Here is a 109782-nt window from a genome sequence, read left to right on the forward strand (position 1 = left end):
AACCGCAAGCTGCTGGATGCTCTGGTGCCGGACAAGGTGCCGATGGATACGCTGCATGCGGTTCTGCGGCTGCTGCTGGAGGAGAGAGTGTCGATCCGGAACATGCCTTTGATTCTGGAATCGATTGCAGAGGCGCGCTTGCATACCACGCAGCCTGAGCTGATCTGCGAGCACGTGCGCCAGCGCCTCGGCTTCCAGCTGGTGGCCGAGATGAAACGCGAGGACGGCACCATTCCTCTGATCCAGCTTGCGCCGGAGTGGGAGGACAAGTTTTCGACCTACCAAGTCGACGCGCAAGGCGCCGGGCTCGACATCGCGCTGCCGCCGGATCTGTTCAACCGCCTGGCTGACGGGCTGAGCGATAAGCTCTCGACTATTACCGATCAGGGCGTGTTCGCCGCAGTGGTGACGTCGACCCGCCGCCGCCGCTATCTGAGGACGATTCTGAAGTCCCGCGGGATCACCAATCCGGTCCTGTCGTTCGAGGAAATCGGCCTGGAGGCGCGGCCTGCCCTCGTTGGCATGGTGCAGGCATGAACCTGAACTTTCTGCCGCCAGAGCTTGTTCTGATGCTGGGGGCAGGATTCTGGCACGCTGCCATCGTTTTCCTGCGAGTTGCTGCGATGGTGTCAGTATTGCCCGCGATGGGGGAACTCTACGTCCCAACGCGGGTCAAGCTGGCGGTCGCTGCGGCCTTTACCTTCGTAGTGGCACCGGCGCTGCCTGCATTACCAGAACCGGACAACGTGCTGGCCTATGGCCGCTTTGCTGTGACTGAAGCCATCATTGGCCTGGCAATGGGCATTGGTGTCCGGATCTTTGTGCTGGCATTGCAGACGGCAGGAACGATGGCGGCGCAAGCCACTTCGCTGTCGCAGGTGCTGGGCGGCATCGGTGCAGAGCCGATGCCGGCGCTTGGCGCCGTGCTGATGATCTCCGGCGTAACCCTTGCCACCATGATGGGTCTGCATGTGCGGGTGGCGGAATTGCTGATCGGCTCTTACCAGATGTTCCCCGCGGGCCAGTTTCCGGTTGCGGCCGGGCTGACAGAATGGGGTGTTTTCCGTGTCTCGCAAAGCTTTTCGCTGGCGTTTACGCTGGCAGCGCCCTTTGTGATCACCGCAGTGATCTATAACCTCGCGCTCGGTGTGATAAACCGTGCGATGCCGCAGTTGATGGTGGCCATGGTTGGCGCACCGGTGATCACTCTCATGGGGCTGTTCATCCTTATGGTCGGGAGCCCGGTAATCCTGGATGTCTGGTCCCGGGCCTTGATGACCTTCTTTGCCGATCCAGGGGGCGGAATGCCATGAGCGGCCAGGACGACGACTCAGACAAGTCATTCGAGCCAACGGAGCAGAAGCTCCGCAAGGCCCGGGAGAAAGGTGAAGTTGCCAAGTCCACAGACTTGTCGGTGGCAGCCGCCTATCTAGGGCTGATCATCGCCTTTTACGCGGCCGGCAGCAGCAGCGTCGAAGGGATCGGCACCGCGCTGATGGCCTACCTGGACCAGCCGGACCGGCTGGCGCCGCTGTTCTTCGAGGGCTCCGCCGCTGCGCCGGTGGGAGGGTTCATTGGCAGTGCTTTCCGCCCGGTGCTGCCATGGTTTCTTGTGCCTTTTGCGATTGTGCTGCTGTCGATTGTCGGACAGCGGGCGCTGGTGTTTGCGCCGAGCAAGCTGGAGCCGAAATTATCGCGGATCTCGATCGTCTCAAACGCTAAAAACAAATTCGGCCGCTCCGGATTGTTCGAGTTTTTCAAAAGCTTTGTAAAGCTGACACTCTATTCGGTGTGCCTAGGCATCTACCTCTCCCATCGGCTGCCAGAGATGATTGCGTCTTCCGGAACTGGACCCCAATCGGTGGTTATGATGCTCGCGCAGCTGTCGATGGAGTTTCTGTTCCTGGCACTTATCATCGCGCTGGCAATCGGGATCGTCGACGCGGCATTCCAGCATGCCGAGCACCGCCGCAAGAACATGATGTCGCGCAAGGAAATCCAGGATGAGATGAAGGACGCAGAAGGTGACCCGCACATGAAGAGCCAGCGGCGCCAGCGCGGCCAGCAGATTGCGATGGGGCAGATGCTGGCCGATGTGCCAAAGGCCGATGTGGTGATCGTCAACCCGACGCACTATGCGGTTGCTCTGCAATGGAGCCGGGAGCCCGGTGCCGCACCGGTCTGTGTTGCGAAGGGTGTCGACGAAATTGCCGCGGCGATCCGGCGTGTTGCCAATGAAAACGCGATCCCGATCCACAGCGACCCGCCGACCGCGCGGGCACTGCACGCGGCAATCGAGATCGGGGATGAGATTCTGGAAGAACACTATGCGCCTGTCGCTGCGGCGATCCGCTTTGCCGAAGAGATGCGCCAGCGTGCCAAAGGACAGGTTACATGAAGCAGAAGATGCTGGATCAGATGGCAGCGGTGACCGCTGCGCAATACATGCAGGAACACGCCAGAATTCAGCCTGTCCTGGCCCGGGAGGCTCAGCTGCGCGGCCAACTGGCCAAGCTGAATGATCAGGTTCAGGCCGCGCGCGAGCACGCCGATGGCGATCAAGCGATGAAGGCGTTGGGTGCGGACCTTCTTTGGCAGGGCTGGCATACACGCGCCCGGCGGGAGCTGAACCAGGAACTGGCCAAAGCCACTGCGCAAAAACTGCGGAGCATGGATCAGCTGCGCAAGGCTTTTGGGCGCAAGCATGCGGTTGAGACCATGGCCGCCGACGAACACAAGAGGCACAAGGCGGAAAAGGCCAAGGCGCTGATGGCGCGGCTGCTCGAGAACTGAGACCTCCGGTTTTCCGTTTGCAAACAAAAAATGGCCGGCCCAAAAAGGCCGGCCATTTCGTTTTTTTTGCTACAGAGCCGGGGTCAGACGTCCTGCCGGGATATCTCCATAATCAGAACATCATAGACGTTTTTACCGAGATGCTTTTGTGCGGCTTCCCGCAGTGCGGTGCGTAGAGGCTCCAGCACATCTGACCGGGTGAACGCTCCACGGAAGCCGCCCATGTTGGCGTGGTCGAAGAGGACTTGCAGGAACACATCGCGCAGTTTCGGCTCCAAGGCGCGAACTTTCTCGTCAGTGCCTTGTTTGGCCTCCAGGCTCAACGACAGCACCACCAGCGAGGTCAGTTGGTCGCGCTCCACAACTGGCACGACGAACTGATTGGTAATCTTAATGTATTCGCGCTGGGTTTCTTCGCTTTCTTCGGCGGCGTGGTCTTCGGCTTCTTCAGCGGGCTTTTCGGTGGCGCCAGCCTCGGCAGCATGCTCTTCTTCTGGCGCGGGCATCAGCAGGATGCCGGCACCGATGCCTCCTCCGGTTCCGAGGATCAGCAGGATGACTGGCAGGAGTTTTGACAGCATAGCAACCCTCAGAATGGCAGGACAGCGTCAAGCAGCTGCTGGCCGTAGCGTGGCTGCTGAACATCGGTGATCTGGCCGCGGCCGCCATAAGAGACTCGTGCCGAAGCGATCTTGTCATAAGTGATTTCATTCTGACGGCTGATGTCCTGGGGCCGGACATAACCGGTCACCAGCAGTTCGCGCAGTTCGAAGTTCACCCGCAGCTCCTGGGTGCCGCTGATCGCCAGAACCCCGTTGGGCAGAACATCGACGACGGTTGCCGCCACCCGCAGCTCCAGTTTTTCGCTGCGTTTCACGGAACCCTTGCCTCCGGCCGCACTTGAGCTGCCCAGCTCCACCGCGTCTGCCGAGGTTGCGCCTTCCGGGAGTTTCCGGTCCAGCCGCTGCGGCAGGCCCAGCAATTGCGGCATATTCAGGCTTTCGGACCCCGACCGCGACCGCTGGGTGTCGTTGGAGATCTCCGCTTCTTCGTCGATTTCGATCACAACCGTCAGGATGTCGCCCCGCTTGATGGCGCGGCGGTCGCCCAGCAGCGATTGCTGCGAACCGCTCCACAGGGATGACCCGTCGACGGTGCGCCGGTTCTGGGTCTGTGCGGGCAATCCTTGGTAGAGCATCGCCACATGTTCCGGCGTTTCATTGGCGGGAGTGAAGCTGGGCGGCTTGCCCAAGTGGTCCATCCGGCCGCAGGCGCCCAAGAGAGCCAGCCCGAAGAGCAGTGGTTTGACGGGGGAAAGTTTCATAGTCATCAGTTTACCTCGACGGAGCCGTCTTGCTTGATCCGGCCGGTGACGGTGGTGCGGGAAGAGAAATTCATGACCCGGACGGCTTCGCCAGCGGCGCCGCGCCCCAAGGCACGCCCCTCCGCGGCAATAGTCAGCACGCCCTGACGGAAAATCAGGGTGACCAGGTCGTTACGTTCAATGATGGCCGGCGGGCCGATATCGCCGGGCCGCAAGGGCCGTCCGGCATAAAGCGCGACGCGTGCTTCCATGCCTGCGACCTCTGCGGGGTCCGACAGTGCGCCCAGGATCTCGCCCTTCTTGAGTGCCAGATCTTCGGTGTTCACGATCTCCTTGGCGCGGATTGTGCGCAGGGGGATCAGGTAGTCCGCCCATGCGGGCGGCGCGCACAGCGCGGCAGCAGTGAGGCAGGCAAGAGCGAGTTTCATCAGCGCACCTGTGTGGTTGCACCCATCATCTGGTCGACAGCCGAGATGACCTTGGCGTTCATTTCATAACCGCGCTGGGCTTCGATAAGCTCCGTCACCTCGCGCACTGCATCCACCGAGCTGCCCTCAAGGTACCCTTGGCGCAGGGTGCCAAGCCCGTCTTCACCAGCGGTGGAGACAGTGGCGGCGCCTGAGGCTTCGGTTTCGGTGAACAGGTTGCCGCCGATCGCCTCGAGCCCTTTGGGGTTGGTGAACCCGGCCAGCGTGAACTGACCCAGAAGCTGGCCTTCGGGAGAATCCGAGAAGTACCCGTAGACTTCGCCCTCGGCGTTAATCGAAATGCTGGTGGCGTCGTCCGGAATCGTGACTTCCGGCGACACGGCGAAACCGTCGGAGGTTACGATCAGCCCCTCGGCCGAGCGTTTCAGCGCGCCGTCGCGGGTATAGGCGGATTGACCGGAGGGCAGGGTCACCTCCAGGTAGCCTTTGCCATCGATGGCAATATCCAGGTCGTTGTTGGTCTGCTGCAGCGCGCCCTGCGCCAGGTGCACCGAAACAGCTGCGGGGCGTACACCGAGGCCAACCTGCACGCCGGTTGGCAGCACGGTTCCGTCCGACGCGTTCACGGTTCCGGCGCGGGAGATCTGCTGGTAGTGCAGATCGGCGAACTCGGCGCGGCGGGCGTTGTAGGCAGTGGTGTTCATGTTTGCGAGGTTGTTGGAGATGGTCTCCACCCGCAGTTGCTGGGCGCTCATGCCGGTCGCGGCGATCTTCAAGGCACGCATCTGGATTCTCCTAGGACTTGATCAGGTTTTTGATGGCGTTGCGGATGCGTTCGTCCTCCGCTTGCAGAAAGCTCTGGCCCATCTCATAGGCGCGCTGCACTTCGATCATCCGGCTGACTTCGGAAATCGCGTTGACGTTGGATCCTTCCAGAAAGCCCTGCAGAACTTTCGAGTCGAAGTTCTCTTCAATGTCGCCCTCAACACGGAACATCACGCCGTCCTCGCGCACCAGCGTGTGCTTCTCAACCGGTTGGAACAATCCTAACTGTCCCAGCAGGCGTCCGTTTGCGCTCAGCGATCCATCTGCACCCACTTCGATCTTGCCGGCATCCGGCGGCACGAAGACCGGCGCACGGCCAGCATCCAGAACCCGGTAGCCATCCATTGTCACCAGATCGCCGGCGGCGTTGGAGGAAAAGGCGCCGGAGCGGGTCAGCCGTTCCCCTTGCGGGGTCTCGACCATGAAAAAGCCGTCCCCTTCGATGGCAAAATCGAAGGTCCCGCCCGTCTGGGTCAGCTGGCCCTGCTGCATCGAGGTGTTGAAGATGTTGGCGCGCGACATCGACAACGATGGTTCGCCGGGTGAGGTCTGCACGAATTCCGAAAAGATCAGCCCTTCCTGGCGGTAGCCGGTCGTGGCGGAGTTGGCGATGTTGTTGGCAATGACGCGCATTTCCCGCATCAGGCCCGACTGGCGTGAAATGGTGGTGTAGCCTGTGGTTCCCATTACGAGCCTCCGGCAATCATCGGAACAACGTGGCCGTCGAAGAAGGCCACCAGTGTTTGGGTCATGAAGCCCATAGTCATCCAAAACACGACCAGGATCGCTGTCAGCTTAGGCACAAAGGTCAGCGTCATTTCCTGCACTGATGTAAGGGCCTGGAACAGACCGATGGCCAGACCGACCACCAGCGCGACGACCAGGATTGGCGTCGACATGGTGACAGCGGCCCACAGCGCTTGGCGCAGCGTGTCATAGAAGAGGCTTTCGCTCATCATGGCTTAGACCGGCATCCTCAGGATTTCCTGATAGGCCTCAACGACCTTGTTGCGCACGGTGACCGCGGTTTCGACTGCCAGTTCAGTCTGTGCCAGTGCCTGCACCAATGCATGCGGGTCTGCCTGCGAGGTCATTGCCTGCACCGAGACCTGCTCACTGTTCTGCAAGGTTGCTGCGAAGTTCTCGAAACTCTGCTTCAAATGGGCGCCGGCACCACTGCCTTCGTGCGTGGGATCGGCTTTGGTGGCCGGGCGGGCGGCGGCATAGCCGCTAGCGGCGGAAAGGCTGCGAATATCCATTCTGGATCTCCAAAAATTTCAGTTAACGTCTCAAAAGTTCCATGAGCGAGGCCGACATCGAGCGGGTCTGCTCGAACATCTTGAGGTTTGCCTCATAGCTGCGCTGGGCTTCGCGGGCGTCTGCAACTTCGATCATCAGATCGACGTTTGAGCCTTCGAAATGCCCGCTCTCGTCGGCCAGCGGATGCGAAGGATCGTAGACCTTCTCCAACTCGCTGCGGTCCAGGGTGACCCGGCCGGTGCGTACATGTTCCACCTCCGTCTGCAGCTCGCGCACCGATTCGAACGGCACTGCCTTGCGGCGGTACCCCGGCGTGTCGGCATTAGAGATGTTTTCCGACACATGGCGCAGGCGTGCGGCTTGCGCCTTGAGACCGCTGGCAGTGACGGAAAGGGCTTTGGAAAATTCACTCATCTGTCATGCCTCCTCAGGTTTTGCCCAGGCTGGCGCGCAGGATATTCATGGAGGACTTGTAGATGGCCATGGCACGCTTGTGCTGGCGTTCCGTATCAACACCCTTCAGCAGCTCGGTCTCCACGGACACCGAATTGCCGTTGGGGTCGCTGCCGGTTTCGTCGGCAATAACAGCCCAATCCATCCCGCTGCTGGCGGTGCCGTGCAAATGGCTGCCGCGGGACGCGATCATGCTGTTCGGGCGGGCACCGGCTGCGAATACTTCTTTGAAGGGCTTGATGTCCTTGGCTTGGTAACCGGGCGTATCGGCGTTGGCGATATTCTGGGATACCAATGCCTGGCGCTTGCCGGCATGGGTTGCCATGGAATAGGCAATTTTGAATACGTTCAGTTCTGTGAACACCAGGGCTTCTCCCTTGATCGATTTCAATCAAGGCTTAACCCCGATTCCTTTAGAAATTGTTTTCAGGACACCAATGGAGAGCGCCGCAATGAAAGCAGAGCTGCAAGCACTGACCCGCCAAATCGCCAGTAAGCACCTGGCGACGCAGATGGGCAGGGTGACGGGAATCTCGGGCGGGGAGATCGAAGTCAGCGGGCTGGCGTCTGCTGCCAGGATCGGTGACCGGCTGGTGCTGCGCCGTGGCCCAAATGATGAGCTGCACGGCGAAGTTCTCAAGATTAGCGGTAATAATATCAGTATGTTGCCTGACCGGGCTCCCGACGGCGCAGCAATCGGCGATGCGGTTCTGCTGCATCCGTCGCCGGAGTTCGCGCCCAGCGATCACTGGATTGGCCGGGTGATTGATCCCTTTGGTGAGCCATTGGACGGCCGCCCGATGCTGCCGGGCTCGGCTCCGAGGAATCTGATGGCGCCGCCCCCCAAGGCCGCCGGACGGCGGGCCATGGGAGAGCGGCTGGCCACTGGCCATGCACTGCTGAACACGATTCTTCCGGTTGTGCGCGGCCAGCGTGTTGGCTTGTTTGCAGGTTCCGGGGTTGGGAAATCCTCTCTCCTGGCCAAGTTGGCGCGGTACATGGAAGCCGATGTTGTGGTGATGGCTCTGATCGGTGAGCGCGGCCGCGAAGTGAATCACTTTGTCGAGGATGTCCTGGGTCCCGAAGGCATGCGCCGGGCTGTGGTGGTGGCCGCAACCTCCGATCAGTCGGCACTGGTCCGGCGCCGCTGTGCCTGGGCTGCCATGACGGTGGCGGAGCACTTCCGCGACCAGGGCAAGAATGTGTTGTTCCTGGCCGACTTTGTGACCCGCTTTGCCGAGGCGCACCGGGAAATCTCCGCCGCTTCGGGAGAGGCGCCTGCATTGCGCGGCTACCCGCCCTCGGTGACTCCGCTGATCACCGGATTGTGCGAACGCGCTGGCCCTGGCGGCGAGGGTCAGGGCGATATCACCGCCGTTTTCAGCGTTCTGGTGGCGGGCTCCGACATGGACGAGCCGATCGCCGATATCCTGCGCGGGGTGCTGGACGGGCATATCGTCCTGAGCCGGGAAATCGCCGAGCGCGGCCGCTTCCCGGCGATCGACGTCTCTCGCTCGGTCTCCCGCAGCCTGCCAGCCGCGGCCACGCCCGATGAAAACGAGGCAATCCAGCAGGTGCGCAAATTCCTGGGCGCCTATGAGCAATCCGAGGTGATGATCCGGGCCGGGCTTTACGCAGAAGGCAACGACGCTGTGCTGGATCAGGCGGTCAAGCTTTGGCCCGAACTGGATGCCTTCTTTGGCCGCGAGGACCCGGAGGGGATCACCAGCAGTTTCAATCGCCTGCTTCTGCTGCTGCGGCGCGCAAAGGCTGGGCGCTGACGGCCAATTCTTGTTTCAAGGAACCTGATGAAAGCGGCGTCTGGCGCCATTGCCGTGGCGTCGCTTTCAGACGGCGGGGCTGCGGGACAGGCTGACCAGCATGTCAGTAGCGGAGAAGCTGTTTAAGCTGAGGAATTGCTTTCCTCGAAGCCGACGGCTTTTCCCGGATCTAAATGGTTTTGACTAGCTCTTCATACTCTCCAGGATACAATCTTAGGTAGTGTCATCGGTCTCGAGTAGCGCTAGGGGCGTTTCACTAAAGATGCCCAACCGCCGGCAGGAGCCGGTTTAGCCCGGTCTCGGCGGCGGCTCCGGCACAGTTTCCCAATGTCCACGCAAGGCGGGCTGACAGATTAAGTTTCATCTTTTTGCGATTTCTTTGCGTACTGACTTCCCCTAGGCTGGATAATTCTCGTCTGGCGCACATCGCAACCTGCTACGGATGATCCAGTTCCTGGCCGCTTGGCAGTGTTGCACCTGGCTAGTGACGACCGGATTGAGCACTGGCTTGGCTTCGTCAGTTCTTATCTACGGTATCGAGCCAATTCGAACACCGTTGCGGGATGTCCGGAACGGGCACAGATTGTGCACTTTGCCATTGGCTTATAGGCAGCGTCACTCTCCGGAGAGATTTGATCCTTAAAGCTGCTTAGGAGTTTTCACCTTTCAGGCCAAACCTGCCTTGCACGCAGCAAAAACGCCGGGGACCGCTGATCTGGTCCCCGGCGCTTTGGACATGGCCGATGTTATTCAGAACGCGATCGGACACGCGCGGCAGGATTGCATCCTGCTTGAACATTGAGAACTGTTTGCCGTACGTGGCCTGGGGTAAGCTTCAGCCCGCATTACCTGTGTCTGGCAGGACGGGCTGCAAGGATCAGGACGGGCGAACCGCGAACAGCCGGTCTTCACGTGCCAGCAACGTGCGCAGCGCCTTCAGGCACCGGTAGTGGTTGTTACCGATCAGGGCGTCAGTTGCCTCTGCCAGAGAGGCGCGGCTGTCGGGGTCAGTGAAGACCTGGCTCAGCTCTTCGATCCGGCGCAGCATTGGCAGACGCTCTTCCTCCGGGTCGGCATCGCCGGACAGGATAAGCTGCGCGGCATAACATACACGGCGCACCGGCGTATTGGCCTCTTCGGGGTGGATGGCATCGCGCAGGCGCAAGATGTTGGCATCCGGGGTTACAATGGACAGGCGGCTGCGGCGGTCGCCGTTCTCAATCACCGCGCCATTTACAAGGACACGCTCCTTGGGGGCGAGTTTCAGGACAAGTCCGCTCATATTCAGGAAGCTCCGCTGCGGAGGCCACGCAGGATGGCCGTATTGATTTCCACCAGGGGCCGCACATTGGCCTTGCGCTGAAGCACTTTGCTGGTGTGTTGTCTCGTGAATTCCGCCAATTCGAAGAGATTCCGCTTGAGATCATCCGGCAAGGGGTTGCTTTTCATTGCGAGATCCGCCGTGAAAATCGACCAAAGCTTGCGGTTGTCGTTCAATGCCTGAGCAAGTTCATTAAACTCATCGCCGCCTTTCTGCGCAGCCGTGATCAACCGGCGGGTAACGCGGGTAACCACTTCGTATTCAAAGTTTTTTGCTGTCCGGGTCGGGGCATTTGCCGCCGAATAGGCACTCTTCGCCTTCAGAAGGGCATTCACGTGTTTTCCTAACGTATTATTCTTCAGATTCTCTGAGAGGGGAAGACCGGGGCGCTATGCGCGCCCCGGTAGGGATTGTTAACGGAACAGCTGCTGCAAGGTGGACGGCGCCTGGTTCGCAATGGTCAGCGACTGCACCGCCAGCTGCTGCTGGGTCTGCAGGGCCTTCAACCGGGCGGACGCCTCTTCCATGTTGGTGTCGCTCATTGTGCTGACGCCGGATTTCAGCGAGTCGTTCAGCTTGGACACAAACGAGCTCTGGTCGGACAGACGGTTGCTATCCGCACCCAGCTGAGCGGCGCTGTCGATCGCAAAGGTCAGCGCAGTCTCGATCTCACCCAGAATGGTAGTGGCGTTGGTCGAGTTGAGGGTGTTACCCATAGCGCCGGAGATGCTGGTGGCAGCGTCAATGTGATTGACCTGAATGATGTCAGTGGTCGTGTCCAGGCCACCCAGAACATTCAGCTGCGTTGCACCGGAAGTGTCCAGCAGGTTGGCGCCGTTGAAGGACGCGGACGAGATGATGGAGTCGATCTGTTCACGCTTCTTCGCCAGGTCGCCTTCGATCTTACCATGGTCCACGTTCTCGGAAACGCCGGACACCACCAGCTCACGCATTTCCTTCAGGGTTTCGACGATCTGCTCCATGCCGGAGGAGGCAACAGCCACAGTGGCTTCACCAAAGTCGAGCGCATCACCCACGGCTTCATACGCCTGGATGTCCGATTCCATCGACTTGGAGATCGCCCAAACAGCCGAATTGTCCTTAGCGCTGCCGACTTCTTTACCGGTCGAGATCTGGTTTTGGGTTTCTTCCAGATCGTTGTTCACAGTCTTCAGAGTCTGCAAAGCAACCATTGCGCCGTTGTTGGTCAGAATGCTGGTCATAGCTTTTTCCTTTAGCTGTGGGGCGCTTTAGCCCCGGTATTCTGTGCCCCGGCGGGGCGTTGATTGACGTCTTTCTGACTGTGCGTTCCGCCGTCCGGCTTCCGCGCCACCCCTCATGAGGTGCAAAGCGACTTTGGCGCAGGAGTTGCTAAGGGAGTGCTAATACCGGCATTTGGTTTTTTAGAATTTTCCCAAAATTGCATCAGGCACGTTTTTCCAGCTTTGCTCCGCCGCGCGTGCCATAGCGGTTCCTGCGTCCGGCCTGGTCATAAACGTCCAGACCTTTCCGGATTCGGCGCAGTTCGGCCATGCGGGCGGCAACCGACCGGATACCGTCCATCGCGCTGTCCAAGAGCTGCTGATTGCGGGTTACCTTGGTTTGAACCTGCGCCAGAGACTCGCGTTCCAGTTCTGAAACGGAATTCAGCTTGCCGATCACCTTTTCCTTCTTGGCGAGGAGCTCTTCCAGTTTGGGCAGCTCTCCTGCCATCAATGCGGCGCGTTCTCGGTCGAGGATTTGATCCAGCTCATCAATGAGCTTTTGCGGTTTCGAGTCACTCACCTTGGGTCTCCTTCAATGCGTGATAAAGCGATTCGGCCAGACCGATGCCGCCGGAGCGGGCGATCTGATTGGCTTGTTCGCGGATGAGAAAGCTGGAAAACTGGTCTTCGCCTGCGCCGCCGCCAAACCCTTCGCGGGATTCGCCAAGGCCTGCGGATTTCAGCATTTGCGCAAGAAAGGAGGCTTCCAGCTCGATAGCAGCCTCTCGCAGCGGATCGCTGGCTGCAGGCCGTGCTTTGGAAGCTGCAGATGCAGTCTGCAGCGGGGTGGGCAATAGATCTGGCATGTCCGGTTCTCCGGTTTAACGTCGAATTTCATCGATTTTCTAAAACTGCGCCGGAACCGGTTAAAATTGCCGTAACCGCTTTGGGATAAGTCTGTCCGGGTCGAGATAGAATGTCCGGAAGACAATCATGATGATGAATTCAATCCTTGGCTTTGAAGCCGGTTCTGTTGGCAAGACGCCGGCCGCGACCGGGGAGTCATCCAGAAAATCTACCAATTCCAATAGCTTTGCCGATCATGTTGCGTCCCAGCCAGGGCGTGAAAGCGAGGCTGGTGAAACCGTTTCAGGCAAGGGCGAGCCGGCTGAGACGAGCGCCAAAGCCGAATCAGACACCGCCCGCTCAAAAGGGTCTGAAGCCGAATTGGATGAGGCGGCGGCGGAACTTACAAAGACCGAAGCCGGGCATTCCGAGACCGAAGCGGAGGTAGATCCGGCGGTTGATACTGCGAACTTTGATGCTTCAGAAGCCCCGGTTGCAAATGTCGTGGAGCGGCCTGCCATCGGTCCTGATGAGGATGGGCAAGCTCGCACTGCCTCCGCAGCTGAAGCAGAAGGCGGTGAACACCCAGGCAGGGTTGATCTTCCCTCTGGCGCCGGGCGTTTGTCTGGCGGACACAGTGATGAGGCACAGCTTTCCGCATCCGCATCTGCCGGGGCAAAATCGGCAGGCAGTTCCGCACTGGGAGAAAACCAGGCGGCTGAAAACGGTGGCCGGATCGTGACAAACGAAGGATCCGCTCAAGCCCAGGCTTCTGGATCATTTCAGGCGGAAGCTGTCCTTGGCAGCAATGCAGCTGAGCGCAGTATCACCTCTGCGAATCCGCGGGTCGAAGGAGCAACAGAGGCTGCTGGTACCGCCCGCGTTCCCCTGGAAGCGCCGGTCAAAGCAGTTGGTATTGCTCACGCTCAACCCCAAGCTGGGGGGCAGCAATCCAGCGTAGCCCCCGCACAGGGAGGAACAGCCGGAGCGGCGGCTCAGGCACATCCTGTCTTCGCAACTGCGGATATCAAATCTCAAGTCCTGCAGGCAGACGGCCAGCAAACGTCCGCACGGCCTGACGGATCGGTAAATTCGGGCATGCCAGTTGCGCCAGGTATCATGCAGGCAGCTGCAGCTGGTCAAACTGCGCCAAAGGGGACCGGGCTGAAAGCTGAAACAGAATCAGCGGTGATTACCAGCGAAGCCCCTTCGGATGCTGAGGCGGCTGAGAGTGGCAGGTTGACTTCCGGCGCGTTCAAGGGCGGAGAAATCCGCTCAGCCCCGGCTATGACAGCGCCGCAGCCGCTCCAGCCGGCCACTGCCATTCTTCAACCGCTGATGGCCGGCGGGCTCGGCACCGCTTCGCTTGGTACGGAACTGCTGTCCGGGTCCGAGGACCTGGCGCCAGGCGCGTTTGGGCTGTCCGGTGAGGTTCCGGGGCTGACGCAATTGCTCACGGAGGCCTCCATCGGCACAGGCACGGTTCACCGGCCGGAGACGCCGCGCATGGTAGCGGCGCAGCTGGCTGAGGCTTTTGCGGCCAAAGGCGAGCAGAAAGTTGAAGTTTCGCTGAACCCGCAGGAACTGGGCCACGTGAAAATGCGCGTGGTGGCTAGCGAGACGGGCATCACGATGATCATTCAAACCGAGCGTCCGGAGACCGGCGACCTGATGCGCCGGCATATCCATGAACTGGCGGAGGAATTCCGCCGCATGGGCTATGACGACATTTCCTTTGAATTCAGCGGCGGCCAAACAGGCGGCCAGTCCGCGGATGACGCCGATGGCGGCACCGGTTCAGCTGCTGGTGGCGCAGGAACGAACAGCGCCGACGCGTCGGATGGCGCCGCCACAATTACGCAAAACCTCCGGCTGGGTGAAACCGGCGTGGATATGAGGGTCTGATCACATGACAACAGCAGTCACTTCCGCGGGCAGCACCGCAGCACAATCCACCCTTCAGCCGGCGGCTTCCCAGCAGACCTCCGGGCTGACGTCCGATTTTGAAACCTTCGTGAAAATGCTGACGGCACAGGCGACAAATCAGGATCCGCTGGAGCCGCTCGATTCGACCGAATATGCCGCCCAGCTGGCGCAGTTCTCGATGGTAGAGCAGCAGACCAAGAGCAACACCTTGCTGGAAGGGCTCCAATCCCAGCTTGGTCTGGCCAACATGGCGGCGCTGTCCGGCTGGGTCGGGATGGAGGCGCGGGGCGTGGCACCGGGCTATTTCGACGGCAGCAATGAGATCACCATTGCGCCCAATCCGGCTGCTGCCGCTGATTCGGTGACTTTGGTCGTAGAGGACGCCAACGGCACCGAGGTGCAGCGTGTCACTCTGCCGGTTTCGGCCGAGCCGTACCAGTGGAATGGGCTGGATGACGACGGCAACCCGCTGGAGACAGGGGAATACAAGTTCGTTATCGAAAGCAGGAAGGACGACGAACTCATTCTGCAGGAATATGCCGAGATCTATTTCAAGGTGAACGAAACCCGGATGCAGGGCGGCGATGTGGGCCTGATTACCGAAGGCGGTTCTGTGGTCCTGGCGTCTTCGGTCAGCGCTCTTCGCGATCCGCAAGGGTGATCCGGCGGTATCCGCAGGCAATAAAACTGGCTAAGAACAGGGCGGCATAACACCGGAGACCGCCCTGCAACCGCTGCCTGACACGTTCGAAGCCCGCCTCTTTGCGCATTTGTCCGCAACGGGCCTGCATGTTCCCGCGCCCCGGCGGCTGGCCGGGGGGCGTTCGAACCATGTCTGGCGGGCCGGCGGGCTGGTGATCAAGCTGTTCGCGGCGGATGGCAGCAACCCGCTGTTTGCCAACGACCCGGCGCGGGAGATTGCGGTGCTGACGGCGCTCTCCGGCACAGGAATGGTGCCGCCGCTGGTGCAGTCTGGTGTTTTCGAAGGACGCAGGTGGCTGGGCTATGCCCATGTCAACGGCAGCCCCTGGCAGCAGGATACAGGCCATGTTGCGCAACTGCTGGGGCGCCTGCACGATGTGGCGCCGCCGCCAGGAATGCCGCAGGGCGTGAACGGCAGCGAGGCGCTTGAGATCCAGACCTTTGAGATTCTGAAAAACTGCCGGGACAGGGATCAGCTCGCGGAATTGCGACCTCTGGGGCAGGTTCCGCCGCTGCCGCAGCCGGTGCTGATCCACGGCGACCCGGTGCCCGGCAACCTGCTGGCGCATGACGGCACGCTAACGCTGATCGACTGGCAATGCCCGCAGATCGGTGACCCGGCGGAGGATCTTGCACTGTTCCTTTCGCCCGCCATGCAGCTGATGTATCGTGGAGCGCCCTTGTCGAAGGCGGAGGAGGACAGCTTTCTTGAGGCCTACCCGGATCCGCGGATTGCCGGCCGGGTTCTGGCGCTGAAACCGTGGTTCCATTGGCGTATGGCGGCCTACTGCCTGTGGCGGGCCGAACGCGGCGGCGGAAAGGACCGGCAGGCGTATGAGCTGGAGACCGCGGCGCTTCAGTCCATCAGGCCAAGCAGCGCATAGGCAGGTGGCATCAGGACCCGGCGGGCACGGCCCAAGGGGAAGCGGGCCATTTTCTGCATCACGGGAGAATAGGGCAGGTCAGGCGTCCGTCCTTGCACCAGATCGCTCAGCAGCCGCCCGGCATAGCTGCCCATGGCAACACCGTTGCCGTGATAGCAAAGGCCCGCATACATGCCCGGCATTTCTGGAACCGGCCCGACGTAGGGAACCAGATTTCGGGACAGGCAGACCATGCCGGACCAGCAGTGGGTGGTTTCCACAGCATGCCACGCCGGGAACATAGCCTCGAAATCCCGCCGCAGATTGCGCCGGATCGCGGCCTCGGCCCGGGGCGATGCCAACAGTCCGCCGCGCATTCCGAACAGGAAACGCCGGTCCGGCATCAGCCGGAAATAGTGCAGCAGGTTACGGGTGTCATAGGCCATCTGATGCGAGAACCAGCCCTGCGCCTGCAGCTCCGCGTCTTTCAGCGGGCGGGTCACCATGACGGTGGACTGTGCAGGCATATACCGTCCGGCCAGCCAGCCGGGAAGATCCTCGGAGGAGTAGCCATTGGTGGCGATGATGACCTTGGCTGCCCGCAAACAACCCTGCTTAGTATCTATTCTATATCTACCGCGGTCCTGCTGCACCGACTGGGCAGCACTGTGCTGATACAGATTGGCACCGGCGCTTTGGGCAGCCTTGGCCAGGCCGAACAGGTATTTCCGCGGGTTCAGGGCAAAGCCCGCCGGCGTTGTCAGCGCTGCATAGAAATTGCCGTTCAGCCCTCTGTTCGCCAGTTGCTCCCGGGTCAGGAAATCCGGCTCCTCTCCTGCCGCGCGCATGGTTTCGGCCTGTGCCCACAGGCCGCGTGCGGCCTTTTCGCTGTGCGCCAGCTGGGTTTCCCCGTTCGAATGCGTGTCGGCATGTATGCCATGGGTCTTCAACAGCTCCCGCACCAGATGCACGGCAGCTTCTTCCCCGGCGTCATAGGTATCTGCAGCCGGTTTTCCAAACAGGCGGCGCATAGCAGAGCCGGAGAGTTTGGACCCGCCAAGACAGCAGAACCCGCCGTTGCGGCCAGAGGCGCCCCAGCCGGGAGTTTCAGCCTCCAGCACCGCGACGGACAAGCCGCTTTCCGCCAGATGCAGGGCCGCTGACACACCGGTAAAGCCGCCGCCGATGATCGCCACGTCGGCGGACCCCTCCCCCTGCAGCACCGGCCAGTCTGGTGCTGCGATGGTCTCGTCCCACCAGCAGTTGCTGCGCGGGCCGGGACCATAGGTGTAATCCGAGAAGATCCTGCGCATCAGGCGCGCACCGCGGCCTGTTCCTCCCGTTTCTGACGCGCCACCTGGTGCTTGGTTACCAGCGAGGCAGTGATGACGCCGATAGTGACGATGCTGATCATGATCGTCGACAGCGCGTTGATCTCAGGGCTGACGCCCAGACGCACGGCAGAGAAGATCTTGATCGGCAGGGTGGTCGCCGAGGGGCCGGAGGTGAAGGAGGCAATCACCAGATCATCAAGCGACAGGGTGAAGGCCAAGAGCCAGCCGGAAATCACTGCAGGGGCAATGATCGGCAGGGTCACCAGGCGGAAGGCCTCTGCCGGAGAGCAGCCGAGATCCAGCGCAGCTTCCTCCAGCGAGCGGTCAAAGCTCACCAGGCGGGAGGACACCACCACCGAGACATAGCACATTGAGAATGTGGTATGGGCCAGGACGATGGTGAACACGCCGCGGTCGAGGCCGATGCCGATGAACAAAAGGAGCAGCGACAGGCCGGTGATCACTTCGGGCATCACCAGCGGCGCATAGATCATGCCGGAAAACAGCGTCCGACCCATGAACCGCCCGCCGCGCACCAGGACGTAGGCTGCAATGGTGCCCAGCACGGTTGCCATGGTGGAGGAGAACACGGCCACCTTGATGGTCACCCAAGCCGCATTCAGGAACGCCTCGTTCTGCAGCAGCTCGCCGTACCACTTGGTTGAGAATCCGGCCCAGACGGTAACCAGCTTGCTTTCGTTGAAGCTGAAGATGACCAGAATCACCATCGGGATGTAGAGGAAGGCAAACCCTAAAGTCAGCGATACGGCGTTAAACCAGCTCATACGGTTCATTGCTCTGCCTCCTGCTGTTTCTGCTGATTGCGCTGGAACAGCACGATCGGAATGATGAGCAGCAGCAGCAGAACCACTGCCACGGCGGACGCCACCGGCCAGTCTCGGTTGGAGAAGAACTCTTCCCACAGCACTTTGCCGATCATCAGCGTGTCCGAACCGCCCAGAAGCGACGGGATCACGAACTCACCCAGAACCGGGATGAACACCAGGAAACTGCCGGCGATGATGCCGTTTTTCGACAACGGCACCGTCACCAGCCAAAAGGCGGTGAAGCGCGAGCAGCCGAGGTCCTCGGCGGCTTCGATCAGCGAACCGTCCAGCCGTTCCAGCGCCGAATAGACCGGCAGGATCATGAACGGCAGGTAGGTGTAGACGATACCGATATAAACCGCGGAGTTGGTGTTGAGGATCGTCAGCGGCTCAGAAATCACCCCGGTCCACATCAGGAATTGGTTGAGGAAGCCTTCGTTGGACAGAATACCCATCCATGCGTAGACGCGGATCAGGAAGGACGTCCAGAACGGCAGGATCACCAGCATCATCAGCGTTGGCCGCCATTCCTCTGGCGCCCGCGCCATGCCGTACGCAATCGGATACCCCGCCAGCAAGGTGAAGAAGGTAGAAACCGCCGCGATCTTCAGGGAGCTGAGGTACGCCTTCCAGTAGAGGTCATCCTCGGTCAGCCAGACGAAATTCTCGAAATCGAGTTCTGCGAGGAAGGCGGCAATCCCTTCGGCCCAATCGAACTGAGGGAAATAAGGCGGACGGGCAACCGCCGCGTCCGACAGTGAGATTTTCAGGACGATGGCAAACGGCACCAGGAACAGCGCCAGAAGCCAGACATAGGGGATGGCGATCAGAACAAAACGGCGCATCATTCTGCCAGCAGAACGCCTGCCGTGGCGGTCCAGGACAGCCAGACAGTGTCTTCCCAGGTGAAATCGCGGCGGGCGATGCGGCGGGTGTTGGCGGTCTGCGCCTTGATCACCGCGCCGGTCGGGAGCTCAACGTGATAAGTGGAGATATTGCCAAGATAAGCGATGTCGAGGATGCGGCCCTGCACAGAATTGTCCGCCGCGGCCGGCTTCTCAGAGCTGATCGAGACCTTCTCCGGCCGGATCGCCAGATGGCATTTCTGGCCGTCGGAAAACCCATTGGCTGACTGCACGTTCAGCGGCGGCTGGCCTTCGTGCCAGGACATTGCATAGGTGCCGCCGCCATTGGGCTTGGCGGTGCCTTCGATCAGGTTCACATCGCCAATGAAGTCAGCGACATAGACCGAGTTCGGCGTTTCATAGATCCGGTCCGGCGTGGCCACCTGAACAATCTTGCCGTGATCCATAACCGCCACGCGGGAAGCAACCGTCATCGCCTCTTCCTGGTCGTGGGTCACGATCACAAAGGTGGTGCCGGTCTTTTCCTGAATGTCCATCAGTTCAAACTGAGTGTCCTGGCGCAGCTTCTTGTCGAGCGCGCCCAGCGGCTCGTCCAGCAGCAGCAGCTTCGGCGCCTTCGCCAGCGACCGCGCCAGCGCCACCCGCTGCCGCTGGCCGCCGGAGATCTGATGCGGTTTGCGGCGGGCGAATTTTTCCAGCCGTGTCAGCCGCAGCATCTCCTCGACCCGGTCGTTGATATCGTGCTTGGGCATCCCCTCGCGCTTCAGACCAAAGGCGATGTTTTCCCAGATCGACAGATGGGGAAACAGCGCATAGGACTGAAACATCATGTTCACGGCGCGCTTGTTGGGGGGCACCGGGGCGATATCCTGCCCGGCCAGGAAGATCTTGCCCTCGGTCGGGGTTTCAAACCCGGCGAGCATCCGCATCAGCGTGGTCTTGCCGCAGCCTGACGGTCCCAGCAGCGCGTAGAACTCCCGCTCGTAGATGTCGATGGTCAGGTTGTCGATGGCAGTGAACTCACCAAATCGTTTGGTGACGTTCTGGAAGTGGATCAGGGGCTTAGCCTCAGGATCGTTCCAGGGTTCGAATACGGAAGCAGTCAAGCCGGGCCTCTTCTGCGAAGTGTCGCGCGGATGTATTGGTTGGCCGCGCGAGGGAAACCAGGCGCGTCAGGGTTTGCGGGGCGGCATATGCGCGCCCCGCGGGTCATGTGCGGCAGATCAGGTGCCGGATTTGACCTTGGTCCACATGCGGGTGGCCTTGCGCTGAACCTTCGGCGGGTAGCCTTCCTTGATGTACAGGTTCTTGACGGTTTCTTCGTTGGGGTAGATCGCCGGATCGCCGATCACATCCTCTTCCAACAACTCCTGGGACGCCTTGTTGCCGTTGGCGTAATAGACATAGTTGGACGCCGTCGCCATGTTCTGTGCGTCCATGATGAAGTTCAGGAACTTGTGCGCGCCCTCGGGGTTCGGGGCATCGACCGGGATCGCCATTTGGTCGAACCACATCAGCGCGCCTTCTTTGGGAGCGTTGAATTCGATCTCTACACCGTTATCCGCTTCGTCCGCGCGGTCGCGCGCCTGCAGGATGTCTCCGGACCAGCCGAAGGCCACGCAGATGTCGCCATTGGCCAAGGCGTTGATGTATTCGGAGCTGTGGAACTTGGTGACATAGGGGCGCACGGCCATCAGCACAGGCTCGGCTTTTGCCACAACGTCAGCATCCATGCTGTTGGGGTCTTCGCCGATATACTTCAGGGCTGCCGGGATCATCTCGTCAGGGGCATCCAGGAAATGCACGCCGCAGCTTGCCAGCTTTTCCATGTTCTCCGGGTTGAACACCAGCTCCAGCGAGTCGATGGGGGCGTCCTCTCCCAGCACTTCCTTGACCTTGGCGGTATTCACGCCGATGCCAGTCGTGCCCCACATGTAGTTGATTGAAAACTCGTTGCCGGGATCATAGCGCGCGGTGCGCTCCTCGATCGCGTCCCACATGTTGCCCTTGTTGGTCAGCTTGGACATGTCCAGCTTCTGGAACGCGCCGGCCTGGATCTGGCGGGCGAGGAAAGAGCCTGTCGGCACCACCACATCATAGCCTGAGCCGCCCGCCAGCATTTTGGTCTCCAGAACCTCGTTGCTGTCAAAGACGTCATAGATCAGGTCGATGCCGGTTTCGGCTTCGAACTTTTCCAGCAGGCTTTCATCAATGTAATCGGACCAATTGTAGACGCGAACCTCTTCCGCCGCGGCTGCGGCAGCCGAGCCGAGGGCAATGACGGCGGTCATGGTCATCGTTTTCAGTGTCATGAATTTCTCCCTGTGGTGCCGGCTTCAGGGTCCGGCTGTAAATGGATTTGATCAAGTTTTGCCGCGTTCGGCAATACTCTTTATGTTTTCACTTGGCTCAGGATGGTGCAAGCTGGCCAAAATCGAGGAGGAAACCCCCAGGTGACAGAGACGACTTCGCCACCCGCAACGGCGCAGGAAAACCCGGCGAAACTGCCCGCGCATGAGATCGTTTATCAAAAGCTCAGGGCGCAAATTCTGTTCGGCGAACTGGTGCCCGGCCAGGCGGTGACGATCCAAGGCCTGGTGGAGACGCTGGAGGCGGGTATGACCCCAGTGCGCGAGGCGATCCGGCGGCTGATCTCGGACGGGGCGCTGATGTTCCAGGGCAACCGCCGCGTGTCAGTGCCTCTGCTGGGGCCCGAAGATCTGGAAGAGCTTATTTTTGCCAGAAAAACAATAGAATGCGAACTCGCACGCCGTGCCACACAGCAAGTCTGCCCGGCGGATATCGAGGAGTTGGCGGCAATCGACAATGCGCTCGACAAGGCCATCGCAACTGGTGATGTCGCGGGCTATCTTGTGCAAAACTACAGCTTTCACACAGCGCTCTACGCGCATGCCAATGCGCCAATTCTCAGCGACATCGCCGACCGCCTGTGGCTGCGCTTCGGCCCCTCTCTGCGGGTTGTCAGCGGGCGGCTTGGAACTCAGAGCTTTCCGGACCGGCACAAGGACATTCTCGACGCGCTGCGGCGGAAGGACCCGGAAATGGCTGCTCTGGCGATGGAGCGGGATGTCTATGAAGGAATGGAGCATGTGGTTCAGGGGCTGCAGGGCGCTAACTGATTCGATTGACACTTGAGAATTTGATCATATTCTGGGGCCAATCAGTTATTCTCAGGAGCGAGTCTCATGACCGTGATCACCAACCACATGCCGACGGCCGAGCTGCAGGCGCTGGACGCGGCCCATCACATGCACCCGTTCACCGCCAACGGCGAACTGTCGCAGAAGGGCGCACGCATCATTACCCGTGCAGACGGCGTGCATTTGACCGACAGCGAAGGCCATCAGATCCTCGATGCGATGGCTGGCCTGTGGTGCGTCAACATCGGCTATGGCCGTGAGGAGCTGGCCGAGGTCGCAGCCCGCCAGATGCGCGAGCTGCCCTATTACAACACTTTCTTCCAGACCACACACGTGCCGGCGATTGCCCTGGCGGCGAAAATCGCCGAGCTGGCACCGGGTGATTTGAACAATGTGTTCTTTGCAGGGTCCGGCTCCGAGGCCAACGACACCAACATCCGCATGGTGCGCCATTACTGGGCGCTGAAGGGCAAGCCGTCTAAGTCCGTGATCATCAGCCGCAAGAATGCATACCACGGCTCCTCGGTCGGCAGCGGCTCCCTGGGCGGGATGAGCGGCATGCACGCCCAGGGCGGCATGCCGATTCCGGATATCCACCACATCAACCAGCCGAATTGGTGGGCCGAAGGCGGCGACATGCCGCCGGAGGAGTTCGGCCTGCAGCGCGCCCGTGAACTGGAAGAGGCGATTCTGGAGCTGGGTGAAGACCGCGTCGCCGCCTTCATCGCCGAGCCGGTGCAGGGCGCTGGCGGCGTTATCGTACCGCCGGACAGCTACTGGCCGGAAATTCAGCGCATCTGTGACAAGTACGAGATCTTGCTTATCGCGGATGAGGTGATCTGCGGCTTCGGGCGCACCGGCAACTGGTTCGGCAGCGAAACCCTAAACATCCGCCCCGACATCATGACCATCGCCAAGGGCCTCAGCTCCGGCTATGCGCCGATCGGCGGCTCCATCGTCAGCGACGAGATTGCCTCCGTGATCGCGGGTGATGAATTCAATCACGGCTACACCTATTCCGGCCACCCGGTGGCTGCAGCAGTGGCACTGGAAAACCTGCGCATCCTGGAAGAGGAGAACATCCTCGGCCACGTGCGCGATGTGGCGGCACCGTATCTCAAGCAGAAATGGGAAGCACTGACCGATCACCCGCTGGTCGGTGAAGCCAAGATCGTCGGCATGATGGGCTCCATAGCCCTGACGCCGAACAAGGAAGCCCGCGCCGCGTTTGCATCAGAGGCGGGCACTGTCGGCTACATCTGCCGCGAGCGCTGTTTTGCCAACAATCTGGTGATGCGCCACGTGGGCGACCGGATGATCATCTCGCCGCCGCTGGTTATCACGCCGGAGCAGATCGACGTGCTGATCGAGCGTGCCACCAAATCGCTGGATGAATGCTATGCCGAACTGAAGGCCCAGGACCTGCTGCATAGCGCCTGATTCTCTCCCCTGGCGCCTTGGCCGCGCCGGTTCAGTCAGCGACTCATCACGGCCCGGCAGCTTGTCTGCCGGGCCGTTTCCTTCGGTGTGGGTCTGGAAAGCGTCGTTTTCGGACCGGTGAATTGCAGGGCGCGGCGCAAAATATCCGAAGGGTGTCGCAAAAAGTCCGATCCTGTCTTGCGGAACGGGACTAGGGTTCCGTAAGGATATTCTTACCTGCAGCGGGAGGGTGCCGAAGTATGAATTTCGTACCTCCGCCATAGAAAGAATATTTTTTTCATACCTAGCGCTTGATAGCTTTGGTGTGATTAACTTCGAACAAGCGCAGAGAAAATCTGCCGGATGACAAAACTACGGGGAGCCTGCTTTGGCTGATGCGTCAAACGTTGATGCGTTCGTTGAATTCGAACGCGTCCAAAAGAGCTACGATGGCGAAAATCTCGTTGTCAAAGATCTCAACCTCACCATGCCCAAGGGCGAATTTCTGACAATGCTTGGCCCGTCGGGGTCCGGGAAAACCACCTGCCTGATGATGCTGGCCGGGTTTGAGACCGCGACTCATGGCGACATCCGTCTGGACGGGACCTCGATCAACAACATCCCGCCGCACAAACGCGGCATCGGCATGGTGTTCCAGAACTACGCCCTGTTTCCGCATATGACGATTGCGGAAAACCTCTCCTTCCCGCTGGAAGTCCGCAACATGGGCAAGTCCGAGCGCGAGGAGAAGGTGAAGCGGGCACTGGACATGGTGGAGATGGGCGCATTCGGCGGCCGCCGCCCGGCCCAGCTGTCCGGCGGCCAGCAGCAGCGGATTGCCCTGGCCCGCGCACTGGTGTTTGAGCCCGAGCTGGTGCTGATGGACGAACCGCTTGGCGCGCTCGACAAGCAGCTGCGCGAGAAGATGCAGTTTGAAATCACCCACCTGGCGCACCGCCTCGGCATCACCGTGGTTTATGTGACCCACGATCAGACCGAGGCGCTGACGATGTCGGACCGGGTTGCCGTGTTCGATGACGGCCGCATCCAGCAGATCGCGCCGCCGGACCAGCTGTACGAAAGCCCGGAAAACAGCTTCGTTGCCCAGTTCATCGGCGAAAACAACACGCTCGAGGGCACCGTCAAGGAAATCAAAAACGGTATTGCGCTGGTCCAGCTGGACGATGGCGAGCTGATCGACTGCAAGCCGGTCAACGTGTCCCAGCCGGGTGAGCGCACCCGCGTCTCGATCCGCCCGGAACGGGTGGAATACAACAAGGACCGCCTGCAGGCAGGCGTCCACACACTGAAGGCGGAAGTGCTGGAGTTCATTTATATGGGCGACATCTTCCGCACCCGTCTGCGGGTGGCCGGCAATGATGAATTCATCATCAAGACCCGGAACGCCCCGGACCAAATCCGGCTGCAGCCCGGTCAGCAGATCGAAATCGGCTGGCTGCCGGAAGACTGCCGCGCGCTGGACGCCTGATCCGCGCGCGCCGAACCCCCGGCAGAATAACGATCGGGGGCTTCACATCTGTGAATTTCAACAAGGAGAGACTCTCTATGAAACTCAGCAAAATGTCTGCACTGGCGGTGACCACTGCCCTTTGCGCCCCTTCGGCCTTTGCCGAGGAAATGGCCAATGAGCTGACTTTGGTGTCCTGGGGCGGTGCCTACCAGGCCAGCCAGCACAAGGCTTACGTCGAGCCCTACCTGGCACAGAACCCCGACGTCAAAATCATCTGGGACGAAAGCTCGGCCGAGGCCGTGGCCAAAATCCGCGCGATGAACGAAGCCGGCAATGTGACCTGGGATCTGGTGGATGCCGTGGCCTCCGACTCCATGCGCCTGTGCGACGAAGGCCTGGCGGAAGAAATCGACCATGACGAAGTTCTGGCTGCTGCACCCGACGGCACCCCGGCATCCGAAGATTTCGGCGACCTGATCGTCAGCGATTGCTTCGTGCCGCAGATCGTCTATTCGACCACCTTCGGCTACCGCACCGACCTGATCGACCAGCCGGACTCGGTCTGCGCGATTTTCGACACCGAAAAGTACCCGGGCAAGCGCTCGCTGCAGAAACGTCCGATCGACAACATGGAATGGGCGCTGTACTGCGACGGCGTGGCCAAGGACGAGATCTATGACGTGCTGGGCACCGACGAAGGTGTTGATCAGGCGCTGGCCAAACTCGACACCATCAAGGACCAGGTGGTCTGGTGGACCGCGGGCGCCGAAACCCCGCAGCTGCTGGCCGATGGCGAAGTGGTGATGGGCTCGACCTTCAACGGCCGCCTGTTCTCGGCAATCGCCGAGCAGAACCAGCCGATCGGCATGCTCTGGGACATGCAGTCCTTTGACCTCGACGGCTGGGTGATCCCGGCAGGCCTGCCCGCAGACCGCAAGGCGCGCGTGATGGACTTCCTGAAGTTCGCCACCGACACCCAGCGTCTGGCTGACCAGGCCGCTTACATCTCCTACGGCCCGGCCCGTGCCTCCTCGGCACCGCTGGTCGGCAAGCACGCCGAACTGGGCATCGACATGGCGCCGCACATGCCGACCGATCCGGCAAACGCGGGCAACGTCCACACCTATGACTACGAATGGTGGGCCGACAACCGCGATGATCTGGACGCCAAGTTCCAGGCTTGGCTGGCCAAGTAATCTGACCTCCTGATGAGAGGCCCGGCGGGGGCCGCCATGCGCTGGCCCCCGCCCCACAAAATAAAAGACCCGACGGGGAACCCCATGAGTGACATCACCCAATCCGGTCCGGTATTGGCCGCCGACGGCACGCCGCTAAAGCGCAGCCTCGCCCGGGCCCTCCGGATGCAGAAGATCCGCGCGCTGCTGCTGATTGCGCCGCTTCTGCTCTTTGTCCTGCTGACCTTCATTCTCCCGATTGCGGACATGCTGTTCCGCTCGGTCGAGAACCGCATCGTGCAGGACACCCTTCCGCAGACCGTGGTGGCGGTGCAGGACTGGGACGCCGACAGCGGCGAAACGCCCCCTGACGCGGTTTATGAGGCACTTGCTTACGACCTCGTCGTGGCCGCCGAGCGCAAACAGCACACCCGCGTCGGCACCCGCCTGAACTATGAAACACCGGGCATCTCCTCGCTGTTCCGCAAGGCGGGCCGCCGCGTCGATGACGTGGGCGAGGGTTACCTGAAGCAATTTGAAACCCTCGATCCCGCCTGGGAAGAGCCGCAGACCTTCGTATCGGTGTTTGCCGACCCGGACTGGCTGGCCAGCCGCGCGGACGGCGAGGCTGAACCGCCCTTCCAGCTGTCGGAAACCGCCCGCGAGGCGCTGCCCAAGGCCAGCGACGCTTATCTGAAGTTTGCGCGCACCATCCAGGAAGAGGATAACGACAGCCCGACCGAGGAAGAGCCCTGGGCACCGGTCTACATGGCCCTGCATTCCGACCTGGCTGCCAACCCGCAGGCCGCGCAGGCTTTCAGCGGCGACGCGCAGCGCCTGCTGCAAGACGCCGCGGCACTGATCGAATCCGGCCAGATGGAAACCGAATCCGCCCGCGACGCCTTTGTCAAAATGGACAAGGACTGGGCCGATCCGGAGGTCTGGCGCACGCTCAAGACTTATGCGGGCAAATACACCAATGGCTACTTCCTGAACGCCGCCGACCTGCAGAAAAGCCCGGACGGCCCGGAATTGCGCCCCGAGGACGAGCGCATCTACGGCACCCTGTTCATGCGCACGCTGATCATGTCGCTGGCAATCACCTGCAGCTGCATCGTGCTTGGCTATCCGGTGGCCTGGATCCTCGCCAACCTGCCGTCGCGTACTGCGAACCTGCTGATGATCCTGGTGCTGCTGCCGTTCTGGACTTCGCTTCTGGTGCGGACCTCTGCCTGGAAGGTGATGCTGCAGCAGCAAGGCGTGATCAACGACACGCTGGTCTGGCTGGGTCTGGTCAGTGACAGCGACCGTCTGGTGATGATTAACAACCAGTTCGGCACCATCGTGGCAATGACCCACATCCTGCTGCCGTTCATGATCCTGCCGATGTATTCGGTGATGCAGACCATCAACCCTTCCTACCTGCGGGCGGCGAAATCGCTGGGCGCCACCAACTGGACGGCCTTCTGGCGGGTCTATTTCCCGCAGTCGGTTCCGGGCATTGGCGCGGGCTCGATCCTCGTCTTCATCCTGGCCATCGGCTACTACATCACGCCGGAACTGGTCGGCGGCACCAAGGGTGTCTTCATCTCCAACCGGATCGCCTTCCACATCTCGCAGTCGCTGAACTGGGGTCTCGCGGCCGCGCTTGGCACCATTCTGCTGGTGATCGTCCTGGGGCTCTACTGGGCCTATGATAAGATCGTCGGCATCGACAACGTGAAACTGGGATAATTGAAATGGCTTTGACACCTGTTGAAAACCAAACCCCCGGCTTCACTGCAGCCACGGCCGCCGCCGCGGGGGCCTTCTTCGGCCTCTTCGTCGGCACCGCCCAGGGCTCCGGCCTGCTGGGGGTGCTGATCGGCGCGGCACTGCTGGGCGTGATCGGCTTTGTCTTTGCCGGCATGACGGACAAGGAAACCCCGCTGCGCTGGCTGCTCATTGCGGTCTTCGCAGCGGCAGGCTTCGTGCTTGGCGGCCTCGTCGCCGCGGTGATCGGCGCGCTGTTCGGCTGGTTCGCCGGCTGGTTCGTGTTCTGGATCACCACCTCGCGCTACCGCGCCCACCTGGCGCCGTACCTCACTCCGGGCCAGGTGCTGTGGCACTATACCTTCCGGGTGATCTGCGGGGTGATCTTCGTCTTCCTGATCACGCCGATCCTGGTGGTGATGCCGCTCAGCTTCAACGCTCAGGACTTCTTCACCTTCACCCCGGAAATGCTGCGCTTCGACCCTGAAGGCTATTCGCTCAAGCACTACCGCGACTTCTTCACCAATGACGACTGGCAACAGGCGCTGTGGAACTCGGTGAAGATCGCGCCGATGGCGACGCTCCTTTCGGTGGGTTTCGGCACCCTGGCGGCAATTGGCCTCAGCCAGCCGCATGTGCCGTTCCGCCGCGCAATCATGGCGATCCTGATCTCGCCGATGATCGTTCCGCTGATCATCTCGGCCGCGGGCATGTACTTCTTCTACAGCCGGATCGGCCTGCAGGGCACCTACTTCGGCGTGGTGCTGGCGCATGCGGCACTGGGCATCCCCTTCGTGATCATCACCGTGACCGCGACCCTGGTGGGCTTCGACCGCTCGCTCACCCGCGCGGCCGCCAACATGGGTGCCGGGCCTGTCACCACCTTCTTCCGGGTGCAGATGCCGCTGATCCTGCCGGGCGTGATCTCCGGCGGCTTGTTTGCCTTCATCACCTCCTTCGACGAGGTGGTGGTGGTGCTCTTCGTCGGCTCCGCCGGCCAAAAGACACTGCCGTGGCAGATGTTCATCGGCCTGCGTGAGCAGATCTCGCCCACCATCCTGGCGGTGGCGACGATCCTGGTGGTGATCTCTATCGCGCTTCTGACCACGGTCGAGATGCTGCGCCGCCGCTCCGAGCGCCTGCGCGGAATGTCCCCAACCTGATTGTCAGTCACTGGCGGCTGAACATAGAAGGCCCCGCCAAGCGGGGCCTTTCCCTTGTTCATCTGGCTGAAAATATCCCGGGGGTGAATTGGCCGTCAGGCCAAGAGGGGGCTGGCCCCCTCCGCGTCTTCTTTACCGCAGCCGCCGCAACAGCCGGGGCGAGGCATACCCATCCGGTGTCAGCCCGCTGGCCACCTGATAAGCGCGCACCGCGCCAATCGTCTTGGGCCCGATCCGGCCGTCGACCCCCTCGGTATCGAACCCGGCTGCGGTCAGCCGCTGCTGCAGTTCCTCCCGCTCCGCCCGGGTCAGCGCCCGGTCGCTGCGCGGCCAGCTGCTCTGGATCGGCGCGCCGCCTTTGATCCGGTCGGCCAGATGCCCGACCCCGATCACATAGGCGTCCGCGGTGTTGTAGCGCTCCAGCACGGCAAAGTTCCGGAAGATCATGAAGGCCGCCCCCGCGCTGCCCGCCGGCAGCAGGATCGAGGCCTTACCGTGATCGCGCACCGCGCGCCCGTTCAGCCCCTTGATGCCAAGGGCCGCCCATTCCGAAGGCAGCCTTTCGATGTCCCGGTCGGCCAGCGTGTAGTCAAACCCCTTGGGCAGGGTCACTTCCACCCCCCAGGGCTGGCCTTTCACCCAGCCAAACTGCTTGAGGTATGCCGCGGTCGAGGCCAGAGCGTCGGCCGGGTTGTCCGACCAGATGTCGCGCTTGCCATCACCAGTGAAGTCCACAGCGTAGTCCAGATAGGAGGTCGGGATGAACTGGGTGTGCCCCATGGCCCCGGCCCAGCTGCCGGTCATCTTGCGCGCGGCAACATCGCCCGCCTGCAGGATCTTCAGCGCTGCAACCAGCTGACCTTCAAAGAACGCCCCGCGCCGCCCGTCAAATGCCAGGGTTGCCAGCGAGCGGATCACGTCCATCTTGCCGCGGAAGGTGCCATAGCTGCTCTCCAGCCCCCAGACCGCCACCACGATCTCTTTCTCGACGCCGTATTTGGCTTCGATCTGCTCAAGCCGCGCCTGATGCTCCCGCACCGCCGCCTTGCCGTTCTTCACCCGCAGCTCCGAGGCCGCACTGTCCAGGTACTCCCAGATCGTCTTGGTGAACTCCGATTGGTTACGGTCTCGCCGGATCACCTCCGGGTCATAGCTGACCCCGGCAAAGGCGCTGTCCAGCACCGGCGCGGTGATGCCTTGGGCCAGGGCGCGGTCCCGAAACCCCTGGATCCAGCCCTGGAAATTCAGCTCTGCCGCAGCCGGTTCCAGCTCCACTTGCTTCAGGGCAGCTGGACGCGCTGCGGGTCTCATGGCCGTGGCCGCCGACGCCAGCTGAAAACTTCCATCCTGTCCCTCCAGCTTGACCGCTTCCGGCCGCTGGTTGGGCCTCAGTGAATTGTCCGGTGCGGCCTCTGCCGCCATGGCCCCGCCTGCCACCAGGGACGCTGCAACCCATCTGCGCATGATGCACCTCATTATATACTGCTCTCTGCCAGTCTAGCGGCGGCGGAGCCCGGGTAAAGAGGTCACTCCTTGCATGTGCGGGCCGCCGCTTGCCGGTGCGCCTGGCGGAATTGTTCCAGCGCGTCCCGAAGCATTGGCACCCGGTGCGGGCGGAAGCTTTGACCGGTGAGCTCAAGTTCCCGCATCCGGTCCAGCCGGAACACCCGCACCGCGTCGCGCAGTCCGCACCAGGCAATCAGCACGGTGGAGCGGTCGAAATAGACCACGCTCAGCGGTTTCACCTGCCGCTCTGTCACCGCGCCGTAGCCGTCGGTATAGCCAAAGCGCACTTCCACCTCGTCCCAGGCTGCCTGCCGCAGGTCCTGCGCCGAAATCGCGGGCGGCACGGGGCGCTCGAACCGGTAGGGCGCCAGCACCGCGTGGCGCAGCCGGTGCGCCTGCCGCGGCGGCAGCCGCGCCTGCAGCTTGCGCAAGGCTTCCGAGGCCGCGGTGGCCAGCTCCGGATCGCCGATCAGTTCCACCTCGCGCAGGCCCAGCACCAGCGCTTCCAGCTCGGTATCTCGAAAGCCCATCGGCGGCAGCGCATTGTCCTCGATCAGGGTAAAGCCATAGCCCGCCTCGCCATCAATCACCGCTCCCATCTCGCGCAGGGTGGCAATGTCGCGGTGGATGCTGCGGGCGGAGACGCCAAGGTCGCGGCCCAGTTCCGCTGCGGTGTGCGGGCCGGGCCCCAGGCGCAGGGCCTGCATCAGCTGGAAGAGGCGGTGGGTGCGGGACATAGCCTATTCTGTCTACGCCTGATGACAGTTTTTGTCACCATGCGGATCTAGGCTGCCTGCAACCCGAAACGACAGGAGGCTCCCATGCTGACCCTACTGACCTACCCCCGCAACGGCGCCGTCTTCAGCCTCAGCCCGTTTTGCGTCAAAGCGGCTCTATTACTAGCCTTTTCCGGCCAAACCTGGACCCGCGAAGACCTGAACGACCCCCGCAAGATGCCGCACCGCAAGCTGCCGGTGCTGCGCACCCCCGGCGGGCTGGTGCCGGACAGCAGCGCCATCCGCGTTTGGCTGGAGCAGCAGGGCACCGACTTCGACTCTGCCCTCGGCGCGCGCGACCGGGCACAGGCGCAGATGCTGATCCGGATGGCGGAGGACACGCTCTATTTCCACGTGGTGCGCGACCGCTGGGACAATGACGCGGTCTGGCCCACGATCCGCGACAAGTACTTCCATGAAATCCCCGCCCTGATCCGCCGCCCGGTTACCGGCGCCATCCGCCGCTCGGTGCACAAAGGGCTGGTGTTCCAGGGTACCGCGCGGTTCAGCGAGGAGGAACGGAACCAGCGTGTGGATCAAGACCTGCAGGCCATCGCCGCATTGCTGAAGGGGCAGGATTTCCTGTTCGGACCGCAGATCTCCAGCGCCGATTTCAGCGTCGCCTCCATGCTGCAGGCGATGGGGACAACCCCGGTCCGCACGGCGCTGGTCTCCCGCATTCTCGACGACGCGGTGCTCAAGCCTTATGTTAACCGGGTGTTTGAAACGGTGCCGCTGCCATGATCCCGCCCTTTGCCAGCCCGGACATCGAGGCCGCATTTGATGTGCAGGACCGGCAGGCCCGCGCAGGCCTGCTGGCGCTGCGGCGGTTGATCTTTGACACTGCCGCGCAAACGCCGGAGGCCGGACGGATCAAGGAGGCGTTGCGCTGGGGCCAGCCTTCCTACCTCACACCCGACAGCAAAACCGGATCCACAATCCGGCTGGGCGTACACAAAGGCGCGCGTTTTGCCCTGTTTGTGCATTGCCAAAGCCGGCTGATCCCGGAATTCGCTGCCGCCTTCCCGGCCTGGGACCGGTTCGAGGGCACCCGCGCGGTGCTGTTCAATGTTCCGCAGGAGGTGGAGCCGATCCGCCACGGCTGGCTGATCAAGCGGGCGCTGACCTACCGCATCCGCCCGCCGCTACAGGTGCCGGCCTGACAAAGTGGAAAGCTGTACCCGCGGGGACAGCCGCTTATTTCCGCCGCTTGCGTTCGACCTTGCGCTTGACCTTGGTGGCCTTGAGTTTGGACTTTGCCGCCTTGCGTTTCACGGTCCGGCCTGCCGGGCTGCGGCGGCCGCGCTGTCCGCCTCCGGATGGCATCGGCGCATCCTCCAGCGCCAGCAGTTCCAGCTCCAGCCCGCCGGTCACCGGCGCGGCCTGGGTCAGCCGTACTGTCACCCGCTGGCCGATCGCAATGGTCAAACCGGTGTCAGACCCGGTCAGCGTGCCGGCCTGCGGGTCGAAATGAAAGAACTCCCGCCCGATTGAGCGCACCGGAACCAGCCCGTCGGCGCCGGTCTCATCCAGCTTCACAAAGGCACCAAAGCGGGCGATGCCGCTGATCCGGCCCTCGAACTCATTGCCGACCCGCTCACTGAGGTAGGAGGCCAGGTAGCGGTCGGTGGTGTCCCGCTCCGCAATCATCGAGCGCCGCTCAGTGTCGGAGATATGATTGGCGGTCTCTTCCAGCCGCTCGATCTCCTCCTCTGTCAGGCCGTCTTTGCCCCAGCCATGCGCCGAGACCAGCGAGCGGTGCACGATCAGGTCGGCATAGCGGCGGATCGGCGAGGTGAAATGCGCGTAGTTGCGCAGCGCCAGGCCGAAGTGGCCGAAATTCTCCGGGTTGTAGTAGGCCTGCTGCATCGACCGCAGGGTGGAGATGTTGATCAGCTCCGCATCATCCGTGCCCGCCGCGTGATTGAGCAGCGCATTCAGATGCCGGGTCTGCAGCACCTGCCCCTTGGCCAGGTTGAGGCCCGCCGCGCGCGCGGTTTCCCGCAGCGCTTCCAGCTTCTCGGGCGCCGGTTCCTCATGTACCCGGAACAACAGCGGCGAGCGTTTCTGGATCAGTGTCTCGGCAGCGGCGACATTGGCGAGGATCATGAACTCCTCAATCAGCTTGTGCGCATCCAGCCTGTCACGGAAGGCGACCGAGGTGACGTGGCCGTCGTCATCCAGCACGATCTTGCGTTCCGGCAGGTCCAGATCCAGCGGTTCGCGCGCGGCCCTTGCCCTTGTTAGAGCCTTATATGCGGCAAACAGCGGCTTGATCACATCGTCCAGCAGTGGTGCGGTCTTGTCGTTCGGGCTGCCGTCTTGCGCCTCCTGCACCTCGGCGTAATTCAGCGAGGCGACGGAGCGCATCAGCCCGCGCACGAACTTGTGCGACAGCTTGTTGCCCTCGGCATCCACCTGCATCCGCACGGCAATACAGGCGCGCGGCACCCCTTCGTGCAAGGAGCACAGATCGCCCGACAGCCGGTCCGGCAGCATCGGCACCACCCGGTCGGGGAAATAGCTGGAGTTGCCGCGCTTGCGCGCCTCGCGGTCGAGCGCCGAGCCCGGGCGCACATAGGCCGCCACATCGGCGATCGCCACCCAGATCACATGGCCGCCGGGGTTCTTGGGATCGTCATCGGCATGGGCATAGCAGGCGTCGTCATGGTCGCGCGCGTCCGCCGGGTCGATGGTGACCAGCGGCAGATCGCGCAGATCCTCGCGGCCTTTCAGGCCCATCGGCTTGGCCGCGTCGGCCTCTGCCATCACCTTGTCGGGGAAGTGGTCGGGAATGCCGTGCTGATGAATGGCGATCAGCGACACCGCTTTGGGTGCGGCTGGGTCGCCCAGCCGTTCCACGATGCGGGCGCGCGGCAGGCCCATACGGCCCTTGGGGCCGGCCTGTTCCGCCTCGACCAGTTCACCGTCCTTGGCCCCGTTGATGGCATCCGGGGCCACCATCCATTCGGATGATGCGGCCTTGTCGATCGGCACGATCCGCCCGCCCTCGGACCCTGCGCGGAAGATTCCCAGCACCCGTTTTGCGTTGGTTCCAATCCGGCGGATCAGTCGGGCCTCGAAGTTGTGGTCCTGATCCGGCACCGCTTGCAGCTTCACCAGGATCTTGTCGCCTTCGCCCAGGGCCGGGTCGGAGGCCTTGGGCAGGATCAGAATGATCGGCTCCACGCCCTCGCCATGCCATTCCAGCGGACGCCCGTACAGGTCGCCATCCTCGTTCGGCGCCTTCACCTGCAGCACCGTCACCGGCGGCAGCTGGTCCGGGTCGCGGTAGGTTTTCTTGCGCTTCTGCAAATGCCCTTCCGCCTCCAGCTCCTTGAGGATGCGCTTGAGGTCGATGCGGTCCGCGCCCTTGATGCCAAAGGCCTTGGCGATGTCGCGCTTGGAGGTATGGGTCGGGTTGGCGGAGATCCAGTCGAGGATTTCGGCCTTGGAGGGAATACGGCTCATACCTTCGCGTAGCACGGCGGCGGGGCGGCGTCATGATGAAAAGCGTGCAGAGCAGTCAGCGCGGCGGCAGATCGGCGCCGGTGTCAACGTCGCGCAGGGTATCGGTCAGGGCGATGCGCCAGCCGGGCAGGGTCCGCAGCGTGTCGGCCAGCGCGTGTTCAGTGGACCAGCGGACATTGCCGAACAGGCCATGGGGCAGACGAGCGGGATGTTTGGCACCTACCAGCCAGTAGCCGCCGTCATCTGCGGGGCCAAAGACCGCGTCATGATCGCCAAGCGCGGCAAAGGCGCGGGCGATATGGGCGCGGGTGATGCCGGGGATATCGGCACCGATCAGGCAGACGGGGGAGCTGACATGCGTAGGGGCGCGCCTGACCTTGGGCGGGTGCGTAAGCGCTCTCCCAGGGGGAGGGTCGGGCGCGGCCCGGCCTGCGGCCGAGCCAGACGGTTGAATACCTGAAGCTGTTATGAGCATCCGCTTCATCCGCTGCCCAAGGTCGCCGCTGCCTTGCGGCAAGCGTGGCATGTCAGCGGGCCAGACCTTTGAGCTCACTGCCCGGTCCGGGGCCACCGCCAGCACGATCTGCCAGCGTGGGTCGTGCAGACGCCGGATCAGCCGGGCGGATTGATGCCGGAACCACCAGGTGGCCGGGATCACGCCGATATCCCGGCCCAAGCGGGTTTTCACCCGTCCCGGCCGCGGCTCCTTGACCATGATCACCAGGGTGCGTTTCACGTGAAGTCGCGCACCATGTCCCGGTGATCAATACCGGCATCGTCATAGACCGGGCCAAAGGCGGTGAAGCCGAGCTTCTCGTAAAACCCGATGGCATGCAGCTGTGCGCCCAGCTTGGCCCTGGTAATGCCGGGGCGGGCCTGCGCCGTTTCCACGGCCGCCTCTATCAGCTTGGCCCCCAGTCCGGTGCCGCGGGTGGAGGGCAGCACACAGACCCGGCCAATCTTGGCGGTGTCATCCTTGAACACAATCCGCGCCGTGCCCACCGGGATACCGTCCTGCACCGCGAGCAGATGGGTGGCAGTGGCGTCCAGCGCGTCCTGTTCCTCTTCCACCGGAACGCCCTGTTCCTTGACAAACACCTGGTGGCGCAGCGCGAAACAGGTCTCCTGATCCTCGGTGACGGCGATGCTCAGGCTCACGCGAAATAGTCCTGCAGGATGCGGGTATAGATGGCTTTCAGCTTGTGAATCTGCGTGACCTCGACCCGCTCGTCCACCTGGTGCATCGTCTTGCCGACCAGTCCGAACTCCACCACCGGGCAGTGGTTTTTCACGAACCGCGCATCCGAGGTGCCGCCGGTGGTGGACAGTTCCGGCTTGCGGCCCGTCTCCGCCTCCACCGCTTGTGCGACCAGATCCGACAGCGCGCCGGGCGGTGTGATGAAGCTCTCGCCGGAGATCTTCACGTTCATACCTATCTCCACACCAAACTCCGCAGCGACCTTGTCCGCCTCACCCTGCAGCCAATCCGTCAGACTGGCGCCGGAATGAGCGTCATTGAACCGGATGTTCACGGTGGCGCGGCTTTGTGCCGGGATCACGTTGGTGGCGGTATTGCCGGTGTCGATGGTGACAACGGCCAGGGTGGAGGCGTCAAAATGCTCGGTGCCCTGGTCCAGCTCATGGCTGGCCAGCCGGTCCATCAGGCGCGCCATTGCGTTCAGCGGGTTGTTGGCGCGGTGCGGATAGGCGGAGTGGCCCTGCACACCGGTCACCGTGAACCAGGCGGTGAGCGAGCCGCGGCGGCCGATCTTGATCATCTCGCCCATCTCGTTGGGGCAGGTGGGTTCGCCCACCAGGCAAACCGACATCTGCTCGCCTTCGCGCTCCATGTAGTCCAGCAGCGCGGTGGTGCCGTCCACCGCATCGCCTTCCTCGTCGCCGGTGATGGTCAGGATGATGGACCCGTCCGGCGGCGTTTCCTTGACGAAATCAATGGCGGCAGCGGCAAAGGCGGCTACCCCCGATTTCATGTCGGTGGCACCGCGGCCGTACATAAAGCCGTCCTTCTCCTCCGCGCCAAAGGGCGGCATGGTCCAGGCGGCCTCATCGCCCAAGGGCACCACATCGGTATGGCCATTGAAGCCGAAGGTCTTGGCGTGCCCCTTGGCGCCCCAGCGGGCGAACAGGTTGGAGACGTCTCCGCGGTCGGTACGGGTGCACTCAAATCCGGCGCTGCTCAGCAGGTTTTCCAGCAGCACCAGCGCGCCGCCTTCTGCCGGCGTGACCGAAGGGCAGCGGATCAGATCGGCGGTCAGGCGGGCGGGATCGGTCTGCGGCATCGTATGGCTCCTGAAGGTCGGTTGGCCACACGCCTAGCGCGGATCGGCAGGCGGTGCAATTCACGCCAGCGCCAACGGGCACGGCGCTTAAGCTGCTGTCGTGCAGGGGTTTAACTAACCGGCGCGTCCGCTAGGTCCCGGCGCAAGCAGGCCGCACTGCTGTGCCTGTACGCCCGTGCAACACCCTTTAGACCGTTCGCGCCAAGGCGCTTGCGTGAAAAAGGCGAAGCGCCTAAGGACGTTAAAACCTTCAAAGAGGCCCATCCGAGCGTTCCCGTGCTGTACCTCCGCCTGATCACCGCTGCCATTTTCCTGCTGTGGGGGCAACTGCTGTCTGCGCAGGTCCTTACGGTGAATACCGTCACCCGGCCGCCGTTTTCGATGGTGGAGGAGGGGCGCGACACCGGTTTTTCGCTGGAGCTTCTCAAGGTCCTGGCCGAACGGCTGGATTGGGAGTACCGCATCAGCCGCACCGGCAGTTTCTCGGACATGCTGGACGGGGTGCGCAGCGGCGAGGCCGACCTGGCCGCCGCCAATATCTCGATCACCGCCTCGCGCGAAGTTGTGATGGACTTCAGCCATCCGATCTTTGAAAGCGGCCTCCAGATCATGGTGCAGGCCGATGAAATCCGCCAGCCGTCTCTGCTGCGGGCGCTGCTGTCGTGGGACCTGGCTGCGGCGATCGGCATCGCCTTCCTGCTGCTGTTCGGCGGCGGCATGGTGATGTGGGCCTTCGAGCGTCGCGCCCAGCCCTATTTCGACCGCCCCTTGAAAGAGGCGTGGTTTCCTTCCTTCTGGTGGGCGCTGAACCTGGTGGTGAACGGCGGCTTCGAGGAACGGGTGCCGCGCACGCCCGTGGGCCGCATGTTCGGCGTGGTGCTGGTGGTGTCTTCGCTGTTCATCGTCTCGGTCTTTGTCGCCAAGATCACCGCGGTGATGACGGTGGAGGCGATCAGCGGCTCGGTCAATTCGGTGAACGATCTATACGGTAAGTCCGTGGGCACCATCGAAGGCTCCACCGCCGCCGGGTTCCTGAACCGGCGTGAGATAGACTACTCCGCCTATGCCGGGCTGGAGGATATGCTGGCAGGGTTCGAGCGCGGCGATGTAACGGCGGTGGTCTTCGATGCGCCGGTGCTGAATTACTACGTCCAGCAGGGCGGCCACCGTTTTGGCGAGACCATCGGCCAGCCCTTCCTGCGCGAAAACTACGGCCTTGTTTTCCCGGCCGGCTCGCCGCTGGTGGAGGAGGTCAACCAGGCACTGCTGGCGATGCAGGAGGACGGCAGCTACGACGCCCTTTACCGCAAATGGTTCGGCAGCCAGAACTGAGGCCTGCCGTTAGTGAAATACCGGCTCCTCGCCGTCAAAGAACGGGGTCATCTGCGCAACGATCACCGCGTTTTCCTCCAGCGCCCGCTGCATAAGATCACGTTCCTCATCGCCGATCTCGTGGCCTTCGGCCTCGCGCTCTTCCAGCGTGCCGTATCCAGTGACATCCAGGGGCGCGGTATCGGCCTGTTTCAGGATCGCCACGGTTTCCCGCACCGCCTCGGCCTCGTCCACGCCGGAGGCATAGATCATCAGCGCCGCACCGGTGGCACCGTCGGGCAGGCCGTCCCCGTCCTTGCGGCCGATCTGGACAAGCAGGGTATAGACTTGCTGGCGGGAGGGTTTCTTCTTTTCCATGCCGCCGCCATAGCGCCGGGGCAGGGGGATGGTCAATCAAATAGCGCGGGTGGGATGATCGGGAAACGGAAGGCTTGCGGTATTTCACCTCTCCGCTTTATGGCTGGGCTTATCCGAATGGCAGAAGGACAGCCCGATGCGCATCTCCGCTCTTACCGCCCAGGCCGTGCCCTGGAAGAACGGCGGCGGCGTGACCCGCGAACTGGCCGTGCACAACGAAGATGACCGGATGGTCTGGCGCCTGAGCCTCGCGGATATCGCCCAAAGCGGCCCGTTTTCCGCCTTTCCGGGCCTCGCTCGCATCCATTGCATTGTCGAAGGCGCCGGCCACACCCTGTCGGACGGCCGCACTCGGCTGGAGGCCCGGCCGCTGCAGCCCCTGTGCTTCGATGGCGGAGCGGATTTGGACTGCCGCTTGCGCGACGGGCCCTGCAGGGCGTTCAACGTGATCTACGACCCGGCACAAGTGACGGCAGAGCCCAGAGTTCTGGCGGAGGGCCCGGTTCCGGATGCGGAGAGCCTGGCAAGTGCTGTTCGTCGTCTCCGGCAGCCTGGACATTGCGGGGCCAGACCGTCTTGGCCCCGGAGAGGGTATCGTGACTGAGGGCGCCGCCGACGCGCTGATCACCGGCGGCGGCGCTGTTATCCAAGTGCGGTTTTTGCCTGTTTAGAGACTGTTCAGCAGCTCTTTGACCGCGGTCTTGTAGCCTGCAACGACACCGTCCCGTGCGATGTGCCGGCCCTGCTGCACGACATGACGGCCGGCACTCCAGACATCGGTCACAGTGTCATCGCCTGCTGCAAAGCAGAGGCCGTCCAGCAGCTGCTCCGGCTTCAGCGCGCAAAGAGCGGGCATACCGCTGTCAATCGCCACCAGGTCCGCCAGCGCGCCTTCCTCGATCCGCCCGGCATCGCGCCCCAGGGCCTGCGCCCCGCCTTTGGCCGCGCCCAGGTACAGCGTCTCGCCCACCGAGCCCTCGCCCGGCACCAGCACATTGCGCGCCAGGTCGCGCAGACGCTGGGAATATTCCAAGGTGCGCAGCTCCTCCGGCAGCGAGATCCGCACGTTAGAGTCTGATCCGACGCCAAAGACCCCGTCATGCGCCAAGTATTCCACCCCGTTGAACGGCCCGTCGCCCAGGTTGGCCTCGGTGATCGGGCAGAGACCCGCAACGGCGCCGGAGCGGGCCATGCCGATGGTCTCGGCACTGGTCATATGGGTGGCGTGGATCAGGCACCATTTGCCATCCACGGCGGCGTTCTCCAGCAGCCATTCGACCGGCCGCGCCCCCAGCCAATCGCTGATATCCGCAACTTCCTTGGGCTGTTCGGCGATGTGGATATGCACCGGCAGCCCGTTCTGGATCCGCAGCACTTCCGCCAGATCCTCGGGACAGGTGGCGCGCAGCGAATGCGGCGCGATGCCAACGCTGGCATCCTCGGGCAAGTCCCGTGCGGCAATGTCCCGGGCGCGGGTGACGAGCTCGGAAAATTCCGCAACCGAATTGCCAAACCGCTGCTGCCCCCCATTCAGAGCCTGTTTCCTAGCCCCGCCATAGGTGTACAGCACCGGCAGATGGGTGAGGCCGATGCCGGTCTGCCTGGCAGCGGCAAACACCCGTTCGCTGAGCTCAGTCAGCGACGCGAAATGCCCGCCGCCCGGCTGGTGGTGGACATAGTGAAACTCCCCGACTGAAGCATAACCGGCTTCCAGCATTTCCATGAACACCAGCGCCGCGATGGCCTCGTACTGTTCCGGAGTGATGCGGTCCATGAATTGGTACATCAGCTCGCGCCAGGTCCAGAAGCTGTCCTTCCCGGCGGCGCGGTATTCCGTCATGCCAGCCATCGCGCGCTGGAAGCTGTGGGAATGAAGATTGCCCAGCGATGGCAGCAGCACGTCCGCCCGCCTATCGCCTGCCTGCGGCGTGGCACCGGTTTCCAGGGAGGAGATCCGTCCGGCCTCAACCGTCAGCCGGATGTTTTCTGCCCACCTCTCGGGCAAGCGGGCGCGCTGGGCAAATATGGTCTGCATATGACCCTCTTATGTGTAGATGTAATACTATTAGCGGCAGGCTTATTGCGCGGCAAGGGTTTTGCACAGGAGGGGCGCTGCCCCTCGGCCTGGCGGCCTCACCCCGGAATATTTCCAGGCCAGATGAATAGAGGATCCAGTCTTCATCTGGCTAAAAATATCCTGGGGTTTGGGGCAAAGCCCCAATAAAAAAACGCGCCCCGGATAGGGCGCGTTCCTGTCGTTCGGAAGTGCGGCACAGATCAGTCGCGCAGCAGCTCGTTGATGCCGGTCTTGGAGCGTGTCTTCTCATCAACGCGCTTCACGATCACCGCGCAGTAGAGGCTGATGTTGTTCTTCGACGGCATCGAACCGGCCACCACAACCGAGTAGGGCGGCACTTCGCCGTACATCACTTCGCCGGTCTCGCGGTCGACGATCTTGGTCGACTTGCCGATGAAGACGCCCATGCCGAGCACCGAGCCTTCGCGCACGATGCAGCCTTCGACCACCTCGGACCGGGCGCCGATGAAGCAGTTGTCCTCGATGATGGTGGGGCCTGCCTGCATCGGTTCCAGCACGCCGCCGATGCCGACACCGCCGGACAGGTGCACGTTTTTGCCGATCTGGGCGCAGGAGCCGACGGTGGCCCAGGTGTCGACCATGGTGCCCTCATCGACGTAGGCGCCGAGGTTCACGAAGGAGGGCATCAGCACCGCGCCGGGCGCGATGTAGGCGGATTTGCGGACGACGCAGTTGGGCACCGCGCGGAAGCCTGCGGATTTCCAGTCAGCTTCGCCCCAGCCGGCAAATTTGCTGTCGACCTTGTCCCACCAGCCGCCGGCCTGCGGGCCGCCTTCTTGGATTTCCATGTCCTTGATGCGGAAGCCCAGCAGAACTGCCTTCTTGGCCCACTGGTTCACGTGCCAGTCGCCGCTCTCCAGCTTCTCGGCCACCCGCAACTTGCCCGAGTCGAGCGCGTTCAGGGTGTCTTCGATGGCTTCACGCTGTTCGCCGGTGGTGGCGGGGGTGATGGTGTCGCGCGCCTCCCAGGCGGCTTCGATCGCTGCTTCCAGCTGGGCGTTGGACATGGGGGTTCCTCCGGCATCGGTTTGAGTCGCAGCTTCATAGCGGCAATCTGCCTGCAGGTCATGTCCGGATTGCGTCCAAATTGCCGCCCCTGACGGCGTTTTGCCGGGTTCCAGCCGGTCAGCGCACCCGGCGCAGGTGGCGGCGCAGGATTTCGCAGGCGGCGGCGGGATCGCGGCGGGTCATCGCGCTGACGATAGCAGCGTGGTCGGTGTCCACCCGGCGGGTCCACTGGTGCTGCCAGTTGGCGAACAGATGCCGGGCGGCGGCGATGTGCAGATCGTCGATCGAGGCCAGCAGCCGCGGCATCGCGCAGGGTGCCAGGATCACCCGGTGAAAGGCGCGGTTCAGACGTTCCCAGCCGGCCATGTCCTCTGCCGCGTCGCAGGCCAGCCGGGCGGCCTCGGCCGCGTCGATGTCCTCAGGTGTCAGGCGGGCAAAGGCGTGGGTGAGGGCCAGCACCTCCAGCGCCACCCGCATTTCGATTACCTCGCGAATCTCGGACGGGTCCAGCGCGCTGACCCTTGTGCCGCGGCGGGGTTCGGATTTGGCCAGCCCATGCGCCTCCAGCCGCAAGAGCGCCTCGCGCACCGGCACGTGGCTGGCCTCGAACTCGCGGGCGATATGGTCCTGGCGCAGTTTTTCCCCGGCAGGCAGGCTTCCGGTGATGATGCGCTCGCTCAGCGCCTGGTAGATCGTATCGGCAATGGTTGCAGACATATACTGGCGATACCGGGGCGGCTTGCAGCCCGCAAGGATTATCCCAGCGGATCCGGGGCGATGTTGCCGCCGCAGATCAGCACCGCCAGCCGCTCGCCCGGTGCCGGCCGGTAGGCGCCGCACATCAGCGCCGCCAGCGCCGTTGCGCCGGCAGGTTCGACCAGGATCCGCCTCTCGCGCCAGAGCGCCGTCTGGGCTTCGGTAATGGTGCTGTCCGGCACAGTCAGAGAGGTGATGCCCTGCGTTGCCGCCAGCTCAAAACAGATGCTGCCGATGCGTTTGGCGCCCAACGCGTTGGCGGCCACACCGGAGACCTCCACGTCGACCGGCTGCCCGGCCGCCAGCGCCGCGTTCAGCGCGCAGGAGGTTTCCGGCTCCACCGCGACAATCTTCCGGGCGCCTTGGAACCAGGCCAGTGCGCCGCCGATCAGGCCGCCGCCGCCGACGGCAATCAGCAGGGTATCGGCCTCTAGCCCCTGGGCCTGCCATTCCGCAAAACAGGTGCCCTGGCCCGCAACGGTGGCAGGCGCGTCATAGGCGTGCACCTGCATGGCGCCGGTTTCCTGTTCGTAAGCCTGCGCCTGTTCCAGCGCATTTGCATAGGCGCCGGGCACCACCTGCAGATCGGCGCCGGTGCGCTCGATCAGGGAAATCTTGGCGGGTCCTGCCATCTCCGGCACGTAGATCCGCGCCTTATGGCCCAGCTGGTGCGCGGCATGGGCGGCTGCGGCACCGTGATTGCCGCCCGAGGCCGCGACCAGCCCCGCGGCGGGCACTTCCTGGCTCAGCAGAGTGTTGAAGGCACCGCGGGCCTTGAAGCTGCCGGTGTGCTGCATGTGCTCCAGCTTCAGCTCCACCGGAAACGGCAGCCCGAAGCCCTGCGTCTGCATCACCGGGGTGCGCTGCACATGGGGGCGGATGCGCTCTGCCGCTGCGGTGATTTCCCTCTGCCAGTCCATGTGCTGCCCTCCTGCCTGCTGCGCCGGAACCTTAGCCGCGCCGGACCCGGACGCAAGCGGAATGGCACGTTCTGATGCATTCTTGATTGGCGCTAACGGCCAAGGAGAGCTACAAAGGAGGTCCTGTTATTTTTTGCCTGGATTGCCCATGACCGAAGACCGCCACAGCCGTTTCAGCGATGCCCATACCGACCGGAACAGGGCTGAGCATGTGCCCGCCACGCCGCAGACACGGTCGCCAGCCTACCGTTTGGCTTTCGCCGACCAGGATTTCATGTACCGCGAGGAACTGCGCCCGGTGCGTCTGCAGCTGGAACTGCTGAAACCGGAGCTGATGCTGAACGAGCGCGGCATCGAAAGCACCATCGTGATGTTCGGCGGCGCCCGCATTCCGGATCCGGAACACAAGGATCAGGCGCGCACCCAGACGCTGGCCGATCTGTCGCATTTTTATGATGAGGCACGTGAATTCGCGCGGCTGATGACGGAAAAGTCAAAGCAGAGCGGCGGACGGCAGAATGTTGTGGTGACTGGCGGCGGCCCCGGTGTGATGGAAGCCGGAAACCGCGGCGCCCAGGATGCGGGCGGCCAGTCCATCGGTCTGTCGATCGTGCTGCCGCATGAGCAGGCGCCCAACGGCTATGTGACGCCGGACCTCAGCTTCAACTTCCACTATTTCGCGATCCGCAAGATGCACTTCCTGATGCGGGCGCGGGCGATCAGCGTGTTCCCGGGCGGCTTTGGCACCCTGGATGAACTGTTCGAGAGCCTGACCCTGATCCAGACCGGGCGGATGGAGCGGGTGCCCTTCCTGCTGTTCGGCAAAGAATTCTGGGACAAGATCATCAACTGGGAGGCGCTGGCCGATGCCGGCACCATTTCGGATCAGGATCTGGACCTGTTCCGTGTTGTCGACACCGCGCAGGAAGCGGTGCAGATCATCGACAATTGGGAGCCCGCGCCGCCGCGCGATTCCCTTCCCGGGCGCGAGCGCTGAGCGCGCTTGCTGACCTTCGCTGCTGCCGGGCTCAGGCCAGTTCCGGCGGCAGCGTGCCAATTTCGTCGCCGGTGGTCAGCCGGGTGAGAACCGGGGTCCCTTCCACGGTTTTCACCGCATATCCATAGCCGCGCAGGCGGAATTTCCACTCCCGCGGGCTGAGCGCCTTTTGCCGCTCGCTGCGGATCAGTTCCAGAACGCTGGGGTCAACGGGCGGGGCCTGTTTGTCCGACGGTGTCATAAGAAGATTACCTTTCAAAACATTTGTCCATGATTTGGAGACTGTCCCCGGCAAATGGCGGCATTCGAGCCGGTCTGGGGAAAAAATTGGGCGGCAGCTGACTGGTGCTTTCCGGCAACAGAGAGCTTGCGGCAGCATCTCGCCAGAGGGTGGCCGCCCTTGTTCCGCAGGTCCGGGTGGCAGCACAGCGTGTGATTTTCACTGAAATGCAGCCGCGGTTGTGCAAACTAAAGTAAACACTGCCGGAAGGAACGGATTTCGCCCGGAAGCGGGCCAATCCTGGCCACAATTCCAAACAAAAAGTTGCCGGCGGTGGAACAGTGGAGAGGCTTGATGACCGAAGTTACAGACTACACGGCGCTACTGGCGTACACGTCCAACAGCAATTTCCGCTGGAACAGCGTGACAGGCCTGGGAACCAATACTGTTGTAACCTACAGCTTCACCAGCAGCAGTGATTTGGGTGACGCAGGCAGCGACCCTTACGGGGCGTCCAGGTATTGGTCGTTTAACAGCGAGCAGCGGGACTACTTCCGCCGGGCCCTGGCCGAGTTCGAGGAAGCGTCCGGTGTGATCTTCGCCGAGACAGACGGCCCCGCCATGATCAATGTCTTCGGCTATGACGGCGGTTCGGCGGCAGGGTGGGCGGATCTGCCCTGGGCCAGCAGCTACTCAACAAACGAGGGCCGCCTGGCGATTCAAAGCAGCAACATGATGCCTGGATCCTACGGCTATGAGACTGTTCTGCACGAAATCGGCCATGCGCTTGGGTTGAAGCATCCGCATGACGGCGACCCCACCCTGGCAGGTCACCTGGACACTCAGGAAAACACCGTGATGACCTACACTTATGCCGGGTACAACGTGACAGAGCTGGGCACCTTTGACCTGCAGGCGCTGCAGCATATCTACGGCAGCAGCGCGGACGTGGCAGAGTGGAGCGTGCAGGTTAAGTCCAGCGGCAAGGTCGTGATCGACACCAGCGCTGCCGCTGAAACCGTTTTGGCAGTTGGTCAGAATACCAAGATTTTGGGCCGCGGCGGAAATGACACGCTGATCGGCCGCGAGGCAGATGACAAGCTGGTCGGCGGCACCGGTCTGGACACCCTTACCGGCGGCTACGGCGAGGATACGCTGATCGGCGGCAAGGAGTCCGACGTCCTGATCGGCGGCATGGATGACGGGGTCTATTCCGGCAGCACAAACGAAGCGGACAAGCTAGTCGGCGGCGGCGGCCGGGATACGCTCTCAGGGGGGAGTGGTGATGATGCGCTCATCGGCGGCAGGGGCCGGGACCGCCTGATCGGCGGCGACGGATCGGACCAGCTGACCGGTGGCAAGCACGCCGACACTTTTGTGTTTGTATCGGCTGATTACTACGAACAGGAAGTGATTACAGACTTTGGGCGGGGCGCCGACAGGATCGAGTTTTCCAACACCGCCGTGGACGAGTTCAGCGATCTGGTGATCACTCAAAGCGGCGGCAGCACGCAGATCAGCTATTACGGTTACATCGAGATCGAGCTTACCGGGTTCACCGGCACGCTCACCGAAGACCACTTTCTTTTCACCTGATGCAGACCGGGCCCCTGCCGCGCGGAGGCCCGGGCCAGGCTCATTTCATCCCGGCTTCAGCCTCGATCTGCTTGCGGCTCTTGCGGGCGCGTTCTGTTGCCGATTTCAGCTGGCCGCACGCCGCCATGATGTCATCGCCGCGGGTCTTGCGGATCGGTGACGCGTAACCTGCCTGATAGATGATGTTGGCAAAGGCGTGGATGCGGTTGTTGGAGGACCGCTTGTACGGGCTGCCGGGCCATTCGTTGAACGGGATCAGGTTGATCTTGGCCGGGATGTTGTAGCGCTTGATGTGCTCGATCAGCCGGTGCGCGTCCTCATCCGAGTCGTTCACCCCATCCAGCATCACGTATTCAAAGGTGATCCGTTCCGAGTTCGACGCCTTGGGATAATCCGCCAGCGCCTGCAGCAGTTCGTCGATGTTCCAGCGCTTGTTGATCGGCACCAGCACGTCGCGGGTCTCGTTGGTGGTGGCATGGAAGGAGATCGCCAGCAGGCAGCCGATTTCCTGCGCCGTACGGGCAATTTCCGGCACCACGCCGGAAGTCGACAAGGTGATCCGGCGGCAACTCAAGGAGATGCCCTCCGGGTCCATCGCAATCTTCATCGCGTCGCGGACGTTTTCGAAGTTATAAAGCGGCTCGCCCATGCCCATCAGCACGATGTTGGACAGCAGCCGGGTTTCTTCCTTCGGTGCGCCCGGCACCGGCCATTCATCCAGATCATCGCGCGCCATCATCACCTGGCCGACAATCTCGGCGGGGGTCAGGTTGCGCACCAGCTTCTGAGTGCCGGTGTGGCAGAAGGAGCAGGTCAGCGTGCAACCCACTTGGGAGGAGATGCACAGGGTGCCGCGGTCATCCTCGGGGATATAGACCACCTCAACCTCATGCCCGCCGGCAATCCGCACCAGGTATTTGCGAGTGCCATCCGTGGACACCTGCTTGCTCACCACTTCCGGGACGCGGATTTCAAACGTTTCCGCCAGCTGCGCGCGGTACGCTTTGGCGAGGTTGGTCATCTCGGCAAAGTCGCGCTTGCCCCACTGGTAGATCCACTGCCAGATCTGGCCGACCCGCATCTTGGCCTGCTTCTCCGGCGTGCCGTGTTCGATCAGCACCTCGCGCATCCGCTCGCGGGTCAGGCCGACAAGATTGATCTTGCCGCCCTCGGGATACTTGCGGGGCAGGGTCAATACGTCTTGGGTGATCGGCGCGCTGGCGGTCATGGCTTTCGAACTCGATGCTGATGGGCGGATGCGGCTCTATATAGGATTCTGACCGAAGATCAAAAGGAATCCTCGGAACAAGTTTTTCCGGCGCTTTGCCAGGCCGTGCTTATCTGGCGAAGCGCACCAGCTCCGCTACCCGTGCCCGGCCCAGGGTGGTCCAGCAGGCCCGGGTTGCAATCCCGGCGTCTTCGCGCACGTCATGGGCTTCGCCGGCAAAGGCGCAATGGGCAGTCCGGAACGCCTCCCAGGCGGTCTGGCTTTGCATCAGCGCAGCCTCAACCGCGGTCCCGCCATTGATGTTGTCGCGCTCCGCGGCCGCGACCATTGCGGCTTCCAGCGCGTTGAAGAGCGCCGCTTCCACCCCCTCTTCGTCGTCGGCGACGCAGGAGCCGACTTCCTCCTGGCTGCCGTCGCCGCATTCCAGCGCCGGATTGGCATGGGCGGGCAGGGCAAGCAGCGCAACTGCAAGGCAAGTGAACGGGAGAATGGCAAACTTAGGCATGGCAAGCACCTCCTGCTTCCCATGCTACGCCCCTCACGGCTTGCAAACAAGAAAACCCCGGCGCGGGCCGGGGTTTGCAGGAATACCGTGCGGGCAAGGGTTACTTGCTGCAGCGTTTCTCGGCGTCTTCAACCGCTGCGGTGAAGCCCAACAGCGAGAAGGTGTCCTTGGTCTGGGTGCCGCGGGCCGAACGTGCGGTCAGCACCGCATCGGCGCCGCGCTTCATCGCAGTGATTATCTTGGCGTCATCCGCAGGGGTCGCGGGCCACGCCCATTCGCCCTCGGTGAACAGTTCGAACTCAGAGTCGCCGATCGCCATGTTGACTGTGGAGCCCGGCGCAAACGGATAGCCGCCGGTAAAGCTCACTTCACCCTTGGGGGTGGCATTCTCGCGGAAGGTGACAAACAGCTGGATCTCGCTGCGGCGCACCGCCACCACACGGCCGTCGCGGGTGTTCACCGTTTCCTTCGGTGCCGAGACACCCCAGCACTCGCTAGGGTTATCGCCTTCGAACACGCTCCAATCGACCTTGGCGGCGACGCGGTTCTTCGAAGTTTCCTGCGCAGATGCGGTGGTTGCCAATGCTGCCAGACACAGGCCCGCAGCCACGCGGGCGAGTTTCAATGCCATTTGTCCCGACTCCAAGACTGTTCTCTATACCTCAAAACCAAGCAAAGGGCCCGCAGCGTTTCATCCGCTGTCTGGTCCCGATCCCCTCGCTTGCGCTACACAACCACACTAACGTAACAAGCACCACGGGCGAAAGTGCGTTTTGGCAGGATTTCGCCAACAAAACATGAGGGGAGACATCATGCCGAAACCTGTGCCCATGGCCGAAGTCTGGCGCGGCCCGCTGCTGGAAAGCCTGCACCTGGGCCATGCCGTCATTTGCGATGCGTCAGGCCAGGTGGTGCGCAGCTGGGGCGACCCCGATGCGGTGATCTATCCGCGCAGCTCCGCCAAGATGATCCAGGCGCTGCCGCTGATCACTTCCGGCGCCGCTGCGCGCTATGGCCTCACGTCCGAGCAGCTGGCGCTGGCCTGCGCTTCTCACAACGGCGCGCACATCCACACGGACCGGGTGAACAGCTGGCTCGATCAGCTGGGCCTCGGCGATGACGATTTCCGCTGCGGCCCGCAGCTGCCGGATGACATCCCCGCCCGCAATGAGCTGATCAAGTCCGACAGCAGCCCCTGCCAGGTGCACAACAACTGCTCCGGCAAGCACGCGGGCTTCCTGACCCTGACGCAGTACCTGGGCGCAGGTGCGGAATACATCGAGGTGGATCACCCGGTGCAGCAGGCCTGTCTTGCCGCGTTTGAGGAAACCACCGGCCAGGATAGCCCCGGCTATGGCATCGACGGCTGCTCGGCACCGAACTTTGCCACCACTGTCACGGGCCTGGCCCGTTCCATGGCATGGTTTGCCAGCGCCGCGGACCGCTCCGACCGCGCCTCAGAGGCGGCGCAGCAGCTGGTCGCGGCAATGACCGCGCATCCGGAACTGGTGGCTGGCGAAACCCGCTGCTGCACCAACCTGATGCGCGCGATGGGCGGCAAGGTCGCGATCAAGACAGGCGCCGAGGCGGTGTTCATCGCCATTCTGCCGGAACAGAAGCTGGGCGTCGCGTTGAAGATCACAGATGGCACCACCCGCGCCAGCGAATGCGCCATTGCCGCGCTGATGGTCAGCCTTGGCGTGCTGGAGGCAGAGCACCCGGACACCCGCAAGTACATGAACAAGACGCTCTACAGCCGCCGCGGGCTGGAATGCGGGTCCATCCGCCCGGCAGCGGAGCTGCTGTTCTAATAGCAAGGCGGCGGAGTCGCTGTTCCGGAATCAAACGCCCCGGCTCTGGACCGGGGCGTTTCCTTACATCTCCATCTCGATGATCTCGGCGACTTCGACAGAGCCGCTGCCATCCGCCACCATCGGGCAGCCCTTGGCCATCTCGCAGGCCGCGTCCTGGCTGGACGCCTGCACAACCGAATAGCCCGAGACCGGATTTGCACCGCCATTGTCCGCCACGCCGCCGGCGCTGACGGTCTTGGACATGCCCACCGGCGCGCCCGGCACTTTCAGCGCGTCGCCCATCGAGCCCATCCAGCTCTTCCAGGCTTCCATCACCTTGGCGCCTTCCTCCTCGCTCTCCGGGGTCTTGCCGCCGTGGTAGACAAAAATGAACTCTGGCATTGGTCTTCTCCCTTGGTTGCGATGAAATGTGCGTCAGGTGATTGCGGTCAGCTGAGCCTCCAGCTTGCGCAGGGTCGAGGTCCAGCCTTCTTCATGACGTGCGGCGATCTCGTCGTCGCTTAGATCCCGGTGATCGACTAGCAGCATGGCGCCATCCCCGGCGGCGGCGATGGTGAAGGTCACATGGCTCTCGGCGCCGCGGCTGCCGTCCTCCTCGTGCCAGGCCCAGGTAAAGCCGACGGACTTCGGCACATCCACATGGGTCACCTGGCCAGAAACATGGAACCGCTGCCCGTCGCTGTTCTGCATGACCGAATACCACGGGCCGGTGCGGCTGAGGTCCAAGTCATGCTCTGGAATGCTGACTCCCTCCGGCCCCCACCATTTCAGCAGCTTGTCCGGAGTGGTCACCCAATCGAACAGCTTCTCCGGGCTGACCGGGAAGATCCGTTGCAGCTGCAGGTCGCTCATGCCGTTTTCTCCATCATGTGCCGTCCTCCATCAAAGCCGCCTGCAGACGGTCCAGGCTTCCGTCCCAGAACGCTTTGCGGGATTGGGTCCACTCGGCAATCATCCTGAGGCCCTCGGGCCGGGCAGAATAGAGCCGCCTGGTGCCATCAGCGCGCTGGCGCACCAGTCCGGCCTCGCGCAGCACCTTCAGGTGGCGCGAGATGGCCGGCGCTGAAATGCCTGCCCCCGGCGCCAGATCGCCCGCAGGCAGCTCGCCCTGGGTGATCAGCTGGTCGACAATCGACAGGCGGGTTTCGTCCGACAGGGCGGCAAATGATTTCAGAAGCGGAGTCATGCTCCCATTATTAACATTATCGTTAAATAATGAAAGCGTTAATTTGATCCTCACCAGAGACGCCTGAAACCGCGGGCCGTTTGCCCTTATAGGGCAGGATGGTCTCCCGCCCGTCGACAGCCTGTTCTGCGAACAGGCTCCTCCCGTTGGGCCCGGCGCTGCGCATTTGCGCAGCGCCGGGCCCAAGGCCGCCAAGGGGCGGCTGCGCCAGCAGCCGCTCCTGCGGGCGCGGGAGGTCCCCGGACTTTGACCCGGGGAGCGGTCTCAGCCTTGGAAGTCGTTCCGGGTGTAGCCCTGGATAAACAGCAGCGCTGTCAGGTCGCCGTGGTTGATACGGATATCGCATTCCGCCGCCACCGAAGGCTTTGCGTGCAGCGCAACACCGGCGCCTGCGCGTTTCAGCATCCCCAGATCGTTGGCGCCGTCGCCTACCGCGATCACGTCCGCCTCACTGATCCCCAGCCGGGCGGTGATCTGCTCCAGCGCCTCCACCTTGGCCTCGCGGCCCAGGATCGGCCGCGCCGCTTCGCCGGTCAGCCTGCCGTCTGCCGCCAGCAGCGTGTTGGCCCGGTTCTCGTCAAAGCCCAGCTCCGCCGCCACACGTGCGGTAAACGCCGTGAACCCACCCGAGACCAGCGCCGCATAAGCGCCATTTGCCTTCATCACCGCCAGCAGCTGCTTGCCGCCCGGCATCAGGGTGATGCGCTCGTCCAGAACCTTGGTGATCACCGTCTCCGGCAGCCCCTGCAGCAGACCGACCCGCTCGACCAGCGCGCCCTCGAAATCCAGCTCGCCGTTCATCGCCCGCGCGGTGATCTCCTTCACGCGCGCGCCGACGCCCGCTTCCTCGGCCAGTTCATCAATGCATTCCTGCTGGATCATGGTCGAGTCCATGTCGGCCAGCAGCATCTTCTTCTTGCGCCCCTGCGCCGGCTGGATCACCAGATCCACCCCCATCTGCTGCAGATCCTCCCAGACCTGCCAGCGGTTGTCCGGCATCTGCTTCAGCGTGAACTCGGCCGCCACGCCCGGCGCCAGCCAGATGGCCTCGCCGCCGCCCCAGGCATTGCGCAGCGATTCGGGCAGGGCGGGTTCCAGCACCGGGCTGGCGGGATTGCAAAGCAGGCTGGCAACAAACATCGGCGGGCTCCGTTTCGTCAGGATTTCCCTTGTCATAGCGGGCCGCCGGGGCATCGGCCAGACGGCAAGAAGCTGTTCAAATCCGGGGTGATCATAAGGAGCGGCCCATTTTGCCATTTCAGAGCGGCTGTTTCCGATGGTGGAAAATCATGTCGCAAAAAACGAATGAACAGCCGCAAACTTTCAATATTTCTGTTGCATGCCGCGCTGCAGCAGCCTAGCTCTGTAACCGGGACACCCCTCCCCAACGAGGGGCGCTTATCTGGAAGGGTAGCATTGATGGCTATTGCACAACCGGCATCGCGGCCGGCCAATCCGCGTTTTTCCTCGGGCCCCTGCGCCAAACCTCCCGTCTTCGACCTGTCAAAACTCGCCGGCGCGCCGCTGGGCCGCTCGCACCGTGCTGCGGTCGGCAAGGAGAAGCTGAAGGCGGCGATCGAAGGCACCCGCGAGATCCTGAGTATCCCGGCAGACTACAAGATCGGCATCGTACCAGCGTCGGACACCGGCGCGGTGGAAATGGCAATGTGGAACCTCTTGGGCGCTCGCGGCACCGAGATGCTGGCCTGGGAAAGCTTCGGCTCCGGCTGGGTCACCGACGTTGTGAAACAGCTCAAGCTGGACGCCACCGTCAAAACCGCCGATTACGGCCAGATTGTCGACCTCGCCACTGTCGACTTCACCAATGACGTTGTTTTCACCTGGAACGGCACCACCTCCGGCGTGCGGGTGCCCAACGGCGACTGGATCCCGGCAGACCGCGAAGGCCTGACGATCTGCGACGCGACCTCCGCGGCCTTTGCGCAGCACCTGCCCTGGGACAAGCTGGATGTGACCACCTTTTCCTGGCAGAAGGTGCTGGGCGGCGAAGCGGCGCACGGCATGATCATTCTCAGCCCCCGCGCGGTAGAACGGCTGGAAAGCTACACCCCCGCCTGGCCGCTGCCGAAGATCTTCCGCCTGACCAAGGGCGGCAAGCTGATCGACGGCATCTTCCAGGGCGCGACCATCAACACCCCTTCGATGCTGGCGGTGGAGGATTACCTGCTGGCGCTCGATTGGGCCCGCTCCGTCGGCGGCATGGAAGGCCTGCGCGAACGCGCCTATGCCAACCTGGCCGCGGTGCAAAGCTTCGTGCAGGACAACCCCTGGATCGCCTTCCTGGCGGAACAGCCGGAATACCGCTCCAACACCTCGGTCTGCCTCAAGTTCACCGACGAACGCATCCAGGACGGCGCCGCCTTTGCCAAGGCCGTGGCCAAGCGTCTGGAAGCCGAAGGCGTGGCCTATGACATTGGTGCTTACCGCGACGCGCCTCCGGGCCTGCGCATCTGGTGCGGCGGCACGGTGGAAGCCACCGACGTGGCAGCGCTGATGCCCTGGATCAAATGGGCCTTTGAGGCCGAGATCGCGGCCCAAACCGAGGCCGCCTGAACAGGCGGTGGGCAAATTGCCCACCCTGCCCAGAGCAAACACCGTAGGGTGGGCGATTCCGCCCACCGCCCCGGGACATTCATAAGGACCCTAAGCCATGGCTCCCAAAGTTCTCATCTCCGACAAGCTGTCCGAGGCCGCCGTCCAGATCTTCCGCGACCGCGGCATTGACGTCGACTTCCTGCCCGACGTGGGCAAGGACAAGGAAAAACTGGCGGAAATCATCGGCCAGTACGACGGCCTCGCCATCCGCTCCGCCACCAAGGTGACCGAAAAGATCCTGGAGAACGCCGATAACCTCAAGGTGATCGGCCGCGCCGGCATCGGCACCGACAACATCGACAAGGAAGCCGCCTCCAAGCGCGGCGTCATTGTGATGAACACGCCGTTCGGCAACATGATCACCACCGCCGAACACGCGATTGCGATGATGTTCGCGGTCGCCCGCCAGTTGCCGGAGGCCTCCGCCTCCACCCATGCCGGCAAGTGGGAAAAGTCCAAGTTCATGGGCACCGAGCTGACCGCCAAGACCCTGGGCGTGATCGGCGCCGGCAACATCGGCGGCATCGTCTGCGACCGCGCCCGCGGCCTCAAGATGAAGGTGGTGGCCTATGACCCCTACCTGAGCACCGAGAAAGCCGACAAGATGGGCGTCGAAAAGGTGGAGCTGGACGAGCTGCTGGCCCGCGCCGATTTCATTACCCTGCACGTGCCGCTGACCGACCAGACCCGCAACATCCTGTCCAAGGAAAACCTGGAGAAGACCAAGAAGGGCGTCCGCATCATCAACTGCGCCCGCGGCGGTCTGGTGGATGAGGCCGCACTGGCGGAACTCCTGACCTCCGGCCATGTGGCAGGCGCCGCCTTCGACGTGTTCTCGGAAGAACCGGCCAAGGAAAACGCCCTGTTCGGCTTGCCCAACGTGGTCTGCACCCCGCACCTGGGCGCCGCCACCACCGAGGCGCAGGAAAACGTCGCCCTGCAGGTGGCCGAGCAGATGTCCAACTACCTTCTGACCGGCGCGGTCGAGAACGCGCTCAACATGCCCTCGGTCACCGCCGAGGAGGCCAAGGTCATGGGCCCCTGGATCAAGCTGGCCGACCACCTGGGCAGCTTCGTCGGCCAGATGACGGATGAGCCGATCAAGGCGATCAACATCCTCTATGACGGTGTCGCGGCCGGCATGAACCTGGACGCGCTGAACTGCGCCGTGGTCGCAGGTATCATGAAGCGCGCAAACCCCGAGGTGAACCTTGTCTCCGCCCCGGTGGTCGCCAAGGAGCGCGGGATCCAGATCTCCACCACCAACCAGGACAAATCCGGCGCTTTCGACGGCTACATCAAGGTGACCGCCGTCACCTCCAAGCGCGAGCGCTCGGTGGCGGGCACCGTGTTCTCCGACGGCAAGCCGCGGTTCATCCAGATCAAGGGCATCAACATCGAGGCGGATGTGGGCGCGCACATGCTCTACACCACCAACGAGGACGTGCCCGGCATCATCGGCACCCTGGGCCATACCCTGGGCGACAACGGCGTCAACATCGCCAACTTCACCCTGGGCCGCTCCGAGGCCGGCGGCGAGGCCATCGCGCTGCTCTACGTGGATGAGCCCGTCCCGGCCGAAATCCGCGCCAAGCTTGCCGAAACCGGCCTGTTCAACCAGATCAAGCCGCTGGAGTTCGACGTCGTCTAAACGTCCCGGTGCAAGACCGCAGAAGCCCCCGCCACTGCCGCGGGGGCTTTTTTCAATGCCCCTTCTGACGCGCGAACACCGCTTTGTCCGGCCGGTGCCGCAGCACAACCGCGGTAAAGATCAGCATCGACAACAGCGCCGTTGCCGATCCAGCCTGCGCCAGCACCTCACTCCGCTCCAGAATGGCCAGCGGAATGCCCGGCACCAGCAACGCCAGCGCCAGCAGCGCCGTGCCCAGGTGCAGCCGCGGCAGCACGCCCCCGGCCGCGGCCGGCAGCAGGTGGTAATAGAACGCATAAATCGAACAGCTGACCCAGCCGAGCAGGTTCAGATGCCCATGCGCCGGCGACAAGAGGTGGTCCTGGCTTGCCGACATCTGAATGCCCCAGACCATGCCGCCGAGCGCCGACACCACCGCCGCCAGCATAAACCACCGCGAAATCCCTTCCATCTCAGTCCCTCCCTGTTCGCTTGGATCGCAAAACACCCTTGCCAGTAACGTGGCGCGCTGTCTCCGGATTGCCAGCCCGGCGTCTGCGGTTCCGGGGCTTGAGGCCCCCGCCGCAATGCGCCATCTATCCGGCACTGCCCGCAAACAGGAGCCGCCATGACCGCCCCCCTCTACGCCATCGGCGATATCCACGGCCAGCTGGAGATGCTGGACGCCGCTCTCCGGCGGATCGAGGCTGACGGAGGCCCTGAGGCCCGCATCGTTTTCCTCGGCGACTACACCGACCGCGGCCCCGACAGCCGCGGCGTGATCGAGCGGCTCGCCCGGGGGCAGGCAGAAGGGCGCAACTGGATCTGCCTCAAAGGCAATCACGACCGGATGTTTTCCATGTTCCTGGAGGACTACCCGCGCAACGACGCCCGGCTGCTGATCGGCTATCACTGGCTGCATGACCGGATCGGCGGGGTGGAAACGCTGCAATCCTACGGGGTCGAAGTGGCTGAAGGCGACCGCATCTATCAGACCCATTCCCGCGCCCGTGCTGCAATCCCGCAGGCGCATCTGGACTTCCTGTCCCGACTGAAACCCTATTACCAGGAGGGCGGACTGCTCTTTGCCCACGCGGGCATCCGCCCCGGCCTGCCGCTGGAAAGCCAAAGCGAAGACGACCTGCTCTGGATCCGCCAAGAATTCCTCGATGACGCGCGGGCCCACCCCTGGCTGGTGGTGCACGGCCACACGCCGGGCAGACAGGCCGAACACCGGGTGAATCGCATCAACCTCGACAGCGGCGCCGGCTACGGCCGCCCGCTTACCGCCGCCGTGTTCGAGGGCCGCGACTGCTGGCTGCTGACAGAAGCGGGCAGGGTGCCGCTGGAACCCTGATCCGCCATTTCATCTTTCCAGAAATACTCTGGGGGTGAGCGCCAAAGGCGCGAGGGGGCAAAGCCCCCTCAACCGGACATCACGTCCAATCCAGCACCACCTTACCGCTGGCCCCGGATTTCATCGCGGCAAAGCCCTCTGCAAAGTCAGCCACCCCGAACCGGTGGGTGATTACCCGGCTCACATCCAGGCCGTTCTGCAGCATGGCGATCATCTTGTACCAGGTCTCGAACATCTCGCGCCCGTAGACCCCCTTGATGGTGATCGCCTTGAACACGATGCGCGACCAGTCGACCGGCGATTTGCCCGGCGGAATGCCCAGGAGGGCAATCTTGCCGCCCATCACCAGCACCTCCACCATCTGGTCCAGCGCCGCCTGCGACCCGGACATCTCCAGCCCGACGTCAAACCCCTGCTTCATGCCCAGCTCCCGGATCACATCCTGCAGCTCTTCCCTGGACACGTCCACCGTGCGCACTGCCGGCACCACATGGGCGGCCAGCTTCAGCCGGTCCGGGTTGATGTCGGTGATCACCACATGCCGCGCGCCGGCATGTTTCGCCACCGCCGCCGCCATGATGCCAATGGGGCCGGCCCCGGTGATCAGAACGTCCTCGCCCAGCAGGTCAAAGCTGAGCGCCGTATGCACCGCATTGCCCAGCGGATCGAGGATCGCGCCGATCTCGTCCGGGATGTCATCCGGCAGCGGCACCACGTTGAAGGCGGGCAGCTTCAGATACTCGGCAAAGGCGCCCTGCTCGTTCACCCCGATGCCGCGGGTGCCGGGGTCCAGGTGGAACTTGCCGGCCCGGCTCTGGCGCGAATCCGTCTTGATCAGATGCCCCTCGCCGGAACAGCGCTGGCCCACCGCCAGATCGGTGACATTGCGCCCGATCTCGACAATCTCGCCCGCAAACTCGTGCCCGGTAATCATCGGCACCGGCACGGTGTGCGATGCCCATTCGTCCCAGTTCCAGATGTGAATGTCGGTGCCGCAGATGCCGGTCTTCTTCACCTTGATCAGCACCTCGTCCGGGCCGATCTCCGGCACCGGCGCCTGCACCATCCACAGGCCCTCCTGCGGATGGCTCTTCTCCAGCGCTTTCATCGTGTTCGGGCGGCTCATGACACAATCCCCAGTTCCTTGCCGACCTTACCAAACGCCGCCAGCGCCCGGTCCAGCTCCTCCCGTGTCAGCGCGGCATTCATCTGCGTCCGGATACGCGCTTGGCCGCGCGGCACCACGGGGAAGAAGAAGCCGGAGACATAAACGCCCTCGTCGAACAGACGCGCCGCCATATCCTGCGCCAGCTGCGCCTCGCCCAGCATCACCGGGATGATCGGATGCTCACCCGGCAGCAGGTCAAAGCCAAGCTTTTCCAGCCCCATCCGCCAGTAGCGCGCATTCTCGAACAGCTGCGCCCGCAAGCTATCCCCTTCCTCAACCAGCCGGATCGCCTCCAGCCCGGCAGCTACAATCGATGGCGGCAGCGAATTGGAGAACAAATAGGGCCGCGCCCGCTGCCGCAGCAGGTCGATTACTGGCTGCGGCCCGGCGATATAACCGCCGATGGCCCCCCCAAGTGCTTTGCCCAAGGTTCCCGTCAGGATGTCCACGTCCACCCCGAAATGCTCCGGCGTGCCGGCACCCGTCGCGCCCATAAATCCGGTGGCGTGGCAGTCATCCACCATCACAATGGCATCGTATTTGTCCGCCAGCGCCCGGATCTCCGGCAGCTTGGCCAGGTAGCCGTCCATCGAGAACACGCCGTCGGTCGCAATCATGATATGCCGCGCCCCGTCCTCGCGCGCCTGCTTCAGCCAGGCCTCCAGGTCATTCATGTCGCTGTTCAGATAGCGGTAGCGCTTGGCCTTGCACAGCCGGATGCCATCGATGATCGAGGCATGGTTCAGGCTGTCCGAAATGATCGCATCCTCCGGCCCCAAGAGCGGCTCGAACAGCCCGCCGTTGGCGTCGAAACAGGCCGCGAACAGGATTGCGTCATCCTTGCCCAGGAACTTGGCCAGCCGCTGTTCCAGCTCCCGGTGAATGTCCTGGGTGCCGCAGATGAACCGCACCGAGGCCATGCCGAAACCCTTCGGCTCCATCGCGTCCTTCGCGGCCTTGATCAGGGCGGGGTGGTCTGCCAGACCCAAATAGTTGTTGGCGCACAGGTTGATCACTTCGCGTCCGCCAACCGTGATCTCACCCCCCTGCGGGGAGGTGATCATTCGCTCGCGCTTGTACAGCCCCTCACCCTCAATCTGGGCCAGCGTGTTGGAGATGTCGGTCAGAAAAGCAGTGGACATGCGCAAACTCCCTTGGTGTCTCGAGTCGCGTGTCTAGCATAGCGGATGCGTTTCCGGAATACAGGATTTCAGCATTACGGAAAAAAATCCGTAAAACTGGACGCGGCCGGTGAAATTCCGTCAAACCGGACTATCTGCCCCGAATTAGGGAGGATTGCAGACATGGCACGGGTGACGGGAATTGGCGGTGTATTCATCAAGGCGCGCGGCGACGCTAAGGCGCTGGCGGCATGGTACAGCGACCACCTGGGGCTGGAGCTGACGGATTTCGGCGGCGCCATCCTCAACTGGCAGGACGACACGGCAGAGGACGGCGGCCTCACCGTCTGGGGCACTGCCGACCCCGACGGCACATGGTTTGCGCCCAGCACCTCCGGCTTCATGATCAACTACCGGATCGACGACATGGACGGCATGATCGCGAAGCTGACCGCCGCAGGCATCCCCATCCTGCAAGGGCCACAGTCCCATGAAAACGGCCGCTTTGCCTGGATCATGGACCCAGAGGGCAACAAGGTGGAGCTGTGGGAGCCCAAGCTTTGGGACGAGAAGAACAAGGGCTGACCGCCCAAAAGGAAAACGCGGCCCCTTTTCAGGAACCGCGCTTCCGATCTGCAATGCTGCGTGGCTTATGCCAGCTGCAGGTTCACCGCCAACTCGCGGCCGTCACGGCCTGCTTCGATGTCGAAAGTGACTTTCTGGTTGTCCGCCAGGCCGGTCAGGCCGGAACGCTCAACAGCGGAGATGTGCACAAACACGTCTTTGCTGCCGCCGTCGGGTGCGATGAAGCCGTAGCCTTTGGTGGTGTTGAACCATTTTACGGTGCCGGTGGCCATATCCGTAGTCTCCTTGGTGTGTGCTGCCCGCGGAAGTGCGGCAGCCTGGCGTAGTCGGTCTGGATCGAGAGACTGATAACGCCGCGAAGCGGGAGACAGTGGATCGACAAGAATAACGTAAGCGGTCCACATATGGGCCGGACACCTGAGTCGTTCAAGGGCTTTGTGCATAAAAGCCACTGCGAGGGGTTTTCCTGCCGATGCAGCCGACCAGCACATCTTACGGATGTCCCGGCCCGCATCTAGCGGCTGCGCACGGCCGTCGCCTGTTTCTCTAGGGTTGCGCGACAGAATTTGCCGGGGGCAGCGTTAATGGTATCATACGCCTTCCTGGCCAGTCGCGGGCCTTGTTGTCCGGCTGAGCGGGAAGATGTTACTGCTTATGCGTTTTTCACGATCAGAAACACCCGCGCCGGCCCCTCGGGCGCGGTGATCGAGTGGGCCACGTCGGCGGCATAGCGGGCGGTGTCGCCGGCCTGCAGCTGGTCCTTGGCATTTCCGGAACTCACTGCAATCTCGCCATCCAGCACTGTCAGCTGCTCTACCGCGCCGCGGGTGTGGGGCTGGCTGATCAGCGCGCCGCCCTGATCGAACCGGATGTCATAAACCTCGTGCCCGCCAGCCTCTTCCGGTGGCGACAGGATGCGGATCCGGCAGCCTTGGCCCATGTTCTCGATCTTGGGAACATCCGCCGCGCGCAGCACCTCGATCCGGTCCTGCATGTCGCCCGCTTCCAGCAGCCCGGCAAAATCCACCTGCAGCGCGCGGGTCAGGTTCCACAGCGTCGCAATGGTGGGGGAACTTTCGCCGCGTTCGATCTGGCTCACCATTGACCGGCTGACGCCCGACAGGTTGGCAACTGCCTCCAGGCTCAGGCCCTGGGCGCGGCGCGCCTCTTTCAGGCGGGCGGGCAGCAGGGTCAGGATATCGTCTTTGTTTTCCGTCATGACGGATTCTCTGCGACGGCGAAGCCGATTTGTCAAATGTTCCGGTGCATCAGATGCTGCGCTGCAGCGGTGCACAGGGGGTGTACAGGCGGTGCACGGGGGGTGACAGCCAGGTGACGCGGTGTTTTGATGACGGCACGTATCAGCAGACAGATCAATGCTGCGGGTGCATGATAGGGCAAATCTGACGAGGAGAGAGAGTATGAATGACATCGTGATCCTGGACGGCGCCCGCACCGCGATCGGCACTTTTGGCGGCGCGCTGGCGGGCACCGCGCCGATTGACCTGGCCACGACGGTCTCCAAGGCGGCGCTGGAACGCTCCGGCGTTGAGGGCGGCCAGATCGGCCATGTGGTCTTTGGCCACATCATCAACACAGAGCCGCGCGACATGTACCTGAGCCGGGTCGCGGCGATGCAGGCCGGGGTGCCGGATGCGGTTCCTGCGATGAACGTGAACCGTCTGTGCGGCTCCGGCGTGCAGGCAATTGTCTCGGCTTATCAGTCGCTTGCCATGGGCGATGCGGAGTTCGCGCTGGCTGGCGGCGCCGAGAATATGTCGCGCAGCCCCTACATCATCCAGCAAAGCCGCTGGGGCGCGAAGATGGGTGATGTGAAGTCGCTAGACATGATGCTGGGCGCGCTGAACTGCCCGTTCGGCACCGGCCATATGGGGGTGACAGCCGAAAATGTGGCGGATGAGCATGAGATCACCCGCGAGCAGATGGATGACTTCGCCCTCACCAGCCAGACCCGCGCGGCAGCGGCGATCGAGGCCGGTCATTTCAAGTCCCAGATCACCCCGGTTGAAGTGAAGGTAAAGCGCGATCTGGTGCCGTTTGAGGTGGACGAGCACCCCAAGGCCACTACTCCCGAGGCACTGGCCGGATTGAGGGCGGTGTTCCAGAAGGACGGCCGGGTAACTGCCGGAAATGCCAGCGGAATCAACGATGGCGCGGCGGCCATGGTGCTGGCCACCGCTGCCGCGGCTGAGAAGGCGGGGCTGAAACCCAAGGCGCGGATCCTCGGCTATGCCCATGCCGGCGTGCGCCCGGAAGTGATGGGCATCGGCCCGGTTCCTGCAGTGCGCAACCTATTGGAGAAAACCGGCCTTTCCGCTGGCGACTTCGACGTGATTGAGTCGAATGAAGCCTTTGCCGCGCAGGCGCTGGCCGTGAACAAGGAGCTGGGACTGGATCCGGCCAAGGTGAACCCAAATGGCGGTGCAATTGCGCTGGGCCATCCTGTGGGCGCAACCGGCGCGATTATCACATTGAAAACGCTTTATGAACTGGAGCGGACCGGAGGCTCCAAAGGTCTGATCACCATGTGCATCGGCGGCGGCCAGGGCATTGCGATGGCGATCGAACGGCTCTGACAAAGATCCCGCGGGGAGCGTCGCTTCGGCGCTCCCTGCCCGGACAGAACGGCTTTTGCGATAAAATATCGCCGTCCACATATACAGATTATGCAATTTTAAGTAGAAGTAATTACCCCTTAAGAATAGCTGGCGATTCCAAGTGATTGCCGGAATTCGTTCCAGAATTCACCTCCCGGGGTTGCGAAAGCGGGCGGGAATGCGCAAGGGTTGCGTGATCCCGTGCAAGTGACGTCGGTATAGGGTATCAATGTGACAGCCAATGTTCTGCTTCTGGAAGACGATATCGGTGTCCGCTTCACCTTCAGTATGGCGTTGCAGGAAGCTGGGTACACTGTGACGGCAGTCACCAGCTGCAGCGAAGCCATTTCTGCATTGACCGGAATGCCGTTCGACGTATTGGTCCTGGATCTGAAGATCGGGGAAGAAATGTCACTTCCAGTGGCGGATTACGCCGCCTTGCTGCGCCCGGATATTCCGGTGGTCTACATCACCGGCAGCCGGCTGTTTTCCGGCGGGGAGTTATTTACCCTCAGCCGCAATATCCGCTGGGTTCTGCGCAAGCCGGTGAACCTTTCTGATCTTCTCAGCATGGTTGACCATGTGACCGGACGGGTCGCTACTGCAGCGGCAGTCTAACCTCGCGGCCCACCGGAATTTCCCTGAACGGATTGCTTTTAAAGGGCTTTCAGGCGGGCCGGGGAATTTAGCCGCAGGATATCGTAAAGACTGCACCCTTTCCGGGTTCACCGTCTGCAAGGAGATGCCAGGAATGGCGGCGGCAGATCTCGGCGCAGGTTGACAGGCCGATCCCGTTGCCGTCGATTTCGCGGTGCACCCGGTGGAACGGTTGCAGGATGCGGTGCCTCTCCTGCGGGTCAAAACCGATTCCGTTATCGGCCACCGAAAGTGTCCATTCTTCGCGGCCGGTGCCTTCCATCCTAATGGTGATTTTCAGCGGGCGGGCAGGATCCCGGTATTTGATCGCGTTGGACAGGAGGTTGGTCAGCAGCAAGTGCAGCAAGGTCGGGTCCGCCTGCAATGCCGTGCCGTTCCCTTCAATGCGGACTTGCGCGCCGCAGGCTTGCGTTTCCTGCTGCAGGCTGGCGCAGGCCTCTGAAACCGCTTCTTCCATTGCGATTTCCTGAAAGCTGATGCGGGAAGAGGTTGAGACCGAATGGTCCAGCAGCTGGGTTGTCAGCCTGTCCATCTGGCGGGCCGCCCGGGCCATGTGCTGCAAGAACTCCTGGGCGGTGTCCGGGAGCCCGGCGCTGTAGTGATCGGAGAAGAACTGCAGGGCACCTATCATGGTGTTGATCGGAGTGCGCAGGTCGTGCGAAGCGGCATGGGCAAAGGCCTCCATGGAAAACAGGGTTTCCTGCAGCTTCAGATTTGCGTCCTTGGCGAAGTGCAGCTCACCGCGCAGCTTGCCGCGCATCTCGTTCATTTGCCGCAATCTGTCCGCTGTGAGCCTCAGCTGATCCTGGGTCAGGAGGATCAGCCGCTCGCCCTTGGTGGCGGACCGCAGCAGCGAAAGACGGAATTCGGTGTCCTGCGTTGGCGTGCCAAGATTACCGGCGGCCATGGGGAAGCTCACGGCTCCCGCAGCGGCGCCCTTACGCAGGCCGGACACTACGTCGTCGCGGTTCTGAAGGGTCAATTCACTGAAACAGGTTCCAGCCAGTGCGCCGCTGCCAGATGGAGAAAACGGGCAGAAACTGCGTTCTGCCCGCCGGTTGCAGACAAGGATGCGGCCGTTCCAATCCAGAATAAAAGACCCGTACGGGGACGCAAGAAACGCCTTGCTCAGCACATCGGCATTCACGTCTGCGTCCTCAGGCAGCATAGGCGGCACCTTTGATGATTTTCAAGGGACCGCCGGTGAGACAGCTGGCAAACGGCAAGCCGAAAGCATTGCCCCGGGCAATACCCGTCCGTTTGCGGTGCAGGCGGAATGCTGAGCGGTTTGTGATCTGTCGTTCCTCCTTGGCAGCTGCCAGCATGCGGGTGTTTTTCTCCTGCCTATTCCGAGGCGGTGCCTGACATCTGCAACCCGCCGTAGACGTGGGATATCCGGCCACTCTTTTCCCGCTTTGCCTGGGCAAAAAGGAGGGCGCGCGCGCAGGTGCCTTCCGCATTGCGCACGCGCACTGCACGATGGAAGGGACGGCCGTTCATCAGCACTTGCTGAAGCCCGTCCCTGACGTCAGCCAAGTCATCAGGGTGGACGCGCTTCAGAAGCAATTCTACCGAAGGCACATTTGTTTCCGGATCATAGCCGAGCAGGTCGAACATTGCCGGAGTCCACACGGGCACGTTGTTCAGAACGTCGATGGAAAAGACGCCGATGGACAAATGCTCCTGAATCGCCGCGCTGCAATCAAGCAGCAATTCCCGCTCATTGATCTGGGCTTTGTCCCAGCATACGCCAATAAACTGCACGGCCTCCCCATGCGAATCCTGGAACACCGTCACGCTGCCCTTGAGGTTGCGGGAGTTCCTGGCATCGTCGAAGAACCTGGCGTCGAACTCGAAGGAACCGCCACCATCGCGAAGCTTGTCCAGCGATGCGCGCAAGCCCGCCTGGTCTTCGGGATGGGCGCGGTTGAGAATGTCTTCGAAGGACAAGCTGGCGGAGCTGTCCTCAATGCCAAGGACGGTTTGCGCCTCCGGTGACATGAATGTCTCTCCGGTATCCAGGTTGTGGGTCCAGAATCCAAGCCTGGCAACGCTGCTGACAAGCCGGAGAACATTGTAGGAGGGCTCGTTGTCGAAGCGGGTTATGGTGATCGAGATGCCAATCAGCTTGTTATGCACATCCAAAACAGGCGACATGACCAGCGTGTAACAACGGCCGCCGGACATGATCGGTATGCGCCGGGTCTCCTGAAGCCGCAGCACCGTATTGGCGATCGGTGCCAGGGCCGGGAAGCCGCGCGGCAGGTTGCATTGACTGAGGTGCAGGCCGGTTGGCGGCAGCTCGCCAATACCCAGCACGTCGTTGGCCATGCGCGACACGCGGCGGACAATCAGGGCCTGGTCTGCCAGCGCAACGGCGTAAGGCGACGAGGCCAGCATGGCCTCCAGCTCCGAGGACAGCGCCTGACGCTCCGCTGAGCTGATCTGCAGCTCCTCATTCACGGTCAGCAATTCCTCGTTCGTGGATTGCAGTTCCTCATTGGAGGTTTCCAGTTCCTCGTTGGTGGCCTGAAATTCCTCGTTCGTGGATTGCAGTTCTTCGTTGGCGGACTGGAGCTCCTCGTTTGCGGTCTGCAACTCTTCGATTGTCTGCTGAAGCGCCTCCTGGGTCGCACGGATCTCCATTTCCATGCGCTCGACGTAATCGCGCTGGTCACGGTCGGAGATCTCTTCGAAGGTGAATTCCTTCTGCTCTTCGAATTTGGTGTTGATCGCCAGCAGGCAGTGAACCTCGCCGCCGTTGCGGCTGACAAAAGGGAAGGCTTGCAACTGGACGCGGTTGCCGGTGGGCAAAGAGACTGTGTGCCAGCGGCCGTCGCGGCGCTCTTCGTTGCGGATGGCCACCGCAATCAGGCTCGAGGCCTCGCCGCGCAGCGGTTCGATCAGCATCTTGACGTTGAGCGAAGTCGACATGCCGGCCCGGATTTCGCTGTAAACGCTGATGTCGCCCAGAACTTCGATGATATCGCCGTGGCGGGTGCAGATGATGCCATTGGGGGCAACGGCCCGGGCCAGCGACAGATCGGCCTGTGCGGCCTGTTCTGCGGCCGCCCGTTCAGGCGATTTCCTAAGATTGAGGGTCCGCAGATTGCCATTGCCCTGCGCCCTGGAGGAGACAGACAATTCTCCGGAAATCCCGCGGCGCTTGCCGAAGATCTTGTCCGATCCCTGGCAGGCCTCGAAATAGATGCCCATCTCGCCAACGGTCTCGGAGGTGCCAAGAAACAGCAGGGCACCCGGCGCCATGGAATAATGCAGCCTGGTCAGCACCCGTTCCTGCAAGGCATGGTTGAAGTAGATCAGCACGTTGCGGATCGTGACCAGGTTCACGTTGATGAATGGCGGGTCCTGGAACACGTTATGGCGCGAAAACAGCGTGACATTGCGCAGCTCCTGACGGACCGTGATGTCGCTTTCACCGACATCGAAGTAATCTTTCAGGTAATTGGGCGGAATGTCTTGGGCTGCCGAGATCGGGTAGGTTCCCTTGCGCGCAACCTCGATGGCGTTCTGGTCGATGTCGGTGGCAAAGATCTGCACGTTGCCCTTAGTCAGCGCGTGAATGCCGCCGAGGATCTCTGCGATCAGAATGGCGATCGAATAGGCCTCTTCGCCGGTGGCACAGCCGACCACCCAGACCCGGATCGGACCGGGGCCCCTGTCTGCCAGCTGCTTTTCGACTTGGTCGTTCAGCTTTCGGAATTGGTCCGGATCGCGGAAGAAGCGTGTGACCGAGATTAGTAAGTCGCGGTGCAACGCATCCACCTCGTCAACGTTGGACCGGCAGTAATCGACGTATTTCTCATAGTCATTGATGCTGAGCGCCGACATCCGCCGGGCGATGCGGCGGTTCAGAGTGTTTTCCTTGTAATCGGCAAAATCGACCTGCGTGCGGGCCATAAGGATGCTGAACAGCTCGGTAAGCTTGCCGGGTTCATCTGCGGCAGAACGCAACAGTTCCAGGTCACGCGGCTTGGCTAGTATTTTTTCCGCGTGTTCGCCGATCTGTTCTGGCGTGAGGATCAGGTCGATACAGCCAGTTTCGATCGCCGAGGCAGGCATACCATCATATTTGGCAGAACCGGGCTCTTGAGCGATTGTGATACCTCCGGCCTCGCGGATCGACTGCACCCCGTAGCTGCCATCGCTGCCGGTTCCCGACAGCACGATTCCGACACAGTTTTCACCGCATTCCTTGGCAAGGCTCTGGAACAGCCGGTCCGCCGATGGCTTCGGCGTTGCGGGATGGCCTGCGGGGTTGCGCAAGCGCAGTTTGCCGTCTTCGAACACCACGTCTGTGTCGGGTGGGGTGACGTAGATGGTGCCGGCTTCGGGTTCCGTGACGCGGCTCAATTCCACCACCGGAAGTGAGGTTTCCCGCGCGATCAGCGATGTCAGCACACTTTTGTGGGTGGGGGACATATGCTGGGCAATCACATAGATAGCGTTGGCGGACCGGGGAAGGTTTTGAACCAGCAGGGAGACGGCCTCCAGGCCGCCGGCCGAGGCAGCGATACCTGCGACCCGCAAGTCCCGGCTGTGGCTGTCTTTTTGCGTGCTGTCCTCGTCCGGCAGCAGTCCGTTTTTTTCTGCTGTCATGTCCTGTTCCGGGTGCTCCATTCTTCAACACGTCTCCGAAAAGTCTGAAAGTAGGGTTTCAACCCCCGCGGTCGCGCGCGGGCGGATTCGAACCGGTTAGGCTGCGTCGCAGAACTTATCAATCAAATTCAAAAGCTGACCCGGGGTCACTGGCTTGGAGGCAAAACTGGTCATGCCAAGCTCCTGGATAATGGCGTCGTTTTGATAGGCGGCGTCAGCAGTCATCGCGATAATTGGCAGGTTGCCGGGCAGGTCGAGCCGCGACTGGCGTATCTGGCGGGTTGCCTCGATTCCGGAGATTTGCGGCATGTGCAGATCCATCAGCACCAGCCCGAAATCGTGCGGAGCCGCGGTGAGGATATCGACGCTCTGCTGTCCGCCTGCAGCAATTTCAACGTCCACGCCAAGTGCCAGAATGATTTCGCGCATCATGTAGCGTGCGAACTCATCATTCTCGACAAGCAGGACTTTCCGCGGACGTTTCATTACCGGGTTCCGTTGTTGCTGCTATGGGGCCGGAAACAGGCAATTGGCCGCCAGTGCTTCTTAGAGGGGCAGAGCTGATCCAGCGCCCTCCTTGCAATCCTGCGGTTTTGGAAGAAACGGCCAGTCCGAACTTGGGGCCATCATGCTGCCGGCTTACCCGGTAGTCAACGTGCTAGAAACACAAGATAATCAACCTTAAATAGATAGTCTGGCTTCTGATGCATGCGCTCTGGGGCAGCTGCCAAAGCTGCAGGCCCGGGCCGGCGTTTCGCTGTAAAGGCCAAGGCCGACCGCACAGAGCCTGCGGCCCGCTTGCGCCGCGATGACTTCCGGCAAGAAACCACTGCGCTTCTGCCGGGGCCGGATTTCAGATCAGAAGGGCCACGGCCGCAAACAGCGCCGCACCGCCGGCAGCTCCCAAGGCAGCCGGTGCAACCCAGTTGCCGGTGTTGCGGGTCTGGACGCCATTCTGTGCGGCCTGGGCAATCAGCGCCTGTTCCACCAGCGCAGGCAGACGCGGGCCGAAGCGGGCCATTACTTTGGCGGTCTCCAGCAGGTCAGAGGCCACGGCGCGCGGGCCGATGGATTTCTTGATGTAGTCCTCAACCACCGGCCGGGCCGCTTCCCAGATGTTGATATGCGGGTCCAGCGAGCGGGCGACGCCCTCAACCACTACCATGGTACGCTGCAGGAGGATCAGCTCGGTGCGGGTCTCCATACCGAAACGCTCGGTCACCTCGAACAAGTAGTTCAGCAGCCGGCCCATGGAAATCTGCGAGGCGTCCATGCCGAAAATCGGCTCTCCCACGGCGCGCAGGGCGCGGGCGAATTCGTCAACGTCGCGGTTGGCGGGCACGTAGCCGGCTTCGAAATGCACCTCGGCCACGCGCTTGTAGTCGCGCTTGATGAAGCCATAGAGGATCTCGGCGTAAACCCGGCGGGTGTATTCGTCGATATGACCCATGATGCCGAAGTCATAGGCGATGATATCGCCGTTGGCCGCGACCTTGAGGTTGCCCTGGTGCATGTCAGCGTGGAAGAAGCCGTCACGGAGCGCGTGGCGCAGGAACAGAGACAGGACGCGGTTGGCCAGCAGCCTTCGGTCGTGTCCTGCCGCATCCAGCGCGTCGTTGTCACCCAGCGGAATTCCGTCGGCCCAGCCCATCGTCATCACCCGGCGGGCGGAATAGGCCCATCGGATGTCCGGCAGCTGGAAACCCTCGTCCTTGGTGGTGTTGGCGGCAAATTCCGAGGCGGCGGCGCTTTCCAGCCGCAGATCCAGCTCACCCTGCACAACGCCGTCGAAATGCTCGATCACATCCATCGGCTTCAGGCGGCGGGCGCCGGGAGCGAACAGGTCAACAATGCGGGCGGCGAAGTAGAAGGCGTCCACATCCTTGTTGAAGGCGCGCTCAATCCCGGGGCGCAGCACTTTGACAGCAACCTCTTCACCGGTCTCCGCCAGCGTGGCCCGATGCACCTGTGCGATGGAGGCGGCGGCAACGGGATCGCTGAAATCGGAGAAGATTTCCGACGCCGAGCGGCCCAGCTCTTTTTCCACCTCGGCCAAAGCCTGAGCACGGGAAAACGGCGGCAGCTTGTCCTGCAGAACACGCAGCTGGTTTGCCAGATCCTTGCCCACCACGTCGGGGCGGGTCGAAAGCACCTGTCCGAACTTGATATAGGCGGGCCCCAGCGCGTTCAGCGCGCGGGTCTCCGGCGGCATCGCGGGGTCGCCCTTGTAGCCCAGCCATTTGAACGGCCAGCCCAGGGTGCGCGCCAGGATGCGCAGAGGTTTGGGAGCCTCAAACGCCTCCAGCACCGAATGCATGGCGCCGGTGCGCTCGAAAGTGGCGCCTGTCCGGATCAGGCGCAGAATATTATGAGGGCCGCGCATGGGTCAGATCTTCCAGCCGGAATGCAGGCAAGCGATGCCCATGGACAGGTTTCGGTACTTGGCGTTTTCAAAGCCCGCTTGCTTGACCATGCCCAGGAAAGTCTCCTGGTCCGGGAAGTTGCGGATCGATTCCACCAGGTACTGATAGCTGTCGTAATCGCCCGCAATCATCTGCCCCATCCGCGGGATCACGTTGAAGGAATAGAGATCATAGAGCTTCTGCAGCCCGTCGTTCGGCAGCTGCGAAAACTCCAGCACCATTAGCCGCCCGCCGGGGCGCAGCACCCGGTAAGCTTCGTTCAGCGCCTCTTGCGGGCGGGTCACGTTCCGGATGCCGAAGGAGATTGTGTAAACGTCGAAGGTGTTGTCCTTGAACGGGAGCTTCATCGCGTCGCCGGTGACCCAATCAAGGCTGTCGGCCATCTGCTCTGCCTCGGCACGCTTACGGCCCTCCTCCAGCATCGGGCGGGTGAGGTCCAGCACGGTGGAGTGGCCGTGGCCTGCGCGCTTCAGGAAGCGAAAGGAGATGTCGCCGGTGCCGCCTGCCACATCCAGGAGGCGCTGGCCCGGGCGCGGCGCCAGCCAGTCCATCATCGCGTCCTTCCAGACCCGGTGAATGCCGACGCTCATCACGTCGTTCATGATGTCGTATTTCGAGGCGACCGAGTTGAAGACCCCCTGCACACGGCCGGCCTTCTCCTCCTCGCGGACGGTTTCGAACCCGAAATGGGTGGTGTTGTCGCTGGTGTTGCTCATGCCACTTGCCGTTTGCTGAGTTTCGCCCTTGTTATAAGGCGCTGTGGGGCAGGCACAATGCGGCCCGTTGGTTCAGGAGGGGTGTAATGCCAGAATTGCCCGAGGTCGAGACGGTGAAACGCGGTTTGGCGCCTGCGATGGAGGGGGCTGTGATCGCGCGGGCGCAGGTGAACCGCCCGGATCTGCGCTGGCCGTTTCCGGAACAGATGGCAGAGAGGCTGACCGGTGCGCGGGTCAATGCCCTCAGACGGCGGTCGAAGTACATCCTGGCGGATCTCGACACGGAAGAGACATTGCTGATCCATCTGGGCATGTCCGGGCGGATGACGGTGTCGGGCGATCCGCTGGGGCATTTCGTGCATGGGCATCCGCAAGCGGAGAAGCATGACCACGTGGTTCTGGACATGGACAATGGCGCCCGCATCACCTTCAACGACCCGCGCCGGTTCGGGGCGATGGATCTGCTGGAGACGGCGACGGCCGACAGCCACAAGCTGCTGGCGGTGCTGGGGCCGGAACCATTGGGCAATGACTTTCACGAAGATCACCTGATTGCTGCCTTCGAGGGGCGCAACACGCCGGTGAAATCCGCATTACTGGATCAGGGAATCATCGCGGGGCTCGGTAACATCTACGTCTGCGAAGCGCTCTTTCGTGCGGGAATTTCGCCACGGCGCAAGGCCGGGCAGATTGCCGCGCATCGGGTGGCGGCATTGGTGCCGATCATCCGGCAGGTGTTGCAGGATGCCATACGCGCAGGCGGATCGTCGCTTAAAGATTTTCGGCAAGCATCTGGTGAACTTGGATATTTTCAGCATTCATTCGATGCCTACGGGCGCGAGGGCGAACCCTGCCGGCGGATCGGTTGCGCAGGGTCAATCGCCAGAATCACCCAGTCGGGGCGCTCCACCTTCTACTGTGTAAAGTGCCAAAGATAGCTTGATCAGAGGGACCCTTTTGGTAAGGACTCGGATCTGAACGGAACAACCGAAAGAGAAATCATGGCCTACGAGACGATCAACGTCGATGTGCAGGACCACGTTTGCCTCATTAAACTGAACCGCCCGGAGGCGATGAACGCGCTCAATCAGGAACTGCTCGGCGAGCTATGCACCGCGCTGGAAGAGGCTGATGCCAGCGACAAGGTACGTTGCATCGTGCTGACCGGTTCGGAAAAGGCTTTTGCCGCCGGTGCCGACATCAAAGAGATGTCGGAGATGAGCTTTACCGAGGTGTTTTCCACCAACCTGTTTGCCGATGCCAATGACCGCATCTCCGCGATCCGCAAGCCGATCATAGCGGCGGTTGCGGGCTATGCGCTGGGCGGCGGCTGCGAGCTGGCGATGCTGTGCGATTTCATCATCGCGGCGGAAACGGCCAAGTTCGGCCAGCCGGAGATCAACCTGGGTGTCGTGGCTGGAATCGGCGGCACACAGCGTCTGACCCGTTTCGTGGGCAAATCCAAGTCGATGGACATGAATTTGACCGGCCGCTTCATGAATGCCGAGGAAGCCGAACGCGCCGGACTGGTGTCCCGCGTCGTGCCGGCCAAGAAGCTGATCGAGGAAGCGACCGCCGCGGCGCAAAAGATTGCGGAGAAATCGCTTCTGACGGCAATGGCGGTCAAGGAAACGGTGAACCGCTCTTACGAGCTGCCGCTGAGCGAGGGCCTGCTGTTCGAGCGCCGGGTGTTCCACTCGATGTTTGCGACCGAAGACCAGAAGGAAGGCATGGCGGCCTTCCTGGAAAAGCGTGAAGCGCAGTTCCGCGACAAATAAGCTTCAGAGAACCTTTTAGAGCGGCGGGCTGTATATCCCGCCGTTTTGCAATCCGGGCCGGCGCCCTTGCAATTCTGCACAGAGTTGGCTAAACGCCGCCCTCATACATGCGCGTGCAGCCCGCTCAGGCTAGAATCACACCGGTGAATGATCCCGGGGCTGGCTGGCATTGCGTCCGATAGAAACAGAACCCGAGATAAGGTCAGACACCATGGCAAATTCGCCCCAGGCCAAGAAGCGCGCACGTCAGAACGAGAAGCGCTTTGCCGTCAACAAAGCCCGTCGTTCGCGCATCCGCACCTTCCTGCGTAAAGTTGAAGAAGCCATCGCTTCCGGCGACAAAGAGGCTGCAACTGCAGCTCTGCGCGCAGCTCAGCCCGAACTGATGCGCGGCGTTACCAAAGGTGTGTACCACAAAAACACCGCTTCCCGGAAAATCTCCCGCCTGTCCGCACGCGTGAAGGCACTGGGCTGAGATTCGCTCCGGCAATAAGGCTCACGAGCTGTTGAAAAGTTGTCAGGGCGCTGCAAATTGCAGCGCCTTGTTTTTTGGGCAAAGCCTTGGCTGGTTGCTGCAGGTGCAGGAGATTCTTTGCGGCCAAAGGCAGAGTCAACATCATAGTTTCGTTGCTGCTGACCCCCTCAAATTGCTACCACTGTGTCAGCGATTCACTCGCTGGGGGGACAGGCTGCTTGCGGCAATCTTGACGGGCATCAAGGTTGTCAGGCTGCCCGGAACAGACGGGACATACGTGCCTGTCTCTGTCCGGGAGCTACTGCTGTATCGTTAAGGACAGCAGCCTTGTCTCAATTGTGTGCGATACTGTTCGTAACGGCAGATGGCCCGCTCTTTGCGGCGGTTTTTGCTGTTGCCATGCGAACGTTCAGCCTACGGGCGATGCGGCCAGTACTGGTCCGCACACGGAAACCCTGTGCGTGAACGGCCCCCGGGTGGTTGGGGGTGACGATGGAATTGGCCCGGTCTAGGGGCCGCTGCTTTTTGGGGACGCGTGAGGCGCAGCATGACAGAAGAAAAATGGGGACAGCTCAGGAACCGGCTGTTGAAGACAGTTGGCCAGAACAATTTCACCACCTGGATTGAGCCCCTTGAATTTGACACTGTGGACGGCGGAGTTGCTGTCTTCAAAGTGCCGACGAATTTCATGGGAAATTACGTTAGCCAGAACTTTGCAGACCTTATTCTGCACGAGCTGACCATGTCCGGCGAGCCGGTGCAGCGTCTGGCCTTCCGGGTGGCTGCGAACAGCCCGGCGCGTCCGGTTGAGCCGGCCGTTGCGGCCGAGTCCTTTGGCGGTGTGCAGGATGATCTGGCGGTTGCGACCGCTCCGGCCCCGGCAACGGCGGCAGGCAAAGACACGCTGGAGGCGCTGCAGGCGGCACCGCTGGATCCGCGCTTTACCTTTGACAGCTTCGTGGTCGGCAAGCCGAACGAACTGGCCCATGCCGCGGCGCGCCGCGTCGGCGAGGGTGGTCCGGTGACCTTCAACCCGCTGGTCCTGTATGGCGGTGTGGGCCTGGGTAAAACCCACCTGATGCACGCCATCGCGTGGGAGCTGAAGGAAAAGAATCCGCATCTGAACGTGCTGTATCTGTCGGCGGAACAGTTCATGTACCGCTTCGTGCAGGCCCTGCGCGAACGCAAGATGATGGACTTCAAGCACCTGTTCCGCTCTGTCGACGTGCTGATGGTGGATGACGTTCAGTTCATCGCCGGCAAGGACTTCCACCCAGGAGGAGTTCTTCCACACCTTCAACGCGCTGGTGGACCAGAACAAGCAGATCATCATCTCTGCCGACCGCGCCCCGGGTGAGATCAAGGATCTGGAAGACCGGGTGAAATCGCGCCTGCAGTGCGGCCTGGTGGTGGACCTGCACCCGACGGACTACGAACTGCGTCTGGGCATCCTGCAGACCAAGGTGCAGCAGCAGCGCGAGACCTATCCGGACCTGCGCATCGCCGACGGCGTGCTGGAGTTCCTGGCGCACCGGATCTCGACCAACGTGCGTGTGCTCGAAGGCGCCCTGACCCGTCTGTTTGCCTTTGCCTCGCTGGTGGGCCGCGAGATCGACATGGATCTGACTCAGGACTGCCTGGCCGACGTGTTGCGCGCCTCCGAGCGCAAGATCACCGTCGAGGAGATCCAGCGCAAAGTGTCCGAGTATTACAACATCCGGATGTCCGACATCATCGGCCCCAAGCGCCTGCGCTCCTATGCGCGTCCGCGCCAGGTGGCGATGTACCTGTGCAAGCAGCTGACCAGCCGCTCTCTGCCCGAGATCGGCCGCCGCTTTGGCGGACGCGACCACACCACCGTGATGCACGGTGTCAAGCGCATCGAGGAGCTGAAGCTGACCGACGGCCAGATCGCCGAGGACGTCGAAATGCTGCGCCGGTCGCTGGAAGCCTGAAGCGCACCCGCACCCCAAACGATTGACTTGCGGCTCCGGTTTCCGGAGCCGTTTTTTCTTGCGGGGCAGGGGGGCGGGCTGCAGCCCATAACGCGGCTGAATACCCGGTATCACGGAAAACAAAGTTCCTTCCGATCCAAAATCAGCCATAAGTGCGCCCTGAACAGGAGCGCCGCATGACACCGCAACCCACTGAAAATATGGATACGCCCCGCGGGCTGGCCTTTGCCGTCACCGCCTATCTGCTGTGGGGGTTCCTGCCGCTATACATGAAAGCGCTGTCGCATATTCCCGCCGCTGAAGTTGTGGTCCATCGGGTGATCTGGTCGGTGCCGGTGGCCGGCGCGCTGCTGATCATCCTGCGCCGGACCAAGGAGTTGCAGGCCGCACTCAAGAACCCCCGGATGCTGGGCATGGCCTGCCTCACCGCAGCGCTGATTTCGGTGAACTGGGGCATCTATGTCTGGTCGATTGCGGCCGGGCGGGCGCTGGACGCGGCGCTTGGCTATTACATCAACCCGCTGTTCAGCATTGCACTAGGCGCCATCCTGCTGCGCGAGCCGCTGAGCAAGGCGCAGTTGGCGGCTGTTGCGCTTGCCGCCGCTGCGGTGTTGGTGCTGACGCTGGAAGCGGGCCGGGTGCCTTGGGTCGCTGTGGGCCTGACACTGACTTGGGGGTTCTACGCGTTCTTCAAGAAATCGCTGCCGATTGGCCCCAACCAGGGGTTCCTGTTGGAGGTGCTGATCCTGCTGGCGCCTGCGCTGGGCTATTTCGGGTATCTGACAGCCACCGGAAGCAGCAGCTTTGGCGGCTCGCTCAGCGATACCTCGCTGCTGCTGGGTTGCGGCGTAGTCACCGCGGTGCCGCTGATTGTCTATGCAAATGGTGCCAAGCTGGTGCGGCTGTCGACCATGGGAATTCTGCAATACATCGCCCCGACAATGATTATGCTGGCCGCAGTGCTGCTGTTCGGGGAGGAATTCGGCCAACCCCGGATGATCGCGTTTCCGATGATCTGGGCAGCTTTGGTGATCTATACAGTCCCGATGGTGCGGCAGATGCGCAAGCGTCCCGGTTGATGGCGTTCAGTCGCCTGACTGAGCGTCCTCGACCACGCCCGCCACGGGCCCCATCATAAAGCCCGCGTCGCTGCGGCCCAGCTGCGGTGCGTGCAGGCGCGAGATATTGCCGTCAAAGTAGAGCGCATTGGGCAGCTTCAGGTAGTCGCGGAACAGGCTGCCGAACTGGTGAAAGGTCACCGCGTTGCGGGAGATGGCAAAGACAACCCGCGTACCATCAGCCGAGGTGCCCACCCCGTTTCGGATGTAATAGCTGTCGGAGTCTGGCAGGAAGCGCGGGTGCAACTCCCCATCGATTACCAGCATCGGACCCGACTGGGTGGCGTAGGTGCAGCTGGGCGCCGCAGCCTCAAAGGCCAGCGTTTCAATCACGTCCGCCCGGCCATCCCGGATGCAGAAGACCCCATTGGGCAGCAGGCCGAAGTTGCCCGGCCCGGCATTGGTCACCAGCCGCATCTCCTGTGCGCCGTCCTCGACATAGAGGCCGACGGGAGAGCGGTCGGTATGGTACATGCCGGCATTGGTGGCAAAGGCCAAAGCTTTGCCGTCCTCCGCCAGCGCCGCCTCCAGGGTGGAGAAATGCCCGTAGACCTGGCCGTCGCCATCCTTCAGAAACAGCCGCAGCTGTTCGCGGGCGGCGTCCACCTCGCAGACCGAATAGCGGCTGCCCTCATAGGCCACATCGCTGCAGTCGACCGCACCCTCCGCAGGGGCGGTCCATAGTGCAGCCAGCAGCAAGGCGGCCCTGCGGATCACTCTTCGACGTCGCGGCGCACCGCGTCCTGGGACAGCATCCGGCGGGTGTCGTCCATCTGATCGAAAGTCTCGTCCAGCCGGAAGCGCAGATCGGGGGTGAACTTCAGCCCCAGCTTCTTGCCGACCATGCGTCGCAGCTCGCTCTTGTTGCGGGCCAGAAGCTTCAGGACATCCTCCTGCCCCTTGCCGCCCAAGGGCAGCACAAAGGCGGTTGCGATTTTCAGATCGGGGGAGGTGCGCACCTCGCCCACGGTGATCGACATGCGGTTCAGGTCCGGGTCGTGCACGTCGCCGCGCGCCAGCACCTCAGAGAGGGTGCGGCGGATCAGTTCGCCGACGCGAAGCTGACGCTGGGACGGGCCGGGGCCATCGTGGAATTTGTTCTTTGCCATGATTCCGATCTATGCCGGATCGCGGGCTTTGCCAAGCGCTGCCCGGCACTGTAGGACAAATCAAGCTTGAACAAGGGAATTGGCCAATGACTCACAAACCAGGGATCGTGATTACCGGCGCATCGGGCCGCATGGGGCAGATGCTGATCAAGACGGTTCTGGAAAGCGATAAGGCCACGCTGGCTGGCGCGGTGGAGCGTGAGGGGCATGAATGGGTCGGCCGTGACGTGGGTGAGATGATGGGCGGCCAGCCGGTTGGCGTTACCGTGACGGCAGACGCGCTGGAGGCGTTTTCCAAGGCGCAGGCGGTGATCGACTTCACCGCGCCGGAGGCGACACTGGCCTTTTCCAAGCTAGCAGCCCAGGCCCGGGCTGTGCATGTGATCGGCACCACCGGCATGACGGATGAGCAGATCGCCCAGCTGGAACCGGCTTCCCGCCACGCCGTGATCATCCGCGCAGGCAACATGAGCCTGGGTGTGAACCTGCTGGTGCAGCTGACCAAGAAAGTGGCCGCCGCGCTGGATGAGGATTTCGATATCGAGGTGATCGAGGCCCATCACCATCACAAGGTGGACGCGCCCTCCGGCACCGCGCTGATGCTGGGCGAAGCTGCCGCCGAAGGCCGCGGTGTCAAGCTGGCTGATGTGCGCGATTCCGGCCGCGACGGGATCACCGGCGCCCGCAAGCGCGGCGACATCGGCTTCACCGCCATCCGCGGCGGCGACATTGTGGGGGAGCATGATGTGCTGTTTGCAGCGGCGGGAGAGCGGATTGTGCTGCGCCACCTGGCCACCGACCGCGCCATCTTCGCCCGCGGCGCGCTGAAGGCCGCGCTGTGGGGCCAGGACAAGGGGCCGGGCGAGTACGACATGGTGGATGTGCTGGGTCTGTGACGTCAAAGAGGCGGCCCTGACGGGCCGCTGCCTCAGGCCGGAGTTGTTGGAGAAAGGTGAAAGAACGGCGGTTCATTCATCTTTCCAGAAATACTCCGGGGGTGCGGGGGCTGGCCCCCGCGCAGGGATCAAAAATCGATGGCGATGCCTTTTTTCTCCCAGTCGCCATAGCGTGCCGGGTCGGGGCCATCGCGGCCGCCCAGCTCCTTGGGACGGGCCTCCTGCGCTTCTGCGGCTTTGCGGCGCTCCTCAGCCTCGGCCAGCGCGCGCAGGGCGGCGGCGGGCAGGTCTTTCTTCTCGGGTGCAGTCTCTTCGCTCATCGCGGGTTCCTTTATGCTCCGCCCATGATATACGCCCCTGTCCCGCGCAAACAAGCCGCGCCCCCATGGAGTTGCCAGATGTCCGATGCCAATCACGCCCGCCGCACCGCGGTTTACCTGCTGGATCAGGTGCTGGGAGAGGGGCGGCTGCTGGCGGAATGCTATGCTGCCGGGGCGCTGGAGAAACTGGCACCGGAAGACCGCGCCCGTGCACAAAGGCTGGCAGCGGAAACACTGCGCGGATTGGAGCGCGCGGACCGTATCCTGAAAAAGCACCTCAAGAAGATGCCGCCGCTGATGGTGATGAACGTGCTGCGTCTGGGCACGGTGGAGCTGTGCTCGGGCGGCGCGGCGCATGGGGTGGTGAATGCGATGGTGGCCATCGTCTCCAAACACCGCCGTCACGGCCAGCTCAAGGGGCTGGTCAATGCGGTGTTGCGCAAGGTGGCTGATGAAGGCCCCGAGGAATGGGCCAAGCTGCGCACACCGCGGCTGCCGAACTGGCTGCGCAAGCCGCTGGTGCAGGCCTGGGGCGCCGAGGCGATGCTGGGCATGGAGGCCGCGCACAATACAGGCGCGCCGCTGGATATCACTGGCAAACCCGGCGTGGACTTGCAGGCGCTCGGCGGAGAGCAGCTGCCCACCGGCTCAGTGCGGATCGCCAATGCCGGGCAGGTTTCGTCGCTGCCTGGATTTGATGCAGGCGACTGGTGGGTGCAGGATGTCGCCGCTGCGCTGCCCGCCCGGATTCTGAACGCCCAGCCCGGCGAGCGGGTGCTGGAGCTCTGCGCGGCCCCGGGCGGCAAAACCATGCAGATGGCCGCTGCCGGTGCCAAAGTGACGGCTGTAGATATCTCGGAAAGCCGCGTGGCGCGGCTGAGGGAGAACCTGGAGCGTACCGGGCTGGAGGCCGACTTGGTGGTGGGGGATGCGCTGGAACAGACCGGCCAGTATGACGCGGTGCTGCTGGACGCGCCCTGTTCCGCCACCGGCACCATCCGCCGCCATCCTGACCTGCCGCAGGCCAAGGACGGCAGCGAATTCGGCGCCCTGATTGAGCTGCAGGCGCAGATGCTGGCGCATGCCTGGTCGCTGGTCAAACCCGGGGGGCGGCTGATGTTTTGCACCTGCTCGCTGCTGCCGGACGAGGGCGAATGCCAGGTCGAGGAGGCGCTGGATATGTTCCCGGACATGGCGGCAGACCGCGATGCGCTGGCGCTGCCGGGTGTTGATCCGCAATGGATCACCGAGGAGGGCGGTTTGCGCCTGCGCCCCGACTACTGGGCAGAGCGCGGCGGCATGGATGGTTTCTACATGGCCCTTTTGCGCAAAACAGCGTGACCCCGGGATGTTCCGGGCATTCGCCGGTGACTCCTTGCATACCCCGCGCTATGCTCCAGCCAAAACGCCCCGGAATACTCCTCTGGCGTGAGGCAAAAAGAGCATGTCCACTTATGACAGAATGGCAGGCCGCGGCACCCGCCTGCTAAACCGGTATTACGCTTGGCGGGCCCGTAGGCAGCCTGCGGCGACCGGGTTTGTCTCGCAGCCCGAACCGCGCACCATCGGCAGTTTCGCCCGCGGGCGGCAGCTGGTGGCTGGCAATCTGCTGTTTGCCGGCTATCTGGTCGAATCGCCCGATACCGGCTTGTGGGAGGTCGCAGCACCGGACGCGGCCTTTGATGCCGAGCGGCACGGCTTTGCCTGGCTCGACGATTTGGCCGCGGTGGGGGATTTCAAGGCCCGGCTGAAGGCGCAGAAATGGGTCTGGGGGTGGATTGAGCAGCACGGGCGCGGCGGCGGGCTGGCCTGGCTGCCGGATCTGACCGGGCGGCGGGTGATCCGCTGGATCAACCACGCGCTGTTCCTGCTGAGCGGCAAGGACAAGTACGAGACCGAGGCCTTCTATGGCTCCCTGGCCAGGCAGACCTGGTATTTGTCCCAGCGCTGGCAGGGGGCGGCCCCCGGCCTGCCGCGGTTCGAAGCCCTATGCGGCCTGATTTATGCGGGCCTGTCCTTGCAAGGGCGGGAAGAACTGGCGGACCCGGCGGTCAAAGCCTTGGCCGCGGAATGCGAGGCCCAGATCGACGATCAGGGCGGCTTGCCGACCCGCAACCCGGAAGAGCTGCTGGAAGTATTCACGTTGCTGACCTGGGCCGCCGCGGCGCTGCATGAAGCGGGCCGCATGGTGCCGCCTGCCCATGTTGCTGCCATCGAGCGGATTGCGCCGACTCTGCGCACCCTGCGCCACAGCGATGGCGGCCTGGCGCGGTTCCACGGCGGCGGCCGCGGGCTGGAAGGGCGGCTGGATCATGCGCTTGCTGCCAGCCATGTGGCTGAACGCCATGCCGATGGGCTGGCAATGGGCTTTGCCCGGCTGTCGGCGCGGCGCACCTCGGTGATTGTCGATGCCTCCGCCCCGCCCAAGGGCAAGGCGTCGTATAATGGCCATGCCTCAACCCTGGCGTTTGAGCTGACTTCGGGACGGCGACCCCTGATCGTGAATTGCGGATCCGGCGAAACGTTTGGGGTGGAATGGCGCCGGGCCGGGCGGGCTACGCCCTCGCACACGACGCTGTGCATCGAAGGCCATTCCAGCGCCCGGCTGGCGCCGCCGCACAAGACCACTGGCCATGAGGAGCTGATAGAAGCCCCGGACGACGTGCCGCTGGAGGTCGCCGACCTGGCGGACGGCTTCCGCTTCCAAGGCGGCCACAATGGCTATGCCGCGCATTTCGGTTTGACCCATGCCCGCACGCTGGATCTGTCCTTTGACGGGCGCAGCCTCAGCGGCGAGGACATGCTGGTGGCCTTGGACGAAGCTGCCAAACGCCAGTTCGCGAAGGTTCGGGATGCCGGTCCGGACGGCGGCATCGGCTTTGATATCCGCCTGCACCTGCACCCTGAGGTGGACGCGGCCCTTGACTTGGGCGGCACGGCAGTATCCATGGCGCTCAAGAGCGGGGAAATCTGGGTGTTCCGTCACGACGGCGGCTGCCAGCTGCGGCTGGAGCCGAGTGTTTTCCTGGAGAAGACCCGCTTGAAGCCGCGTGCGGCAAAGCAGATCGTTTTATCCGGGCGGGCGATGGGATATGCCACCCGCGTCCGGTGGACGCTCAGCAAAGCGCAGGAGACTGCCATTGCCGTGCGAGACCTGAACCGGGACGAACCCGAGACGTTTGACTGAGCCTTTAAAAGGACCGCCCTGCCATGACCGACCTTCACCCCGTACGCCGTGCGCTGCTTTCCGTATCCGACAAGACCGGCCTGATCGAGCTAGGCAAGGCGCTGGATGCGCGCGGTGTCGAACTGCTGTCCACAGGCGGTTCCGCCAAGGCGCTGCGCGATGCCGGGCTGACTGTGAAAGACGTCTCTGATGTGACCGGGTTTCCGGAAATGATGGACGGCCGGGTGAAGACTCTGCACCCGATGGTGCATGGCGGTCTGCTGGCGCTGCGCGACAACGATACCCACGTGGCCGCGATGAACGAGCATGGCATTGGCGCCATCGACCTGCTGGTGGTGAACCTCTATCCGTTTGAGGCGGCGCTGGCGCGTGGCGCAGATTACGATGAGATGATCGAAAACATCGACATCGGCGGTCCGGCGATGATCCGGGCTGCCTCCAAGAACCATCTGTTCGTGAACGTGGTGACCGACGTCCAGGATTATGAGGCGCTGCTGGCGGAGCTCGACAACAACGACGGCCAGACGACCTATGCCTTCCGTCAGCGCCTGGCCCAAACCGCCTATGCCCGCACGGCGGCATATGATGCGGCTGTGTCGAACTGGATGGCGTCGGCGCTGGAAGAGAAGACCCCGCGCCGCCGTGCCTTTGCCGGCGAGCTGAAGCAAACCCTGCGCTATGGCGAGAACAGCCACCAGACGGCGGCCTTCTACACCGATGGCAGCAACCGGCCGGGTGTTGCCACCGCCGTGCAGCTGCAGGGCAAGGAACTGAGCTACAACAACATTAACGATACCGACGCGGCCTATGAGCTGGTGGCGGAATTCGACCCGGCCGACAGCCCTGCTGTTGCCATCATCAAACACGCCAACCCCTGCGGCGTGGCCAAGGGCGCAACCCTGGCAGAGGCCTATCAGAAGGCGTTCGACTGCGACCGCACCTCTGCCTTTGGCGGCATTGTGGCGCTGAACCAGCCGCTGGACGCGGAGACCGCAGCCAAGATCACCGAGATCTTCACCGAGGTGGTGATCGCCCCCGGCGCCTCCGACGAGGCGAAAGAAATCTTCGCCGCCAAGAAGAACCTGCGCCTGCTGCTGACCGATGGACTGCCGGACCCGCGCAAGCCCATCGTGGCCTACAAGCAGGTGGCCGGCGGTATGCTGGTGCAGGATAAGGACGTCGGCTACGTCGGCATGGAGGACCTGAAGGTGGTCACCGAGAAGGCGCCGTCTGACGCACAGATGCAGGACCTGCTGTTTGCCTGGAAAGTCGCCAAGCACGTGAAATCCAACGCCATAGTCTACGTGAAGGACAACGCCACAGTCGGCGTCGGTGCTGGTCAGATGAGCCGTCTGGACAGCGCCAATGTGGCCGCGGCCAAAGCAGGCCGCATGGCGGCGGAACTGGGCCTGGAGGAAAGCCTCGCCAAGGGCTGTGCGGTGGCATCGGATGCGTTCTTCCCCTTCCCGGATGGCCTGCTGGAAGCGGCCGCCGCGGGCGGTACTTGTGTGATCCAGCCGGGCGGCTCAATGCGCGATGGCGAGGTGATCAAGGCGGCCAACGAGAAAGGCCTGGCCATGGTCTTTACCGGCATGCGCCACTTCCGCCACTAATCGGGGCAGCAAGACATGGCAGCACGTTGGATGATCTGGGGCGCGGCCCTTTCGTTCCTGGCGGATCAGGCCAGCAAATACCTGGTGATCCACTGGATGGGGCTGGACCAGCGCCACCGGATCGACGTGCTGCCGCCATTCCTGAACTTTCGCTATGGCGAGAACACCGGAATCAACTTTGGCCTGTTCGGCGGCGGGGATGAGGCCGCGCGCTGGATCTTGATCGCTCTGTCAGTCGTGATTTGTGTCGTGCTGGCGGTGTGGGTCAGCCGCGGGCAAGCAAAATCCAGGGGCATGCAGCTGTCCGCCGGGCTGGTGATCGGCGGCGCGCTGGGCAATGTCGCGGACCGTCTGCTTTACGGTTATGTGCTGGATTTTCTCAACACCTCCTGTTGCGGCATCCAGAACCCCTTCGTGTTCAACGTCGCCGACATCTTCATTTTTGCCGGCGCTGCAGGGCTTATCTTCTTTGATGGGCGGCGCAAAAAGCCTGCGTAGACCTTGGCAGGTAAATGCGATAAAAGCGCCGGGAAACAGGCAGGAGTTTGGGGCAATGAAGATCCCGTTCGGAGTGATGGTTCTGGCTGGCGCGCTGGCAGTGTCCGGCTGCGCGCAGAAGGGGCTGCGCGTTCTTCAGAAGCCGGGGACCGGCCCGGACGAATTCCTTGTCCTGCCGACCAAGCCGCTGAGCACGCCGGATAACTTCAGCAGCCTGCCGGCACCGACGCCCGGCGGCAGCAACCTGACCGATGCCAATCCGCACGCGGATGCCGTGGCTGCCCTGGGCGGGAAACCCGGCGCTCTTGTTCCGGGCAGCGGCGTGCCGTCTGGCGATGCTGCGCTGGTTACTGCTTCCAGCCGCTATGGGGTTGAGGCGGGCGTGCGCGGGACGCTGGCGGAGGAAGACGCGAAGTTCCGTCACCGCAACCGTCACCTGGGCCGTATCAAGATCGTGCCGGTAGACCGCTATGAACAGCTGTACCGCAAGCAGAGCATTGATCCTTTTGCCGTCAGCGAACAGTTCCGCAGGGCAGGCGCGGCGACGCCGTCCTCGCCGCCTGAAGACGAGTCCTGATCCCTCACTTTTCTGCCAGCCGGTCTTGCATGCCGCCAGCAGCCGCGTAGGTTGACAGCAGCCATTCTGCTGGCAAGGGGCCGCGAATTGCGGCTGCAAAGAACAAAACAGCAGTAACTGCACCCTGGCTGCCAAAAGCAGGGACGCAAAGATTTGGAGGATGCCAGATGATCCAAAGGGTCACATTGGCCGCCGCTGCGCTGAGCGCTGCCTTGACCGGTCCCGTTCGGGCCGAGGATGAGGCGGTGACCGCGTTCACCTTGGACAACGGAATGGACGTTGTCGTGATCGAGGACCACCGGGCGCACGTGGTGCAGCAGATGGTCTGGTACCGGGCGGGGTCCGCCGATGAGCCGCCTGGCCAGTCAGGCGTGGCCCATTTCCTGGAACACCTGCTGTTCAAGGGCACCGACAAGCTTGCCCCCGGTGAGCTGTCCGCCACGGTGCGCGCCAATGGCGGTCAGGACAATGCCTTTACCAGCTATGACTACACCGCCTATTTCCAGCGCGTCGCCGCCGACAGGCTGGAGCTGATGATGCAGATGGAAAGCGACCGGATGACGAACCTCCGCCTCAGCGAGGAGGATATCGTCACCGAGCGCGAGGTGATCCTGGAAGAGCGCAACCAGCGCACTGACAACGATCCCGTAGCGCTGTTCCGCGAACAGTTGAGCGCGGTGCAGTACCTCAATCACCGCTACGGCCAGCCGGTCATTGGCTGGCGCCACGAGATGGAAAGCTTGGATATGGAGGATGCACTGTCCTTCTACCAAACCTATTACGCGCCTAATAACGCGATTTTAGTTGTCTCAGGCGATGTTCAGCCGGAGGAGGTGAAGGCGCTTGCCGAGACGTATTATGGCGTGATCCCTGCCAACCCGGATTTGCCGGAACGCTTCCGCAGCCAGGAACCTCCGCAGACCGCTGAGCGGCGCTTGACCTTCAAGGATCCGCGCGTCGCGCAGCCCTATGTGCAGCGCTCCTACCTGGCGCCGGAGCGCGACAGCGGCGCCCAGCAGAAAGCCGCGGCGCTGTACTTGCTGGCGGAGCTTTTGGGCGGCGGTAACACGTCCTACCTCGCCAATGCGCTGCAATTCGACCAGCAGGTCGCGGTTTACACCGGTGCCTTCTATTCCGGCAGCACATTGGACGACACGTCCTTTACCTTCCTGATCGTTCCGGCTGAGGGTGTCAGCATGGAAGACGCCGAAGCGGCACTGGATGCCACCATCGCCCGCTTCCTTGAGGGGGGCGTGGACGAAGCACAGCTGGAGCGGATCAAGCTGCAGCTGCGCGCCGCGGAGATCTATGACCGCGACAACGTGAACGGCATAGCCAACCGCTATGGCCAGGCGCTCAGCATTGGGCTGACGGTGCAGGATGTGCAGGACTGGCCGAAGATCCTGCAATCGGTCACGGCGGATGAGATCATCGCTGCCGCCAATGAAGTTCTGCGTCCGGAAGCCTCTGTCACAGGTTGGATGATGCGCGACGAAGAGGTAACCCAATGACCCCGCTGAAATGCATCGCTGCGGCACTGGTGGCCTGTTTCCTGGCGCTGCCTGCTTGGGCCGGAATCAAGATCGAGGAAGTCACCTCGCCCGGCGGCATCAAGGCCTGGCTGGTGGAGGATCACGCGATTCCTTTCTCTGCGCTGGAGCTGCGCTTTCGCGGCGGAACCTCGCTGGATGCGCCGGGCAAGCGCGGTGCGGTCTATCTGATGACCGGGCTGCTGGAGGAAGGCTCCGGCGATTTGCGCGCACAGGATTATGCGCGGGCGCTGGAATCGCTGGCTGCAGAGTTTTCCTACGATGCGGACAAGGATTCCGTCTCCATTTCCGCCCGCTTCCTGACCGAAAACCGGGAGGAAGCAATGGCGCTGCTGCGCCAGACCCTGTTCGAGCCGCGTTTTGACCAGGATGCACTGGACCGGGTGCGGGCGCAGGTGCTGGCGGGTTTGCGCTCTGATGCCAAGAACCCGAACAACATCGCCGGTGAGGCGTTCTCCAAGATGGCATTTGGCGATCACCCCTATGGCAGCGATGGCAAGGGCACGCTGGAAACCGTCGCCGCGCTCAGCCGGCAGGACATCTTTGACGCATACGAGGCGGTCTTTGCCCGTGACAGGCTCTATGTCAGTGCCGTAGGCGACATTACTGCCGAGGAGCTGGGAGCGCTGCTGGATGATCTGCTGGGCGAACTGCCCGCAGAGGGCGCGCCGATCCCCGGCCCGGCCGAAGTCACCATCGAAGGCGGCGTCACCGTGGTGGATTTCGATACACCGCAGTCGGTTGCCCTGTTTGGGCAGAAGGGCATCAAACGCGAGGATCCGAATTTCTTCACGGCCTACGTGATGAACCAGATTCTTGGCGGCGGCTCCTTTGAGTCTCGGCTGATGACCGAAGTGCGGGAGAAGCGCGGGCTGACTTATGGCATCTACTCCTACCTGGTGCCGCGCGATCTGGCGGCGGTCTACATGGGTTCCGTTGCCTCAGCCAACGGCAAGATGGCTGAAGCCGTTGAAGTGATCCGCAACGAGTGGCGCCGCATGGCCGAAGAGGGCGTAACGGAGAAGGAGCTGAGGGACGCCCAAACCTATCTGACCGGCGCCTACCCGCTGCGGTTTGACGGCAACAGCCGCATCGCCTCGATTCTGGCAGGGATGCAGATGGACAACCTGCCGATCAGCTATGTGGAAACCCGCAACGACCGGATCAACGCTGTTACTTTGGATGACGTGAACAGCTTTGCGGCGGAGTTCATGGACCCCGACGGGTTGCGTTTTGTTATCGCCGGGCGCCCTGAGGGTCTGGAAACGACCAACTGATATTTTACCGGGCGGCGCTAGGTGCCGCCCGGTTCCTTTGCAAGGCTGGGGCCGCGAGGCGCGCTGCCGCCCATCGCGGCTGGCCTTCACCGCTTTCCCTTTCATTTTACCGCAAACTCATGTATGGGCGGGCCTATCTGAGACGATGTGCCCAGGCCCTGGCACGCGAAAGAAAGATAAGTGGGGCCGGCGGCAATGGGGCCGCCACGCAAACGGGAGACCCGGAGGGCCGGGAGCGCTCCCTTTTAGGATACGCTAGATGTTTAACGTTACGAAGAAATCGATGCAGTGGGGCGAGGAAACGCTCACACTGGAAACCGGCAAGGTTGCCCGCCAGGCAGATGGCTCCGTGATTGCCACCCTGGGCGAAACCTCGGTCATGGCCAACGTGACCTTTGCCCGTCAGCAGAAGCCCGGCCAGGACTTCTTCCCGCTGACCGTGCACTACCAGGAAAAATACTATGCTGCGGGCAAGGTGCCCGGCGGCTTCTTCAAGCGCGAAGCGCGCCCGACCGAAAAAGAAACCCTGACCGCGCGTCTGATCGACCGTCCGATCCGCCCGCTGTTCGTCCCCGGCTTCAAGAACGAAGTGCTGGTGATGTGCACGGTGCTGAGCCACGACCTGGTCAACGACCCGGACATCGTTGCAATGATCGCGGCCTCCGCGGCGCTGACCCTGTCCGGCGCACCTTTCATGGGCCCGATCGCGGGTGCCCGTGTTGGCTTCGAGGACGGCGAATACGTTCTGAACCCGACCGTCGACGACATGCAGGACCTGCGCCTGAACCCCGAGCAGCGCCTGGATCTGGTTGTTGCCGGCACCAAGGACGCGGTGATGATGGTGGAATCGGAAGCCTATGAGCTGTCCGAGGCCGAGATGCTGGGTGCGGTGAAATTCGCCCACGAGCAGATCCAGCCGGTGATCGACCTGATCATCTCGCTGGCCGAAGAAGCGGCGAACGAGCCCTTCGACTTCACCCCGCCGGATTACGCCGACCTCTATGAGGCGGTCAAAGCCGCGGGTGAGACCGAGATGCGCGCCGCCTTTGCGATCACCGACAAGCAGGAGCGCACCGCCGCTGTTGCCGCCGCGCGTGAGACCATCAAGGAAAAGCTGACCGAAGAGCAACTGGAAGACGCCAACCTCGGCTCGGCGTTGAAAAAGCTCGAAGCGGGCATCCTGCGCGGCGACGTGGTCAAGACCGGCAAGCGGATCGATGGCCGCAAGACCGACGAGATCCGCGACATCGTTTCGGAAACCGGCCTGCTGCCGCGCACCCATGGCTCCGCCCTGTTCACCCGCGGCGAGACCCAGGGCCTGGTTGTGACCACGCTGGGCACCGGCGACGACGAGCAATTCATCGACGCGCTGCACGGCAACTTCAAATCCAACTTCCTGCTGCACTACAACTTCCCGCCGTACTCGGTTGGTGAAGTGGGCCGTGTCGGCTCCCCGGGCCGCCGCGAAATTGGCCACGGCAAGCTGGCCTGGCGTGCGTTGCAGGCGGTTCTGCCGGCACCGACCGACTTCCCCTACACCATCCGCGTGGTGTCGGAGATCACCGAATCCAACGGCTCCTCCTCGATGGCATCCGTCTGCGGCGGCTCGCTGTCGATGATGGACGCGGGCGTGCCGCTGAAAGCACCGGTTGCCGGTGTTGCGATGGGCCTGATCCTGGAGGACGACGGCTCCTACGCGATCCTGTCGGACATCCTGGGCGACGAAGACCACCTGGGTGACATGGACTTCAAAGTGGCGGGTACAGAAAACGGCATCACCTCGCTGCAGATGGACATCAAGGTTGCCGGCATTACCCCGGAAATCATGGAGAAGGCCCTGGCCCAAGCCAAGGACGGCCGGATGCACATCCTGGGTGAGATGGCCAAGGCGCTGTCCGAAACCAATGAGTTCTCGGTTCACGCCCCGCGCATCGAGACCATGCAGATCCCGACCGACAAGATCCGCGAAGTGATCGGTTCCGGCGGCAAGGTGATCCGCGAGATCGTCGAGGTGTCCGGCGCCAAGGTCGACATCAACGACGATGGTGTGATCAAGATCGCCAGCCCGAACGGCGACGCCATTCAGAAGGCCTATGACATGATCTATTCGATCGTGGCAGAGCCGGAAGAAGGTCAGATTTACACCGGCAAGGTCGTGAAAATCGTCGACTTCGGCGCCTTCGTGAACTTCTTCGGCAAGCGCGACGGCCTGGTGCACGTCTCCCAGATCGAAAACCGCCGCCTGAACCATCCGTCGGACGTTCTGAAGGAAGGCCAGGAAGTGAAGGTCAAGCTGCTGGGCTTTGACGACCGCGGCAAGGTCCGCCTGTCGATGAAAGTTGTCGATCAGGAAACCGGCGAAGAAATCAAGAAAGAGGAAGCTGCTGAAGGCTAAGGTCTGAAACAGTTTCCGGACGGGTCCCGGCTGCAAGGCCGGAACCCGTTTACTCTGTCCGGTACCGCTGCTCCTGACGGGCAGCTTCCTGGACCCGGCGCATAAAACCCTGCGCTTTTCCGGTTCTTAGGCTGCTCTGCTGGTTCTGACGCCATACTGGAGCGCTGACCGGGCTACTCAAAAACTCAGCTGGAGATCCCATGCGTCCGCTCTTTTACGATTTGACCGAGCTGCTGTATCTGTCTCACGGGTTTAAGACCTACTACGGCATTGCCAAGGTTGTCGCGGAAGGCGCCAAAGAGGCCTTCAGGGCCGATAACGGCACCCGGTTTGTTGCGTATTCGCAGGGGCACGACGCATTTTTTGAGGTATTTCCGAAATATGACGACTCCGCCGAAGGCGGGATCGACCTGAATGTGCCGAATTCCGGCAAGCCATTCTTCATGCGGCGCATTCACAACCGCAAGAAAAAGAAAGCCCTGCACCACATCGCCCCCATCGTGTTCGGAGTTGTAGACCTGATCGAGCGGTCCCGCTGGGCGCTGAGCGGTGCTGATAATCCGATCGTCAATCTGGATGGCGGTGCCTGGGTGAGCTGCGGGCGGCCCAAGCTGATCATTCACCCGATCAAGCACCTGAAAAAGCTGGACGTGGAAATCCACGTGCTGATTCACGACATGATCCCGCTGCATGATTTCAAACGCGGCGGTGCCCCTGATTTTTCCAGCTCGTTCCTAGGCGACAACCAGTGGCTGCTGGAGCACGCTGACCATGTGATCGGCAACTCGCAATTCACCATCGACGACGCCAAGGATTTTGCCAGCCAAGGCATCCTGCCGGAGCCTAAGCGTACCTCGGTGGCGCCGCTGGTGCATGAGCTGCGTGCCGGAGATGAGGAACAATCGGTGGATATCCCTGATCGCCCCTATTTCCTGATGGTTGGCACGATGCTGGGCCGCAAGAACCTTGATGTGGTTCTGAATGCGATGAACCTGATCGCCAAGCGGGGTGAGACACCGCCGCTGCTGGTTCTGGCAGGAAAACGCCGCCACCGCACCATGGACTACCTCGACAAGGAAGAAATGGCGCTGGTCAAGCAGCATGTGCTGCAGCTGGATACCCCGAACCAGAAGGACCTGGTGCGGCTGTACGAAGCCTCTCAGGGGGTGATCCTGCCCTCACGCATCGAGGGCTGGGGGCTGCCCGCCGGCGAAGCGTTGTGGGCCGGTGTCCCGGCGGTGTGCGCGGACATTCCGGTTATGCACGAAGTCTGCGGCGATCTGGGACTGTATTTTGGGGTGGATGACCCCGAGACCCTGGCGGGGCACATTCAGCGCCTGGTGCAGGACCAGGCATTTGCCGCTAAGTGGCGGGCGAAGATCGCGGCGAACCGTGATCAGCTGCGCACGTGGCGCGACTTCGGCCAGGACCTGCTGGCCAATGTCGCCGCCAATTCCGAGCCGGCCCGCGCTCAGTCTGTTTCGCTGCGGGCGTAAACATCCTCGTAGCGGATGATGTCATCCTCGCCGAGGTAGGATCCGGTCTGAACCTCGATCAGAACCATGTCCATCTTGCCGGGGTTTTCCATGCGGTGAACGGCACCCAGCGGGATATAGACCGACTGGTTCTCCGCGACCAGCTGCTGGGTCTCGTTAATGGTCACGCGCGCAGTGCCCTGCACCACGATCCAGTGCTCTGACCGGTGGAAATGGCTTTGCAGTGACAGCGCGGCGCCAGGTTTGACAACAATCCGTTTGACCTGAAACCGCTGTCCTGTCACCAGGCTGTCGAAATAGCCCCACGGTCGGTGATCGCGCGGGAACTGCACCGCCTGCGGCGCTTGCTGCGATTTCAGCAGCTCAACGGCTTTCTTGACGTCCTGAGTACGCGACTTGTCGGCGACCAGCACAGCATCCGGCATGGCAATGGCCACGATCCCGTCAAGCCCCAAGCCGACAATCTGCTGGCTGTTGGCTTCGGACCGCAGCAGCACATTTTTGCAATCAATGGCCGCTGCGTTGCCGTTGGTTGCGACACCGTCCGCATCCGGGCCGCTCTCCGCCCAGACAGCATTCCAATCCCCAAGATCCGACCATTCGCCTTCGAATGGCACGGAACAGATATTCTTGGCCTTCTCCATGATCGCATAATCGATCGAGATGTTCTCTACCGCAGACCAAGCCTCTGGGTCCAGGCGCAGGAAGCCCAGATCCTTCTTGGCGTTCTCGACGGACTTGCGGACTGGCGCGACCAGATGCGCTGCGTGCTGCTCGAAGGCGTCAATGACCGCGCGGGCGGAGAACAGGAAGATGCCCGCATTCCAGAGATAGTTACCGGCGGCCAGCATCCTTGCTGCTGCGGCGGCGTCGGGTTTCTCGACAAAACGGCTCAGAGGCGCTGGTTTCCCGGGCTCTGCTTCGCCACCCAGCTGCAGATAGCCGTAGCCGGTTTCAGGGTGCGTCGGAACAATTCCAAAGGTCACAAGGTCGCCGGCCTGCGCCCGCTCTGTCCCCGCCAAAACCGCAGCGCGGAAGGCGTCCGCATCGGGGATCACATGGTCCGAAGGGGCCACGATCAGCAGCGCATCGGGGTTCTCAGAAAATGCGTGCAACGCTGCAGCCAGGACCGCAGGCGCAGTATTGCGCCGGTCCGGTTCAATCAGAATGGCACCCGGGTCAATGCCTGCCCCCAGCAATTGTTCGGTGACGATAAACCGGAAATCCGAGTTGGTCACCACGATGGGCGCCGCGAAGCCGTCGCCTGACAACCGCCCGACGCTCTCCTGAAACAGGGTTTTATCGCCTTTCAGGGACGTGAACTGCTTGGGATAGGATTCCCGCGACAAAGGCCACAGCCGTGTTCCTGAGCCACCGCACATCAAAACTGGTGTGATCTGCATTCGGACCTCCTGTATTTTGCATGCGCTATAAGTGAATGGAGCTCCTGAGACAAACGCTCAACGCGGCCCCGGCAGGCTGAGAACGGCACTGCCTGGTTGCAATGCCGTCCCCGCGCGGTGCGAGCCTGATGTCACTCCGGCGCTTTGACCTTGCGCAGATAGGGGAAGATGGTTTCGTACTCGCCGAACTTCGCGCTAGCCTCTTCGTCCGAGACGCTCGGCGGGATGATCACGTCTTCACCGGGCACCCAGTTGGCCGGGGTGGCAACGCCCTTGGCAGTCATCTGCAGCCCGTCCAGCGCCCGCAGGATCTCGGCAAAATTGCGGCCCACGGTCATCGGGTAAGTCATGTTCAGTTTCAGTTGCTTGTCCGGGCCGATGATAAAGACGGAACGCACGGTGGCGCTGTCCGCCGGGGTGCGGCCGTCGGGCAGATAAGCTTCGGCCGGCAGCATGTCGAATGCCTTGGACACAGCCAGACCGTCATCCGCGATGATCGGGAAGCCAGGATTCGCCTTGCCGTATTCTTCGATGTCCTTCTTCCACTTGCGGTGGTCTTCGGCGCTGTCGACGGATACGCCGATTACCTTAGTGTTCCTCTTGGCCCATTCATCATTCAGCTGCGCTACAGCGGAAAACTCGGTGGTGCAGACCGGGGTGAAGTCCTTTGGGTGCGAAAACAGAATCGCCCAGCTGTCGCCGATCCAGTCATGGAAGCTGATGGTGCCCTGGTCGGTCTCAGCGGTGAAATCCGGAACCACGTCGTTAATGCGCAAACCCATGGCATTGTCCTCCTTGTCAGGGTGTCGTGTCTGATTGTTTTGTCCGGCCGCGGTCAGGCAGCCTGAGTCGCCTCAGGAACAACCTGGGGGCTCCGCCGTTACGTTACAGCCCCTGGCACGGGATGCCACGTGAATTCTCCAGCAGCTTTGCCCGGCAAGGATTTGCAGGCACCGCGTCGGGACCGTTGACAGTCCTACGCATAATTTGATCAAATTATGCAGCCGAAGCCCCTTGCCCCCCTGCTGGCCTGGTGACACAGTGTCCGCCAAACCGCCCAGACGGTTGGGAGAGAACGTCTGTATTGGGAGATCCCGCATGATCGAGAAACGCGACTATTACATCAATGGCCAGTGGGTGTCCCCTGCTGAACCGAACGACTTCGAGGTGATCAACCCCTCGACGGAGGAATCCTGTGCAGTGATTTCGCTGGGCTCCGAGGCTGACACCAACGCTGCGGTTGCAGCGGCCAAGTCTGCCTTTCCGGGCTGGATGGCCACCCCGGTGGAAGAGCGCATCGCGCTGGTGGAAAAACTGATCGAAATCTATGAAGCCCGGGCCGAGGATCTGGCCCAGGCAATGTCGATGGAGATGGGCGCGCCGATCAACCTGTCGCGCACCTCGCAGGTTGGTGCCGGCAGCTGGCACCTGCGCAACTTCATCGCCGCGGCCAAGGAGTTCAAGTTCGACGCGCCGTTGAATGAAAACGCTCCGAACGACCGTATCATTCATGAGCCGGTGGGCGTTTGCGCGCTGATCACACCGTGGAACTGGCCGATGAACCAGATCACGCTCAAGGTGGGCGCGGCGGCGGTTGCCGGCTGCACCATGGTGCTGAAGCCGTCCGAGCAAAGCCCGCTGAACGCGATGATCTTTGCCGAACTGATGGATGAGGCCGGCTTCCCGGCAGGTGTTTTCAACCTTGTGAACGGCGACGGCATGGGCGTTGGCGCGCAGCTGACCGGGCATCCGGACGTGGACATGGTGTCCTTCACCGGCTCCACCCGCGCAGGAATTGCGATTTCGCAGAATGCGGCTCTGACACTGAAAAAAGTGCATCTGGAGCTGGGCGGCAAAGGCGCCAACGTGATCTTTGAAGACGCCGATGAAAAGGCGGTGAAGCGCGGCGTGCTGCACATGATGCAGAACACCGGGCAGAGCTGCAACGCGCCCAGCCGGATGCTGGTGCAGAAGAGCATCTATGACCGCGTGGTATCCGAGGCTGCGGAAGTGGCCGCCAAGGTCGAAGTTGGTCCCGCCGATAAGGAAGGCCGTCACATCGGCCCGGTGGTGAATGAGCTGCAGTGGAACAAGATCCAGGACCTGATTCAGAAGGGCATCGACGAAGGTGCCAAGCTGGTAGCCGGCGGCACCGGGCGTCCGGACGGGCTGAACAAGGGTTACTACGTAAAGCCCACGGTCTTTGCCGATGTGAACAACCAGATGACCATCGCGCGCGAAGAGATCTTTGGCCCGGTGCTGGCGATCCTGCCGTTTGAGACCGAAGAGGAGGCGATCGAGATCGCCAATGACACGCCTTACGGCCTCACCAACTATGTGCAGACCCAGGACGGCGCCCGCGCCAACCGCATGGCCCGCGCGCTGCGCTCCGGCATGGTGGAGATGAACGGCAAGTCGCGCTCGGCCGGTTCGCCCTTTGGCGGTATGAAGCAGTCCGGTCAGGGCCGTGAGGGCGGCAAATGGGGGATCGAGGATTTCCTGGAAGTGAAAGCCGTCGGCGGCTGGGCGGCTGAGTAAGCGTTCCGCCTTGAAGGAACGGGAAGCCGCCTTTCGGGGCGGCTTTCTTTTTTTCAGATACCGTCTCCGGTGGGTGTGCTCCCGCGCCTGCATGCCCCCCGGCTGCGCCGGGCAGCCCGCCGGCTTGGGCGTGGCCCGTGCTGCGCACGGGCAAGGGGAGCTAAGACGCGCTGGCGGGGCAGGTGATCAGAAATAGGCTCTAAGCAGGCAGATTACGGCGATTCCAGCGGCCATGGTAAGCGGCAGGCTGCGGGTTGCCAGGGCGATGGATAGAGCTGCAGCGCCGGCCGCCCACTTCTGTGGACCGCCCTGCATCAACAGATACGTGACCAGTGACAGGATCAGGCAGCCCGGAAGCGCCTGCAGGCCACGTGCCCAGGGTCCGTGCTCCGGCAGCCGCCGGCCCAGCATGTAGCCGGAGAACCGGACCGCAAAGGTTGCCGCCGCCAGGCCGAAGATCAGGGTCCAGGTTTCAGTCATCGCCCAGCACTCCGGCGATGGCCGCGCCGCCGAGGCCGCCCAGGATCAGGGTCCAGGTCGGATCCAGCGGAGTCAGCAAGCCCGCCAGCAGCACGATGGCGATGGATCCGGTCCAGGGCATCAGCATGGCGCTGCCGCTCCACAACGACCGCAGGATGGCGATGAAGGCGGCAGTGAAGGCAAAGTCCATACCGAGGGCTTTTGGTTCCGGCACCACCGTGGCAAAACTTGCTCCCGCCACCGTGGCCAGCACCCAGACCGCCACCAGCCCTAGGCCGCCGCCCACCAGGTACCAATAGCCCGCGCGGTGGCCGCGGGCGCGCATCGCGTGCATCAGCGCCCAATTCTCGTCGGTTGCCAAATGAACGCCTAGCAGTACCTGCCACCAGGGGCGTCCGGCGAACTCGTCCCGCAGAGAAGCAGTAATCAGCAACAGCCGCAGATTCAGCGCCAGCCCGGCCAGCAGCGCCGCGCCGGCGCCAGCCCCGGCCACCAGCCGTTCTACAGCGATGATCTGAGAGGAGCCGGCAAACACAATGGTTCCCATCACCCCGGTCTGAAGCCCATCCAACCGTGCCTGTGCCGCCAGAAGTCCAAAGGCCAGCCCATAAACACCAACGCCAATCGCCAGGGGCAGGATATCGCGCAGACCGGCGGTCAGCTGGCTGCGGGTGCTGCTGCTGTCGGCTATGTCTTGCAGGGCCATTGGACTGCTCCTCTGGAAGCGGGTCTGCGGTTCAGTTATACCGAACGTCAGGTTTCTATATCGAACGACCTATTCGTTCGTCAAGTCGAACGAAAGGATGAAATAAAGAACATGTCAGCGCCCCACCAGATGATTGCCGCAGCCATCCAGCGCGAGCGCAACCGCGCAGGCAAGTCGCTCTCGGCGCTTGCCGCGCAGGCGGGAATTGCCAAATCGACCCTGTCGCAGCTGGAAGCAGGCAACGGAAACCCCAGTGTAGAGACGCTTTGGGCTCTGGCTGCGGCGCTGGATATCCCGCTGAGTCTGCTGTTTGAGACCGAAGCACCCGCCACCACCCTGATCCGGGCAGGGGAGGGGGAGCCTCTGGAATCGGAGCAGTCGGATTTCACCGCGGTCCTGCTGTCGCGCTGTCCGCCGAATGTGCGCCGGGATGTCTACCGGGTGGTGATGCAGCCGGGAGAGGTCCGCCAGGCCCAGCCGCACCCGCGCGGCACGGTTGAGCATATGCTGGTTTGTTCCGGCCAGATGCGGGCGGGACCGGACGGGCAGGAACAACTTCTGAGCGCAGGTGATTACTACACCTATCCCGGAGACCGCCCGCACAGCTATGAGGCGCTGCATGCCGATACGCTGTTCATTATGGTGATGGAGGCGCCGTGAAACGGCCGGGTCAGAACTCTGGCTTCACCCGGAACTTCAGCGACTCGCCGCTGTCCGGGTGTTTGATCCGTAGCTCCTCGGAGTGCAGCATGAGCCGCGGGTGATCCAGAGCCGCTCCACTGGCATAAAGCGGATCGCCCAGGATCGCGTGGCCCAACGACAGCATATGCACTCGCAACTGGTGCGACCGTCCAGTTTTCGGTGTCAGCCGCACCCGGGTGGCACCGTCCTCGTATTTGATCACCCGCCAGTCGGTGACGGCGGGCTTGCCGGTCTCATGGCAGACCATCTGTTTCGGGCGGTTCGGCCAGTCGACGATCAGCGGCAGATCCACCGTGCCGCTCCGCGGCTCCAGTATTCCCGCCACCCGCGCCACATAGGCCTTCTTGGTGGTGCGCTTTTCGAACTGCATCGAAAGGTGCCGCTGCGCGTGAGGGGTAAGGCCGAACACCATCACGCCAGAGGTGTCCCGGTCCAGCCGGTGCACTAGCAGCGCCTCAGGAAACACCGCCTGAATGCGGGTGATCAGGCAGTCCGCCAGGTGCTCGCCGCGGCCCGGCACCGACAAAAGGCCCGCAGGCTTGTTCACCGCCAGCAATTCGGCGTCGTGGTGCAGGATGTCCAGCGGGTCCTGCGGCGGGGTGTATTCACTTGAAACGGCCATGGGGACTTGCCTAGCGCCAGAGTCGGGCCGGGGCAAGCACGGCTCACCTCCGCGGCTGATGCTTTCCCTTCTCCCTTTTGATTTGCTAAATTGACACGGTCCCGGCGATCCGGTAACCGGCGCGCCTCACTGATACATGGGGACGATGCATGGCACGCAAACGCAAAGGGCGCGATATTTCCGGCTGGCTGGTAGTGGACAAGCCCGCTGGGCTGACCTCGACCGCGGTTGTGAACAAGGTGCGCTGGGCGCTGGATGCCAAGAAGGCCGGCCATGCAGGAACGCTGGATCCTGAGGCGACCGGTGTTCTGGCCGTGGCGCTGGGCGAGGCGACCAAGACCGTTCCTTACATCACCGACGCGCTCAAGGCCTATACCTTTACCGTGCGGCTGGGCCAGGCAACCAACACCGATGACGCCGAGGGCGAGGTAATCGCACAAAGCGATGCGCGCCCGACTGACGAGCAGATCAAAGAGGCGCTGCTGCCCTTCCTGGGTGAGATCATGCAGGTGCCGCCCAAGTTCTCCGCCGTGAAAATCGACGGTCAGCGTGCCTACAAACTCGCCCGCGATGGTGAGGATGTGGAGCTCGCGGCCCGCCCGCTGTGGGTGGAGGAGCTGATCATGCTGGACCGTCCCGACGAGGATCACGTGGTGCTGGAAATGACCTGCGGCAAGGGCGGCTATGTGCGCTCCATCGCTCGAGACCTTGGCGCGGCGCTGGGCTGCCACGGCCACGTTAAGGAGTTGCGGCGGATCTGGTCCGGCCCGTTTGATGCCGAAGACGGCGTCTCGCTGAAGCTGATCGACGAACTGGCGAAATCTCCAGAGCTCGACCAGTACCTGCGGCCGCTGGAGGAAGGTCTCGCCGACCTTCCCGAACTGAAGTGCACACCGCAGGGGGCCGTGCGGCTCCGCAATGGCAATCCGGGGATGGTGATGGCCGCGGACGTGGAGTATGGCGACGAAGCCTGGGCCTCGCTTGAAGGCCAGGCGGTAGCCGTAGGCATCTACAAGTCGGGCGAGTTGCACCCGAGCCGGGTATTCGCGCAGCCGGAGTGACCCGGCTGCGTTGCGGCGGACGCTCGCTAGTTTCAGCCTGAGACGTTGCGTTTCACCTCCAGCCGGGCATGCAATTTGCTGGGCGCAGCCACCGGATCGCTTAAATCGTACCAGGTTTCATCGCCGCCTTTCGGAGTGTAAAGGAAGCCTGCATCCACGCCGGTATACCCTTCCGGAGGCAGACCTTCGCCGCTGTCGAGCTGCCGTCCTTTGCTTCAGCAGTGCTGAAACAGCTGCGCAGGTCAAAGGCGGGGCCCTGCGGCATGCTGTCGACAGGGAATGATTTTCCGCTGCTTAGCTGGATTTCCACGTGTTCCGTCCCCGGATAGACATCGGTGAGGACAGGGCCGCCCAGCGTGCTTTCGGGGGTCATTTGAGCCCCGATACTGTCGGGCCTGGGCCACCGGTTCCTGTAATGCCCAGCTCAGGACCACATCAAGCCCAGCGGGTGTCCTCAGTCCCGCGCATTTCATCCGGGCCGGTACCGGAATGGTCACTGTCCACCATCGCGACGGAGCCTGCCGCGGCAAGGGGGAGAATAATGAGGAGTGCCTTGGCAACTCCAAGAACAATGCGCTCCAATCGCCGCGACCGCCCTGGGCAGGCCCGCGCGCGGGCGCAGCCCCGCAGATGGCCATCAGGCGGGGCCGGCATCGTGGTTTGTTCCGAGAACCGACTGATCCTGCTGCGCAGATAGGATAACGCTCGCTGCGGAGCCCTGGGCAGGTGTGATCGCCTCCCCTGCCGCGTTCCGCCACCGGACTTCATCAGTGGAATAGTCATCGTAGAAGGCGATGCTGATCCCGGATTGATCGCCAGGCACAGTGGCGACGGCGGTGCCGTCCATTGCTATCAGTGTATGATCCTGACCGGCGTCGTATTCCACAGACAGGCCAGCAATGGCGTCTTCAAAGCGGAAGCTGCTGAAGGGGCCGAAACCGGCAACAACAGGAAAGTCTATCAGCAGCTTGTCCTCCGCCGCGTCGAAATCGGTGATCTCTGCTGCCGGTGTTCCAGGTTCGTATGTATTGGTGAAAGCGTGGAAGCTGTCCGCACCCTCGCCGCCGGTGGCGGTGGTCCCAGGCCCGATCCACAAGTGATCATCGCCTTCGCCGCCATCCAATACATCGCCATCATCACCAACCGTGGTCAGGCTTCCAGGGTAGTGGTGGTATGACTCCCCATAGTAGACAGTGCCGCTGCCGCTGAACAGCGCGTCGTCGCCCGCGCCGCCGGAGAGTGTGTCCGCTCCGCCTTTGCCGAAGATAACGTCGTCACCGTCTGTGCCGTTCAGACTATCGTCACCTGAGGTTCCGTTGACAGCATCCAGGGCAAAGGGAGCACTGATACGGACGTCCTCAAAGCTCACCGTGCGGAGGGTGGTGCCATCGCCTGCGAGTATTTCCACGTCGAGCGTTTCGCCGTCATCCAGCGAAACTCCTGAAAGGGTCAGAACCGTTTTGTGGCTGAGGGTGTCGACAATACGCAGCCCGGTGCCGTCTTCCGTCTCGAACAGTTCAAAATTAGGCGTCGTACCGGCTAAAGCCAGCTGATCGGAGGTCAGCTCAAAATCCTCGATCACAGTCGCGGGGCTGCCTGCGTCGTCCAGGATAAAGCGGTCTGCGCCTGCGCCGCCTCGGGCGGTGTTGCCCGCGCCCAGGTGCAACTCGTCATCGCCGCTGCCGCCTGCCAGCAGGTCCTGATCTTCGGCATTGCCGGTGATCGTGTCATTCCCTGCAGTGCCGTCCAGAACGTCGTCCAAGCCAATGGTGCCGCTCAGCTCGACTGCGCCGGGCGGCGGGTCTGGCTCGACGGGTTCCGGCTCAACCGGCTCTTCCGGGCTTTCCGGAATTGTTTCTTCTGATTCCGAGCCCTCGGCGCTGAGAGCGGCTACCGTGCCGGCGAATGCGAGTAAAAGAAGAAGTTCCAAATTAACCTGTTTGAATTGATATCAACGCAATTAAGGGGAAGCGGCTTCAAGATGCACTTTAAGGTTGCGGCAATCCTGCTTGGATTGCAAGCTGCTCCGAGCTAGTAACCCCCGTATGATCACCCGCAGCCACATTAAGGGCGATGCCCCCTCGACCGCCGTCTACTCGGACTGCGAAACCTACCGCTACAGCCTGACGCGTGTTTGGGACCCGGACGGGCGGCGGGTGATGTTCGTGATGCTCAACCCCTCGACCGCAACCGAGGTGCAGAACGACCCCACCATTGAACGCTGCGAGCGCCGCGCCCGTGCATTGGGATTTGGTGGCTTCATGGCTACAAATATCTTTGCCTGCCGGGTCACAGACCCACGTAGGATGAGGCAGCTGGAGGCGCCGGAGGGTCCTGATAATATGTCAGCGATCCTGGAAGGGATGGCATGGGCCGATACAGTGATTTGTGCCTGGGGCACCCATGGCGCGCACCGAGGCCAAGGCGCGCGGGTCGCAGCGGCGCTGAGGTCATCCGGCGAACCGCTGTACCATCTAGGTCTCAGCAAAGCGGGGCATCCGAAACATCCGTTGTACATTGCCTACAGTCAGCAGCCGGAGCTGTGGAAACCGGGAATGGGCACCTGAGCCCTGCGTTAACCGTTGTTCCCGTTTTGTTTTGCTGTGGTTGCCTCTCTATGTAATTGTGTTTTGTGTTTGAGCTTTCCCAGGGGTTGATCTGGCGATGTTGTGGTTGGCAAGTGTGTTGGGGCTTGTTGCTGTTGGAGGCGTGGTCCTGGTTGACACCAGTTCTGAGGAAGATGGGCCGGATGCCCCGCCCGATCCAGAAACGGATGGCGGCGGTCACGAAGGCGGATTTATCGAGCCAAGTGGCGGGACCGTGACTGGCACGGAACGCGGTGATGTTCTTGCCGGATCCGGATCTTCAGAGAGCATCTTCGGCGGTGCCGGGGATGACCAGATCGGTGGCTACGGCGGCAACGACTGGATCGACGGCGGCACCGGCAGTGACGTTTTGCACGGGCAGGACGGTGATGACAGCCTGTTCGGCGGAGACGGTTCGGATCTGCTGCACGGCGAGAACGGTGCCGACTGGCTGGAGGGCGGTTCCGGCGGCGACAGTCTCTATGGGCATTTTGGTGACGACACGCTGCTTGGCGGCGGTGGTTCGGATCTGCTGCACGGCGGCCAGGGGCAGGATTGGCTGAGCGGGGGTGCGAACCAGGATAGGCTGCATGGCAACGATGGCGATGACAGTCTGACAGGCGGTGGCGGGGAAGATGCGCTGTTCGGGGGGCACGGAAATGATGTTGTCTCAGGTGCCGGCGACGGGACCGAACAGGATTATGTCAATGGCGGTGACGGGGATGACACGCTGATTGGCGGCGCGGGTGATGTCCTGACAGGCGGTGGCGGCGATGATCAGTTTGTGGCGGGAAGCTGGACCAGCAACGGACTGGCAGTGCAACTGATGGACTACGATGCTGCCGAAGACCAGTTGGTGTTAGTCTGGGATTTCGGCGGCGGCGAAGAACCAACGGTGGAGGTGCAGCAAAACCCGCAGGCAGCGGCAGAGAAGCTGATTCTGGTCAATGGCGAGACAGTCATGCGGGTTTCGGGGGCCGAGGGGCTCACCACGGAGGACCTGGTGCTGATCGACCAGGGGTCTGTGGAGGGAACCGGGTTGCTGCCGCAATAAGCCCGTCAGCCGACCCGCCGGAGCATTCTTATGCTGCATCCGGAAGTTAGCCTTTGCCTTCCTAGTGGAAACATCATATACGCCCGCATCTGCCGTGATTCCGCGGCAGGTTTCTCCATGGGCCTGTGCTGGACGACATCCCGGCCTGAGCCATCCACTCTAACCTATGAAGGAGACCCCGATGTCGATCACTGCGGAAGAAAAAGCGCGCCTGATGAAAGAATTCGCAACCAAGGACGGCGACACCGGTTCCCCGGAAGTCCAGGTTGCAATCCTGACCTCGCGCATCAACACCCTGACTGAGCACTTCAAAACCCACAAGAAGGACAACCACGGCCGCCGTGGCCTCCTGAAGATGGTTGCTCAGCGCCGCAAGCTGCTGGATTACACCAAAGGCAAGGATGAGGCCCGTTACCAGGACCTGATCAAGCGCCTGGGCATCCGCCGCTAATCCGCGCTTATCCGGATTTTTTGCGCCCGTTCCGAAAGGAGCGGGCGCTTTCTTTTGCACCGGCATCCTGAAGCGGCGGCGGCTCCCGCGCCCGCGGCCTCCCCGGCTGCGCCGGTCAGGCTTTGGGCTTGGGCGTGGCCCGCGCTGCGCACGGGCAGTTGCTGCCTGTGGCATGGCAGGCACTTGCGGGCTTGACGGACTGTTTTAATAAGAAACGCCGCCCCGGAAGGAGCGGCGTTTTGTCTGTACCGGCAGCTGCCGGATTACTCGCCGTAGGGAACCCAGATGTTCTTGATCTCGGTGGCCTCCTGCAGGAAGCGCTTGGTATGATCCCGCGCCCAGTCGGTGGCTGTGCCGTTGTTGACCCAGGTGCGCTTCAGGTTGCCTGCGGATGCCGCTTCAATGCCTGCTGACAAATCTGTGGAGGAAAAGCTCCAGACCGCGTCGACGTTCAAATGGGAGGCCAGCGGTTTGGCCAGCTCTGAATGGCTGCCGGTCAGGATATTGACCACGCCTGCGGGCACATCCGAAGTATCCAGAACCTGGTAGAAATCGGTTGCGGCCAGCGGGAAAGGCTCAGAGGCCGCTAGCACCACCCGGTTGCCCATGGCAATGGCAGGCGCCATGGCAGAGACCAGGCCCAGAAGCGGAGCTTCGTCTGCGCAGAGCGCGCCGATCACGCCAACCGGCTCCTTCATCGCCAGCGCGACGCCGCGTATCGGAACGCCGTGGACCTGGCCATCGTATTTGTCAGCCCAGGCGGCAGCGGTGAAGAGGCGTTGAATGGAGGCCTCAACCTCTGCTGCTCCGCCTTTCTTGCCGGTCATCGCGTCGATGCGGGCCGCGAACTCATCTGCACGTACGGAGAGGTTTTCGCCGATGTAGTAGAGAATTTGCGCCCGCAGGTGGCCAGTGGTTTTGGACCAGCCTTTGGCGCCTGCGGCGGCTTCGACTGCGTTGCGCACGTCCTTTCGGTTGGCGAGGCCAACATGTCCCAGCAGCGCGCCGGACTTGCCATAGACAGCCCGGGAATAACCGCCGTCCGGGCGCGCCTGCTTGCCGCCGGTATAGAGCTTGGCAGTACGGTCCAGCGGATCTGCAGGGGCACCGTTGCCGTCCAGCGTCTCCACTTTGGCGAGCGGTTTCGCCTTGGCTTTGGGCCGGGTGTAGGCTGCCAGCCCTTCCCAGCCGCCTTCGCGCCCGAAGCCGCTTTCGCGCACGCCGCCAAAACCGGCGGCGGCGTCGAACATGTTGGTGCCGTTGATCCAGACCACGCCGGCAGCGAGTTTCGGCGCCATGTCGAGCGCCAGGTTGACGTTCTCGGTCCAGACGGTTGCCGCCAGGCCGTAACGGGTGTTGTTTGCCAGCTCTACCGCTTCTTCAGGAGTGCGGAAGGTGCAAGACACCAGTACGGGGCCAAAGATCTCCTCTTGCATCAGCGGATCGGCTGGCGACAGACCCTCGATCAGGGTCGGGGGGTAGAAGCAGCCGCCTTCGGGCATCTCGACTTGGGCCTGGTGCATCTGCCCTGCGCGGTTGGCCGCCACCATCCCGCTGATGGTGTTCAGCTGAACCGGGTCGACAACGGCACCCACGTCAATGCATTTATCAAGCGGGTTGCCGACGCGCAGCCCGTCCATGCGGGCCTTGAGCTTGGTGTGAAACCGTTCTGCTATACCCTCCTGCACGAGAAGGCGGGAGCCGGCGCAGCAGACCTGGCCCTGGTTGAACCAGATTGCATCCACCAGGCCTTCGATGGCGGAGTCGATGTCGGCGTCATCGAAAACGATGTAGGGCGACTTGCCGCCCAGCTCCAGCGTCAGCGCCTTGCCGCTGCCTGCTGTGGCTTCGCGGATCTTGCGGCCAACCGATGTCGAGCCGGTGAAGGCGATTTTGTCGACGTCCGCCGCGGTGATCATCTCACCCACGGCGCCATCGCCGGTTACGATGTTCACAACGCCCTTGGGAAGGCCTGCCTGGCGGCAGATGTCGGCGAACAGCAGCGCGGTGAGCGAAGTGTATTCAGCAGGCTTCAGAACCACGGTGTTGCCCATCGCAATGGCAGGCGCAATCTTCCAGGCCAGCATCAGCAGCGGGAAATTCCAGGGGATGATCTGGCCGCACACACCCAGGGCTTCGGCGTCCGGCAGTTCGCTGCCCATCAGCTGGGCCATGCCAGCATGATAGTAGAAGTGCCGCTGGGCCAGCGGGATGTCGATATCGCGGCTCTCGCGGATCGGCTTGCCGTTGTCCAGCGTCTCCAGCACGGCAAACAGGCGGGAATGCTTTTGCAGCAGGCGCGCGATGGCATAGAGGTACTTGGCCCGGCCCGGGCCGCCAAGCGCTTCCCATTTGCCTTGCGCCTTGCGGGCGGCCTCAACCGCGGCGTCCACGTCGGCCTGAGTGGCATGGGTCAGGCTGGCCAATACTTCCCCGGTGGCCGGGTTCCTGCTGTCAAAGCCGTTGCCGGGGGCGGTGAACTCACCGTTGATGAAATGACCGAAGCGGCCGCCCTGATCGACCAGCCAGGCCAGTGCCTCGGCGGCGCTTTCGGGTGCAGGGCCGTATTCCATGGTGTCGAAATTCTCTTTGATGGTCATGTGTTCAGCCCTCAGCCCATGGAGTGGCGGTAGCCGGCGGAGTATGCCCCGGTGACATGGTGTTCCAGCTGGCGCTCGATATCGCCCAGCAGCGACGAGGCGCCAAAGCGGAACAGGTCAGGCTGCAGCCAGCGGTCGCCCAGTTCGTCTTTCATCAGAGCGAGGTAGACCAGCGCGTCCTTCGCCTTGGAAATGCCGCCAGCGGGCTTGTAGCCGACGCGGTAGCCAGTGCGGTCGTAGTAGTCGCGGATTGCGCGGATCATCACCAGGCTGACCGGCAGGGTGGCGTTGACGCTTTCCTTGCCGGTCGAGGTCTTGATGAAATCGGCACCCGCCATCATGCAGACAAGCGAGGCGCGTGCCACATTGCGCAGGGAGCCCAGTTCGCCGGTGGCCAGGATGGCCTTAACATGCGCCTCGCCGCAGGCAAGGCGGAAGGCTTTCATTTCGTTATAGAGTGCCTGCCAGTTTCCGGTCAAAACGTGGCGGCGGGAGATCACGATGTCGATCTCTTCAGCACCATCCTTGACGCTTTCCTCAATCTCGGCAAGCCGCAGGTGGAACGGCGACAAGCCGGCCGGAAACCCGGTGGAGACCGCGGCCACCGGGATACCTGTGCCCTCCAGCGCCTTGACGGCGGTGGGGATCATGTCGTGGTAGACGCAGACCGCGCCAGTAGTGAGCCCTTCCATCCCCAGGCTGCGCAGGATTCCCGCACTCACCGGCTGGCGCGCCTTGGCACACAGGCGGCGGACACGGCCTTCGGTGTCGTCGCCGGATAGTGTGGTGAGGTCAATGAGGCTGACGGCTTTCAGAAGCCAGGCAGCCTGATGGTCCTTCTTGACACTGCGGCGGCCCGGCAGGGTGGCGCAGCGGCGTTCGATGGCCGAGGTGTTGGCCTGCACGGCAGCGACCCAGTCCAGGTCCAGCTCCATGCCAGGATTGCGCGGCTCTGCCAGCTGCGGCAGCTGCGCGCTTCTTTCAGCGATATGGCTTTCCATTGGGGATCCTCAGAAGAGTTCCGTGCGAAAATCGCACGGGTGCGGCATATTGGCAAGCGAACGCTCCAGGCTGCCGTTAGGTTTTTTGACTAAATGGACAAAATATTGCCCCGAATAGCCAGAGCTTCGGGTTGCGGCCCGATAGGGAGAGCTGGCAAAGAGCGCAAATCGTGTTTTGCGATTCTGCTGCCGCTGCGGCGCGCATTCCGGTGGCAGAATCGGCCCCGCATGCTAAATTTAGCGGTATGAGCAGTGCAGAACCCCATATCAGCGAAAATCCGTACCCTGAAACCCGTCCTGTCATCCGCCAGCTGGATGACAGTGCCATCAACCGGATTGCCGCAGGTGAGGTGGTGGAACGCCCAGCATCGGCGGTCAAGGAACTGGTGGAGAACGCCATCGACGCCGGCGCCACGCGGATCACTGTAGAGATTGCCGACGGCGGTAAAACCCTGATCCGGGTGACCGATGACGGCTGCGGCATGACACCGGAGGACCTGCCGCTGGCGCTCTCGCGGCATGCGACTTCCAAGATCGACGGCTCGGACCTGTTGAACATTCACACCTTCGGTTTCCGCGGCGAGGCGTTGCCCTCGCTTGGCGCGGTAGGGCGGCTGACGATCACCAGCCGGGCCGGGGGTCATGAGGCAGCGCAAATCCGTGTCTCCGGCGGCAAGCTGGAGCCGGTAAAACCGGCCGCCTTGCGGGCGGGCACCATTGTCGAGTTGCGCGACCTGTTCTTTGCGACGCCGGCACGGCTCAAGTTCATGCGCACCGACCGCGCCGAAGCGCAGGCGATCTCCGACACGGTGAAACGGCTGGCGATGGCGGAGCCGTCGGTGGGATTCACCCTGCGGGATGTCTCCGGGGGCGGCGAGGGGCGGGTGACTTTCCGTGCCGATCCGCTGACCGGCGACCTGTTTGATGCGCTGCACGGGCGGCTGGCCTCGGTGCTGGGGCGGGAGTTTGCCGAGAACGCGCTGAAGATTGACGCCACGCGTGAGGGGATCCGCCTTTATGGCTATGCGGCGCTGCCGACTTATTCCCGCGGCGCGGCGGTGGCGCAGTTCCTGTTCGTGAATACCCGGCCGGTAAAAGACAAGATGCTGACCGGCGCCTTGCGGGCGGCCTATTTCGATTTCCTGAGCCGCGACCGGCATCCGGCGGCGGCGCTGTTCATCGATTGCGACCCGCAACTGGTGGACGTGAACGTGCATCCGGCCAAATCCGAGGTGCGGTTCCGAGATCCCGGCCTTGCCCGCGGGCTGATCGTCTCTTCCCTGCGCCACGCGCTGGCGGAGGCGGGGCACCGTGCCTCCACCACGGTGGCAGGTGCTACGCTGGGGGCGATGAAACCGGAACAGCCGACTGCCAGCGGCGCCCCGAGGATCTATCAGATGGAACGTCCGTCTTATGGCGCACGGCACGCCTCCTATGCGGCGCAATCCCCGGGCCAGCCGCAGGCGCCGTTCTATGATGCGCTGCCATCGCCAGGCTTTGCCGAACTGGCGGAGGCTTACAGCGGCCGGGTGACGGAAACACCAGAGGCATCAGTGGCCCCGGGTCAGCCCTCGGAAGCGCCCGAAACCTCCGTGCCCGGGGCCGAAGCCCTGCCGCTGGGTGCGGCGCGCGGCCAGGTGCATGAGAACTACATCATTGCCCAAACCGCCGACGGCATGGTGATCGTCGACCAGCACGCCGCACATGAGCGGCTGGTTTATGAAAAGCTGAAACGCCAGATGGCGGAAAACGGTGTCGCGGCTCAGGCGCTGCTGATCCCGGAAATCGTTGAGCTCAGCGACAACGACTGCGCCTGCCTCTTGGGCATGGCGGAGGAACTCGCGAAATTCGGCCTCGGCATCGAGGCGTTTGGCGGCAACGCCATTGCGGTACGCGAAACCCCGGCGATCCTGGGGGAGGTCAACGCTGAGGCGATGATCAAGGACATCCTGGACGAGCTGTCGGATCAGGGCGAAAGCCAGCTGGTGCAGGCCAAGATCGAGGCGATCCTCAGCCGGGTGGCCTGCCACGGCTCGATCCGGTCCGGCCGCAGGATGCGGGGCGAGGAGATGAACGCGCTTCTAAGGGAGATGGAGGCCACCCCCCATTCCGGCCAGTGCAACCATGGACGCCCCACCTATGTGGAACTGAAACTGGCAGATATCGAGCGCCTGTTCGGGCGCAGCTGAACAATAACCCCCGGTAAAGGGAGGACGAGCAGTGACATTGGAACAGGCCCAATGGGCAATCTACGCGCTGGCCGGGCTGGCGGCGCTTTTGGCCTCGGCGGCGTTGCGTCTGCGCGGCCATGCAAGGCGTATGGAGCAGCTCAACGCGGATCTGCGCAGCCATAACGCGGGCTTGCAGGCTGAGGTGGCGCGGCTGCCGGCACTGACGGATGAACTGGCCACCCTGCGCCGCACCAGCGAGAACGAGCGCGCCGCGCGCTATCAGGCCGAGGCGCAGGTGCAGGCGCTGAAGGCGGAGCATGCGGCGCGGCTGGAAGAGTTGAACCACATGAACCAGCAGGTGGAGCACAAGTTTGCCGCGCTGGCCTCGGGCGTGCTGAAACAGAACTCCGAAAGCTTCCTGAGCCTGGTCAGCGAACGCTTTCAGGCGCACAGCAAGACGGCGGATGCGGATCTGGCCAAGCGCCACGCGGCGATCGAAAGCCTGGTGAAGCCGCTGGATCAGAAACTGGGCCAGTTCGGCGAGCGGATCAAGGAGATCGAACAGGCCCGCAATGAGGCCTATGGCGCGATCAAGGCGCAGGTGAAGCACTTGGCCGAGGGCCAGGCGGCGCTGGGCGGCGAGACCCGCAAGCTGGTTCAAGCCTTGCGCGCTCCCAAGACCCGCGGACGCTGGGGTGAGATGCAGCTGCGCCAGGTGTTCGAGATGGCCGGCATGGCCGAACATGTGGACTATGAGCTGGAGAAAAGCGTCGGCACCGATGACGGCCTGCGCAGGCCTGATGCTGTGGTCCGCATTCCAGGCGGTAAGAGCATTGTGGTGGACGCGAAGACTCCGTTGGAAGCCTATTTGGACGCGCTGGAGGCGGAAACACCTGATCAGCAGCAGGCGGCGCTGGCCCGCCATGCAAACCACGTAAAAACCCATGTGCGCCAGCTGGCCTCGAAATCCTATCAAAGCGCCTTGGGTGAGACGCCAGACTTTGTAGTCATGTTCATCCCTGGCGAGACTTTCGTTTCCGCCGCGGCCGAAGCGGATCCAGGACTGATCGAGTATGCATTTGAAAACAAGGTGCTGATTGCGACACCAACCACCCTTATGGCGCTGGTCAAATCCATCGCCTACGGCTGGCAGCAGGAGAAGATGGCCGAGAACGCGGTCGAGGTGCAGAAGACCGCCAAAGAACTGTATGACCGGCTGGCGACGTTCTCCAAGAATCTGGCCTCAGTCGGGCGGTCGCTGTCTTCCTCGGTAAACAACTACAACAAGGCAGTGGGATCTTTGGAAGCCCGCGTGCTGCCCTCCGCCCGCCGGTTCGAGGCAATGGGAGTCGTGTCAAACGGGGCGGAGCTTGAGGACCCCGGGCAAGTCGAAGTCGAGCCGCGCCAGGTGGCGCTGCTGGCGGAGGACTGAATGCAGCTGCCTCCAGCATTGCGTGCGGGGGAGGCGGCGCTGCTGCGGGCTGCGGAGGTTGAGGCCGAACGCATCGTTGCGCTTCTGCGGATCGCGGTGGCACTGGGCCTGATACTGGCAATGATGCTGGCTCTGGATTCTGTACGGGTGGTGGACGAGCCGCATTTGCGGCGTCAGATCGGGCTGGCAACGGTCACCATGCTCTCTTACCTGGCAGTCGGTGTGCTGACCTATTGGGCGATCAGCAAGGGGCTGT

The 109782-nt window shown here is 62.6% G+C and carries 111 protein-coding genes and 1 pseudogene (2 of these 112 cut by a window edge); 51 read left to right on the plus strand and 61 right to left on the minus strand.

The window, feature by feature from the left end; translation table 11 throughout:
- The 4 genes in view from flhA to ACXAED_RS08625 are tightly spaced (each overlapping or abutting the next) and all read left to right on the plus strand, a layout consistent with a single transcriptional unit that may run on beyond the window.
- Window positions 1–537 carry the final stretch of a flagellar biosynthesis protein FlhA gene (gene flhA / locus ACXAED_RS08610; protein WP_475053059.1) on the plus strand. Its footprint begins 1497 nt before the window's first position, so the window shows 537 of its 2034 coding nt (coding positions 1498–2034); its start codon lies off the left edge, out of view; the stop codon is at window positions 535–537.
- On the plus strand, window positions 534–1313 hold the full coding sequence (locus ACXAED_RS08615; RefSeq protein WP_475048753.1) for a flagellar biosynthetic protein FliR: 780 nt from the start codon (window positions 534–536) through the stop codon (window positions 1311–1313). Before flhA ends, ACXAED_RS08615 begins: the two co-directional genes overlap by 4 nt.
- Window positions 1310–2398, plus strand: a complete 1089-nt coding sequence (flhB, locus tag ACXAED_RS08620; RefSeq protein WP_475048755.1) for a flagellar type III secretion system protein FlhB — start codon at window positions 1310–1312, stop codon at window positions 2396–2398. Before ACXAED_RS08615 ends, flhB begins: the two co-directional genes overlap by 4 nt.
- Window positions 2395–2793: a hypothetical protein gene (locus ACXAED_RS08625; RefSeq protein WP_475048758.1), complete on the plus strand. Its 399-nt coding sequence runs from the start codon at window positions 2395–2397 to the stop codon at window positions 2791–2793. Before flhB ends, ACXAED_RS08625 begins: the two co-directional genes overlap by 4 nt.
- Window positions 2794–2876: 83 nt before the next feature.
- On the opposite strand, the gene ACXAED_RS08630 is transcribed toward ACXAED_RS08625, so the two are convergent.
- From ACXAED_RS08630 to ACXAED_RS08670, 9 genes are read right to left on the minus strand one after another with little or no spacing between them, the layout of a single operon-like run.
- The gene (locus tag ACXAED_RS08630; RefSeq protein WP_475048761.1) at window positions 2877–3374 is read right to left on the minus strand and encodes a flagellar basal body-associated FliL family protein; all 498 of its coding nucleotides are present in this window, start codon (window positions 3372–3374) and stop codon (window positions 2877–2879) included.
- Between the two features lie 8 nt (window positions 3375–3382).
- Window positions 3383–4123 (minus strand): flagellar basal body L-ring protein FlgH, encoded by a 741-nt coding sequence (flgH, locus tag ACXAED_RS08635; RefSeq protein ID WP_475048764.1) that lies wholly within the window; start codon window positions 4121–4123, stop codon window positions 3383–3385.
- On the minus strand, window positions 4123–4545 hold the full coding sequence (gene flgA, locus ACXAED_RS08640; RefSeq protein WP_475048767.1) for a flagellar basal body P-ring formation chaperone FlgA: 423 nt from the start codon (window positions 4543–4545) through the stop codon (window positions 4123–4125). The genes flgH and flgA overlap by 1 nt, the downstream gene beginning before the upstream one ends.
- Window positions 4545–5330, minus strand: a complete 786-nt coding sequence (gene flgG / locus ACXAED_RS08645) for a flagellar basal-body rod protein FlgG (RefSeq protein ID WP_475048769.1) — start codon at window positions 5328–5330, stop codon at window positions 4545–4547. The genes flgA and flgG overlap by 1 nt, the downstream gene beginning before the upstream one ends.
- 10 nt (window positions 5331–5340) lie before the next feature.
- Complete coding sequence (locus ACXAED_RS08650) at window positions 5341–6057, minus strand: flagellar hook-basal body complex protein (RefSeq protein ID WP_475048772.1); 717 nt, start codon at window positions 6055–6057, stop codon at window positions 5341–5343.
- Window positions 6057–6329: a flagellar biosynthetic protein FliQ gene (locus tag ACXAED_RS08655; protein WP_475048774.1), complete on the minus strand. Its 273-nt coding sequence runs from the start codon at window positions 6327–6329 to the stop codon at window positions 6057–6059. The genes ACXAED_RS08650 and ACXAED_RS08655 overlap by 1 nt, the downstream gene beginning before the upstream one ends.
- Window positions 6330–6332: 3 nt before the next feature.
- Window positions 6333–6629: a flagellar hook-basal body complex protein FliE gene (fliE, locus tag ACXAED_RS08660; RefSeq protein WP_475048777.1), complete on the minus strand. Its 297-nt coding sequence runs from the start codon at window positions 6627–6629 to the stop codon at window positions 6333–6335.
- 22 nt (window positions 6630–6651) lie between these two features.
- Complete coding sequence (flgC, locus tag ACXAED_RS08665) at window positions 6652–7044, minus strand: flagellar basal body rod protein FlgC (protein WP_475048779.1); 393 nt, start codon at window positions 7042–7044, stop codon at window positions 6652–6654.
- A 13-nt stretch (window positions 7045–7057) separates the two neighbouring features.
- Entirely contained in the window at window positions 7058–7447 is a 390-nt protein-coding gene (locus ACXAED_RS08670; RefSeq protein ID WP_475053061.1) for a FlgB family protein, read from the minus strand.
- An 88-nt stretch (window positions 7448–7535) separates the two neighbouring features.
- Here ACXAED_RS08670 and ACXAED_RS08675 point away from each other — a divergent pair, with 88 nt between their 5' ends.
- Entirely contained in the window at window positions 7536–8864 is a 1329-nt protein-coding gene (locus tag ACXAED_RS08675; protein ID WP_475048781.1) for a FliI/YscN family ATPase, read from the plus strand.
- 877 nt (window positions 8865–9741) lie between these two features.
- Here ACXAED_RS08675 and flbT read toward each other — a convergent pair.
- The 5 genes from flbT to ACXAED_RS08700 form a co-directional block, all read right to left on the minus strand.
- Window positions 9742–10146: a flagellar biosynthesis repressor FlbT gene (gene flbT / locus ACXAED_RS08680; protein WP_027235787.1), complete on the minus strand. Its 405-nt coding sequence runs from the start codon at window positions 10144–10146 to the stop codon at window positions 9742–9744.
- Window positions 10147–10148: 2 nt separating this feature from the next.
- Complete coding sequence (flaF, locus tag ACXAED_RS08685) at window positions 10149–10520, minus strand: flagellar biosynthesis regulator FlaF (RefSeq protein ID WP_475048783.1); 372 nt, start codon at window positions 10518–10520, stop codon at window positions 10149–10151.
- 78 nt (window positions 10521–10598) lie between these two features.
- On the minus strand, window positions 10599–11408 hold the full coding sequence (locus ACXAED_RS08690) for a flagellin (RefSeq protein ID WP_475048786.1): 810 nt from the start codon (window positions 11406–11408) through the stop codon (window positions 10599–10601).
- A gap of 202 nt (window positions 11409–11610) precedes the next feature.
- Window positions 11611–11970, minus strand: coding sequence for a flagellar biosynthesis protein FlgN (locus ACXAED_RS08695; protein ID WP_475048789.1), 360 nt, complete (start codon window positions 11968–11970; stop codon window positions 11611–11613).
- Window positions 11963–12256, minus strand: a complete 294-nt coding sequence (locus ACXAED_RS08700; protein ID WP_475048791.1) for a rod-binding protein — start codon at window positions 12254–12256, stop codon at window positions 11963–11965. The genes ACXAED_RS08695 and ACXAED_RS08700 overlap by 8 nt, the downstream gene beginning before the upstream one ends.
- Before the next feature lie 127 nt (window positions 12257–12383).
- Here ACXAED_RS08700 and fliK point away from each other — a divergent pair, with 127 nt between their 5' ends.
- From fliK to ACXAED_RS08715, 3 genes are all read left to right on the plus strand, one after another.
- Entirely contained in the window at window positions 12384–14141 is a 1758-nt protein-coding gene (fliK, locus tag ACXAED_RS08705; RefSeq protein ID WP_475048793.1) for a flagellar hook-length control protein FliK, read from the plus strand.
- A gap of 4 nt (window positions 14142–14145) precedes the next feature.
- On the plus strand, window positions 14146–14823 hold the full coding sequence (locus ACXAED_RS08710; protein ID WP_475048795.1) for a FlgD immunoglobulin-like domain containing protein: 678 nt from the start codon (window positions 14146–14148) through the stop codon (window positions 14821–14823).
- Between the two features lie 148 nt (window positions 14824–14971).
- Window positions 14972–15748 (plus strand): phosphotransferase, encoded by a 777-nt coding sequence (locus ACXAED_RS08715; RefSeq protein ID WP_475053064.1) that lies wholly within the window; start codon window positions 14972–14974, stop codon window positions 15746–15748.
- On the opposite strand, the gene ACXAED_RS08720 is transcribed toward ACXAED_RS08715, so the two are convergent.
- From ACXAED_RS08720 to ACXAED_RS08740, 5 genes are all read right to left on the minus strand, one after another.
- Complete coding sequence (locus ACXAED_RS08720; protein WP_475048798.1) at window positions 15721–17040, minus strand: NAD(P)/FAD-dependent oxidoreductase; 1320 nt, start codon at window positions 17038–17040, stop codon at window positions 15721–15723. The genes ACXAED_RS08715 and ACXAED_RS08720 overlap by 28 nt on opposite strands.
- The gene (locus ACXAED_RS08725) at window positions 17040–17855 is read right to left on the minus strand and encodes an ABC transporter permease (RefSeq protein WP_475048801.1); all 816 of its coding nucleotides are present in this window, start codon (window positions 17853–17855) and stop codon (window positions 17040–17042) included. The genes ACXAED_RS08720 and ACXAED_RS08725 overlap by 1 nt, the downstream gene beginning before the upstream one ends.
- Window positions 17852–18733, minus strand: a complete 882-nt coding sequence (locus ACXAED_RS08730; RefSeq protein WP_475053067.1) for an ABC transporter permease subunit — start codon at window positions 18731–18733, stop codon at window positions 17852–17854. Before ACXAED_RS08730 ends, ACXAED_RS08725 begins: the two co-directional genes overlap by 4 nt.
- The gene (locus ACXAED_RS08735) at window positions 18733–19860 is read right to left on the minus strand and encodes an ABC transporter ATP-binding protein (protein WP_475048803.1); all 1128 of its coding nucleotides are present in this window, start codon (window positions 19858–19860) and stop codon (window positions 18733–18735) included. The genes ACXAED_RS08730 and ACXAED_RS08735 overlap by 1 nt, the downstream gene beginning before the upstream one ends.
- 117 nt (window positions 19861–19977) lie before the next feature.
- Window positions 19978–21066, minus strand: coding sequence for a polyamine ABC transporter substrate-binding protein (locus ACXAED_RS08740; RefSeq protein WP_475048806.1), 1089 nt, complete (start codon window positions 21064–21066; stop codon window positions 19978–19980).
- A gap of 141 nt (window positions 21067–21207) precedes the next feature.
- Between ACXAED_RS08740 and ACXAED_RS08745 the strand changes: the two genes are divergently transcribed.
- From ACXAED_RS08745 to ACXAED_RS08770, 6 genes are all read left to right on the plus strand, one after another.
- The gene (locus tag ACXAED_RS08745; protein WP_475048809.1) at window positions 21208–21894 is read left to right on the plus strand and encodes a GntR family transcriptional regulator; all 687 of its coding nucleotides are present in this window, start codon (window positions 21208–21210) and stop codon (window positions 21892–21894) included.
- Between the two features lie 66 nt (window positions 21895–21960).
- Entirely contained in the window at window positions 21961–23355 is a 1395-nt protein-coding gene (locus ACXAED_RS08750) for an aspartate aminotransferase family protein (RefSeq protein ID WP_475048812.1), read from the plus strand.
- A gap of 367 nt (window positions 23356–23722) precedes the next feature.
- Window positions 23723–24823 (plus strand): ABC transporter ATP-binding protein, encoded by a 1101-nt coding sequence (locus tag ACXAED_RS08755; RefSeq protein ID WP_475048814.1) that lies wholly within the window; start codon window positions 23723–23725, stop codon window positions 24821–24823.
- Window positions 24824–24900: 77 nt separating this feature from the next.
- The gene (locus ACXAED_RS08760; RefSeq protein WP_475048817.1) at window positions 24901–26001 is read left to right on the plus strand and encodes an extracellular solute-binding protein; all 1101 of its coding nucleotides are present in this window, start codon (window positions 24901–24903) and stop codon (window positions 25999–26001) included.
- A gap of 84 nt (window positions 26002–26085) precedes the next feature.
- Window positions 26086–27714: an ABC transporter permease gene (locus ACXAED_RS08765; protein WP_475048820.1), complete on the plus strand. Its 1629-nt coding sequence runs from the start codon at window positions 26086–26088 to the stop codon at window positions 27712–27714.
- 5 nt (window positions 27715–27719) lie between these two features.
- Window positions 27720–28895 carry an ABC transporter permease gene (locus ACXAED_RS08770; protein WP_475048823.1) on the plus strand — a complete coding sequence of 392 codons (1176 nt, stop codon included), beginning with the start codon at window positions 27720–27722 and terminating at the stop codon, window positions 28893–28895.
- 132 nt (window positions 28896–29027) lie between these two features.
- On the opposite strand, the gene ACXAED_RS08775 is transcribed toward ACXAED_RS08770, so the two are convergent.
- Both ACXAED_RS08775 and ACXAED_RS08780 read right to left on the minus strand, forming a co-directional pair.
- Complete coding sequence (locus ACXAED_RS08775) at window positions 29028–30359, minus strand: lytic murein transglycosylase (RefSeq protein WP_475048826.1); 1332 nt, start codon at window positions 30357–30359, stop codon at window positions 29028–29030.
- Window positions 30360–30421: 62 nt separating this feature from the next.
- Complete coding sequence (locus ACXAED_RS08780) at window positions 30422–31138, minus strand: helix-turn-helix transcriptional regulator (protein WP_475048829.1); 717 nt, start codon at window positions 31136–31138, stop codon at window positions 30422–30424.
- A gap of 84 nt (window positions 31139–31222) precedes the next feature.
- On the opposite strand from ACXAED_RS08780, the gene ACXAED_RS08785 reads away from it, so the two are divergent.
- Entirely contained in the window at window positions 31223–31921 is a 699-nt protein-coding gene (locus tag ACXAED_RS08785) for a glutathione S-transferase family protein (protein WP_475048831.1), read from the plus strand.
- Window positions 31918–32340: a DUF1801 domain-containing protein gene (locus tag ACXAED_RS08790; protein WP_475048834.1), complete on the plus strand. Its 423-nt coding sequence runs from the start codon at window positions 31918–31920 to the stop codon at window positions 32338–32340. The genes ACXAED_RS08785 and ACXAED_RS08790 overlap by 4 nt, the downstream gene beginning before the upstream one ends.
- Window positions 32341–32374: 34 nt before the next feature.
- Here the strand turns inward: ACXAED_RS08790 and rnr are convergent, their stop codons facing one another.
- Genes rnr through dapE form a run of 4 tightly spaced genes read right to left on the minus strand, consistent with a single transcriptional unit; the run spans window position 32375 to window position 36948 of the window.
- The gene (gene rnr / locus ACXAED_RS08795; protein ID WP_475048837.1) at window positions 32375–34648 is read right to left on the minus strand and encodes a ribonuclease R; all 2274 of its coding nucleotides are present in this window, start codon (window positions 34646–34648) and stop codon (window positions 32375–32377) included.
- A gap of 55 nt (window positions 34649–34703) precedes the next feature.
- Window positions 34704–35384, minus strand: a complete 681-nt coding sequence (locus tag ACXAED_RS08800; protein WP_475048840.1) for a TIGR04282 family arsenosugar biosynthesis glycosyltransferase — start codon at window positions 35382–35384, stop codon at window positions 34704–34706.
- The gene (locus ACXAED_RS08805; protein ID WP_475048843.1) at window positions 35381–35806 is read right to left on the minus strand and encodes a GNAT family N-acetyltransferase; all 426 of its coding nucleotides are present in this window, start codon (window positions 35804–35806) and stop codon (window positions 35381–35383) included. The genes ACXAED_RS08800 and ACXAED_RS08805 overlap by 4 nt, the downstream gene beginning before the upstream one ends.
- Complete coding sequence (gene dapE, locus ACXAED_RS08810; protein WP_475048845.1) at window positions 35803–36948, minus strand: succinyl-diaminopimelate desuccinylase; 1146 nt, start codon at window positions 36946–36948, stop codon at window positions 35803–35805. Before dapE ends, ACXAED_RS08805 begins: the two co-directional genes overlap by 4 nt.
- A gap of 276 nt (window positions 36949–37224) precedes the next feature.
- Here dapE and ACXAED_RS08815 point away from each other — a divergent pair, with 276 nt between their 5' ends.
- Complete coding sequence (locus ACXAED_RS08815) at window positions 37225–38280, plus strand: transporter substrate-binding domain-containing protein (RefSeq protein ID WP_475048848.1); 1056 nt, start codon at window positions 37225–37227, stop codon at window positions 38278–38280.
- Between the two features lie 9 nt (window positions 38281–38289).
- Here the strand turns inward: ACXAED_RS08815 and ACXAED_RS08820 are convergent, their stop codons facing one another.
- Window positions 38290–38637 carry a hypothetical protein gene (locus ACXAED_RS08820; protein WP_222504199.1) on the minus strand — a complete coding sequence of 116 codons (348 nt, stop codon included), beginning with the start codon at window positions 38635–38637 and terminating at the stop codon, window positions 38290–38292.
- Window positions 38638–38773: 136 nt separating this feature from the next.
- Between ACXAED_RS08820 and ACXAED_RS08825 the strand changes: the two genes are divergently transcribed.
- Window positions 38774–39241: a HutD/Ves family protein gene (locus ACXAED_RS08825; protein ID WP_475048851.1), complete on the plus strand. Its 468-nt coding sequence runs from the start codon at window positions 38774–38776 to the stop codon at window positions 39239–39241.
- A gap of 63 nt (window positions 39242–39304) precedes the next feature.
- Here ACXAED_RS08825 and ACXAED_RS08830 read toward each other — a convergent pair whose 3' ends face one another.
- The 4 genes from ACXAED_RS08830 to ACXAED_RS08845 form a co-directional block, all read right to left on the minus strand.
- Entirely contained in the window at window positions 39305–40672 is a 1368-nt protein-coding gene (locus ACXAED_RS08830) for a formimidoylglutamate deiminase (protein ID WP_475048854.1), read from the minus strand.
- 242 nt (window positions 40673–40914) lie between these two features.
- The gene (dapD, locus tag ACXAED_RS08835; protein WP_475048857.1) at window positions 40915–41742 is read right to left on the minus strand and encodes a 2,3,4,5-tetrahydropyridine-2,6-dicarboxylate N-succinyltransferase; all 828 of its coding nucleotides are present in this window, start codon (window positions 41740–41742) and stop codon (window positions 40915–40917) included.
- A gap of 118 nt (window positions 41743–41860) precedes the next feature.
- Window positions 41861–42460, minus strand: coding sequence for a GntR family transcriptional regulator (locus ACXAED_RS08840; protein WP_475048860.1), 600 nt, complete (start codon window positions 42458–42460; stop codon window positions 41861–41863).
- Between the two features lie 38 nt (window positions 42461–42498).
- Complete coding sequence (locus tag ACXAED_RS08845) at window positions 42499–43419, minus strand: threonine/serine dehydratase (RefSeq protein ID WP_475048863.1); 921 nt, start codon at window positions 43417–43419, stop codon at window positions 42499–42501.
- Between the two features lie 148 nt (window positions 43420–43567).
- Here ACXAED_RS08845 and ACXAED_RS08850 point away from each other — a divergent pair, with 148 nt between their 5' ends.
- Entirely contained in the window at window positions 43568–44416 is an 849-nt protein-coding gene (locus ACXAED_RS08850; protein ID WP_475048866.1) for an LOG family protein, read from the plus strand.
- Window positions 44417–44447: 31 nt separating this feature from the next.
- On the opposite strand, the gene ACXAED_RS08855 is transcribed toward ACXAED_RS08850, so the two are convergent.
- Window positions 44448–44657, minus strand: coding sequence for a hypothetical protein (locus ACXAED_RS08855; protein WP_475048868.1), 210 nt, complete (start codon window positions 44655–44657; stop codon window positions 44448–44450).
- A gap of 333 nt (window positions 44658–44990) precedes the next feature.
- Between ACXAED_RS08855 and ACXAED_RS08860 the strand changes: the two genes are divergently transcribed.
- Window positions 44991–46232 (plus strand): zinc-dependent metalloprotease family protein, encoded by a 1242-nt coding sequence (locus tag ACXAED_RS08860; protein ID WP_475048870.1) that lies wholly within the window; start codon window positions 44991–44993, stop codon window positions 46230–46232.
- A gap of 40 nt (window positions 46233–46272) precedes the next feature.
- Here the strand turns inward: ACXAED_RS08860 and rlmN are convergent, their stop codons facing one another.
- The 3 genes from rlmN to ACXAED_RS08875 form a co-directional block, all read right to left on the minus strand.
- Window positions 46273–47460, minus strand: a complete 1188-nt coding sequence (gene rlmN / locus ACXAED_RS08865) for a dual-specificity RNA methyltransferase RlmN (RefSeq protein ID WP_475048872.1) — start codon at window positions 47458–47460, stop codon at window positions 46273–46275.
- Between the two features lie 109 nt (window positions 47461–47569).
- The gene (locus ACXAED_RS08870) at window positions 47570–47965 is read right to left on the minus strand and encodes a lysozyme inhibitor LprI family protein (RefSeq protein ID WP_475048874.1); all 396 of its coding nucleotides are present in this window, start codon (window positions 47963–47965) and stop codon (window positions 47570–47572) included.
- Between the two features lie 100 nt (window positions 47966–48065).
- On the minus strand, window positions 48066–48596 hold the full coding sequence (locus ACXAED_RS08875; RefSeq protein WP_475048877.1) for an invasion associated locus B family protein: 531 nt from the start codon (window positions 48594–48596) through the stop codon (window positions 48066–48068).
- Between the two features lie 181 nt (window positions 48597–48777).
- Between ACXAED_RS08875 and ACXAED_RS08880 the strand changes: the two genes are divergently transcribed.
- A complete protein-coding gene (locus ACXAED_RS08880; protein ID WP_475048880.1) occupies window positions 48778–49776 on the plus strand; it encodes an asparaginase in 999 nt (332 codons plus the stop codon).
- A gap of 63 nt (window positions 49777–49839) precedes the next feature.
- Here the strand turns inward: ACXAED_RS08880 and ACXAED_RS08885 are convergent, their stop codons facing one another.
- From ACXAED_RS08885 to serB, 4 genes are all read right to left on the minus strand, one after another.
- A complete protein-coding gene (locus ACXAED_RS08885; RefSeq protein WP_475048882.1) occupies window positions 49840–50160 on the minus strand; it encodes a YciI family protein in 321 nt (106 codons plus the stop codon).
- A 33-nt stretch (window positions 50161–50193) separates the two neighbouring features.
- The gene (locus tag ACXAED_RS08890) at window positions 50194–50631 is read right to left on the minus strand and encodes an SRPBCC family protein (protein WP_475048885.1); all 438 of its coding nucleotides are present in this window, start codon (window positions 50629–50631) and stop codon (window positions 50194–50196) included.
- 13 nt (window positions 50632–50644) lie between these two features.
- Entirely contained in the window at window positions 50645–50965 is a 321-nt protein-coding gene (locus ACXAED_RS08895; protein ID WP_475048887.1) for an ArsR/SmtB family transcription factor, read from the minus strand.
- Window positions 50966–51229: 264 nt separating this feature from the next.
- Window positions 51230–52105 (minus strand): phosphoserine phosphatase SerB, encoded by an 876-nt coding sequence (gene serB, locus ACXAED_RS08900; RefSeq protein ID WP_475048889.1) that lies wholly within the window; start codon window positions 52103–52105, stop codon window positions 51230–51232.
- A 279-nt stretch (window positions 52106–52384) separates the two neighbouring features.
- On the opposite strand from serB, the gene ACXAED_RS08905 reads away from it, so the two are divergent.
- Window positions 52385–53539 (plus strand): phosphoserine transaminase, encoded by a 1155-nt coding sequence (locus ACXAED_RS08905; protein ID WP_475048892.1) that lies wholly within the window; start codon window positions 52385–52387, stop codon window positions 53537–53539.
- 97 nt (window positions 53540–53636) lie between these two features.
- On the plus strand, window positions 53637–55232 hold the full coding sequence (serA, locus tag ACXAED_RS08910) for a phosphoglycerate dehydrogenase (RefSeq protein WP_475048895.1): 1596 nt from the start codon (window positions 53637–53639) through the stop codon (window positions 55230–55232).
- A gap of 52 nt (window positions 55233–55284) precedes the next feature.
- On the opposite strand, the gene ACXAED_RS08915 is transcribed toward serA, so the two are convergent.
- On the minus strand, window positions 55285–55683 hold the full coding sequence (locus ACXAED_RS08915; protein ID WP_475048897.1) for a hypothetical protein: 399 nt from the start codon (window positions 55681–55683) through the stop codon (window positions 55285–55287).
- A 156-nt stretch (window positions 55684–55839) separates the two neighbouring features.
- Here ACXAED_RS08915 and ACXAED_RS08920 point away from each other — a divergent pair, with 156 nt between their 5' ends.
- The gene (locus tag ACXAED_RS08920; RefSeq protein ID WP_475048899.1) at window positions 55840–56568 is read left to right on the plus strand and encodes a metallophosphoesterase family protein; all 729 of its coding nucleotides are present in this window, start codon (window positions 55840–55842) and stop codon (window positions 56566–56568) included.
- A gap of 79 nt (window positions 56569–56647) precedes the next feature.
- Here ACXAED_RS08920 and tdh read toward each other — a convergent pair whose 3' ends face one another.
- Both tdh and ACXAED_RS08930 read right to left on the minus strand, forming a co-directional pair.
- Entirely contained in the window at window positions 56648–57676 is a 1029-nt protein-coding gene (tdh, locus tag ACXAED_RS08925; RefSeq protein WP_475053069.1) for an L-threonine 3-dehydrogenase, read from the minus strand.
- Between the two features lie 14 nt (window positions 57677–57690).
- Entirely contained in the window at window positions 57691–58878 is a 1188-nt protein-coding gene (locus ACXAED_RS08930) for a glycine C-acetyltransferase (RefSeq protein ID WP_475048902.1), read from the minus strand.
- A gap of 162 nt (window positions 58879–59040) precedes the next feature.
- On the opposite strand from ACXAED_RS08930, the gene ACXAED_RS08935 reads away from it, so the two are divergent.
- Entirely contained in the window at window positions 59041–59442 is a 402-nt protein-coding gene (locus ACXAED_RS08935) for a VOC family protein (RefSeq protein WP_475048904.1), read from the plus strand.
- A 65-nt stretch (window positions 59443–59507) separates the two neighbouring features.
- Here ACXAED_RS08935 and ACXAED_RS08940 read toward each other — a convergent pair whose 3' ends face one another.
- Together ACXAED_RS08940 and ACXAED_RS08945 are read right to left on the minus strand one after the other, a co-directional pair.
- A complete protein-coding gene (locus ACXAED_RS08940; protein ID WP_475048907.1) occupies window positions 59508–59714 on the minus strand; it encodes a cold-shock protein in 207 nt (68 codons plus the stop codon).
- A gap of 380 nt (window positions 59715–60094) precedes the next feature.
- A complete protein-coding gene (locus ACXAED_RS08945) occupies window positions 60095–60661 on the minus strand; it encodes a helix-turn-helix domain-containing protein (RefSeq protein ID WP_475048909.1) in 567 nt (188 codons plus the stop codon).
- Between the two features lie 202 nt (window positions 60662–60863).
- On the opposite strand from ACXAED_RS08945, the gene ACXAED_RS08950 reads away from it, so the two are divergent.
- Window positions 60864–62039 carry an acetyl-CoA C-acyltransferase family protein gene (locus tag ACXAED_RS08950; RefSeq protein WP_475048912.1) on the plus strand — a complete coding sequence of 392 codons (1176 nt, stop codon included), beginning with the start codon at window positions 60864–60866 and terminating at the stop codon, window positions 62037–62039.
- Window positions 62040–62291: 252 nt separating this feature from the next.
- Entirely contained in the window at window positions 62292–62678 is a 387-nt protein-coding gene (locus ACXAED_RS08955) for a response regulator (RefSeq protein ID WP_475048914.1), read from the plus strand.
- Between the two features lie 67 nt (window positions 62679–62745).
- Here the strand turns inward: ACXAED_RS08955 and ACXAED_RS08960 are convergent, their stop codons facing one another.
- From ACXAED_RS08960 to ubiE, 6 genes are all read right to left on the minus strand, one after another.
- Complete coding sequence (locus ACXAED_RS08960; protein WP_475048916.1) at window positions 62746–63699, minus strand: sensor histidine kinase; 954 nt, start codon at window positions 63697–63699, stop codon at window positions 62746–62748.
- A 175-nt stretch (window positions 63700–63874) separates the two neighbouring features.
- Entirely contained in the window at window positions 63875–64042 is a 168-nt protein-coding gene (locus ACXAED_RS08965) for a hypothetical protein (protein WP_475048919.1), read from the minus strand.
- Between the two features lie 19 nt (window positions 64043–64061).
- Window positions 64062–67337, minus strand: a complete 3276-nt coding sequence (locus tag ACXAED_RS08970; RefSeq protein WP_475048920.1) for a chemotaxis protein CheB — start codon at window positions 67335–67337, stop codon at window positions 64062–64064.
- Window positions 67338–67433: 96 nt separating this feature from the next.
- Window positions 67434–67823 (minus strand): response regulator, encoded by a 390-nt coding sequence (locus tag ACXAED_RS08975; RefSeq protein ID WP_475048923.1) that lies wholly within the window; start codon window positions 67821–67823, stop codon window positions 67434–67436.
- Window positions 67824–68190: 367 nt separating this feature from the next.
- Window positions 68191–69720 (minus strand): 2-polyprenylphenol 6-hydroxylase, encoded by a 1530-nt coding sequence (gene ubiB / locus ACXAED_RS08980; protein WP_475048924.1) that lies wholly within the window; start codon window positions 69718–69720, stop codon window positions 68191–68193.
- Window positions 69721–69723: 3 nt separating this feature from the next.
- Window positions 69724–70476: a bifunctional demethylmenaquinone methyltransferase/2-methoxy-6-polyprenyl-1,4-benzoquinol methylase UbiE gene (gene ubiE / locus ACXAED_RS08985; protein WP_039184344.1), complete on the minus strand. Its 753-nt coding sequence runs from the start codon at window positions 70474–70476 to the stop codon at window positions 69724–69726.
- 86 nt (window positions 70477–70562) lie between these two features.
- Here ubiE and mutM point away from each other — a divergent pair, with 86 nt between their 5' ends.
- The 5 genes and pseudogenes from mutM to rarD all read left to right on the plus strand — a co-directional run bounded on the left by mutM (window position 70563) and on the right by rarD (window position 75763).
- The gene (mutM, locus tag ACXAED_RS08990) at window positions 70563–71414 is read left to right on the plus strand and encodes a bifunctional DNA-formamidopyrimidine glycosylase/DNA-(apurinic or apyrimidinic site) lyase (protein WP_475048928.1); all 852 of its coding nucleotides are present in this window, start codon (window positions 70563–70565) and stop codon (window positions 71412–71414) included.
- A 63-nt stretch (window positions 71415–71477) separates the two neighbouring features.
- Entirely contained in the window at window positions 71478–72254 is a 777-nt protein-coding gene (locus tag ACXAED_RS08995) for an enoyl-CoA hydratase (RefSeq protein WP_475048930.1), read from the plus strand.
- 211 nt (window positions 72255–72465) lie between these two features.
- On the plus strand, window positions 72466–72729 hold the full coding sequence (gene rpsT, locus ACXAED_RS09000) for a 30S ribosomal protein S20 (RefSeq protein ID WP_008556347.1): 264 nt from the start codon (window positions 72466–72468) through the stop codon (window positions 72727–72729).
- Window positions 72730–73276: 547 nt separating this feature from the next.
- Window positions 73277–74684 (plus strand): annotated as a pseudogene (gene dnaA / locus ACXAED_RS09005) (chromosomal replication initiator protein DnaA).
- Between the two features lie 176 nt (window positions 74685–74860).
- A complete protein-coding gene (rarD, locus tag ACXAED_RS09010) occupies window positions 74861–75763 on the plus strand; it encodes an EamA family transporter RarD (protein WP_475048933.1) in 903 nt (300 codons plus the stop codon).
- A gap of 6 nt (window positions 75764–75769) precedes the next feature.
- Here the strand turns inward: rarD and ACXAED_RS09015 are convergent, their stop codons facing one another.
- Both ACXAED_RS09015 and rbfA read right to left on the minus strand, forming a co-directional pair.
- Window positions 75770–76498: a phosphodiester glycosidase family protein gene (locus ACXAED_RS09015; RefSeq protein WP_475053072.1), complete on the minus strand. Its 729-nt coding sequence runs from the start codon at window positions 76496–76498 to the stop codon at window positions 75770–75772.
- 17 nt (window positions 76499–76515) lie between these two features.
- Entirely contained in the window at window positions 76516–76911 is a 396-nt protein-coding gene (gene rbfA / locus ACXAED_RS09020) for a 30S ribosome-binding factor RbfA (protein ID WP_027245073.1), read from the minus strand.
- 86 nt (window positions 76912–76997) lie between these two features.
- Here rbfA and dapB point away from each other — a divergent pair, with 86 nt between their 5' ends.
- Window positions 76998–77807 carry a 4-hydroxy-tetrahydrodipicolinate reductase gene (gene dapB, locus ACXAED_RS09025; protein WP_475048937.1) on the plus strand — a complete coding sequence of 270 codons (810 nt, stop codon included), beginning with the start codon at window positions 76998–77000 and terminating at the stop codon, window positions 77805–77807.
- Between the two features lie 128 nt (window positions 77808–77935).
- Here the strand turns inward: dapB and ACXAED_RS09030 are convergent, their stop codons facing one another.
- On the minus strand, window positions 77936–78127 hold the full coding sequence (locus ACXAED_RS09030; protein ID WP_475048940.1) for a DUF1674 domain-containing protein: 192 nt from the start codon (window positions 78125–78127) through the stop codon (window positions 77936–77938).
- A 78-nt stretch (window positions 78128–78205) separates the two neighbouring features.
- Between ACXAED_RS09030 and ACXAED_RS09035 the strand changes: the two genes are divergently transcribed.
- From ACXAED_RS09035 to ACXAED_RS09075, 9 genes are all read left to right on the plus strand, one after another.
- Window positions 78206–79468 (plus strand): RsmB/NOP family class I SAM-dependent RNA methyltransferase, encoded by a 1263-nt coding sequence (locus tag ACXAED_RS09035; protein WP_475048942.1) that lies wholly within the window; start codon window positions 78206–78208, stop codon window positions 79466–79468.
- A gap of 103 nt (window positions 79469–79571) precedes the next feature.
- A complete protein-coding gene (locus tag ACXAED_RS09040; protein ID WP_475048945.1) occupies window positions 79572–81314 on the plus strand; it encodes a heparinase II/III family protein in 1743 nt (580 codons plus the stop codon).
- Between the two features lie 23 nt (window positions 81315–81337).
- Complete coding sequence (gene purH, locus ACXAED_RS09045; RefSeq protein ID WP_475048947.1) at window positions 81338–82927, plus strand: bifunctional phosphoribosylaminoimidazolecarboxamide formyltransferase/IMP cyclohydrolase; 1590 nt, start codon at window positions 81338–81340, stop codon at window positions 82925–82927.
- Window positions 82928–82942: 15 nt separating this feature from the next.
- Window positions 82943–83425 carry a signal peptidase II gene (gene lspA / locus ACXAED_RS09050; RefSeq protein WP_475048949.1) on the plus strand — a complete coding sequence of 161 codons (483 nt, stop codon included), beginning with the start codon at window positions 82943–82945 and terminating at the stop codon, window positions 83423–83425.
- A 55-nt stretch (window positions 83426–83480) separates the two neighbouring features.
- Window positions 83481–84002 (plus strand): DUF3035 domain-containing protein, encoded by a 522-nt coding sequence (locus tag ACXAED_RS09055; RefSeq protein ID WP_475048952.1) that lies wholly within the window; start codon window positions 83481–83483, stop codon window positions 84000–84002.
- A gap of 167 nt (window positions 84003–84169) precedes the next feature.
- Window positions 84170–85513: a M16 family metallopeptidase gene (locus tag ACXAED_RS09060; protein ID WP_475048955.1), complete on the plus strand. Its 1344-nt coding sequence runs from the start codon at window positions 84170–84172 to the stop codon at window positions 85511–85513.
- Entirely contained in the window at window positions 85510–86829 is a 1320-nt protein-coding gene (locus tag ACXAED_RS09065; protein ID WP_475048958.1) for a M16 family metallopeptidase, read from the plus strand. The genes ACXAED_RS09060 and ACXAED_RS09065 overlap by 4 nt, the downstream gene beginning before the upstream one ends.
- Window positions 86830–87088: 259 nt before the next feature.
- Window positions 87089–89224, plus strand: a complete 2136-nt coding sequence (pnp, locus tag ACXAED_RS09070; RefSeq protein ID WP_475048961.1) for a polyribonucleotide nucleotidyltransferase — start codon at window positions 87089–87091, stop codon at window positions 89222–89224.
- Between the two features lie 200 nt (window positions 89225–89424).
- The gene (locus ACXAED_RS09075; protein ID WP_475048964.1) at window positions 89425–90720 is read left to right on the plus strand and encodes a glycosyltransferase family 4 protein; all 1296 of its coding nucleotides are present in this window, start codon (window positions 89425–89427) and stop codon (window positions 90718–90720) included.
- Here ACXAED_RS09075 and ACXAED_RS09080 read toward each other — a convergent pair.
- Both ACXAED_RS09080 and ACXAED_RS09085 read right to left on the minus strand, forming a co-directional pair.
- Complete coding sequence (locus ACXAED_RS09080) at window positions 90696–92123, minus strand: mannose-1-phosphate guanylyltransferase/mannose-6-phosphate isomerase (protein ID WP_475048967.1); 1428 nt, start codon at window positions 92121–92123, stop codon at window positions 90696–90698. The two genes, ACXAED_RS09075 and ACXAED_RS09080, sit on opposite strands and share 25 nt — an antisense overlap.
- A gap of 131 nt (window positions 92124–92254) precedes the next feature.
- Window positions 92255–92905, minus strand: a complete 651-nt coding sequence (locus ACXAED_RS09085) for a peroxiredoxin (RefSeq protein WP_475048970.1) — start codon at window positions 92903–92905, stop codon at window positions 92255–92257.
- A gap of 316 nt (window positions 92906–93221) precedes the next feature.
- Between ACXAED_RS09085 and ACXAED_RS09090 the strand changes: the two genes are divergently transcribed.
- Window positions 93222–94661: an aldehyde dehydrogenase family protein gene (locus tag ACXAED_RS09090; RefSeq protein ID WP_475048973.1), complete on the plus strand. Its 1440-nt coding sequence runs from the start codon at window positions 93222–93224 to the stop codon at window positions 94659–94661.
- 186 nt (window positions 94662–94847) lie between these two features.
- Here the strand turns inward: ACXAED_RS09090 and ACXAED_RS09095 are convergent, their stop codons facing one another.
- Both ACXAED_RS09095 and ACXAED_RS09100 read right to left on the minus strand, forming a co-directional pair.
- Window positions 94848–95141, minus strand: coding sequence for an AzlD family protein (locus ACXAED_RS09095; RefSeq protein ID WP_475048976.1), 294 nt, complete (start codon window positions 95139–95141; stop codon window positions 94848–94850).
- Entirely contained in the window at window positions 95134–95847 is a 714-nt protein-coding gene (locus ACXAED_RS09100) for an AzlC family ABC transporter permease (protein WP_475048977.1), read from the minus strand. Before ACXAED_RS09100 ends, ACXAED_RS09095 begins: the two co-directional genes overlap by 8 nt.
- Window positions 95848–95958: 111 nt before the next feature.
- On the opposite strand from ACXAED_RS09100, the gene ACXAED_RS09105 reads away from it, so the two are divergent.
- On the plus strand, window positions 95959–96507 hold the full coding sequence (locus ACXAED_RS09105; protein ID WP_475048978.1) for a helix-turn-helix domain-containing protein: 549 nt from the start codon (window positions 95959–95961) through the stop codon (window positions 96505–96507).
- 10 nt (window positions 96508–96517) lie between these two features.
- Here the strand turns inward: ACXAED_RS09105 and ACXAED_RS09110 are convergent, their stop codons facing one another.
- Complete coding sequence (locus ACXAED_RS09110; RefSeq protein ID WP_475048980.1) at window positions 96518–97171, minus strand: RluA family pseudouridine synthase; 654 nt, start codon at window positions 97169–97171, stop codon at window positions 96518–96520.
- A gap of 149 nt (window positions 97172–97320) precedes the next feature.
- On the opposite strand from ACXAED_RS09110, the gene truB reads away from it, so the two are divergent.
- Window positions 97321–98232 (plus strand): tRNA pseudouridine(55) synthase TruB, encoded by a 912-nt coding sequence (truB, locus tag ACXAED_RS09115; RefSeq protein WP_475048983.1) that lies wholly within the window; start codon window positions 97321–97323, stop codon window positions 98230–98232.
- A gap of 100 nt (window positions 98233–98332) precedes the next feature.
- On the opposite strand, the gene ACXAED_RS09120 is transcribed toward truB, so the two are convergent.
- Window positions 98333–98605, minus strand: a complete 273-nt coding sequence (locus ACXAED_RS09120) for a hypothetical protein (protein ID WP_475048986.1) — start codon at window positions 98603–98605, stop codon at window positions 98333–98335.
- A gap of 264 nt (window positions 98606–98869) precedes the next feature.
- The gene (locus tag ACXAED_RS09125) at window positions 98870–100162 is read right to left on the minus strand and encodes a calcium-binding protein (protein ID WP_475048989.1); all 1293 of its coding nucleotides are present in this window, start codon (window positions 100160–100162) and stop codon (window positions 98870–98872) included.
- A 115-nt stretch (window positions 100163–100277) separates the two neighbouring features.
- Here ACXAED_RS09125 and ACXAED_RS09130 point away from each other — a divergent pair, with 115 nt between their 5' ends.
- The 3 genes from ACXAED_RS09130 to rpsO all read left to right on the plus strand — a co-directional run bounded on the left by ACXAED_RS09130 (window position 100278) and on the right by rpsO (window position 102322).
- Window positions 100278–100799 carry a DUF1643 domain-containing protein gene (locus tag ACXAED_RS09130; RefSeq protein ID WP_475048992.1) on the plus strand — a complete coding sequence of 174 codons (522 nt, stop codon included), beginning with the start codon at window positions 100278–100280 and terminating at the stop codon, window positions 100797–100799.
- Window positions 100800–100941: 142 nt separating this feature from the next.
- A complete protein-coding gene (locus tag ACXAED_RS09135) occupies window positions 100942–101871 on the plus strand; it encodes a calcium-binding protein (protein WP_475048995.1) in 930 nt (309 codons plus the stop codon).
- Window positions 101872–102052: 181 nt separating this feature from the next.
- Window positions 102053–102322: a 30S ribosomal protein S15 gene (gene rpsO, locus ACXAED_RS09140; protein ID WP_008555454.1), complete on the plus strand. Its 270-nt coding sequence runs from the start codon at window positions 102053–102055 to the stop codon at window positions 102320–102322.
- Window positions 102323–102585: 263 nt separating this feature from the next.
- On the opposite strand, the gene ACXAED_RS09145 is transcribed toward rpsO, so the two are convergent.
- Window positions 102586–104922, minus strand: a complete 2337-nt coding sequence (locus ACXAED_RS09145) for an aldehyde dehydrogenase family protein (protein ID WP_475048997.1) — start codon at window positions 104920–104922, stop codon at window positions 102586–102588.
- Window positions 104923–104933: 11 nt separating this feature from the next.
- The gene (deoC, locus tag ACXAED_RS09150; protein ID WP_475049000.1) at window positions 104934–105923 is read right to left on the minus strand and encodes a deoxyribose-phosphate aldolase; all 990 of its coding nucleotides are present in this window, start codon (window positions 105921–105923) and stop codon (window positions 104934–104936) included.
- 245 nt (window positions 105924–106168) lie between these two features.
- Between deoC and mutL the strand changes: the two genes are divergently transcribed.
- The 3 genes in view from mutL to ACXAED_RS09165 are tightly spaced (at most 31 nt apart) and all read left to right on the plus strand, a layout consistent with a single transcriptional unit that may run on beyond the window.
- On the plus strand, window positions 106169–108112 hold the full coding sequence (gene mutL, locus ACXAED_RS09155; protein WP_475049003.1) for a DNA mismatch repair endonuclease MutL: 1944 nt from the start codon (window positions 106169–106171) through the stop codon (window positions 108110–108112).
- Between the two features lie 31 nt (window positions 108113–108143).
- Complete coding sequence (locus ACXAED_RS09160; RefSeq protein ID WP_475049005.1) at window positions 108144–109526, plus strand: DNA recombination protein RmuC; 1383 nt, start codon at window positions 108144–108146, stop codon at window positions 109524–109526.
- A protein-coding gene (locus tag ACXAED_RS09165) for an adenylate/guanylate cyclase domain-containing protein (protein WP_475049008.1) crosses the window boundary here: on the plus strand, window positions 109527–109782 show its start. Its footprint extends 1040 nt past the window's final position; the window shows 256 of its 1296 coding nt (coding positions 1–256); the start codon lies at window positions 109527–109529; its stop codon lies off the right edge, out of view.

This window comes from Leisingera sp. ABM4_103 (genome assembly GCF_056158685.1).

What these genes read in the sequence shown, in the direction of transcription:
- ACXAED_RS08615 (WP_475048753.1), top strand. Translation starts at nt 534, where the DNA reads ATGAACCTGAACTTTCTGCCGCCAGAGCTTGTTCTGATGCTGGGGGCA.
- flhB (WP_475048755.1), top strand. Translation starts at nt 1,310, where the DNA reads ATGAGCGGCCAGGACGACGACTCAGACAAGTCATTCGAGCCAACGGAG.
- ACXAED_RS08625 (WP_475048758.1), top strand. Translation starts at nt 2,395, where the DNA reads ATGAAGCAGAAGATGCTGGATCAGATGGCAGCGGTGACCGCTGCGCAA.
- ACXAED_RS08630 (WP_475048761.1), bottom strand. Translation starts at nt 3,374, where the DNA reads ATGCTGTCAAAACTCCTGCCAGTCATCCTGCTGATCCTCGGAACCGGA.
- flgH (WP_475048764.1), bottom strand. Translation starts at nt 4,123, where the DNA reads ATGACTATGAAACTTTCCCCCGTCAAACCACTGCTCTTCGGGCTGGCT.
- flgA (WP_475048767.1), bottom strand. Translation starts at nt 4,545, where the DNA reads ATGAAACTCGCTCTTGCCTGCCTCACTGCTGCCGCGCTGTGCGCGCCG.
- flgG (WP_475048769.1), bottom strand. Translation starts at nt 5,330, where the DNA reads ATGCGTGCCTTGAAGATCGCCGCGACCGGCATGAGCGCCCAGCAACTG.
- ACXAED_RS08650 (WP_475048772.1), bottom strand. Translation starts at nt 6,057, where the DNA reads ATGGGAACCACAGGCTACACCACCATTTCACGCCAGTCGGGCCTGATG.
- ACXAED_RS08655 (WP_475048774.1), bottom strand. Translation starts at nt 6,329, where the DNA reads ATGATGAGCGAAAGCCTCTTCTATGACACGCTGCGCCAAGCGCTGTGG.
- fliE (WP_475048777.1), bottom strand. Translation starts at nt 6,629, where the DNA reads ATGGATATTCGCAGCCTTTCCGCCGCTAGCGGCTATGCCGCCGCCCGC.
- flgC (WP_475048779.1), bottom strand. Translation starts at nt 7,044, where the DNA reads ATGAGTGAATTTTCCAAAGCCCTTTCCGTCACTGCCAGCGGTCTCAAG.
- ACXAED_RS08675 (WP_475048781.1), top strand. Translation starts at nt 7,536, where the DNA reads ATGAAAGCAGAGCTGCAAGCACTGACCCGCCAAATCGCCAGTAAGCAC.
- flbT (WP_027235787.1), bottom strand. Translation starts at nt 10,146, where the DNA reads ATGAGCGGACTTGTCCTGAAACTCGCCCCCAAGGAGCGTGTCCTTGTA.
- ACXAED_RS08690 (WP_475048786.1), bottom strand. Translation starts at nt 11,408, where the DNA reads ATGACCAGCATTCTGACCAACAACGGCGCAATGGTTGCTTTGCAGACT.
- ACXAED_RS08700 (WP_475048791.1), bottom strand. Translation starts at nt 12,256, where the DNA reads ATGCCAGATCTATTGCCCACCCCGCTGCAGACTGCATCTGCAGCTTCC.
- fliK (WP_475048793.1), top strand. Translation starts at nt 12,384, where the DNA reads ATGATGATGAATTCAATCCTTGGCTTTGAAGCCGGTTCTGTTGGCAAG.
- ACXAED_RS08710 (WP_475048795.1), top strand. Translation starts at nt 14,146, where the DNA reads ATGACAACAGCAGTCACTTCCGCGGGCAGCACCGCAGCACAATCCACC.
- ACXAED_RS08720 (WP_475048798.1), bottom strand. Translation starts at nt 17,040, where the DNA reads ATGCGCAGGATCTTCTCGGATTACACCTATGGTCCCGGCCCGCGCAGC.
- ACXAED_RS08725 (WP_475048801.1), bottom strand. Translation starts at nt 17,855, where the DNA reads ATGAACCGTATGAGCTGGTTTAACGCCGTATCGCTGACTTTAGGGTTT.
- ACXAED_RS08730 (WP_475053067.1), bottom strand. Translation starts at nt 18,733, where the DNA reads ATGCGCCGTTTTGTTCTGATCGCCATCCCCTATGTCTGGCTTCTGGCG.
- ACXAED_RS08740 (WP_475048806.1), bottom strand. Translation starts at nt 21,066, where the DNA reads ATGACACTGAAAACGATGACCATGACCGCCGTCATTGCCCTCGGCTCG.
- ACXAED_RS08750 (WP_475048812.1), top strand. Translation starts at nt 21,961, where the DNA reads ATGACCGTGATCACCAACCACATGCCGACGGCCGAGCTGCAGGCGCTG.
- ACXAED_RS08760 (WP_475048817.1), top strand. Translation starts at nt 24,901, where the DNA reads ATGAAACTCAGCAAAATGTCTGCACTGGCGGTGACCACTGCCCTTTGC.
- ACXAED_RS08765 (WP_475048820.1), top strand. Translation starts at nt 26,086, where the DNA reads ATGAGTGACATCACCCAATCCGGTCCGGTATTGGCCGCCGACGGCACG.
- ACXAED_RS08770 (WP_475048823.1), top strand. Translation starts at nt 27,720, where the DNA reads ATGGCTTTGACACCTGTTGAAAACCAAACCCCCGGCTTCACTGCAGCC.
- ACXAED_RS08775 (WP_475048826.1), bottom strand. Translation starts at nt 30,359, where the DNA reads ATGCGCAGATGGGTTGCAGCGTCCCTGGTGGCAGGCGGGGCCATGGCG.
- ACXAED_RS08780 (WP_475048829.1), bottom strand. Translation starts at nt 31,138, where the DNA reads ATGTCCCGCACCCACCGCCTCTTCCAGCTGATGCAGGCCCTGCGCCTG.
- ACXAED_RS08785 (WP_475048831.1), top strand. Translation starts at nt 31,223, where the DNA reads ATGCTGACCCTACTGACCTACCCCCGCAACGGCGCCGTCTTCAGCCTC.
- ACXAED_RS08790 (WP_475048834.1), top strand. Translation starts at nt 31,918, where the DNA reads ATGATCCCGCCCTTTGCCAGCCCGGACATCGAGGCCGCATTTGATGTG.
- rnr (WP_475048837.1), bottom strand. Translation starts at nt 34,648, where the DNA reads ATGAGCCGTATTCCCTCCAAGGCCGAAATCCTCGACTGGATCTCCGCC.
- dapE (WP_475048845.1), bottom strand. Translation starts at nt 36,948, where the DNA reads ATGCCGCAGACCGATCCCGCCCGCCTGACCGCCGATCTGATCCGCTGC.
- ACXAED_RS08820 (WP_222504199.1), bottom strand. Translation starts at nt 38,637, where the DNA reads ATGGAAAAGAAGAAACCCTCCCGCCAGCAAGTCTATACCCTGCTTGTC.
- ACXAED_RS08825 (WP_475048851.1), top strand. Translation starts at nt 38,774, where the DNA reads ATGCGCATCTCCGCTCTTACCGCCCAGGCCGTGCCCTGGAAGAACGGC.
- ACXAED_RS08830 (WP_475048854.1), bottom strand. Translation starts at nt 40,672, where the DNA reads ATGCAGACCATATTTGCCCAGCGCGCCCGCTTGCCCGAGAGGTGGGCA.
- dapD (WP_475048857.1), bottom strand. Translation starts at nt 41,742, where the DNA reads ATGTCCAACGCCCAGCTGGAAGCAGCGATCGAAGCCGCCTGGGAGGCG.
- ACXAED_RS08840 (WP_475048860.1), bottom strand. Translation starts at nt 42,460, where the DNA reads ATGTCTGCAACCATTGCCGATACGATCTACCAGGCGCTGAGCGAGCGC.
- ACXAED_RS08845 (WP_475048863.1), bottom strand. Translation starts at nt 43,419, where the DNA reads ATGGACTGGCAGAGGGAAATCACCGCAGCGGCAGAGCGCATCCGCCCC.
- ACXAED_RS08850 (WP_475048866.1), top strand. Translation starts at nt 43,568, where the DNA reads ATGACCGAAGACCGCCACAGCCGTTTCAGCGATGCCCATACCGACCGG.
- ACXAED_RS08855 (WP_475048868.1), bottom strand. Translation starts at nt 44,657, where the DNA reads ATGACACCGTCGGACAAACAGGCCCCGCCCGTTGACCCCAGCGTTCTG.
- ACXAED_RS08860 (WP_475048870.1), top strand. Translation starts at nt 44,991, where the DNA reads ATGACCGAAGTTACAGACTACACGGCGCTACTGGCGTACACGTCCAAC.
- rlmN (WP_475048872.1), bottom strand. Translation starts at nt 47,460, where the DNA reads ATGACCGCCAGCGCGCCGATCACCCAAGACGTATTGACCCTGCCCCGC.
- ACXAED_RS08870 (WP_475048874.1), bottom strand. Translation starts at nt 47,965, where the DNA reads ATGCCTAAGTTTGCCATTCTCCCGTTCACTTGCCTTGCAGTTGCGCTG.
- ACXAED_RS08875 (WP_475048877.1), bottom strand. Translation starts at nt 48,596, where the DNA reads ATGGCATTGAAACTCGCCCGCGTGGCTGCGGGCCTGTGTCTGGCAGCA.
- ACXAED_RS08880 (WP_475048880.1), top strand. Translation starts at nt 48,778, where the DNA reads ATGCCGAAACCTGTGCCCATGGCCGAAGTCTGGCGCGGCCCGCTGCTG.
- ACXAED_RS08885 (WP_475048882.1), bottom strand. Translation starts at nt 50,160, where the DNA reads ATGCCAGAGTTCATTTTTGTCTACCACGGCGGCAAGACCCCGGAGAGC.
- ACXAED_RS08890 (WP_475048885.1), bottom strand. Translation starts at nt 50,631, where the DNA reads ATGAGCGACCTGCAGCTGCAACGGATCTTCCCGGTCAGCCCGGAGAAG.
- ACXAED_RS08895 (WP_475048887.1), bottom strand. Translation starts at nt 50,965, where the DNA reads ATGACTCCGCTTCTGAAATCATTTGCCGCCCTGTCGGACGAAACCCGC.
- serB (WP_475048889.1), bottom strand. Translation starts at nt 52,105, where the DNA reads ATGTTTGTTGCCAGCCTGCTTTGCAATCCCGCCAGCCCGGTGCTGGAA.
- ACXAED_RS08905 (WP_475048892.1), top strand. Translation starts at nt 52,385, where the DNA reads ATGGCTATTGCACAACCGGCATCGCGGCCGGCCAATCCGCGTTTTTCC.
- serA (WP_475048895.1), top strand. Translation starts at nt 53,637, where the DNA reads ATGGCTCCCAAAGTTCTCATCTCCGACAAGCTGTCCGAGGCCGCCGTC.
- ACXAED_RS08915 (WP_475048897.1), bottom strand. Translation starts at nt 55,683, where the DNA reads ATGGAAGGGATTTCGCGGTGGTTTATGCTGGCGGCGGTGGTGTCGGCG.
- ACXAED_RS08920 (WP_475048899.1), top strand. Translation starts at nt 55,840, where the DNA reads ATGACCGCCCCCCTCTACGCCATCGGCGATATCCACGGCCAGCTGGAG.
- tdh (WP_475053069.1), bottom strand. Translation starts at nt 57,676, where the DNA reads ATGAAAGCGCTGGAGAAGAGCCATCCGCAGGAGGGCCTGTGGATGGTG.
- ACXAED_RS08930 (WP_475048902.1), bottom strand. Translation starts at nt 58,878, where the DNA reads ATGTCCACTGCTTTTCTGACCGACATCTCCAACACGCTGGCCCAGATT.
- ACXAED_RS08935 (WP_475048904.1), top strand. Translation starts at nt 59,041, where the DNA reads ATGGCACGGGTGACGGGAATTGGCGGTGTATTCATCAAGGCGCGCGGC.
- ACXAED_RS08940 (WP_475048907.1), bottom strand. Translation starts at nt 59,714, where the DNA reads ATGGCCACCGGCACCGTAAAATGGTTCAACACCACCAAAGGCTACGGC.
- ACXAED_RS08945 (WP_475048909.1), bottom strand. Translation starts at nt 60,661, where the DNA reads ATGACGGAAAACAAAGACGATATCCTGACCCTGCTGCCCGCCCGCCTG.
- ACXAED_RS08950 (WP_475048912.1), top strand. Translation starts at nt 60,864, where the DNA reads ATGAATGACATCGTGATCCTGGACGGCGCCCGCACCGCGATCGGCACT.
- ACXAED_RS08965 (WP_475048919.1), bottom strand. Translation starts at nt 64,042, where the DNA reads ATGCTGGCAGCTGCCAAGGAGGAACGACAGATCACAAACCGCTCAGCA.
- ACXAED_RS08970 (WP_475048920.1), bottom strand. Translation starts at nt 67,337, where the DNA reads ATGACAGCAGAAAAAAACGGACTGCTGCCGGACGAGGACAGCACGCAA.
- ACXAED_RS08975 (WP_475048923.1), bottom strand. Translation starts at nt 67,823, where the DNA reads ATGAAACGTCCGCGGAAAGTCCTGCTTGTCGAGAATGATGAGTTCGCA.
- ubiB (WP_475048924.1), bottom strand. Translation starts at nt 69,720, where the DNA reads ATGCGCGGCCCTCATAATATTCTGCGCCTGATCCGGACAGGCGCCACT.
- ubiE (WP_039184344.1), bottom strand. Translation starts at nt 70,476, where the DNA reads ATGAGCAACACCAGCGACAACACCACCCATTTCGGGTTCGAAACCGTC.
- mutM (WP_475048928.1), top strand. Translation starts at nt 70,563, where the DNA reads ATGCCAGAATTGCCCGAGGTCGAGACGGTGAAACGCGGTTTGGCGCCT.
- ACXAED_RS08995 (WP_475048930.1), top strand. Translation starts at nt 71,478, where the DNA reads ATGGCCTACGAGACGATCAACGTCGATGTGCAGGACCACGTTTGCCTC.
- rpsT (WP_008556347.1), top strand. Translation starts at nt 72,466, where the DNA reads ATGGCAAATTCGCCCCAGGCCAAGAAGCGCGCACGTCAGAACGAGAAG.
- rarD (WP_475048933.1), top strand. Translation starts at nt 74,861, where the DNA reads ATGACACCGCAACCCACTGAAAATATGGATACGCCCCGCGGGCTGGCC.
- rbfA (WP_027245073.1), bottom strand. Translation starts at nt 76,911, where the DNA reads ATGGCAAAGAACAAATTCCACGATGGCCCCGGCCCGTCCCAGCGTCAG.
- dapB (WP_475048937.1), top strand. Translation starts at nt 76,998, where the DNA reads ATGACTCACAAACCAGGGATCGTGATTACCGGCGCATCGGGCCGCATG.
- ACXAED_RS09030 (WP_475048940.1), bottom strand. Translation starts at nt 78,127, where the DNA reads ATGAGCGAAGAGACTGCACCCGAGAAGAAAGACCTGCCCGCCGCCGCC.
- ACXAED_RS09035 (WP_475048942.1), top strand. Translation starts at nt 78,206, where the DNA reads ATGTCCGATGCCAATCACGCCCGCCGCACCGCGGTTTACCTGCTGGAT.
- ACXAED_RS09040 (WP_475048945.1), top strand. Translation starts at nt 79,572, where the DNA reads ATGTCCACTTATGACAGAATGGCAGGCCGCGGCACCCGCCTGCTAAAC.
- purH (WP_475048947.1), top strand. Translation starts at nt 81,338, where the DNA reads ATGACCGACCTTCACCCCGTACGCCGTGCGCTGCTTTCCGTATCCGAC.
- lspA (WP_475048949.1), top strand. Translation starts at nt 82,943, where the DNA reads ATGGCAGCACGTTGGATGATCTGGGGCGCGGCCCTTTCGTTCCTGGCG.
- ACXAED_RS09055 (WP_475048952.1), top strand. Translation starts at nt 83,481, where the DNA reads ATGAAGATCCCGTTCGGAGTGATGGTTCTGGCTGGCGCGCTGGCAGTG.
- ACXAED_RS09060 (WP_475048955.1), top strand. Translation starts at nt 84,170, where the DNA reads ATGATCCAAAGGGTCACATTGGCCGCCGCTGCGCTGAGCGCTGCCTTG.
- ACXAED_RS09065 (WP_475048958.1), top strand. Translation starts at nt 85,510, where the DNA reads ATGACCCCGCTGAAATGCATCGCTGCGGCACTGGTGGCCTGTTTCCTG.
- pnp (WP_475048961.1), top strand. Translation starts at nt 87,089, where the DNA reads ATGTTTAACGTTACGAAGAAATCGATGCAGTGGGGCGAGGAAACGCTC.
- ACXAED_RS09075 (WP_475048964.1), top strand. Translation starts at nt 89,425, where the DNA reads ATGCGTCCGCTCTTTTACGATTTGACCGAGCTGCTGTATCTGTCTCAC.
- ACXAED_RS09080 (WP_475048967.1), bottom strand. Translation starts at nt 92,123, where the DNA reads ATGCAGATCACACCAGTTTTGATGTGCGGTGGCTCAGGAACACGGCTG.
- ACXAED_RS09085 (WP_475048970.1), bottom strand. Translation starts at nt 92,905, where the DNA reads ATGGGTTTGCGCATTAACGACGTGGTTCCGGATTTCACCGCTGAGACC.
- ACXAED_RS09090 (WP_475048973.1), top strand. Translation starts at nt 93,222, where the DNA reads ATGATCGAGAAACGCGACTATTACATCAATGGCCAGTGGGTGTCCCCT.
- ACXAED_RS09095 (WP_475048976.1), bottom strand. Translation starts at nt 95,141, where the DNA reads ATGACTGAAACCTGGACCCTGATCTTCGGCCTGGCGGCGGCAACCTTT.
- ACXAED_RS09100 (WP_475048977.1), bottom strand. Translation starts at nt 95,847, where the DNA reads ATGGCCCTGCAAGACATAGCCGACAGCAGCAGCACCCGCAGCCAGCTG.
- ACXAED_RS09105 (WP_475048978.1), top strand. Translation starts at nt 95,959, where the DNA reads ATGTCAGCGCCCCACCAGATGATTGCCGCAGCCATCCAGCGCGAGCGC.
- ACXAED_RS09110 (WP_475048980.1), bottom strand. Translation starts at nt 97,171, where the DNA reads ATGGCCGTTTCAAGTGAATACACCCCGCCGCAGGACCCGCTGGACATC.
- truB (WP_475048983.1), top strand. Translation starts at nt 97,321, where the DNA reads ATGGCACGCAAACGCAAAGGGCGCGATATTTCCGGCTGGCTGGTAGTG.
- ACXAED_RS09120 (WP_475048986.1), bottom strand. Translation starts at nt 98,605, where the DNA reads ATGACCCCCGAAAGCACGCTGGGCGGCCCTGTCCTCACCGATGTCTAT.
- ACXAED_RS09130 (WP_475048992.1), top strand. Translation starts at nt 100,278, where the DNA reads ATGATCACCCGCAGCCACATTAAGGGCGATGCCCCCTCGACCGCCGTC.
- rpsO (WP_008555454.1), top strand. Translation starts at nt 102,053, where the DNA reads ATGTCGATCACTGCGGAAGAAAAAGCGCGCCTGATGAAAGAATTCGCA.
- ACXAED_RS09145 (WP_475048997.1), bottom strand. Translation starts at nt 104,922, where the DNA reads ATGACCATCAAAGAGAATTTCGACACCATGGAATACGGCCCTGCACCC.
- deoC (WP_475049000.1), bottom strand. Translation starts at nt 105,923, where the DNA reads ATGGAAAGCCATATCGCTGAAAGAAGCGCGCAGCTGCCGCAGCTGGCA.
- mutL (WP_475049003.1), top strand. Translation starts at nt 106,169, where the DNA reads ATGAGCAGTGCAGAACCCCATATCAGCGAAAATCCGTACCCTGAAACC.